Origin of the sequence: Metabacillus bambusae, assembly GCF_017497975.1 — a bacterium.
GTDB classification, from domain to species: Bacteria; Bacillota; Bacilli; order Bacillales; family Bacillaceae; genus Metabacillus; species Metabacillus bambusae.
Genome location: NZ_JAGDEL010000013.1, coordinates 1 through 115,343 on the forward strand (window position 1 = coordinate 1; position 115,343 = coordinate 115,343).

Genomic DNA, 115,343 nt, shown 5'->3' on the forward strand with positions numbered 1-115,343 from the left:
ATTATATTTACTATTACAATCACAAACGAATTAAGGAAAAATTAAAAGGCATGAGTCCGGTTCAATACCGAACTCATGCCCAGGAAGCTGCTTAATATTCATGTCTAACTTTTTGGGTTCAGATCATACACAGACTCTTTTACCTAATTTTTGAAAACACGTTACTGTAACATTCCTTTTAACTGTACAAGTTCTTCTTGAGTAAGCTCTCTCCATTTCCCTCTTGGCAAATTAGCAAGCGCTATTTTCATAATTCGAATCCGCTCAAGTTTGATAACTTTATATCCGAAAACCTTAGACATTCTCCGAATTTGTCGATTAAGACCTTGCGTCAATATGATCCGAAAGACGTTGTCACTTATTCTAGTTACTTTACAAGGCTTTGTTTTTACACCAAGAATTTCAACCCCGTTTGCCATTCCATCAATAAACGAGTGACTAAAAGGCTTGTCCACTGTGACGATATATTCTTTCTCATGATTATTTTCTGATCTCATCATTTTATTTACAATATCTCCGTCGTTTGTTAAAAGAATCAGACCTTCTGAGGCTTTGTCTAAACGACCAACAGGAAAGATCCGTTCCGGATAATTGATAAAATCGATAATATTTCCTTCAATATGCTTTGCGGCAGTACAAGTGATTCCGGCCGGTTTATTTAATAAAAGATAAACTAGTTCCCCCTTGCTACCCAATGGTTTCCCATCGATTAACACAAGATCCCCTTCCTCAACTGTAGCACCCGCTTCACAAATCACACCATTTATCGTAATTCGATGTGACTCAATCAAGCGGTCTGTTTCTCTCCTTGAACAGAAACCTGTCTCACTGATGTATTTATTAATTCTCAAGAGGCTTAAACCCCTTTCATTAGCATTAGATCAAGATAAAGCTGGCATTTTTGATTAAAATCTGAAAAATCAATAGTAGTTAGTTCCGTTATCTGTCTTATTCGATAGTTTAACGTATTTGGATGGATAAACATTTGTTCTGCAGTAGGTTTAAGTTTACAGTTATTAACCAAAAAATATTCAAGTGTTTTTAGTAATTCTGTTTGGCTTTCCCTATCTTTTGCTTTTAATAATTGTAAATTCTTATTTAAATAATTACATTTCTTGTTTTTATTGTTGATCACATCAAGATAACGGAATATCCCTAATTTGTCATATTCGTATGGCACATTTTCCTGTGTTCCTAGCTTTTCCGCAATATCTACAACTTCAAGTGCTTCCTCATAGCTTGAATAAAGCGAGCATAATTGCTGATATTCATTACCTATACCAATATAAATATTTGAATAGCGTTTCTCATCAAAATTCGTTAATAAATTGTCAACGATTTGGAGTCCAGCTTCGATTGGAGAATATTTAAGCGAGTAGCAGCCGACGATAATCACGATATTGGACTGATTAATTACTACATGACTCGTATTGTCCTTTAAATTCAGGTAGGATCTAATCGTTTCTTTTAATTCTTCAACAAGCTCTTCTTCCGCATTTATCGCATTAACAACCATGATACTGAAAATAGCAGGTAAGATGATGTCTAGCTGTGTTGCTTCCCATTTAAGCTCCTTCTCGCTTTTAAACCCGTTATTAATCGCTTTTCTAAATAAATGTTCAATCGCTTCTTCTTTTTGCTGCTTGATTTTATTCCTTTTATGAATGATTTTCCCAACATGAAAAGAAACTTCAAATAAAAAATCCATTTCTTCATCGGTTAGATTCTCATCAATTTCTTGGACCCAAATATAGCCCATGATCGTTTCTTTAAATTTAGCACTTACAACAACACGTTGATTTAAACCGATTTCTTTCATTTCCTTTATCCGAAAAGGTGTTGGAATTGTTTTAAGCTGATCAATAACTCCTGTCTCAACAAATTTTTCAAAAATATTTAGCGGGCATTTTTTTGAAAAAATCGTTTGCTGATTCGCTAAATCAAAGTGGTCCACATAATAGGAATTGTATGCTAATAGGAAAAAATGATCGCTTTCTAGTATGACAGGCTTTTTCAATCCATTACTTATATGATCAATGATTTCATTTATATCAGATAAAGAGAATATTCTTTCTAATAACTCGTTCATATACACACTATCTCCTACACGGTTTTATCCTAATCATACTTTGCAATTGGATGAATGTATAGTTGGTTTGTTAGGAAATCTACTGAGATTTTTCGGTATTTTTCGTGACTATATAGGACTTTTTGGTTCACTGCTACAAACTTGTAACAAAAGCGCAAGCGCCTTGAACAGCCTCGGGCAAATAAGACGCTTAAGAATAGAAGGTGTTCTTTACCTTCAATTCTTAAGTGGCTGTAGACCCAAGAGGGGCTAGACGCTGGAGCTGGATGCCAAGCGCTTATCCACAGTACAAGAATTTTATAATTTCCTGGTAGACAATAAAAAAGGGCAGTATTATTTAATATAATACTACCCTTTAAACTTATTAATTTAATAATCTTAAATCTTACACGTTTTTACTCACTTCTTTATCTTTCTCAAATAGAACAAGTAAGCTTGGTAATAAAACCCCTCTTATTAAAAACGTATCTAATAAAATCCCTACTGCAACAATAAAGCCAAATACGAATAAAATTTCAATCGGTTGTGTCATCAAGACAGCAAATGTTGCTGCAAGCAGGATTCCAGCAGATGAAATGACACCACCTGTTGATGAAACAGCAATTTCTACTGCTTTCTGAACAGAATGTTTTCTTCTTTCTTCCATAAATCTTGAAATTAAAATAATATTGTAATCAATTCCTAATGCGACTAAGAAAACGAATGAATATAGCGGTACTCTGTTACTGATCGAATCAATATCAAAGAACAAACTAGTTAAGAACATCCCTAAGCCAAGTGCAGCCAAAAAGGATAGTAAAATGGTTCCCATCATATATAGTGGCATTTTAATTGATTTCGTTAGAAAAATTAACATGATAAAGATTAAAATGGTTTCTAGTAAGACGATAACTACAAGGTCTCGATTATTTACTGATCGATCATCTACTTGTGTAGCTGTTTCTCCAGCGAAATAGAGCTCCCCTTCAAGATGACTCTCTGCTAATAGGTGATCAGATTCATCAATCATGGTCACTAATGCATCCATCGTTTCAGTTGAATAAGGATTTTCCTCAAAAGTAAGACTATATTTAATGACTTTTTTATCGTCAGTGATATCATCTATTCGAACATTACTAACAAGTGATTGATCAGATAGCAGATTTAATAATTCCTCTTGTTCTTCAGCTGTGACCGCTTTTAGTGATTCAAGCAAAACAGTCGTCGGTGCTAAATCGCCTTTTTCAAACTTGTCTTCTAAAATTTCAAAGCCTTGGCGAGAAGGCATATCTTCTGGAAATGACTTCAATGTATCAAACTGATAGTTCAATTGAAACATATTACTTGCAGATACTAAAAGAATGATACCAACAACTATTGCTGATACAACTGGTTTTTTCACGACAATGTGACCAACTTTAGCCCAAAATGAACTTTTTGCAACCTTTGCAGCACCTACTTTTGGTACTTTAGGCCAAAATGATTTTCTACCGAAAAGAGTAAATAAGGCAGGCACCAGTGTCACCGATGCTAACATGATAACGATCATTGTCGTTCCAAACGTAGGAGCAAAATTTCGATAATCACCAAATTCAGCAAAGAATAATACGAGCATTGCAGCTAAAACTGTCCCACCCGAATAGAAAACTGGTATTCCTGTTTCTCTCATTGCTGATTTCATTGCCAAATATTTATTTTCATGTTCTTTTAACTCTTCACGAAAACGTGAGAAGACAAACAATGAATAATCAATGACGGCAGCAAATAACAGGATACTCATAATTGACAGGGTTTGTTTATCCATAACCAATCCAGCCTTAGCCATTAAGCCAAGAGTTTGGTTAACTACCTCATATACAAAAGCTGCGGCTATTAATGGTATTAATGCTAATAATGGTGAGCGATAAATAACAATTAATAAAACTAAAATAATTCCTACTGTTGATAAAATCAGAACCACGTCTGCTCTAGAAAAGAGATCTATGGTATTAACAGCGATCCCTGCTGGTCCAGTAATATACAATGTTAAATCTGTCGATACTTCAGAAATTTCTTGAATTTTTTTTTGAGCTTCTTTCATTTCCGTTGTGTCTAGCGATGTTTCAAATGTCACTGGAATTACTGCTGTCGTTTCATCCTTTGAAAAGAACCCTGCAGCAGCCTGTGGCGGTAAATCACCTAAAGGAATAATTTCTTTTACACCTTCAATATCTTCAGCTTCCACTTTTGCTAGTAATTCGGTCAGCTCGGTTATTTCCAACTTGCTCTCATTGTTTTGGAACACTAACAACGCTGGAAGCCCATCTTTATCATTAAAATATTGATCGACTTTATTTTGTGCAATGACAGATTTTGCATTATCAGGTAGTGAATCGATGCCTGATACTTCATAATCCTTAGCACTCGGTGCAAGTCCTGCCAATAACAAAGTTATTACTAACCAAGCACCAAGTGTTAGCCACATCCCCTTTTTTGTTGAAACAAAATCGGTTATATGATTAATTATTTTTTTCATCTTTCTTTCCTCCTTTTTTTTAGTACTCAACAGTTCACGATTTAGGTATACAACTCCAAAGTGACAGTCATGTCACTTTGATTAAAAATAAAATGACACTTATGTCACCTTTAATTATTATTAATAGTGACGCAAGTGTCAATTAATTTGGTGTGAACATTCCATGACTAATAATATGCTTAATCGATTCCACCCATTCCTTTTGCGGTACCCCGAAATGGTTTGGGATGGCAATCGTTTGAAATATAAAGCCTAATACTAACCCGTCTGGTATATTTTGTTTTAGGACTTTTTCCTTTCTTCCTAATTCAACAAATGCATGTAAATAGTGATACATATCCAGATGATGTTTTTCTAAATGTTTGATATTTACTCTTACCTTTTCATTTGATTCTTTTGGAATTTGTTGAGCAATCCCTATTAGTTGCTGAACTTCACTATGACTAAAAATGAGATTTAACAGGAAGTCAAATTGTGCTTCAAAACCTTTAACATCCTTAATTTGTTCTAATTCTAATAGAAATTGTTGTATTTCATAAACCATAAAATCTGTTATTAATTCATCTTTATTCTCGTAATATTTATACAATGTCCCTCGAGCTACATGTAAACGTTCAGCTAGGAGACTAAATGTAAAACCTTCATAGCCAATATTTAGAAGTAGTTGTTTTGTAGCTTGTAATAAATCCTCTGTCGAAAATTTTCGTTCGCGTACCATATGTTCACCTCAATATTTATTATCATACTACTACTTTACGCTGAAATGAACCACAAGAATTAATATGCTATCAGGAGGTAAGGTGTGGCCTCTAGATAATTGTTTTGTTACTTCTTATGCTTGATGCTACTTAGAATCACTCAGATTGGACTTAAATAGATTGACGCCACATATAACTATTCTTTAAAAATTTATAGACATAATAAAATTGGGCAGGATAACCTACCCAATTTTAACTACCGTATTACTCAGACTCTGAAACTAATGTAAAGCGCTCATTTAAATGCTGAGGGTTTTCAACTTCATCTAAAACGGCAATCGCAAAATCGGCATAGCTTACATAGCTTTGACCTTTTGCATTCACAATAAGGTTGTCTTTGCCTTTTTGATACGATCCAGTTCTTTTACCTGTTGGATCAAAGAATGCCGCTGGGCTAATAAATGTCCATTCAATATCAGTTGTATTTTGTAAATCTTCGAGGTTTTTCCCTTGGTTTAATGCTGTTGCAAAATACTCTTGAGGGAAATCAGGTGTATTCATTACACGTGTTGTTTTTGCCTCGTCAACAAATAGACTTCCAGCGCCACCTACAACGATTAGTCTAGTATTTGACGTTCCTTTAATGACTTCAATTAACGATCTACCTATTTCTACGTGAAGTTCCTCTTGACCCGCCGGCGCCCCAAATGCATTAACAACGACATCAAATTGGTTTAAGTCACTAGCACTCAGTTCAACTACATCTTTTTCTAAAACTGCCACTTTTTTATCCTCTACTTTACCCGCATTTCTAACAATTGCAGTAGCTGTATGTCCTCTATCAATTGCTTCCTTTAAGATAAGACTTCCTGCTTTTCCAGTCGCTCCAATAACACCGATTTTCATTGATTTATTCCTCCTAAAATTTATGTTTATTTTGGTTGTAACTATTTTGATTACATGTAACAATATAAGTTACATGTATGATGTTTGTCAATTCTTTTTATTGTGTTTTTATACAAAAAAGTATTTTTCTAATATAATTAGAGAAATATACTAACTTGTAACAACTTGTATTACATGTTATTTCCTTTATAATGATTAATAATCCGAAAAGAAAAGGAAGGCGAAAGAAATGTCCATCAGTAGCCGGTTCGCTGTAGGAATTCACATATTATCTCTTTTAGAAATAAACAAAAATGCGATCAATTCTTCTGAATTCATTGCGAGTAGTGTAAATACAAATCCAGTTGTGATTAGAAAAATCATGGGGATGCTTAAAAACGCAGAACTAATAAAGGTTCGCCCAGGAATTGCAGGTGCAACCATTGCCAAACCTTTATCTGATATTACGCTTTTAGACGTCTATAAAGCTGTAAATGTTGTACAGGAAAAAGAGCTATTCGGCATACACGAAAAACCAAATATAGCTTGTCCTGTTGGAAGGAATATTCAACATGCAATAGAACCACTATTTTCAGTTGCTCAACTTGCATTAGAAAAGTCTTTAGGAAATGTCACAATTGAGGATGTTGTTGCAGATATTTTAGAAAAGGAAAACTTGAGTAATAGTAAAGACTAATCTTAAAAAAAGGCTCTTTTCTAAGAGATTGTTGCTTTTAAAACGAAAACTTTTTAAGGTTGATTGGAACGGATTGCGAGACTCCTGCGGGAGTAGCGGGACAGGTGAGACTCATGCAGGCGTTTACGCCGAGGAGGCTCATCGCCCCCCCCGCGGAAAGCGAGCATCTCTCGCTGCAATCATCAACCACACCGCACTACTTGGTAAATAGCAACAAAGTTTGCGAAAACAACCTAAAAAAAGAACATTTACAATATATGTGCGATAAGAGTCAAATTGTAGGTTGATGCTGCATCAGGTATGCTCTATAGACTCTTATCAGCACTAATTTTTAAGAGAATTATTTCTGCTTCCATATCGCATTATTTTCCTAGTAATTAATCTCGATGTGTAAAAAACCATTTAAGTCTTTGGCAAAGTATTTACTTTCAACGGTGATTTTTCCATTGCTGTATGGTTTTAATCCAAAAAACATCTCACTATGCACTTCGTTTATCTCCGTCTCTAAAACGTTTGATAATACTCTACTGTACATAGGTGGATTAGGATAATCATTTGTGCTCAAAGAATAGATTCTTAAAAACTCATTTTTTTTATCAAAAAGAAGTTTAATTTGAAATTCTTCTTTTTCTAAAATAATCCGATCATTTACTTGAAAGATATAGTAATTCTGTGAAAAGTCATATCCTTAACAACCATGCCAACCATGGTATTCCACTATCATGTCACCTAGGATGGTTTTAACCCTTTCAAGCGTATCATAAGGCTTTAAATCATGTCCTGCTATTGTGACTATGCCTTCTTTTATATTCAATGAATTTCCCCCTTAAGCTGTCACAATTTCATCTGATGAACACAGCTCTATCCTATTTGGCCGCCTCAATATTGGGATTGGCCAATAGAATTTCCTCAGTTGTCTCCCATAACCTAGGTAAAAACTTGATAACATCTTCAGCACGACGAATGATGTCTGCAGACGAAGTGATACCAAGGTCTGCGACGATTGCTGCAAATGCTGGATAGTGTGCGCGTTGTAGCTCCGGTGTTGCATCTACCTCTAAGATCTTGTGGCAGCGGGCAAAGGTTGCAACGATCCAAAAGACAGCTTCACGGTGGTTACCAGCACGGATGAGTTCACGGCTACCATCAATTGCAATCGGTCTTGCTTTCGCTGTTATGTCTGTGCTGAAGAAGAACGGTGTCTTCGCAACACCTGCAGTATCGTCAAAGGTTCGAGCAAGCTCATCAAGATGCTGTTCGACGCGCTCGGGAGTTAGATTTGCACAGCCAAGTAATTTTAGCAGATCTTCATAAAGACTATCATATCCGTATTCCATAAGCACCTCGCGAGCTGCAAGATAGCGGAGTCGAACGGTTGGGTTTCGGAGTGCGGCTAAGAGGAGGACGTGAGTAGTCACACCACCCGGAAACATCCAAGACATTACCTGATCATGCAATGGTGCTGAGATATCAATTGCCCTTAGTCCGATTTCGACCTTCTGTCGGGCATTCTCGCACCTTCGTCGTACCCACAACTCTTCAGCAAAATGACGAGACACCTGTTTTTGTAGTCTGCTCAGATGTCCGGTAGGATCGGAAATAATTGTGTCGACTCGGAAGCTGCCTGCAAGGTGATAGGATGTTAGTACCTCTTCTACAGAAGCTAGCAGTTTCCAAGGCAAATAAGTTGCCTCAACCAGTGTATCGCGATAGATAAACTTCCCAAGCTTAGGCGGGGGCTCCGAATGTTCAGTGACAATGACGACGTCAACATCAGAAGCCACCGACAACTCAGCGTCATCAGGCAATCCAACCGTCGATCCGCTGAAGTAAGCTCCACGAAATCCATTCATCTGACTAGCTTGCTCCATGACCCACTCAACAGCTGCAGCTCGAGCTAAACCTACTTTCACGAAAACCATCCCCTTCTCTTTGCATAGATTAATAGTTTAAGTTGAATAAATTTGGAACACCATATATGAATGGCTTGTTCTAGGAGATATTTTTTTGTTTTCAAAAGACTGTTAAAAGGAAGCAACATTTAAAGGATAGGTTAAAACTGTATTACTTTTACATTTTATCGGACTTTACTTTATAAGCACAATATACTCATAACGAAAACAGCCTTTATTTTTAAATGCACTTATACTAGAACTTGTTACACATTATTTCTAGAAAAATAAAAAAAGCCAAAAACCACTAGATATAAGCTCTAATGTTTTTTGGCCAGTCTATATATGTTTAGTTAACTAAAAAAACTTTGAACTATGAATATGTTTGAGATTACACTGCTGAACTGACTTTTTCATAAGAAGACTTTTTTTCATCTAGGTCTTCTGCTTGTTTTGCTCTCTTAATAAAGAAGGAGAGAATCAGTGCTAATGCTGCAATAAATGCTGCGATAAAGAAGGCAAAATTAATCCCTTCTAACATGGCTTGTATAGCAATTTGTTGTTGTATGTCAGCAAGTGCAGCTTTTGTTGGTTCACCAACGGTATTTTTTGCTGCTTCTGCAGCTAAATCTGTAGCTGTTGATTCTGTACGGTTAGACATGATTGTAACCAATAACGCTGTTCCAATCGCTCCAGAAACTTGGTTTAATGTATTGTTCATGGCTGTTCCATGCGGATAAAAACGTGCTGGTAATTGATTTAAACCATTTGTTGAGACAGGCATCATAACCATTGACATACCGAACATTCTAACAGCATGCAAGATCATTAAGTACGTGTATGTCGTATCTAGTGATAATGTACTGAAAAGATAAGTCGTTACTGTTGTAATAGTTAAACCTGTAATCGATAATATACGTCCACCAAACTTATCAAATAATCTCCCTGTAATTGGTGACATGAGGGCCATCACTAGCGCTCCTGGCAGCATCATTAGCCCTGCATCAACTGGAGATATACCACGAATTGTTTGAACATAAATCGGTAAAAGCAGCATCCCAGAAAACAATGCCATATTTAAGACAATCGTTATTGATGAAGACAATGCAAACATCGGATACTTAAAGATACTGAAGTTAAGCATTGGTCGTTCTAATTTTGTTTGACGTACGATAAAAGATATTAATGAAATAATCCCAACGATAATTGTTAAGTAAACTTGAGGACTATCCCATCCTTTACTTCCAGCGGAACTAAACCCATATAGGATACCACCAAAACCTATGCTTGATAATAAAAGCGAAAATATATCTAAACGGATATCTACTTTTTCCTTTTTATCTTTAAGTAAGAAAAAGCCAATTAAAAGTACGATAATCGCTATTGGCGTGACAAAATGAAAGAGCATTCTCCAGTCATAGTGCTCGATAATCCAGCCTGATAAAGTCGGACCAATTGCTGGTGCCGCCATTAAAATCAAGCCAAAAACCCCCATCGCTGCTCCCCTTTTTTCTACTGGAAAGCTAACTAGCATAACATTCATTAAGAGCGGCATCATAATCGCCGAACCAGAAGCTTGTAGCATTCTACCTGCTAATAATAAAGGAAATATTTCCGCAATCCCTGCAATAAGTGTCCCGATTGTAAACAATCCCATTGCAGTTATGAAAAGATGTCGAACAGAATATTTTTGGATTAAGTACGCAGTTGTTGGAATCATAATCCCATTTACTAACATAAAGCCTGTCGTTAACCATTGGACAGTCGCTGTGTCAATATCTAAATCGATCATAATTGATGGTAAAGCAATATTTAGTAATGTATTGTTTAAAAATGCAATAAACGCACCTATCATCAAGACAGCAAGGATGCCGTATTTTGGACGATCAGGCTTATTTATGGAATCTTCCATCGTTGTGCCCCCTCTATACTTAAAGTTCATTATTTTGTACTGTTGTTTCACACAGACAATATCATATACCAATAGTTCAATTAATGCAATGATAATTTATTCCTTTATTTAAAGGGTTTGTTTAAATTCTAAAAGTGGTGTACGATGATTTTTATACTAGCAGTATAGAAATGTACCTTAATAAAGCAAACTAGAAAGAAGATAAAAATAAGGACATATTATAAAGGGCTGGGTATAGGGGTTTTTTAGGCCATAGAAGCGTCATTTGATGTCTTTATACAGAGGTTAATTGAGCCTCTATATTCGGTCTTTAATCAATACGTTATACACTTATAACAAAATGAAGGTAGGTGATATATCATGAACGATCGGAAACAGCATGTAATAAAAATGTCACATCAATTATTTATTGACAAGGGGTTTCAAGCCACTTCTATTCAAGATATATTGGACTACAGTGGCATTTCAAAAGGTACATTTTATAATTATTTTTCATCTAAAAGTGAATTATTAATCGCTTTATTTAAAGCCATTTATACGAAAATGGAACAAGATCGGAATGAGTTACTTATTGGTCAAGATCCTTCTTCAATTGAAATCTTCATAAAGCAAATTGAATTGCAAATAAACACAAATAAAAAAAATAAATTAATTGCGCTTTTTGAAGAAGTCCTTGTCTCTAATGACCCCGATCTCAAACAATTTATTAAAATGGGGCAATTAAGAAATCTTCAGTGGATATACAAGCGTTTCTTAGAAATCTTTGGTGAAAATAAACGAATTTATTTATTAGACTGTGCAATAATGTTCATAGGAATTTTGCATCATAACGTTAAGTATTATGTCATGGCAAATGGTTCAAACACCAGTATGCATCAAGTAGTTTCGTATAGTGTTGAAAGAGTTGTGAACATCGTCAATGAAGTAGCAGCATCTGGTGAGCAACTAATCAAACCTGAGATTTTAGAGAACTGGCTGCCAGAAAATAACAGAACTGACCAGGTACTTCAACTGAAACTTACTGAAACGATATTAGCTTTGAAAAAAAGTCTCTGCTTACATGAAGAACATGAAAATTACAACCAGTTAATAGACTTTATCCAAGATGAACTATTACAATCAAAGAAACCTCGAAAATTTCTGATTGAAAATAGCCTGTTACCACTAAATAATGTTCAGGATAGTATAGTGAGGGAACTAGTAGAAAAGCTTACTCAACTAGTTGCTAATTATTTTTTAATTTTAGAAGAAATAGATTAAAGAGATTTGTTTTCTAAAGATACTGTTATTATTTCCCCTTCAAATTTTCTAGAAAGATTAAATAATTTTCAAAAAGGCTCAGTTATCATACTGAGCCTTTTTGAACTACTATTCACCCTTTACTATCAAGAGAGGGAACCTTCAAAACTGGCTTTCCTGTTTCAATTAATACTTTGTTTCGGCCTAAGAAAAAAGAAAGTATTAAGATGAGTAACCCTGTTCCTATCAGTAACCATTCAATTTTCATTATATCCGCGATTGGACCGAAAATCAGCATCCCAATCGGCATCATTGAAGTTGAAATCATTCCAAAAACACCAAAAATCCGTCCTAAATAATTCTCTTCTACTTTCTCCTGTAATAATACAGTAGTTGGCGTATTAAAGATCGGCATCGCAACTCCAAATACGCCCATAAATATTAAATACATCCAAAAGATAGGAACAATACCTAGTGCAAATGTACAAGCTCCCATTAAGAGACTTGCAAACGTCATCGTATGGACTCTATTTTGAAAGCCTCCCCAAGAAGCGATTATACCTCCACCAGCCATCATGCCAATCGAAAAAGCGATTTCGATTGCTGTTAACCGCCAAACATCTTCACCAAAACTACGAGTAACCTGCAGTGGTGTTAAAAATGCAGCAGGTGCCATTAAAACAAAGAAAATGGCGAAAAATAGAAAGAATTTCTTCAGAAAATCGTGATTATTTATATATATTACTCCTTGTTTAAAGTCATTGAAATAGCTAGTTGTTAGTTTTTCTGCTGCCTTCTCATGCAGCGGAATATGAAAAAATGCGAGTAACGTGAAAATCGCAATCGCTGCAGTAATGACATCGATAAAGAGAATCATTTCGATAGAAGCCATTGTCAATAGTGCCGCGCTTACCATCGGGGCCACAAACATAATGATCGCTTGCAGACTTCCGTTAGTTCCATTTACTTTTGTCAGCTTATCCTTCGGTACGATTTGTGGCAAAATAGCACCGACAGCTGGGGTTTGAATTCCTGTCCCAATTGCTCGAACAGCAGCCATGACAAAAAGTAACCAAGTCGCATCATACCCCATTAAAAATACAATTGCGAGTATCAATGTTGCAATCGCTATTAGTGCATCTGATAATATAATCAACATTTTTCGATTGTAGCGATCCGCCCATACCCCTGCTATTGGGGATAATATAAAGGTTGGGATGAAGCCACAAATGATAAACAACGTCATCATCACACCTGACTCTGTAGTTAGCGTTACATACCACATAATCGCATATTGAACTAAGGCCGAACCAAAAAGTGAGATCGTCTGACTACTTAAAAAGAGAATAATATTCTTTTTCCAATTTCCCATTGCTTGTTCATTTACTGAGTTCATAATTTCACGGCCCTTTTTGTTCATATTAGGTTGTTTGATGCAATTTTTATAAAACTCATTCAAAAAAACTCTCGGATATTCAACTACTCCCGATATATTCTCAAGTTTAGCTCTAACTTTAATATCATAAACACTTCGTTTAGAACATCGAAAGGTGCTTTAATTCCCTACAATCATACAATCCCCACTTTCCATGTTTTGTTAATTTATATTATAGAGGATTAGTAGAAATATTGTGTGATTGATTAATAGTGTTTGAAATTATTCACATTTTTGATGTTTTACAATCGCTCCTTAAATAATTCCAATATATTCCAACGTATCATCGAATTTTGAACACTAAAATCTATATATACCTGACATAGACGTCTAATTTTTATTATTGGCTAAGTTATCTGTTATTTATTTAGCCAAGGAAGGAGTTCTTCATGACTATAGGTTTTCTCAGTTTCCGAAATAACTTTGGATAGAAAAATATCAATCGTATCTGTTAATAAGTTTAGAGTATGTTGAACAGACCCATTTTCAAAACGATCTAATGGCTCAGGTAACTCATCCTCGTCTAAAATAAAGTAGTCTCCACTAGGGAGAACCATTATATCAATAATTAAATCCTCAAAAGATACAAAATGATCAGTCATATAAGTATTTTTCACAATATTAAAATAAGCACCTAAATAATTTCCTCTATTATCTCTCCAGATGTACAAATTATATGGACGATCTCTCCAGTAATATGCAATTGTATAACTACCTTTAGGTATAGTTAATTTTGTTTTATTTGCTTTCATTGTAAAGGAATCTACTATTTTATGAAAAAGCACGATATTTTGATTCTTTGCATCTATCACTAGACAACTATGTTCTACAACTGTGGAGTCGTACCGTATTTTTCTCTCTTTCATTTGATTATAACGTTGCAAAGTTGGTGTACTTAAATTGACCATTGCTTTCATTTCTCCTATCTAATGTTCTTTCACCTGGATAAATGGCTTTTAATAATTGTAACATCAATAAAAGTATCAAGTAATTGTCCCTAAAAACGTAAAAAGCGCGATCCATCACTTCCAATTCGCGTATAATCGTGGGAGTTCTTGTTAATCGGGGTTATAGGGATCATCAACAAAGATCTATAGTCATCATCAGAATGAATTTATCATTTGCATTATAAGAAAACGTGTCAAAGCTATAGTCAAATTATCCCTCCTTTTAGTTGCTAAAATTTTTACATTTTTCACTTAAACAGTTCTATTTAAACTCTGATCATTCCTATATTTTCAAAGTGCTTATTCCATGAAAAAAAGCTCTATTCGCTATTACGCAAACAGAGCCTTGATTTAACATTATTCATTTTTCATTCACATCGATTTTGTAAACTCACTAAACTTCTCACTCACCTGCACAGAGGGCTTAGAAGTTAGTAAACTCACAATATAAACAGCTAAAAGGCTAGCAGCAAACCCTGGAATAATTTCGTATAGCACATCAGATAACCCCAATTTTGACCAAATAATAACTGTTACCGCCCCTATAATCATCCCAGCAAGAGCGCCCCATTTTGTCATTCTTCCCCAATATAAACTTAAAATAATGACAGGTCCAAATGCAGCACCAAAGCCAGCCCAAGCATAGCTTACAAGACCCAGTATCGTGTTATTTTGAGTCCATGCTAAGCATAAAGCTAGGATGGATACAACTAATACGGATAAACGTCCCATGAAGACTAATTCTTTATCAGTCGCTGATCTGCGGAAAAAGGTTTTGTATAAGTCTTCTGTTAATGAGCTCGATGTCACTAGTAATTGTGACGATATTGTACTCATAACTGCAGCTAAAATGGCAGAAATTAAAAAGCCGGTTATGATTGGATGGAAGAGAATATTTCCTAATTCAATAAAGATTGTTTCAGGATCACTGATTTTCATACCTTCTTTTGAATAGAACGCAATACCGAGAAAACCTGTTAGCATTGCACCGATACTTGAAAAAATCATCCAATTCATTCCGATGCGACGCGCCTTCTTTATTTCTTTTACTGATGTAATAGCCATAAAACGGACAATGATATGCGGTTGTCCAAAATATCCAAGACCCCAGGCAAATAATGAAATAATACCGAGTAAACTTGTTCCTTGAAATATATCTAGCAAATCAAGATCAATCGAACGAATTTCAGTAACAGCTACTGTTGGACCGCCAACGTGAAGCAAAGTCACAACCGGCACTAATATTAATGCAACAATCATAATAATTCCTTGCACAAAATCAGTCCAACTAACTGCCAAGAACCCACCAAATAATGTATAGGCTACAACTACCCCAGTAATTATCCATAAACCTGTATGGTAATCAAGATTTAAAATACTATTAAACAATACCCCACCTGATACCATTCCAGAAGAAACGTAAAAGGTGAAAAAGATGATGATAATGATTGCTGAAAATAAACGCAGAATCATTGTTGTGTCATTAAAACGATTTTCTAAATATGCTGGTATCGTAATTGAATCATTTGCCATTTCAGTATATGTACGTAACCTAGGTGCAACATAAAGCCAGTTAGCCCATGCCCCCAACGTTAGACCGATGACAATCCAGGAAGCAGATAAACCAGTGGCATACATCGCACCAGGCAAGCCCATCATAAGCCAGCCACTCATATCCGAAGCACCTGCACTTAATGCGGTTACTGCCGGACCAAGATTACGTCCCCCAAGCATATAATCTGAAAGATTTGAAGTACGTTTATACGCATAATAACCAATAAAAAGCATCCCAACCATATAAACACAAATCGATAAAATTAACTGTAAATTAACCATCTAATTCCCCCATCATCCACTTTGCCCCAATTTTTATATAAAATATTGTATAAATATACTACAAAAGTAGAATAATAGAAAGCAGTTTTTTTTATCTACTTTCTATCAAAAAATGGTTACAGCATTTCACTAATTGTTTTTGCTTGCATATGAAGAGCTAAGTAATCTGGACCGCCTGCCTTTGAATCTGTTCCAGACATTTTGAACCCGCCAAATGGGTGATAACCAACGATTGCACCTGTACAGTTTCGATTAAAATATAAGTTTCCTACATGGAATTCATGTTTTGCACGCTCAATATGTTGTCTGTTTTTTGTAATGACAGCACCTGTTAATCCATATTCAGTGTTGTTTGCAATTTTTAGAGCCTCATCAAAGTCTTTAGCCTTTGCAAATGCAACAACAGGGCCAAAGATTTCTTCCTGCATGAGGCGGGAGTTCGGATCTAAATCAGCAAAGATCGTTGGCTCGATAAAGTAGCCTTTCGAATTATCACCTTTACCACCGCTCATTAAGCGGCCTTCTTCCCCGCCAACTCGAATGTAATCCATAATTTTATCATAAGAGCCTTGGTCAATAACGGGACCCATATACGTGTCTGCATGTTCTGGGTTGCCAGTAATTTTTTGTTCTGTAATTTCCACAACACGTTGAAGCACTTGATCATAAACTTCCGCATGAACAACCGCACGAGAGCCTGCAGAGCATTTCTGACCGGCAAATCCAAACGCAGAAGCGAAAATGGATTGAGCTGCTAGTTCTAAATCACAGTCCTTATCAACAACGACTGTATCTTTCCCACCCATTTCAGCAATGACGCGTTTTAAATGCATTTGCCCTGGTTGAACCTTTGCAGCACGTTCAAAAATACGAGTACCTACTTCACGAGAACCTGTAAACGTAATAATACTTGTTTTTGGGTGATCTACTAAATAGTCGCCGACTTCAGCCCCACTACCAGGAACAAAGTTTACAACACCCTTCGGTAAACCTGCTTCTTCTAACACTTCAACGAATAAAGCAGCAATTACCGGGGTAGTACTAGCAGGTTTTAGAACAACTGTGTTTCCTGTCACAATTGGCGCAACAGTTGTACCTGCCATTATCGCAAATAAGAAATTCCATGGTGGGATAACAACTGTTACTCCTGTTGGTGTGTAAATATATTTATTGATCTCACCTTCTCGGCTATTCACTGGCTTTCCTTTTGCTAATTCAATCATTTGGCGGCCATAGTATTCCAAAAAGTCAATTGCTTCAGCCGTATCAGCATCAGCCTCATTCCATGGCTTACCAGCTTCTTTAACGAGCAGAGCAGAAAAATCATGCTTTTTACGACGTATGATCGCCGCAGCTCTAAATAGAATGTTCGCTCTTTCTTCTGGATTCCAATATCTCCACTCTTCGAATGCCTCCGCTGCAGCTTGAATAGCCATGGACGCATGTTCTTTTTTTGCTTTCGAAACAATACCGACAACCTCTTCTTTATTAGCCGGATTATACGAAACAATTTTATCCTCTGTTGAAATTTTTTCTCCATTTATCACAAGTGGATAAGCTTTTCCCATTATTTCATTTACATTGGCAAGTGCCTTTTCAAACGCAATACGGTTTTCCTCAATACTAAAATCAGTAAATGGTTCGTGCTTGTAAGCTGTTGTCATATCAATCGACTCCTTCTATTTTGATTTGCCCATTCTTAATGGGCAGTAATTACTTCACTTCAAAAAAACAAGTCTCACTTTATCCCATTCTTAACGGGCAGTAGACCTTCACCTCAAGTATCAAGCTATCTAAAGAAGTATGGAGATAGATTAGGATAAACTGCCCGTAAAGATCCGACGAAGGACAGGATGTCCAAGTCAGGCGAAGCCACAGGACGTGGCGTTTTAAGCGTGATAAGTTTCGCTACCATTCAGTGGGGGATGAAATACCCCCCCCACTGAATGAAGTCTCACTTTATTTTTGTGTCATGCCTTTTAATGCAAAAGCAATATTTGATGGACGCTCAGCAAGTCGTCTCATAAAATACCCATACCAATCATTCCCGTATGGAACATAAACACGCATTTTATAGCCCTCTTTGACCAATTCCTTTTGTGTTACCGTGCGCATTCCATATAGCATTTGAAACTCAAATTGTGTTGTTGGGATTTGATGTTCTTTTACTAGTTTTTTTGTATAGTCAATCATTGCATCATCATGTGTGGCAATGGCTGTGTAATTTCCATTTAATAAATGCATTTTAATAATTTTTTTGTAATTTTCATCAACATCCGCTTTATCAGGAAATGCAACTTTAGCTGATTCTTTATATGCACCTTTTACAAGACGGAGAAATGGTTTGTATTGATTTAAATCCTTCATATCATCTTCCGTACGATATAAATAAGCTTGTAGAACAGTGCTTATATGGGTGTAGCGTTGTTTAAAGTCTTTGAAAATATCAAGTGTTTTTTGACAACGTTGTTCATCTTCCATATCAATTGTGACCATTATTTTATGCTTTTCCGCGGTATCAAGGATTCTTGTCATATTTTCATAAACAAGTTTCTCATCGATATCTAAACCTAATGACGTCATTTTTAATGAAACTTGTGAATCTAAACCTTGAACTGCGATATTCTCAATCGTCTGAATGCACTCATCTGTTCTTTCTCTTGCAATCTCATAGCTTGTTACAAACTCACCTAAATGATCCACTGTAACGGATAAGCCTTCCTCATTTAGCTCTTTAATAAACTTAATTGAGCTAGGAAAATCTAGACCACCAACAATTTTGCCAGCAGCAATATTCCCTCCCCAATTTTGGGCTGCTCGATTCAACGCTTTGTTTTTTGATAGATATAAGAAAAAATCTTTTGTAAGAACCTGCACTGCATACACCCCCAAAGGATATAGATGAATAAGAGTTTCATAATGTTTTCTTACTGATAATTTTACAATTGTGAACAATTTGTAACAATGTATCGGAAATACAAAGATTTGGATCATTCATTGTGTAAAAAACACAATAGAATTGAAAACGCTTTAAAGTGTTAGATTTAGAGACTTTCAAACTCATAAATGCTCTATATAATAACTGTTCCACACTTGAGGCTACGTTAAACAATAGATTGACAAACAAAAAAGATGGATTCTCTAAATGAATAGAATCCACCTTCTTTATTAGTTTATGTGCTAGTTAACTATTCTTTTGTTTTTCATTAGGAATACTAACGTCTACGCGATAATCCAGATCAGCATCAATCGATACTGCTAGTGGTACAACTCCGTATGCTGCATCAGTATGCCCAAGCATTCGATTGCTGGCTGCAATTAGCTTCTGGCGCTGCTTGATCCTTGATAGACGTTCTTCACCAAGATCATGACGAGTTGATTTTATTGAGTCAAAAGAGAAACATACCTCTCCGTTACGAAATGCTGCTTGATCTAGAAACTCAATGCTGTGTCCACGGAAATTTAGATAAAGGAGATCTCCTGTTTGTAAATAAAGAATGCCTCCTCCATCTTTTGCTTCTGGTGTCATATGTCCAATCGCAGCACCGTATGTGACTCCAGAGTAACGACCGTCACTAATTAAGGTAGCGAGACGTTTTAATTTTCGGTTTGCGTTAATATGCTGCATCGGTGTAAACATTTCTGGCATACCAAAGGCAATTGGACCCTGCCCAGAAATAATAATTGATATTTTTAAACTACCTTCCTTAACCATCACTTCAAATAATTCATTATATTCTAGAAGCTTACAAGATTCATATAGCTCAGGTGTGTTATGACGTACCATCGCGATCATATTTTCATATGAAAAGCTTCTTTGATCCTTTAATTCCTCCAGGAGCTTACTATTCAATAAACTTTGATTTGCGTCATCTTCATTTTCATAATAGAGCACAAATGCTGCTTTTTTATCAAACACATTTAGCTGATTTGTTGTCATTCCGCTAATCTTTACGACAGCGCTTTCAAAAAAGTTCCCTTTAAGGACATCAACACCGCTAAAGGAACGTTTCGGAGTTGATAAAATGATAGGATTTTCTCTTACATTTTTAGCTGATAATGCTGCTGTTTCATCTGATAAGCGCTCAAGCCATGTTGTGCCAGTAACCGTAGGTGCGTTAACATCCATTGGTACACCATTTTCTAACAATTCGTGGAAAAGCGTCTCCATCCCACGGCTAGATCCGGAACAGCATTGAGTAGCTAATGCAAAAATATCTCTGCCTTCTGTTAAGCTATAATTAAATAAATCTGGAATTGGTACTTCATGGTGAATCTCATCCAAATCCCATAAACTAAACTTATATCCGCCATAAAGCATTGCTGCAACGATATGCATCATGAGGTTTGTCGATCCACCTGATGCACTGTGAATACGAATGGCATTTTTAATATTAGTCGCAAGTATATTTGATACACCATATGCAGGATCATTAATCATCGTTGCTAAACTATCAACTGATTTATTAACTTGTTCCTGTGTTGGTGGTGCTGCCAGCAGTTCAAGCTCTGGATGAACAAGCCCCATACCTGCTACAAGATGTCGTGAACTATTACCAGTACCATTAAATGCGCACACACCACCTTGACCATCACATGTATGGACCGCTAGCTGTCTTTCATATTCATCATGCTCTGCCTGTGTAATAAAACCCTGCTCCTTAGCTCGTTGAAGGACACCTTGAAACGCAGTGTTTGAAGAGCACTGTAAAATATAAGCCATTGTATCGCGAAGGTCGAATGCAATATCCTCTGCACCTTGTGATTCGGCTCGTTTAGCAACTTCTTCTAACTCTGCAAACAATATTTCTGGTATTGTTCCACCCTGAAGGACATGTGCTGGAGCAAAGGTTGCAAAAAACGGTGCTTCTCCGCGGTCCTTTCTCACCCGGTCTAAATGAGCAAGCGCACTGACAACTCCTAAAGGTTGTTTATCACAGCCTTGAATCACAAAAGCTCCATGATAACTATGTGCCTCAAGCTGGTTGACAACCATTTGTGCAACAGCATTTCGACTTTGAAGTGAATAGCTCATCCCTTGATTGCTTTGTGCCGTTCCATCACACATAACAGGAGTTGAAAAATAAAACGGTACGCCGCCATTTTGCCAAATACGAATAGCCGCTCGAGCAGAGGTTTGAAAATCCATAATATGTGCAGGATGGTCAGACGATCCCCCGATAATGGCTATCCTAGGTGCATTCTCGTGTAAACGATTATACACCTCTTCTAATGTCCAATCAGGCTTATTACCTTCGTACGTTGCGCCTAAAATTTGCTTGGAACGATCTAGCAAACCAGCAACACAAATCGGCTCATTTGCCTTCCCCTGCACATTGTCGCGGTAAGGGTTAATGCTATTGTTGATATATGGATACTTTACTGACATTTTTTTGAAATCCTCCCTTTGTGGGGGACAGTCCCTCATTTGAGTGTGGGGACTGTCCCTCTTTTTATGGTAATAACTTTATATAGGGCCATTTTCCTTACATGTAGGGGATATCCCTCTATTTATGGTTTAGGAGTTGCGGTTTGGGGACTGTCCCCCTACAAGGCGTAGGGACTGTCCCCAAACAATCCAATCAAACATCTTCACCCTTTCACAAACACTGTTTTAATAGAAGTAAAAAACTCGATTGCTGCTTGGCCTTGTTCACGTGAGTGGGAGCTGGATTGCTTCATTCCACCGAATGGTGCTTGTAATTCTACACCTGCAGACTCTGCATTAATTCTAACGAGACCAGCCTCAATATCATTGATAAATGAAAGCATGTTTCCGATATTAGTTGTAAAGATTGACGCACTTAGGCCAAATTGAACATCGTTTGCAACTTGTAGAGCTTCTTCTATCGAATCAACTTTGATTAATGCTAATACAGGGCCAAATATCTCTTCTTGTGCAATAATCATGTTTGATGTGACATCTTCAAAGATTGTTGGCTCAACGTAAAAACCATCTTCAAATTCAGGACCTTCTGGTTTCTTTGCACCACAAAGGACCGTAGCACCTTCATTTATCCCTTTTTCAATGTAAGAAAGAACAATGTTTTGTTGGCTTTCACTTGCACAAGGTCCCATCCAGATTCCCTCATGTAATCCGTCTCCAACTGTTATCTCTTTAACTTTCGCCACTAATTTCTCTTTAAATTCATCATAGATTTCCTTCTGTACAATGACGCGGCTGGTTGCCGTACATTTTTGTCCTGTTGAGCGTAGACCACCGCTAATTGTAGCCTCTACTGCTAGATCTATATCAGCATCTGCTGCTACAATTACTGGATTTTTCCCACCCATTTCAAGTTGATATTTTGCACCGCGTGCTAATGCTGCTTGACCAACACGTTTTCCGACACTGTCAGAGCCAGTAAAGGTAATTCCATTAATATCTGGATGATCACTGATTCCTTGCCCAATCACAGTACCTTTTCCAGTTACCATATTCACAACACCGTTTGGCAAGCCTGCTTCATCAAAGCATTCAATGATTTTAGCTGCTGTAACGGCTGTCTCTTGCGCTGGTTTAAATACGACTGTGTTTCCATAAACAAGAGCAGGTGCCATTTTCCAAATTGGAATGGCTACCGGGAAATTCCATGGTGTAATTACACCGACAACACCAAGTGGTACACGGCTTGTGAACATTAATGCTTCACTATCTGTTGATGGAATCACATCGCCGACTTTACGCATTCCCTCACCAGCGTAATAACGGAGAATGGCAACACCACGAACTGTTTCCCCTTTCGCTTCTGGTAATGTCTTGCCCATTTCCTTTGTCATCGTTTCTGCGATTTCGTCAATACGAGCTTCAATCGCATTAGCAATTTTAAAGAGAAACTCACCTCTTGCAGGTGCAGATAGCTTTCTCCAACTACCTTGTGCCTGTTTAGCTACTGCTACAGCTTTATCTAAATCTTCTATATCAGATGTTTGCACATATCCGACAATTTCGTTCTTATTTGCAGGATTAATGCTCGCACTTACTTGCTCTGTTGTAGACGGCACCCAACTTCCATTAATGTAATTTAAATATGTTTTCACGTCTGCTAATGTTGTCATTTTAATCACCTTCCGTATGTTTATAAATTTATTTATTTAATAATTTATTAACCTCTAAATGTAGCATTTTCACTAACTGCAGGGATTCCTAGTCCTTCTGCACCTGGTTTGGACATGATTGCATCTGGACAATAGCGCTCAATGACTTGCATACCTAGTTGTGCTCTGCGTACTCTCTCCTTACATAATGCAATATTTGTTGAATCAAGATGAGTTCCTGATGGATATACGTCAGGATGATTACGCAATCCAAATTTTATATAAACAGGTGCTAAGACTCGGATAAATTCTGGGATTTCATAATGGCGAATAAATCCGCCAAAATTATCTGGAACTTCAACATAAAGATCAATAGGTATATCAATCGCTTGTCTGATTGCCGCTAATTTTGGAAGAGTTAGAGCAGTTGGCACGTTATACGTGTCAGCTCCTAAATCCTGCATTATTTTAATTGACACTGGATTTGAGGCCATCATTTGTACGGAAACTTTCACAACAAAGTCTTGCGGCAGGATCCCTTGCTTTTTCATTTCCTTTGTTAATAACAATAACCCTTCATCAGCAACCAAAGCTCCTCGTAAACCTAACTCTGCTCCACGCTTTAAATCTTCCATTGCATAGACCAGTTGATCAGCACCTTCATGGCGTAATGCTACTACTTTTCCTGCACTTGTTAATGGCTGTGCACTAATATCCCAAGTGCCACGAGGTCCAACAAACAAGCTTAATTCCATTTGTTTTTGAGCACTCATCTCACACATCTCTTTAATTTCATCATCTGTTAAGAGCATGATGCCACTTCCTTGTGACACACGATGTACCGTTAAATTTAGGCGTTCTATTTCCTCAAGTGTTGCCTCAAGTGCTCTTGGTCCCTCAACACTAGGAATTTCGATTCGATATTGTGCACCATCTGGAAAACGCTTTGTTGAAGTTGGCAGATCGTATAAATCACCAGATGCAAAACCTAATGATGCAAGAAAGTCTTTTGACGCGTTCATTTTTTTTACACTCCTTTTATGATTTCTCTTTTTTTTAAATAGTTTAATAGATTCCACTAATTATGGAATCGCTTACATTTGATTGGTAAAAGAAATTTCTTTTTTACGGTATGAATACAATTCTGGTAATGAGAAATTTTCTGTATTTTTGTGATGAGAAAACAAGATCAGGTCATTACTACGATTGACCTGTCCTGATTCAAGTTAATTACCTTTAAACAGATGGTTTTCCGCCAAAGTTAATATCGGAAATAGTATCATTTAGATGTGATTTCATGAGTAATTTTGCACGATCAGGGTCACGATCACGTATAGCTTGCGCAATCATTAAGTGGTATTGTGCTGCTTTTTCAATTGCACCTGGAATGAGATTTGTATATTTACGAGATTCTAGTAGTTGAGTTTCAAGTGATCTAAACATGTCAAAAAGGTAGTCACTGTGTGCTGCTTTTGCGATTAAAAAGTGGAAATAAACATCTTCGTCTGCAAAACTTTCAAATCTTTCGATATGTTTTGCAATTTTTTCAGCAGAATGACAAATCTCTTCAATTTCTTGGATAAATGCTCTTTGTGCTGCAAAATATGCAAATTCTGTTTCTAAAAGTAGCCTTGCTTCAAATAGTTTAAAGAGGGATTCTGTACTTATTTTTTCTTGAGCTTTTTCAGAATAGATCATATCTTTCCGAACAAATATTCCACGACCATGTTCAATGGAAATGATTTTTTTATCTTCTAATATTCGTAAGACCTCACGTAAAGTAGATGTACTAACGTTAAGTTCCTCTGTAAGCTTTACAAGTGTTGGTAACCGTTGTCCTGGTCTCCATATGCCATTCTTGATTCTCTCCATTACAAGTTCTAATGTCTCATCAAAAACCTTTCTCTTTTCCAACGATCATCCCCTCTATTCATCATATCAATATGTATCTTTTCACCATAATGATATGATCTATTTACAAAGATGTCAATATTATTCCATGTGATTTTTTCAGTCTATTGGAACATTCATCAAATGTAATCTCACTGTCATAATAATGATTCGATTATGGATAATATACTGGGTGAAGGTGTGAGCATTTCGAAATATTTTCTATCTAGGGAGTATCATGGAACTAGACTCATAGTAGAAGCAAGCTTAATACCGAGTAACATCTTTTATAAAATAACAACTAAATTATTAGGTTGGACAAGTAAACTCATTTTCGATGAACTATACCAAAACCTGAAAGCATACGTTGAAAATGAAGTTGAAGATTATTAAGGGAGGCAATGACAATTGAGTTGCTTTTATTTATTGTATAGTGATTTTTATTAATTAATTCAACATGACCATTTAAGAGTTTGCGACAGTAATTACTATTTACTTTTTATAATGCCTTTCTAGTGCTTTGTTTGCAACTCTTCTTCCCCTAATATTACAGCGAGAATTCTCTTCGTCATTGTGTCCTCCTTGAATTAATCTACTTAATGATCACTCATGAAAAGCATAACAGCTTATTGGGCCTTTTTCATGAGTGATGCCCGTCCTGTCATTACATTTATTCAGCACAGTGCTTTCCATTAATATAGTACGCTTCTTCAGAATAAGCCGTAAAGACAACTTCTACTTCAGGTAAACCTAATTCGAGAAGGTAGTTTGTTACTGCATGGGCAAATCGATCACGTATATGTTGTCCACGCTCAAACCACTTCACTTCAATTAGTGGGAATGCTTCGATTTCTTCACCATTAAAAACAAACACAGAGCTTGGTAGCTCGAATGTGAAATTATCTGACCCACATTCACAAATGACTGCTAGCTCTTCTACTAGTGGTTTACTGATTTTTTTTAATTGTTGAATGTTTATTCCGCGAAATACGATATGTGGCATGGGATTTTCCTCCATTTTGTTCATTTTTATTATTATGTATTCCCTATCATAATATCATGATTTAGCTAGGCGACCGTATAACTGTTTTTATAATATCCAGTAAATTATAAGAGCATCTCACATGCTCGAAACAACCATATTACCAATTGATTTTTAGGTTCAAAAGTGGGTTTAAATAATTCGTCATACTTTATTCAAATGTTTAAAAAGTTTATTGGCGTTACCTCATTGAAGTATAGAAATTTACAATGGACTAATATAATATGAAGTTAGAATGATAAGCCAAAATTTAAGTCGTAATTATTAATAAGTTATTTTTAGTAGGAATAATCATATATTTTATATCAAACGTTTTTTTGGGAGGGAATACCATGAACATAGCCATTACGTTGGTCATTATTATCGGTTTATTAGCTCTTGTCGGAACTGTCTTTTTAGGTGGTAAAGGTGATCATAACTACGACCACGCGACAAAAGGTAATATTTCTCGTCTTTCATGGATTTATATTATTCTTGGAATTGCTGTAGTTATTGCATTCGCAGTTTATCTTTTTTAAATGATGACAAAGGTTCTTCTTATTGCTTTTATTATAAGGAGAACTTTTTTAGTAGAAGCAAATGTAGTTTTTTTCACTCATTTATCTTGTTAAAAGTGTTGATGAAAACGCATTCACAATATGTACACAATTAATTAAAAAAACGCTTTCACAAATTGATAGATTTATTTTATAATAGGATTAACAAAACGTAATTAAACATCTAAGGAGAAATCAGCATGAAACAGTTTGTCTTTTTAATAGATACAGGTAATGAAACAAGAGAACATAAAATTGTTGCTTCAGGTATGACGGATGCGGTGAATCGTATTAAGGATATTAAGAATCATTTAAAGCAAGACAGTAATTCAACCTTAAAAATTAAATTTAAAGGTGTTATTTATGAAAACGCTTTCTAATATAATTTTCAGTTAGGATATCCTTCTTCCTAATCTATCAACTTAGTATGTATCCAACCAATGATGTTCTAAACGATAACGAGGATGGCTCAAATGAAATGAGTCGTCCTCTTTTTCTATTCAACAAAGGATAATAAAAAGCGAGGGATAGAAAATATGAAAACTCAAAAAGGAAGGCTTTTGGGGAAATATCTTGCGAATGTGCAGTTGGACATTTCAATTGCCGCTTACACGAAAGTACCTACCACTTGGAATGAGGATCAATACACTACTGATTTTAATAAGTTCTATTACATAATGGAAGGTGAGGGGTTCGTCAAAGTAAATGATGAAACGTACTATCCTAAACCTGGTGAACTTTATTTGCTCCCTTCAAGTTCTGTGCAATCGTATGGAACAATCAGCGACAATACATTCGGTAAATATTGGTGTCATTTCACTGCTAAGATCGGGGACTTTGATTTATTTCAGCTGATGAAGACACCGGTATTTAGTAAACTAGATGATTTTGAACTGAAGGAAAAATTCGAGCAACTCATTTCCAATTGGCAATGTGACAAGTTATCAAGCCATTTCCGTGTTCATTCAATATTATTGGAAATAATTGCGGTGTTTATTGAAAGAAGTGATCACATTCAATTCAAAGTGGATACATCTCCTTCCTTTAATAAAATGGATATCATTCTTACATATATAGAAGAACATTTGGATGGAAATTTATCTGTAGAAGATTTAGCACTAATAGCTAATTTCCATCCAAATTATTTTATTTCAGTTTTCAAACAATTCACTGGCTATTCTCCCATACAGTACATGAATCGAAGACGTATTGAGAAAGCCAAAGAGTTATTAGTCATAAGTGAGCTTACTGTTTCTAACATTTCAGAATCGCTTGGAATGGAAATTTACTATTTTTCTCGATTGTTTAAGGAACTAACTGGATTCTCCCCAACTTCTTATCGAAATTTAGCGAAAAAATCTCAGATAAACTTATAGCAAACACATAAACCTATCAAGGATAAAACGTATTCGCAGGTGTGGTAGTAGGACACCATCTTGAGTTAAATAAAAATGTGATTAGAGCTTTGTTTGCTTGCTCTGTTCCTATATAACGAAGGGCTTCTGCCGCATGTGCACGGACATATCTATTTTCATCCTGTAATGCAACTTCCAATTGAGGTACTGCAGAATCTGCTGGAGCACCGATTCGAGTTAATGAGAGTCCTGCCATAAAGCGAATTTGAGCGTCTGGGTCTTGTAAGCATCTTGTTAACCCAGCGACAATTTCTTTAGCTGGGGTACCAATCATACCAAGTGCTTCAGTTACGGACCTACGTATAATGACTGAAGGGTGCTCAACTAATTGAGTTAAAGCAGGAACAGCTTCTGCAGCCAAATGTCTATGTTCACTTAGAGCAAAAATTGCACGTATCACTGTAGACGTACGGCTACTACTCAATGCAAAAATTAAACCTGGTATCGCATCTTTACCTGCTATTGATAATCCATATGCTGCAAGTCGGGACACATTAGCATTTTCGTGATGCAATGCCGATAATAGGTTTTGCACGCCATACTTCCCACAGCATGCAAGTTCATATGCTGCATTCAGCGCTACCGGTTCATAGTCATCCTCTAAAGCATTAAGCTTGTTTTCAATAAAATTCGAATCGTACGTTGCTTTCTCTGACATGCTACCAATTTTACCAGTTAACCAATTCCATGTTTCTTCCCACATCACCTCATGCTGAGCAAATAATGGGCTTGTTGATTCGGGAAGCTTCCACGCGCTTTCTACATTGTTCCAGCTTGGCTTTGTCGGAGCTTGCGTACGCATAAATTCGAACTTCAGCATAAAGCGAGGGTTTCCTAGTGTATTTGGTGTTGCCCGATGCCAAATATCATAATGAATTAAGGCAAACGTTCCTGCTTCACCACATGCTTTTACCTCTTGGTCTATTTCGTCAGCCTCAAATACACGCGAATCATAATTCTGCGTACCAGGCAGAATTCCCGTTGGACCTAATTCTACTGGTGTATCCTGTGGAAAATACATGATCATCGCCCACCATGGATGGTGATTTCTTATACGATTATATCCCCAATAGCTATCTTTATGCCATTCACCAGCTACTGCTGAAGCATTATAATGTCCATGTCGATGTGCATGCAGCATGTAATCAGGTCCAAGTACACTTGTAAGTGCACCAGTAATTACTGGGTGTTCAAATACTCTTTGGAGTTCAGTTACCCTAGGTAATAAATTATTTCCAGGATTACCTTCCTCTTCGTAAACATTCAATAACTGATCATTTAACTTTTCATGAAACCCCTTAGAAAAATCGGTTTTTAATATGAGAAATCCTTCAGTAATAAACTTTCTCATCTGTTCATCTGTTAATAAAAGTGGTTTACTTTGTCTTTCCATCCCATATTCCCTCCTCTTATCGTTAGTTGAAACTTCATGATTATTATAAAAGAGGTAGTTCTGTAAAAACATAGACGAAACTCATTTAAATTTGCACAAAACTAAGGTGTTTTCGCCTAAGTATTTTTTTTTGAAGAAAACAACCTGTATAGGTCTAACAATTACAAAGTTTTCCTAAAATATAAAAGAATCAGGTGCTACCCCTAATAGAGGAAAACACCTGATTCTTTTTAATAGTAAACTACCTAACGAACACTTTTTTCAACATGTTCTAACCAGTTTAATTCTTCTTGTGTCAAGACTATATTGGATCCTTCATCACAAGATAGTAATTCCTCTTCGTTTTGAGCACCAATAAGGGCACAAGTTGGAAACGGTTGATTAAGCACATAAGCAAGAGCGATTTGGATCGTGCTGACACCCTTTTCTTTTGCTAATTGTTCTGCACGACGTAAACGTTCCCAGTTTTCATCACTGTAGAATACACGTACCAAATCTTCATTGCTGCGATCCTCAGGCGTAAAACGTCCTGTGAAGAAGCCTCTTGCTTGAGAAGACCAGGAGAGAATTGGAAGCTGATGTTCTTCATGCCATGCACAATCAGATGCATCAGCAGAAACACAGCCAGCCCAGAATGGTTCTTTTGCCTTTGCTAAGCTAAGATTTGGACTGCTGAAGGTAAAGCCAATTAAGCCGTTTGCAGCAGCATATTCATTTGCTTCTTGTAATCTTTGTACAGTCCAGTTTGATCCACCAATTGCGTTGATGCGTCCCGCTTTGATATGTTCATTTAATGCATCGATAATCACGCTAACTGGAACTGAAGGATCATCACGATGTAAGGCATATAAATCGATATAATCGGTTCCTAAGCGTTCTAAGCTTTCGAATAAATCTTCTGAAATTGCCTCAGCATTTACTCGAGGACCGTTTTGATCGTGATGAGCACCTTTCGTTAGAATCACCACATCCTCGCGATTATTGCGATCTTTCATCCATTGTCCGATTGCAACTTCACTTTCACCACCACAGTAAATATGTGCGGTGTCAATAGTGTTTCCACCTATCGCAAAATACCGATCTAATACACTACAAACCTTATCATAAACACTTGGTCTAAAATAGTCAGAACCTTGAATAAGCGTTGTTACTGGTTTTGCTAAGCCTGGAATCGTAATCGTCTTCATCATGCATTCCTCCTGTTATTTAAATTTCTACACGACGACGTTCTTTCGCCGATGTTAAACAAGCATCAAGAACCTTCATATTATGGATTGCATCTGTTGCAGGAAAAGGAAGCGGCTCTCCAGTTCGAATACTTCTTCCTAGTGCATCTGCTTGTAAAGCATATTGATTCAAACGTGGGACTTCCACTTCTCTTCTTCCACCATTTGTAAACACATAAAAATTGTCTGTTTCGTCCTGATTAACAACAAATGCTGAAGGAACCTCAATTCTGCCTTCTGTACCAAGAATCTCAAGATTATTTCTAAATGCTGCCCACATTCCACAGTCAAAGGTTAGTGCCACACCCTTATCAAACTCAAGTATTCCCGATGCCATCATGTCTACATTGTCATGCTCTTCAGAAAATAAAGCATGTACAGTGGCTGCTTGTGGTTCTTGATCCAACAGCATACGCGCTACACTTATTGGGTAGACACCAACATCATATAAGGATCCGCCTCCCCATTCTTGCTTATAACGAACATTCCCCATGTCTTTGGAATTATTAAAGGTAAAGTTTCCATGGATGCCACGCAGCTCACCAATTTCACCGGATTTGATAATGTCCTGAATCATTGTATATCGAGGGTGATAACGATACATAAATGCTTCAGCAAAAACAACGCCCGCTTTCTCACAAGCTTCAACCATTTCCCCTGCTTCACTTGCATTGATTGCTAAAGGCTTTTCACATAATACATGTTTTCCTGCTTCTGCTGCACGAATCGCCCATTCTTTATGTAAGTGGTTTGGTAGCGGAATGTAAACGCCATCAATATTTGGATCAGCAAGTAACTCCTCATAACTCCCATAAGCAGTTGGAATATTCAATTCTTCTGCAGTTTGCTTTGCTTTTTCTAGTCCACGACTTGCAATCGCAGAGACTTCCCCTGTTTCAGATTGTTGAATACCAGGTATAACAGCTCGCTTTGCAATACCTGCACATCCAATGATCCCCCAACGAATCTTCTCCATTCCGTTCCTCTCCTTTTTGTTAACTTAATACTATATTGTCATTATATAAGACTAGTATTAAAATAAAAATAGAATCTTATTGCTCTACATATAAAAGAATATTGCTATGAAAGAGTGATTACTAATGCTTAGACAATACTTATTACCAACATTAAATGACCACGAATATATGGTCCTTCCCGAATCAATCGGATGGTATAGGGATGCACCCGAACATGAGGTAGATCGAAAAGTAGGCACACTTAATAATTTTAGTATTCATTTTGTTTTATCAGGATCTGGATTTGTTGAGATCGAAGGTAAGCAATTTTCATTAAAACGTGGAGACGCTTTTTTATATTTTCCGATGCAGGAACAGCGGTATTATAGCAGCAAAAATGATCCTTGGGATATTCGCTGGATTCATTTTTATGGGAGTATTCTTAATCAATTTTTATCTGAGAGAGGTTTTCATCGTTATTCACTTTGGAATGTACAACATATTCGACCATTAGAGGAAGCCCACGAACAACTTCTCATCGAAGCAGAGAAGAATAGTTTTTTACATTTGTCTCGATTATCAACGCTAACTTACACGTTTTTGATGGAGTTCATTACAAGTACAGTGCCAAGAACGTCTGATAGAAGACAAGAGTTAGATGATCGCATTCACCCTTTGCTGCCATTAATGCAGAGAAAAGCATGTGAACCATTTGAATTGGATTACTGGGCAGAACAAGCTGGTGTGAGCACCTATTATTTTTGCCGATTATTCAAACGCGCTACACAAATGACACCAATGGCGTTTATTACGTTATGTCGACTTCAGTTGAGTAAGCAATGGTTGTTAGACAATAAAGAGATGACGATAAAGGAAATTGCTTTAAAGGCAGGCTATCCAAGTATTAGTTATTTTAATAAACGATTTTTAGAACAGGAAGGTAAGACCCCTACAGAGTATCGTCAGCTGTTTCATCATAAAACTATCGAGTAAGGCGCTTGGTGTTGAATATTATAAAAATCCCAATCTCTCATTATCACAAGTTAGAAATTGGGATTTATTAACTCTAAAAATACGCCACAACTTGTTAAAGAGGCTTTCTTAAAGAAAGGTTAATAACAATCTAATAGCCTAAAATTCTTCATATATAGCAGGATCTTGATTGTTAATTCTGCCATCAGATCGAGATAATTTAGAAATAAGGCTCATTTCTACTTCATCTAGGGAAAAGTCAAAAATTGATATATTTTCAAGTTGTCTAGTAGGAGATGAAGATTTAGGTATGACAATGGCCCCGAGTTGATAATGCCAACGTAAAATAACCTGTGAAATAGACTTTTTATGATCGTTGGCAATCTGTTGAAGAGTGTTATTTTCTAAGACTTCCTTAGCTCGAGCTAAAGGACTCCAGGATTGTGTCATAATATTATTCTTTTCATGCCATTTTCTTTGCTCAGCTTGATTAAAAAATGGATGTAATTCGATTTGGTTTATACTCGGCTTAACGCCTGTTTCATTTTCTAAACGCTCAATATGTTCAGGTAAAAAATTACAAACACCAATTGAACGAATAAGCCCCTGCTTTTTAGCGTCAATTAACGCTTGCCAAGCTTCCACATAATGATCTTGTTTAGGGTTAGGCCAGTGAATGAGATATAAATCATAATAATCTAGATTTGCACGATATAAGGATTCTTGAATGGTAGTAACAGCTTTTTCATACTCCTGGTAGCGTCCCGGTAATTTGGATGTAATTCTTAATTCTTCTCTTGGCACAGAACTACGTCTAATGGCTTCACCTACAGTGCCTTCATTTTCATAATTATAAGCTGAATCAATTAGTCGATAGCCTTTATCATCAATAGCACTTTGTATAGAATTTGCACCTTGATTACCCTTAAGTGAATAAGTACCCAAACCTATAACCGGCAAAGTAACACCATCATTAAGTGTTATTTCAGGAACTAACTTGTCCACAACCAACCACTCCTTTCAATAATATTTTAAGATTATCATAATTCTGGATGTATTACATAGTTTTGGAACTTTTGAGAGGAATAAAGTATAGACATTACAATTACTAGACTATAGAAATTTGGCTCGCGGTAGCAACCGATTGTTGAATTGTCCAGTTAATCTGAGGCTTTCAATGACTAATGGTTTTTTCAATTACAATAATCTTTATCTAGACTCGGCAAATTTCTTTATTGACCTGCCACTACAACTATACTTAAAAAGTGAAAATATTATCCGTTAATAGACCTTTGTACTCTGACATAGGTCTTATTTCGTTAATTCAATAAACTTCGCTGCAACACATTCTGCAAGCAACTGAGGCTCAATTTCGATCTGCGCACCTATCTTACCAGCACTAACAATGATCTTATTTAATCCGTTGGCACGACGATCAATGAACGTTGGATAGTTCTTTTTCATACCTACAGGAGAACAACCTCCACGAATATATCCCGTCCATTTTTGAAGCTCTTTTACTGGCAGCATTTCTAACTTCTTTTCACCTGCTGCTTTTGCGGCTTTTTTTAGATCAAGCTCCTCAGCTACAGGAATTACAAAGACATACAGACTTTTTTCTCGGTAAGCAACTAAGGTTTTAAAGACCACTTCCTGTGATCTGTTTATTTTCTCAGCTACTGCTGTTCCATTTATCATTCCATCGCCTGCATCATACGTCAAAATATCGTATACTATTTTTTGCTTATCTAGCATTCTTATTGCATTTGTTTTATTGCTCATAAATCATCATCCTCTTCATCTTAACGTTAAAAGATTTTGGCTCAAGTCCTTGTGGCTCACATAATGTTGATTTACCGAATGAATCACATACTTTACCTCTCCAACTCAAGGAGCTTTGTCTTCATTTCCAATCCACCACGATAGCCAGTAAGCTTTCCATTCTTTCCAACAACACGATGACAAGGGATTGAAATTAACACTGGATTCGCTCCTATTGCCGCTCCGACTGCACGTACAGCAGCTGGTTTATTGATTGAATTTGCTATATCTGAATAGGCAATAGTTTCCCCATATGGAATTTCACAAAGTGCCTTCCATACGGCTATTTGAAATTCTGTCCCATGGTAATCAAATGGCACCGTAAAGCTCTTCCGTTCCCCTTCAAAATACTCAATTAATTCGTTTACATACGGCTTAAGCTTTTCATGATCTTGAGTAAGCAGACTTCCAGGAAAGCGTTTCTTAGCCCATACTATTAATTCATCGACTGGCATATTCTGCGAACCTACGTAGCAAAGTCCTTTCGATGTGGCAGCTAGATAAACCTTCCATTCTTTATGATGAAGCAATGCCCAATAAATTGTTGGCTTATTTTCTGTATTCACTTTACAATCCCTCCTTTTTCATTAACTGGCGATATTGTAATGGTGTATATCCGGTTAATTTTTTATATAAGGTAATAAAGTATGGGGTATTCGGAATCCCTACTATCATGGCAATATCCGAAACCGTGCGTTCTGAATGATGCAAATATCTTTTGGCCGTATTTATTCTAACTTGCTGGGTATATTCAACAGGTGTAATTCCTTTTATTTTTTTAAATGTCCGATGCAAATGATATGGGCTACCATGACTAGTATCAGCCAGTGTCTCCAAAGTTAGCTTTTCATGATAATTCTTGTCAATATAATCTGTGATTAGCGCTACCCAGTCATTATCAGGTAATCTTTCATTCGTTGGTTTGCATCTTTTACAAGGACGATAGCTTGCTGCAATAGCTTGTTCTGCGGTTTGAAAAATACACACATTTTCTTTTTTAGGAATACGTGATTTGCATGACGGCTTACAGAATATCCCCGTTGTCTTAACAGCGTAGAAAAATTGATTATTATATGCAACATCATTGGTTATGATTGCCTGCCATTTTTCACCTGATATTCTTCCAACAGATTTTCGATCATCATGAAGGTCTTCGTAATTTTTGCTCGTCATTTTTTCACCTCTCCTAAGATTATATCCTCTATTTAGGTGGAATGTACGTTTCTTAGAATAGAAAAGCAAGATATTGAAATACGTCCTAACAGATGCTGATATATGGTGAAGGCCTACCTTACCTCAAATTTGATACAATTCTACAACGAATATAAAAAACATCATAGCCAATAGATTAGCCATGATGTTTTTTATTTTTTTCTTACTGATATTCCACCCATATAGCCCCGTTATCAGCCGAGCGCACACAATTCTCTACCCAACGGACACCTTCTAAACCAGCTTCAATGCCAGGATACCAACAATCATTTAACTTTTCCCCACGATCAGAAGCTTCCATCGCCATTGCAAAACGAGTATATAGATTTGACCATGCTTCAAATAAACCTTCTGAATGCCCTCCACTAATTCGATCTTCTGCTAATGATTCTGGATAGAGATAGTCCATACCTCGGTCTAAGATTTGTGCTGGTTTACCCTGGACTTCATATTTGAGCTGATTGGGGTGTTCATCCCACCATTCTATACTAGCTTTAGAACCTATGACACGAATCTTTTGCCCGTGCATCGAACCAGCATTTACGCAAGAGGACCACAAAGTCCCGACCGCACCGTTATCGTATTCCATTAGTGTATAGGCATTATCCTCCAATGGAGAGCGACTCTTTACAAAGCTCTGACGAGAACACATAAGCCTTTTTATTTTTATATTCGGTAGCATCACCTCAGATATGTACAATGGATGTGTCCCTAAATCCCCAAGCACATAACTTGGTCCAGCAATTTTGGGATCAACACGCCATTTCGTACTAGGATTATCCGCTTCTACTGCCTCAGAGTGAAAACCATGGGCAAACTGCATATTTACGATTCGAATTTCACCTAAATCTCCCTTTTCGATCATCTGACGTGCTTGTTCAATCATCTGATGACCTGCATAACCATAAGTAATTCCGACAACACGATCCTTCGTTTTCGCAAGAGTCTCTAGTTCTTTTGCCTGTTCTGTAGTAAAGCACAAAGGCTTTTCACATATTACATGCAAACCTGCGTTTAATGCTGCCCTACAAATTTCATAGTGAGTACCATTTGGTGTTGCAATTGAAACAGCTTGAATACCATCTTCACGTTTTGCCTCTTCTTCAAACATTGTTTTATAATCAGGGTAACAACGTTCTGGCGAAACATGTACATTCATTCCAAAGTCCTTACCTCGTTCTGGATCAATATCAAATGCACCAGCAACCAATTGAAAATTTTGATCACGTAACGCTGCTGAACGATGAACGTAACCGATTTGACTTCCTCTTCCACCACCTACCATTGCCCAACGGATCGGATTCTGAAGCTTTTTTTCACCATTTATCATAATCTCTTCTCCCTTTCTATCATTATTTTTAATACCCAACACTCTTTAAATACGCGATACTCTGACTAACATCTCGTAAACTAGTATCAGAATTTCTAGGGTCTCGCTCTTGCTCAATCGTGATATAACCTTGATAATTAATTTCTTTCAACAATGTATGAATAGAATCATAGTCAATAATGCCTTGCCCGATCGGACACATTACACCCTTGCCACAGGCATCAAAAAAGCGGATATGCTCCCCCATCACTTGATCATATATTTCTAGATCAATGTCCTTAAAATGAATATAATCTAGTCGCTCTGCACAATCTCGAAGCCACTGTACCGGATCCATTTTCGAGTAATAGAGGTGGCCTGTATCAAGGCAGAGCCCTGCCGTTTCATAAGGAATGTCCTGCAATAGTTTTTTAATCTCATCTTCAAATTCGATATAACCACCTGCGTGAGGATGTATGACAGGTCGTACGCCATATTTACTCCAAGCCTGCTCTGCAAGGATTCGAATATGTGAAATCATATTGTTCCAGTCCTTTGTTGATAAACGCTTCGCACGATCAGGATGACCAGCTGTGTAATCTCTTTCTTCATGCCCCCAATCAATAAGTACCAGATAAGGTGTTTGGAAATTTTGTCCTACTCCTTGTGGGGAGAGTGGTAGTTTGGTTATCAGAGAACAAATATCGTCGACCTGATTTTGTAAGTTTTCTAGATTGTACTCACTTACCAAATCATCAAAAATCGTTCCTGCTATAATCGTTAAATTGTTTTTTGATAGCTCTGCTTGTACTCTTTCAATGTCCATTGGAATATAACCATAAGGCCCTAATTCTATTCCTTTGTAACCCGCAAGTGATGCTTCCTGGAGCACCTGCTCCCATGGTGGCAGATATGGATTTTTCGGATCATCGACACCCCAGCAGCACGGTGCACCTGAAATTTTTATACTCATTTAAACACCTCTAAATCCTAAATTAGATGATACTTCAGTTACTAATAAGAACTTAAAATATAGTTTTAGTATAAACTCCGTAAATAGAAAGCGCCTTCATATTATTGCTTAAATTAATACTTAGGAACTCCTAAAAACGTTATATTTTCCTGTTAGTTTGAGTTAATTTTCCACTATCTTGTTATTCTCAAAAAAAAACGTATTTCAAATGACTAGTTTATCCTTCACCTTTTATCCATAATTGACGATACTTTTTAGGAGGAATACCTACTGTTTTTGAAAAAAGCGTCGTAAAATAATTGGTATTTTCATAACCAACCATTCCAGCAATGTGTGTAACGCTGTAATCAGTATTGATAAGCAAAGATTGTGCTTCTCCAATTCTGCGGCGAATAATGTATTGAATAGGTGAAAAGCCGGTAGCTTCTTTAAAAATGTGTACCATATAATAAGAGCTTATAGAAAGTGCTTTAGCAATAGATTCCAAGGTAACCGTTTCCAAATAGTGTTTATCCATGTAATCTTTAATTTGATTTGATAGCAAATAGTCTTTCGATTTCTCTATACATGATTCCTCTTGAGGAATTTGCAAAATAAGTGTAATCAGTGCAGACAGGAGATAATTACATATTTCTTCTCCACCAGGCTTATCCTCTTTTATTTGCGAGACCATCATTCCTAGCAAAGCTTCTAAATTGGCAAACTGTTCATCTTCAGTGTGCAACACATAAGGGGCATCTTTTGAAACAAGATGATTTAATGGCAACCCCTTTAGCTTTACATTTGCGATTCCACAACAATATACACTCATGGGTGTCTCCGAATTTGCATATTCATCATGCAAAACACTACTGTTATAAATTAGAATATCTCCCTTACGTACTGTATATTGCCTATCACCAATCAGTTGTTGTCCACACCCTTCTTTGATAAAAACAATTTCTATCATATTATCATGCTTATGCATGGTCCTAGGGAGTTTTGTATGCTCAGGGGCTGCATCGCAAATATAAAGCAGCTTAGGTGTTGTGCCATTCTCGAAGCTAGGAACGATCTCGCGTTTTACAAAGTATTGCCCCATATGGATCCCTCCATTTATATTGCTAACATTTGACTAGATTAAAATTTAATCATTTATATATATTTTCTTAGGAATAGTAAAGCTACGCATTCTTTGATCTAAATTGATTAATTCAACCTTACATATATATACTTATATTATAGATCATACAAAAGAGTTTTTGAGGAGATTATTGCATCTAACAATATTGTAATTCACGATAATATTGAATAGAGAATAGTAGGTCACAAGCTTATGTTTGCACAAAAAAACCTCCCATTGTCTAAGGAGGTTACTGTCCATTATTTAACGCAAAGCTTTTTCAGATTGTGATTTCTTTCATACTTAACCTTGATTGGCTGCATTTTCATCCATGTACATAAGTTCCCAAAGATGACCATCAATATCCTGAAAACTCCATCCATACATAAAGCCATGGTCAACTGGGTCGTTTGAAGGCTGCCCTCCAGCCGCTAAAGCCTTATGTACAATCTCATCAACCATTTCTTTGCTGTCAGCAGAAATTGCTACAATAACCTCGGTACTCTTCGTTGCATCAGCAATGTCTTTTTTCGTAAAGGTGTTAAAAAACTCTTCAACCAGCAACATAACAAAAATATTTTCGCCTACAACCATGCACGTAGCATTTTCATCAGTAAATTGAGGATTAAACTCAAAACCTACTTTTGTGAAAAACTCAACTGATTTATTTAGATCTTTAACTGGTAAATTAACATAAATTTGACTTGCTTGAAGTCCCATCTTTTATCACCTCCCATTTTTTACAATATCATCCATGTTTAAGTTTAGTCAATTATTATTATCTCATCACTTTAAAGCAATCCACCAAAAGCCAAAAGGAAGGTTGATTATGGAATTGAGAAGTTTTAAGATTATTTGTAAACAACACAATATTGTCAAGTTAAAACAAAGCGTATGAAGTTCTGTTACAGCTTTCGTACTCCCTTTTATTAAATTTTACTTTTTTTTAATCTTATCGAATAACACCCTTCTTAATGATCACATTTGCGTAAAGTGCCCTTTCTCCAGTAGCAACAACCGCATACGTCTCTTTCGCTCTCTCATAAAAAGAAAAGCGATCGATCATGTCAATTGAGATAGGCTTTCCTTCTTTTTCATTAGCAATCTGCTGATACTGTTGCCAGATGACTGGTTCTACATCATCACCTAGCTCAACTGCCATTAGTGTGATCGGCTGTTCGACATACGTATCAAGTGGAAATAACGTTAGGATCGCCTCAAGTAAATCGGGAATAGAATGTCCATCTGCTCGAATTAACCTTTGCGCATGGCTTACTGCTGGAAAGTTACTATCTGCTAGAACAATTTCATCACCATGTCCCATTTCAGTAAGAATTTTTAATAAATCGGGAGACAAGATTGGTGGGATCCCTTTTAACATATTATCAACCTACAATCGATTATTTTTCTTCAATAAAGATATTGGTTAACAAACCTAATTTTTCAATTTCAACGGTAACTTCATCACCAGGTTGTATGTACACTTGCTTTTCAACTGGGTAACCTAATACAACACCTTCTGGAGTCCCCGTTAAGATAACATCTCCTGGTGTAAGCGTCATATGCTGAGAGATATAGCTGACGATTTCATCTACGTAAAAGATCATATCTGATGTATTTGAATCTTGACGAACTTCACCATTTACATACGTTTTCACTTGCAAATTATTAGGATTCCCAACCTCATCAGCCGTTACGAGATAAGGGCCCATTGGACTGAAGTCATCACATGTCTTCCCAAGTAACCATTGAGGAGTCCTTAATTGTAAGTCACGTGCTGATAAATCATTTACCGTACAATAGCCAAAAACATGATCCAATGCATCTTTTTTGCTTACATATTTTGCTTTTTTCCCAATAACGACACCTAGTTCTACTTCGTAATCTAATTGTTTCGTTACTTTTGGTACAGCAATTTCACTTTTATGACCTGTCAACGTATTATTAAATTTATTAAATAAGATCGGTACTTCTGGATATGGAGCATTTGTTTCATCCGCATGCTTGCGGTAATTTAACCCGACACAAATGATTTTATTCGGTTGTGTGACACAAGGTCCCCATTGGATTTCATCTTCATTTTTTAGATATGATGCTTTATTTGATGTTGGAAGTGTTGAAAGATAATCTTCGAGTACAGAAATGGTTTCCTGGCCGCCAGCGATGACTTCCATGATATTTGTTTGGACTTGTTCATTCGGTTTTTCACTTAAGGCTACTTCAAGATCGATAATTCCATTCTCAATTTTTACACCTAATACTTGCTTACCTTCTTTTATAAACGTTACTAGTTTCATAGAAAAATCCTCCTCTATTATTAAGCATCCTTACCAAATACAACTCCGCCATCAATATAAAGCGGTGAGCCCATCATAAACTTAGATTCATCTGATGCTAGAAAAAGGGCGGCATAGGCCACATCTTCAGGCCTACCTAAATCTCCACTTAATTGACGAGTTTTAATCTTTTCAATGGCTTCCTCAGGGTTTTCATACGATTGCTTTAAATAATTTCTTACAAAAGGAGTTAAAATGGTTCCTGGCAAAATTGCATTTACTCGAATATTATAGGCAGCATAATCCACCTGCATCGATTTTGTTAAGGCTAAAATCGCTCCTTTTGTCGTTGAATAGGATGCACGGTCAGCTAGTCCCATTTCAGCAATACATGAAGACATATTAATGATCGAACCCTTGTTTTGTTCCATCATATGAGGAATAACATATTTACTTGGCAGCATCACACCATTAATATTAACATTCAATGTTTTATTCCACGCATCTAGATCAACTTCATGAAGCTTGCCTACACCGCTAATACCAGCATTATTAAACAAAACATCGATTCGTCCATATTTAGAAACCGCTTCATCAACCATTGCTTTAACAGAGCTTGCATCTGTAACATCAGCTTGAATGAAATAGGCTTCACCATTTGCTTCGTGAATTTCCGAAACCGTGTCATTTCCGCTTTCAGGATTTAAGTCATTGACAATAACAGATGCTCCTTCTTTTGCAAACAGTAAAGCTGTACATTTCCCTATACCAGACCCCGCACCAGTAATAAGAATAACTTTATCTTTCAATCTCATATTCTTTCAACCCCTTTCTTTAAATGTTAATGTTCCATGTGATCATCTGGTTGTGCTGCTTTAACTGTTAATCCGCCATCAACCATCATTAAATGCCCATTAATTTGTTCCGCTTCATTTGATGCTAAAAAGACCACTGCATCTCCAATTTGCTTAGCTGTTCCTAACCGTTTCATCGGATTTGCTTCAACTTCCTTGCGACGTATTTCTGGATCTGCCAGAAAATCAGTACACATATCTGTTTCAATCGTACTTGGTCCCACTGCATTAACATTGATGTTATATCTTCCAAGCTCAATCGCCATTCCTTTTGTTAACATATGTCCAGCAGCTTTTGAGGCTTGATAATGTGGGATAACTGGGCTCGTAACCATGAGGCTGGCAGTGGACAAAATGTTGATAATTTTTCCATTACGCTTAGGAATCATACGCTTTGCTGCTAATTGAGATGTTAGAAAAATAGCTTTCACATTTGTATTAAATGTGCGATCCCATGTTTCTTCTGTTACTTGCATAAACGGCTCAAAAGGTGCAATTCCAGCATTATTAATCAGAATTTCAATTTCACCAAGCTGCTCCTCAACTACCATGATCATTGCTTCTACATCTTGTTTATTACCAACATCAGCTTCCACAACAATTGCTCTTCTACCAAGCTCTTCTACCTTTCTCTGAACCACCTTTGCTTGTTCTCTTAGACTATCAGTGTAATAATTGATTGCAACATCTGCCCCCTCTTCAGCAAGACGCAAAACAATAGCTTCACCGATTCCACGGTTTCCACCAGTAACTAACGCAATTTTATTAAGTAAGCGCTTCACTAAATGTCCTCCCTTTCCCTACAGACTAATTCCTATTCGACTAATACTAAATTCTTGATGACCTAGAATCTCTGCTTTTGTTAGTTCTCCAGATGCTACGCTGACAATTACATTAAAAATCCGTTCCCCAGCTTGTTGAAGAGACTCTTTTCCTTGCAAAACAGGACTTGTATCAACATCAATATTGTCTGCCATGCGCTTTGCCATAACCTCGTTGCCAGAAATTTTAATAACAGGTACAATTGGATTTCCAGTTGGCGTTCCTCGGCCTGTAGTAAAACAAACGAGCTGTATGCCAGCTGCTGCCATTCCTGTGACACATTCAATATCATTTCCGGGCGAGTCCATAAAATAAAAGCCTTTTCCAGGTATTTCACTCGCAAAGTCAACGACACCTTGTAATGGTGCTGTACCAGCTTTACTTATACACCCCAACGATTTCTCCTCAATGCTAGATAATCCTCCCTCAATATTTCCGGGACTAGGGTTGCCGCCTCGCATATCAACACCCATTCTTTCGATTTCTGCTTCAAATTTTGCAATCGAATCATATAATTTTTTCGTTACTTCTTCATTTACTGCCTTTTCAGCTAGGATGTGTTCTGCTCCAATGATTTCAGTCGTTTCACCCATCACTATGCTTCCTCCTTGATCAATAATCATGTCTGACGTTCTTCCTAAGGCAGGATTACTGCATAAACCTGATGTTGCATCAGAACCGCCGCATTTCACACCGACAATTAGCTCTGAAAGTGAAATATTTTCATAAGGAATACTTGCAATTTTTTGTGCAAGCTCTTTTGCTATTTCTGTTCCTTTTTTAATTGTATTGACCGAGCCGCCTTCATCTTGAATATCGATCCAAATCACTGGTTTTCCCGTCTCAGCAATTTCGTCACGTATTTGTTCAGCATTCATGACCTCACAGCCTAAGCTTACAACTAGGACAGCACCAACATTTGGATTTTTCCCCATTCCAACAAGAACCTTGTGTGTCCTCTCTTTATCTTCACCTACTTGGCTGCAGCCATGCTGATGTGGAATGGCTACCGATCCTGGTACCTGCTGTTGAATTCGATTAACAACTTGATTAGCACAGACAACAGTTGGTAAAAGCAGCAGATGGTTTCGTATACCTACTTTTCCATCTTGTCTTCGATATCCTTTTATCATTGTCATTTTCCATCACTCCTCTTTCTAAAAAATTATCGATCACCGCGGCCGCGAACACCGATTAGATTGTGAACATGAACATGTTCCCCTTCTTCAATAGTAGTTGTAGCGACGCCAATAGACTCCCCATATTTCAGGATTGTATCACCGATTTTAATTCGATTGAGTGCCAGTTTATGCCCGAAAGCAACATCCTCTTTAGCTATTAATGTACATGTTTGATCTTCAATTTGAAATGTTAATACCTCACCCTTATTAATCGAGCGCAGCAATGTGACAACGTTATCATTCTGATTCATGACAATACATGAAACACCTGCACCAAACGTTTTCTCTTTTGTTTCCATTCTTTTACCTCCCTTTCAAACTTACTTTTTTTCATTCTATCACCTACTAATTGTTATAAAAATTGCCTGAATTGACTTCTTTGTATCATATTTTGATATTATAGAAAGGAGAGATTAAGTGAGGTGGTTGAATAAATGTTACCAATTCGTAAACAATTTGAATCTGAAAAATCTTTCCCATTTCATATCGTCTATAAACAAACGAAAGATCTTCAAGATGAGCTTCCAGAACATACACATGAATGGTTAGAAATTGTGATGATTCATGAAGGAAAAGGAACCTTTTTCATTGATCAAACTTTTTATGATTTACAAAAAGATGATCTTATTATCATTCCAAGTAATACGATTCACCGTACCATACCTGATAAGGATCATTCTCTTACCTCTACTGCTATCTTCTTTAGTCCTGCCCTACTTAATCATTCTACTTTTGGTAATAGTTTTTTATATTTGAAGATTTTTGAGGAATCAAAAAAAGGAAAGAATTATAAGTATACGTTAGAGCATAACCACCAAACTCAATTAAATGACTACATAGATACCCTTAAGCATGAAGTGGAGACAGAAAGCCCAGACCAAGTGAATGCGATCCTATTATGGTTGCACGTGACTATGCTTCACCTTAATCGAAATTGCCTTACTTGGAAAACAGGAATAACAAAGCAGTCTTCCTTCGGGCCAAAATGGTTTAAAGAGGCATTAATTTATATTGATCAACATTTAGATACTAGTTTAGATTTGAATTCTTTATCAAGACGCTTTTCCGTTTCAGCCTCTCATTTTAGCCGTGTCTTTAAACAGCTAATTGGCATTAATGTAACGGATTATATTGCAATGAAGCGGATATTATTAGCAAAAGATCTACTAAGTAGTTATAATGAGAAAATTTCAACTGTGGCTGAGCAATGTGGATTTACGAGTATGCCCCATTTTTTTCGGACATTTAAGAAACTTACGTCGATGACCCCTTCTGAGTACAGAAAAAAAATGATGATTAATATTTTGTCTTAGTTCATTTAAAGGTGAAAAAATCCTCATGGATGGTAGTTTCCTTTCCATGAGGATTATAAAGGTAAAACGGGCATATGTGTAAGATTATCTAAGTTCTTTTTTTGTATTCGGTCCAACAATTCCATCTACTGCTAGACCACGTGCCTTTTGGAATTGACGGACTGCTTTATCCGTGTTTTGACCAAAAATTCCGTCCAGGCCTTTTGTATTGTACCCCTTAGCAGTAAGAATACGTTGAAGTTCTTTTACAGAACCACCTTTGCTTCCTTTTTTAAGGATGCCGCTTTTGGCTAGGTCTGACCCTTTTGAAGGTGATGAGGGAGATGTTGGCTTTGTCACTGTGGTTCCTCCAAGTGCTTTTCTTGTTGCAGGGCCGACTATGCCATCTACAGTAAGACGTCGGGCCTTTTGAAATTGGCGGACTGCAGATTCTGTATTTTGACCAAATACACCATCTATCCCTTTTGTGCTAAACCCTAGAGAAGTAAGCTTCCTCTGAAGCTCTTCAACAGCAGGTCCCCTGTTCCCTTTTTTGAGAGTGTATCCATTTGCCGTAGCTGGAACTGAGCTTTCAGTTACTTTATATCCGTAAGAAACCGCTATTGAATCAAATGATTTCCCTGAAGTTGTGATTATAACAGGTGTATTAACAGGCACTTGATTGAACAGCCATTCCACCTCGTTATCATACATCCGTACACAACCGCTACTCACATAACCACCAATTGAATTAGGGTTGTTGTTGCCATGTATCGCATAGGTCGTGCCCCATGTTCCCTTAGCATTTAATCCAAGCCACCTATTACCAAGCGGATTACGTGGGTCACCACCTGGAATTCCCCCTGTGTAATAAGGTCTACTCTTAATCTTGTTTACAATTTTAAATTTTCCCTCTGGTGTTAAGGATTGACTCCTTCCTGTCCCTACCTTAAACACTTTTTTTAGTTGATTATTTTCATAATAAGCTAGTTGATTGTTTGACTTATTAATGATAATAAATTTGCTACCTGCTGCAGAACCAGAAGATACCCCTACACTACAAAACATCAGAATTGCCAACACAAATAGAAAAAACCATTTTTTAATCAACTCTGTTCCCCCCTTAGTTGTTAATACACTTTATAAGACGATATATATTCTGAAATTGTTTGGTTAATTTACAATATTTTGAAAATATAATCAATTCCGATAAAGTAGCTACATACAACCATAGCGTTTTTTATCCACTCCCATCGTTGATAAATCATTATCTGGCTGAAATGTTACTCATTCCTTTTTAGGTACAAGGAAAGCATAAAAAAGAGGCTGACTCTTTTATGAGCCAGCCTCTTTTCCCTATAATCTTATTTTAGTCGTTCTTCAAACGCTCGAAGCCAAGTAGTTGCCATCAACATATTTCCCGTGGAATTCATGTGAACGCCGTCTGTAGTTAGCTTATAATTGTTTTCAGCTTGTAAATACTTGATAAATGCCTGATGCGTTGGAACGATTGTTGCATCGAATTGTTGAGCAAGATTAGTTACGATCTCTACATAATCTTTTAACATCTTATTTCCGGTGGACTCTATATCTTCCTCAATAATCGTTGGTTCCATTAATACAATTTGTGCGTTGGTTTCTTCTTTTACTTGTGTTAATAACTTTACGTAAACTTGGTGAAATATCTCAGGAGTTACTTGCTCAATTTCAGGACGGTCAAGCTGTCTCCATACATCATTTATTCCAATTGAAATCGAAACATAATCTGGTTGATGGGCAATGACATCCGTTTGCCATCTTGCAGCTAGGTCAGTGACTCTGTCTCCGCCGATTCCTGTATTAACAATTTGATAGTTAGTAGATGGATACGTTGTCACCAAGTAATCATGTAAAATTCTTACATACCCATATCCTAGACCCTCTTGATCTTCTCGTCTTCCACAATCTGTAATACTATCCCCTATTAATAAAATTTTTTTCGTTGCCATCCTCTAATCTCCTTATTTACTATTAGTAATTTAAGATATTTATAATGTCACAGTTTATTATTTTACACTTATTGTATAAATACCTGCTCGTTCTGTAGGAAAACTGATTATTCTATTATTTTTTTCATTTAGAACATTCACTTTTTCGTTATTTCTATCTATTAGATTAAACGGACCCATCCAGTTTATTTTGCACTCATTTCCACATAAAGAATGAACCACTACCTTCTTAACTGATCCATTATTCCAATATAAATCAATCTCAAAGCCACCCCTAGCCTTTATCCCTTTCACATATCCCTTTACCCATTTTTCAGGTAGCGCAGGGAGGAAATGAAGAACACCCACATGGCTTTGTAAAAGCATTTCAGCTATTCCTGCCGTTCCGCCAAAATTTCCATCGATTTGAAATGGCGGATGATTATCAAATAGATTCGGAAGTGTAGAATGTTTTAGCATTTCTAAAATATTTGTATAAGCAAGCTCACCATCCTCCAACCTTGCCCACATATTGATAATCCATGCACGACTCCAACCGGTATGACCACCGCCATTTTCAAGACGCCTTTCCAATGTCTTTCTCGCAGCCTTCGCAAGTTCAGGAGTTTCAGAAACAGTAATTTGCTTTCCTGGATGTAGGGCAAATAAGTGTGAAATATGACGATGACCTGGTTCAGCCTCTTCATAATCTTCAAGCCATTCTTGAATTTGACCGTATTTACCGATTTTAGGTTTAGGAATACGCTCTAAAACCTCGCCCAATTGTCCCCTAAATTCTTTATCTATCCCAATTATCTCACTTGCTTCAATACAAGCATGAAATAAATCGTATAGAATCTGATTGTCCATAGATGGCCCAATACACAATGTTCCCTTTTCTCCATTAGGCAGTATATAAGTATTTTCAGGTGAAACTGATGGACTTGTAACAAGGTATCCACCTTTTATTTCAACTAAAAAGTCCAAAAAGAATTCTGCCGACTCTTTCATCGTTTCATAGCTCTTTTCAAGAAAGACTTTGTCACAAGTAAACTGGTAATGTTCCCATAAATGAAGACAAAGCCAGGCTGCCCCCATTTGCCAATAGGTTGCCGGAGGGTAGATATCCTGTGGTGCCGTATCTCCCCAAATATCGGTGTTATGATGGGCAACGAATCCATTGCATCCATACATGACCTTCGCAGTATGTCTGCCATGTGCTCGCATTCGTTCGATTAAATCAAATAATGGCTCATGGCATTCTGACAAGTTGCACACCTCAGCGTGCCAATAGTTCATTTGTGCATTAATATTTATCGTATATTTACTATCCCAAGGTGGCCTCATTTGGTCATTCCATATTCCTTGCAGATTCACTGGAAGTGTACCAGGTCTACTGCTCGAAATCAGTAAATAGCGTCCAAACTGAAAATACAATTCAATCAACTTTTGATCTTCGTAGCCATTTTTCACCCTGTTCAGTCTTTCATCTGTTGGTAATCGAAGAAGCTCCTTATATAATTCATCGTCGGTTAGATTTAGTTCCATTCTATTGTAAAAGCATGAATAATCCACGACATGTCGTTTTTCTAGTAGTTGAAAATCCTTCATCGCTGCAAGATCAATCTTTTTAAAGCATTCTATTTCTGGGTCAGGATGACGAAAGGTTGTTTCTGCGGCTAACAATAACGTAACCGAGTCAGCCTCACGAACGATAAGATGTTCTCCGATTGTATCAACTGTTCCACCTTCTGCAAGAGCAGATAAAATAACGGAAAAATCAGAACCGTCTTTACCACCACAGTTCCCCTTCATAACGAGATTATTGTTTCTTTTTGAAAATAAGTCCTCTATGTATCTATTTCGATCTCTTGAAAGTCTGGCTGTAAAAGAGATGGAAGCTTTTTTGTCTGCTGTAAGGCGAATCACCGTTACTTGGTCTGGGTAGCTGGAGAACATTACTCTCTTAAATTTTGTATCTTTATAAGAATATTCAACTGATACTCGTGCATTTTTCAAATCAAGCTCCCTCTTGTATTCTCCGATCCCATCATGACCAAAATCCAAATAAAGATCACCAAGTGTCATATAGTGTCTCTGAGTATCTGGTGTTCCTGATAAGGCATAGGTTGCTAATTGCTCGGCTTCATTTAGCTTACCTTCCATTAATAGCGCTCTAATTCTAGGGAGATTTTCTAAGGCATCTGGATTGTTGCGATCTCTGAATCCCCCATACCAGACAGATTCTTCATTTAACTGAATTTGCTCTACAGTTGTTTTCCCATAGATCATTGCCCCTAATCGTCCATTACCTATTGGCAGTGCTTCATTCCAATTATCTGCGGGTTTATTAAACCAAATGACATTTTTATTCATGGTTGCTTCTTACCTTTCTTATTTTATTGAATAAAATCTAGAACAGTTCTCCCCAAGTATCAGATTCTCAGATTCAGGAGCAAATCGTTTTACATAATCCAAGACAATTTCCATGACTGTTTCATAGCGATTACTAACTGTGCAAACCGGCCAATCAGAGCCAATCATCATTCTATCTGGCCCAAACGAATTAAACACAACATCTAGATATGCATTAAAGTCCCTTTTTCCCCAATTCTTCCAATCAGCCTCTGTCACCATGCCCGACAGTTTCACATAAACGTTTTTGTATTTTGCTAATTTTGTAAGATCATTATTCCATGGCGAAATGACTTTATTCTTTATATCAGGCTTACCGATATGATCTAATACAAAGGGCTGTTTCGGGAATTTTTCAACAAGCTCAATTGCATAAGGAATATGCTTTGGAAACAGCAAGAGATCAAATGTAAGGCCAAAATCATTTAGTGCACGGATCCCTCTCTGAAAATCGTCTCTTAGCATAAATTGATCATCTGCTTCATCATGGATCACATGGCGAATTCCTTTAAGATAGAGATTATCAGAGAAATGTTTCAGTTGTTTTGTCACATCTGGTGAACATAGGTCAACCCAGCCCACAACTCCCTTGATATACTCATATTTTTGCGCTAATTCTAATAGCCAGCTTGTTTCCTCTAAGCTTTGTCTAGCTTGTACAGCAATGGAGCCGTCAAAATTTAGATGTTGTAATTGCTTTTCAAGATCTCCAGGTAAAAAGTCACGTCGCAATTCAGACATGTCTTTACTAATCCAGCCATATTCTTTTTCGTTGTAGATCCAAAAATGTTGATGTGCATCAATTTTCATAAAAACTTGACACCTCTCTTCCCTAATCGTGTTATCTTTCGACCATCGCCTTAATCACATTTGACTCTGGTAAAAGCCAGCTATCAAACTCTTCAGCCATCTCATTAAATGAACATCGATGTGTAATTAAGGATTCTAAAACAATCCTTGAGGATTTTACCGCTTCCATTACATTGCTAAAGTCTTCTTTCGTAGCATTCCGACTCCCCATCAGCGTGAGCTCTTTTTTATGAAAATCTGGATCATGGAATATTATGTCACCCTTTACCAAGCCAACATAAACTAATGTTCCTCCATGTGCTACGTATTGAAAAGCTTGATTCATAGATGGTCTGTTTCCTGTTGCATCAAAGACAATACTTGGTAAATCCCCATTTGTGATTTCTAATAATTGCTGGATTGGATCATTTTTTGCATTTACTGTTTCATCTACATTTGCAAAGCTTCGACAAAACGCTAGCCTTTCATCATTAATATCCATTGCGATGACATATGCCCCACGATATTTTGCAAAGGCCATGACTCCTAACCCTATTGGGCCTGCTCCTACCACAACTACTTGGTCACCTTTCTTTAAGGATGAACGCCTTACCGCATGTGCACCAATCGACATGGGTTCTAGCATTGCAGCTTCATCAAGAGAAATTCCATTTGTCTTAATCAAATGAGTTACTGGTACAGCTAGTGTTTCGCACATACCTCCATCCCGATGAACCCCGATGACATTCATTTCTGTACAGCAATTCGTTTTCCCTGTTCTACAAGCAATACATTTTCCACAATGCAAATATGGAATAAAAGCAACTTGATCACCTTTTCTTAGCCCGCTATCATTCTCTTCAACATCTTCAATGATTCCTGATAATTCATGACCTAGAATCCTAGGGTATGTAAAAAAAGGTTGATTTCCTTTATAGGCATGGATATCTGTTCCACAGATCCCGATTCTCTTTATGGTGATCAAAGCTTCTCCGCCTCTTAAAACAGGCTTTTCTGTTTCAATGATTTTGAAATGGTTAGGTTTTTCACAAACGATTGCTTTCATGTTATTACCTCCCTTTTATCGTTGATACTCACTACTACCGCTTGGCCATGTTTTATTATGAATTGGCTCTAGAATAGTTAGCACTTCTTGAAGAAGTTCTAAATCGATTGGTTCATTTGCCCAGGTAATATTCTTTTTGATATTTTCCACATTTGCGGTACTGACCAAAGTTGTTGGTATCTTTCCGTTTGCTACTGAGTACTGAATCGCTAACTTTGAGAGCTCTTCTCCTTGCTGTTTACAATAATCAGCTGCTCGTTTGCAGGTTTCAATGATGTCACGTGATGCAGGATGCCACTCAGGTACACTTCGCTGACTAAGTAATCCCATTGATAAAGGGGAGGCATTGATCAATCCGACTTGCTTTTGTTCCAAAAGAGGAAGGATATTTAACAAAGAGGAATCATTCAAGGAATAATGACAATATGACAGAATGACATCAAGACTTTTTTGTTTAAGAACCTTTTCAAAAATCGATAACGGTAAACCTGATACCCCGAAAAATCGAATTTTACCTTGCTCCTTCAATTGTTGAAGTGCGGGAATGCCCTCCTCCATGATCTGATCAAAAGAAGCAAATTCGATGTCATGCAAAAGTAAAATATCAATATAATCTGTGGAGAGCCTTTTCAAGCTTTCTTCTAAACTATTTATTATCCGATTCTTCGAAAAGTCAAATTCATTTTCTCCGTATCGTCCTGCTTTAGTAGATAGAATAAATTTCTCACGAGAGATTTCTTTAATCGCTTTTCCAAGTACAGTTTCAGCTTTCATTAATCCATAATAGGGTGAAACATCGATTAAATTTATTCCCAGATCTACTGCTGTATGAACCGTTCTAATCCCTTCGGTTTCATCTATGTTTCGGAATACAGATCCTAATGATGATGCCCCATAACTTAGAGTTGAGACTTCTAGATTGGTTTTCCCAAGTTTTCTATATTTCATCGTGATTCCTCCTTTTTAAAGCGTTTTCAAAATTTTAACACGAGTTTCAAGGTATAAAAATGACTTATTCTGATGTTTTTATACCTTTTCATGTTATCTATCAAAAGATACCGATCACTCTAGTAAAAATAATAAAAGGGTGACCTCAAAAACAAAGGTTCAAACCCCTCCACCACAGAATGTAGCTTCTTAAAAGTTGAAAGGAACTATATTAGTGATGTTGAGAGGTGTCAGTCCTTTTAAGTCGCCCTTTAGCTTATTATCAAATCTATTGTTCAACTAAACAATAACTGATTTTATGGGGAGAATCGTATAATATTCCCTTGCCACCGTCGCAAAAGAAATACTTCCATGTCCGATCTTTTCAATTTCGACAACTTTATCTCCTACTTTTACTTCAACATTAACATCTGTTTTAAGAATGCATTTTTCTCCTTTTAATGAATATATCTCGACTTGCTTCATTTCCTTATTCCCCCACTCCAGAGCTATTTCAAAACCACCACGTGCTCTAAGTCCCCGAACATGCCCATTTGGCCATGCATCGGGTAATGCAGGTAATAAATGAATTTCCTTTGTATGAGATTGAAGTAATAACTCAGCAACCCCAGCGACAAAACCAAAATTCCCATCAATTTGAAAAGGTGGATGTGCATCAAACAAGTTGGGATATACTCCACCACGCTGATAATTTGTACTATTCTCATCAGTAACAAGCTGAAGAAAGTTAGTTATTAGACCTAGAGCCCGATTTCCATCTTTAAAACGTGCCCATAATGATATTTTCCAAGCAAGGCTCCAGCCAGTTCCTTCATCACCTCTACGCATAAGAGAATGTTTAGCAGCCTTAAATAATTCAGGTGTTTCTTTTTCAGTAAACTGCCTCCCCGGATATACCCCAAAAAGATGTGAGACATGGCGATGATTTAGTTCCTGATCATCCCAATCTTTATACCATTCCTGTAGTTGCCCATATTGACCAACCTGAAGTGGGTATAATTTCGATCTTTTTTCAACTAATTCTTGTCTAAACTCTATGTCATTATCTAACTCTTTTGTTGCTTCAATACAGCTTGTGAATAAATCCCATATTAAAGATAGATCCATCGTTGTCGCCATACTAACTGCTGCCATTTTGCCATCTTCCGTTACAAATTTATGCTCTGGTGAAGTTGAAGGCGCTGTCACTAAATATCCTTTTTCATCTTCAATTAGCCAGTCCATACAAAATAATGCTGCTTTTTTCATAATTGGGTAAGCCTTATTACGTAAAAATTGTTTGTCTCGGCTAAATGCAAAATGCTCCCATAAATGCTGCGAAAGCCAAGCTCCAGCCATTGGCCAAAACGCCCAAACTGGATCACCATGACCATATGCCCCTACTGGCGCAGATTGACGCCAAATATCTGCATTATGGTGGGCAGTCCAGCCTCGCAAACCATAATTTGTTTGGACTGTTTTTTCTCCATTATGGGCTAGTTCATCTATGTAATTTAGGAATGGCAGATGACATTCCGCCAAATTACATGTTTCTACAGGCCAATAGTTCATTTGTGCATTAATATTGAGTGTATAATTACTGCTCCAAGGTGGCTGAAGCATATTATTCCAAATACCTTGTAAATTGGCTGGCTGTGTTCCAGGACGAGAACTTGTGATCATTAAATATCGGCCAAAATGAAACAGAAGCTCCACTAATTTAGGATCTCTTGCTCCATATTGTTCAATCCATTGGTCTGTCGTAATTTCATTAGTAACTAATGATGGACCTAAATCAAGCTCAACACGATCAAACAGTGATCTGTAGTCTTTAATATGAGTTTCTCGAAGTGTTTCAAAGTTATTCTTTTTCGCTTCATTTAAGTATTTCATGACTGTAATTGAAGGATCTTTCCCTTCTTTACGAGGAGATTTATCAAATCCATTGAAGCTTGTAGCAGCTGAAAAGAACAGTGTTACTGTTGTCGCACCCAAAACATGAAGACCTCCATCATCAATATAGGATGCACCACCCTCTTTCTGAACAGCTAACCGCCCTTCAAATGTTAGTGAATTACCATTTCCCTCTTGGTTATAAATAATGGGATTCTCATTATCTCGGAAATAGCTTGGATCTACATTCTCTGGGCAATTTCCTTTAAGAATAAGTTCTTCATTAGACCTTTCTATTACGGTTTGAAGTAAGCTTTCTAATTTAGCAGTAAAGTTAATCTTACCCGACTTATTTGTCCTAAGATGAATAACAATCACTTGATCCTCAAAAGATGAAAATATTTCGCGTGTAAAGGTTACATCATCAACATTGTATTGCACACGAGCAATACCATCCTGTAAATCAAGACTTCGTCTATATTTTTTTTCAATACCATCGTGATCAAACTTTATTAATAAATCACCAAAGGGTAGATAGGATTGGGTATAGGGACCCATCATGTTTTTTGCAATGTGATCAGCTTCTTCATATTTCCCAGCAAAAATAAGCTTTCTAATTTCAGGTAAATATTTTTTTGCTTCAGGGTTATTAAAATCTTTCGGGCTTCCTGACCATAAGGTATCTTCATTTAATTGTAATCTTTCCAATTCCACGCCACCAAAAATCATTGCTCCGAGTCGACCATTTCCGATAGGAAGTGCCTCTGTCCATGTTTTCGCACTAGTTTGATAGTTTAACTTCATTATGAATGTCCCCCTATATTAAAATTTGTAGATACTAATTGAACATTTATAGTCAGCAGAATCAACTATAACCATAGCTCTTACTCTTTCATATTAACAATGTCCTTCAATCGTTCTTTTGGAGAGACTTCAATCATTTCTAACTTTCCATTTTGGTAACGCCCTTTAATCATTGTTTTAAATGGAGCGTGTAATTTAAAATCCACATCCCAATTGTCCGGCCATGCTGGTAGTAAATAAATGGATTTTCCATTCGTTTGCATAAGCATCTCCTGAAGTCCAATCATCCCTGTTCCGCCCCAATTATGATCAGGTGTCCAATCATGTCCTGGACCCCAAAAAGCTGGAAAACGGTGTGGGCCATCAGCTAATTTTTTAATCGCAAATTCTGCTGCTTCCTCTGTTAAACCAAGAAGAGCGGTAAAAATATTTCCTTGGTGCCAACTAACATATCCCTTGTGCTGATTATGATATACACTAACCCGCCAAGTGTTTAGTGCCGTTTGTAAATCAGGCCGCCCCATTCCATATATTCTGAATGGAAATAACGGATAAAGCTGCGGTATTTCAACATTTCGGACATATGACCAAGACTCTGCAGGAGCAATCGTTCTCTTTCCTTCCTTTTCTTCGTATGATATAGGTGGAATACGATTTATGATTTCAAGCCATTCCTTCTTTTTTCCTGCACTTGCCAATTCCTCTGGTAGCTCAAGCATCAGCTTAATAACAGCGATTAATCCTGAAATGACATCTGAGGGATTTTTTGCATTTTTAAACGTTTCAACAGCTGTTGATGGGTAAATAACAAGATGCCCATTTTCATCAAGCTTTTTGCCAGTCTGTTGCAGATGTTGATATTGATAATGCTCGTCGAAGAAACGTACGGCACTTTCAATAAACGCCATGTAAGTAGAAATATCTTGACCACTATATTGATAGTTTTGAAGGATCATAAAAGCAAAATCTAATTGGTGAACATATTCATAATTTACGAAATCATTATCTTCAACACCAGGATCAAGGTCTTGTGGTCGATTCCAGCCATACTCTCGACTCGTTGGTAATCCTGTATGATTTAGCTGTTCAGTAAACGAACAACCCTCATGTCCCCAATAAACTCGTGTTCTCAATTCTGCCGTCTCAAGTGCCCTAAGGTAAAAATCAAATTGTGGCTTCATCATTTCAAAGTCACCAGATTTCAACATCGGCCAGTATACTAATCGTTGATTTTGTGCTGTATATGTTCCACCTCCCCAACGTCTAAAGTCTGGAGTCTCAGAAAGGTATTTTTCATTAACATAAACGGGATCAAAAGTGAAAAGCCCTCCGTTAAATTTAGTAGGCTCTTTACCGTATGCATTACATGCAAGCATGAACCTGAACAATTGATAATTTCTTCCTACCTGCCAAGCTGGATCTTCGGAATTTACTTCATTAGGGTTGATGATAATATGACTCAATCCCCAAAATTCACTCCACCAGTTCTGATGAAAAGCCCATGACCCTTTCTTATCTTTGTTCTGTTCAATTACCTTCTGTAATTCAGCTTTCCAACCTTCAATGTTAGGAACACATGAGGTATGTAAATGTACATCAATATTACATTTTTTTGTAGGTGCCTTACTCTTTAATGACCATCCTATAAAAGGAACACCTTGATACGTATCCTTAACTATTTCACTTTCAGACATCCCACTACCAAATAAATATCCACCAAACACTAAATTTTGAGTTGGATTATATATTTCGTTTCTATAATTGTCTAATTGCTGTAAACGAACTTCTTTATCAAACATGAGCTTGCTATTATCATTTTGATGATAAAATAGAACTCCATCTTGATCAAAATCTATAATGTCCTCATATGTGTATACTTCTCCAGGATAATCAATCAATGTTGAGCAAGGATCTCTATCAACGACTAGACGAGGACTATTTCTCCACGCTTCAAAAATTGCTTCAACTGTTAGATCAGACTCAGAATCAATGTCTACATGGATAATCGGTTGATTAATTTCTACCCATAACTTAATTTTCACTAAGCTATTGTTATAATCTCTTACAGTAATATTGATGATCCCTTGAGAAAGCACCAATTCTTGAACAAATTCAGAAGCTTGCTTAAATGGATTTGGGTTTAATCTAAGTCTACAGCGTCCTAACTTTAACATTTGTCCGTTTTCATCAATAGTCCCACTCCGAGATATATAAAAGAGAATATCATAATCCTCTACCCACACATTTAACCCAACATCTCCTCCACCAAGAGGCATAGATTCGGATGAGTTAAGGCTTTCTTTACACCATTTCACATTATAGAATTCCAGCAATTTTGTGAGCATTTTTCCTCTCCTTGAATAATTTAGCCTTTTAAAATGAAGGAACCGACGAAGTATAGCTTCATCGGCTCTGCATTCAATTGTTTCAAATCTTCAAAACTTTTTATAATCCTGAATTTTCATAAGCTTCCTGCATAATTTCGAGATAGCGCTTGAGGTTCAACTGTTCAAACCCTTCAATATATGCATCCCATTCCTTGTCTAAATCTTTAGATCCAGTAATAAATTGGAGTGAATTCTGGTCTATATAGTCCTCTATATTTGTCCGGATCATAGCTGCTTCATCTGCAACCGCAGGATCAATCCAAATTGCCCAATGCGGGAAAATTTCAGAAGGTTCTTTCCCTTCATACAAATGAGTAGCTTCCTGTAATCTCCGTTCATAACCTTCTGGTGAGTAAATATCTGTAGCTTGGATCCATCCATCCCTGAATTCTTTAGGCTGGTAGTATTGAGCCATTGCTCCCCAATTATCGTTTCGAGGTTCATCACCTTCTTTAGAAGGAATGGTTGCTAAGATTGGATTTGCTCCTTCCTCAACTGCTACATCTCCATCTTGAGGTTTTCTCCAACTTACTCCTTCTTCTCCAAAATGACTTCGAATCTGTCCTTCTTGAGTGAACATGTAGTCAACCAACTTGATTGCAGCAATTTGAACTGATTCACTTGCATTGTTGGTTAAAACAAAAGCTCCCCCAGGACTACTTGGATAATTATAGGTTGCATACTCAGCATTTGGTCCATTGAGTGGGGCAACTGGATCGTATTGTTTTTGATAATCAGGTTCACTTACAAAGACCCCGGGATGCATCGAAGCCGCAGCACCAAGAATTTGAGCCTCTGAGTTATTTCCAGATTTTTGTAGCGCCTCGGTATTTTGCGAGAATGCCCCTTTGTCTATTAGTCCTTCTTCATATAGGGATTTAATATAAGATAGACCTTCCTTCCATTCATCTTTATCAGCTGCTAAATCGACTTTTCCATTTTCCAATAATAATCTAGTTCGGGAATCATCATAAATGAAACCATTCATTAAATATGGAATAACGGAAGATTCAATTAAACCTGGTGAACCACTTAATGGAACTTCATCCTGCTTACCATTTCCGTTTGGATCATTCGTTTTAAAGGCTGTCAAAACATTCTTAAATTCCTCAGGAGTTGTAGGCATTTCTAAATTTAATTTTTCAAGCCAATCTGTGTTCATCCACATTTTGTTTCCATAGGAACAATGGAAGCATTCATTTAACTGTGGTAGTCCATAAATATTACCATCTGGTGCAGTTGCCATAGATTTATAGTATGGATGATTGTCTAAGACCTTCTTTATGTTTGGTGCATGCTTATCAATTAAATCATTTAATGGGATAACTACACCTTGTTTTCCATAACGAAGCAAATCAGTTTGAGTAAATTGATCAACCCATGGAATAAGTAAATAGAGGTCAGGGTAATCACCACTGGCAAGACCAATATTTCTTACTTCACTAGCTGAGGTAGCATCAAAGGTTGTTGTTTGCCATTCAAGATCAATAGCAAATTTTTCTTCGGCAAGCTTGGTGAATGAGTTCGTTTCTAAGTCAGTTTCTGCATTTTGGGGAGCAAAAACCTTAATTTTAACTGGTCCATCCCCACCATCCTCTGTTGACACTTCAGTTTGTTCATTCGATTGGCAACCGACTAAAGCAATACTTAATATGAGTAATGTTGATAATAACAGCAGGATCGTTTTTTTCATCGTAACCTTCCCCTTTTCATTGAAATGAGAACATTAGCAATCTAAGAAAATGAATAATATACAGCTATGATTTCTACATCAAGACCACCCCTTTCAGAAAAGTTAAAGAGCATCATTACCCTTTAACAGAACCAATCATCATCCCTTTTACAAAGTGACGCTGTACAAATGGGTAAATCAACATAACTGGTAAACTCGCAACTACGATTAATGCATATTTCATTAAATCAGCTAGTTGCTGTCGCTCTAACATTTCAGAAGCCTCCATCCCTCCAGTGCTTGTGTTGAGGATAATAATATTCCGAAGCACTAACTGAAGTGGATGTAAGTCAGGATTCTTCAAGTAAATTAAAGCATCAAAGTAGGCATTCCATTGACCGACTGCATACATTAAAAATAGGACTGCAATGATAGGCTTAGCTAGTGGAAGTACAACCGACCATAAAAAGCGTAAATCACTACATCCATCCATTTCACTTGCTTCTACTAATTCATCTGGAATTGACGTTTGAAAGAATGTACGTGCAATAATGACTTGCCAAACTGCGATTGCATTAGGAATCAATAATGCCCATCTCGTATCAACCATTCCTAATGATTTCACCACAAGATAGGTTGGAATTAGCCCACCATAGAACAGCATCGTAAACACAATAAAAACCATTAATAAATTCCGCCCAAAGAATGTTTTTCTAGATAGGGGATATGCAATCAACACCGTTAACGTAACACTTATCAATGTTCCAAAAATAGTGTAAATTAATGAATTCAAATAACCTGTCACGATCTGAGAATTCCCAAAAATGATTTCATAACCTTTAAAAGACAAGTCGACTGGCCATAACCATACTTTTCCTGATGTAACCGCTGCAGGACTACTTATTGATGCACTGACAATATAAATTAATGGATAAAGAACAACAATCAGTATGAGAGTTAAAAAAATATAGACACTTGTAAGGAAAAAGCGATCAGTAAATGATTCTTTTATCTTGTTATTATTTTTAAACAATTTTTACTCCCCCTTTTTTACCACAGTCCGTTTTTGGAAATTTTCCTTGCGAGTGCATTTACAACCAATAGTAGGATTAAATTGATCATTGAATTGAACAATCCAACTGCAGTTGCAAAACTAAAGTTTGCATTCAGCAAACCAATTTTATAAACATATGTCGCTATCACTTCTGATGTAGATAAGTTGAGAGGGTTCTGTAATAAAAAGACTTTTTCAAAACCAAGAGCCATTATGTTTCCTACACTGAGAATTAGGATAATTGTTGCAACAGGCATGATGCTTGGTAAGTCAATATAAAGGATTTTCTGAAGCCTTGTTGCTCCGTCTACTTTCGCTGCTTCGTAATGTGATGGATCAATCCCTGAAAGCGCTGCCAAATAAATGATTGCAGAATATCCAGCGTGTTGCCATACATCAGACCATACATAGATGTCTCTGAACATATCCGGCAATCCCAGGAAATTTATAGATTCAAGGCCTAAGTGTCCTAATAGTTGATTGACGATTCCGAGTCTTGGAGAAAACATTAACGTTAACATTGAAACAATGATTACTGTTGAAATGAAATAAGGTGCATAGGTTACCATCTGTACAGTTTTCTTAAATATGCCATTGCGAATTTCATTTAGCGAAAGTGCCAAAAGGATTGGGATGGGAAATCCAACGGCTAAAGCATACAAACTAAGGAAAAAAGTATTCTTGATTAGGATCCAAAATTGTGGGTTGTTAAAAAATAACTCAAAATGTTTGAAACCAACCCACTCACTTCCCCATATACCTTGAACGACGTTATAATCTTTAAATGCAATAACTGAATTTACCATGGGGATATACTTAAAAATAATGAAATATAAAACTGGTGGTATAATTAGAAGATAAAATTGCCAATGTCTTCTTAAAGACTTTTTTGCATTGCGCCAAATAGTTGACTTTACTTGTAAGGTATTCGAATCAGGGAGAGCCTTATTGGTTACCTCAACTTTCAACTTAACCACTCCTATCGTTTATTGTAAACGCTGTCATAATTGATGGCTGTAAACTGATTTGAATTTAACATGGGCAGACAGTTTTTAATAGGTACACTTGAAAATACAGGGGACAATTAAGGGATAATTAATACTAAAATGAATACCCAATTCTTTATGATCACTGAGAAGACAACGTCTATCGTATACTTTAGGTAAATACCAATTCAATGCAAATAATTTAAAAGGTACACTTGAATTTTTAAGTACAATAGGCGGATTCAGAAGATTTCCCCCTAAAAAAGACATAAAAAAACAAATAGTAAGGTATCCTTTACCTCTATTTGTTCATTATGGTTGCCTTAGATTGTTCTTCCTTATAAAACTTTATTTTGTCCACCGTTATTATTTATCGTTTGCCTATATGTTTTGGGAGTTACATTGAAAACTCTCTTAAAAGCCCTGCGAAATGAGTGAGCAGAATTGTAACCAACATAAATAGAAATTTCTTCAATTGTTTGGTTAGTAGTTACCAATAGATCTGAAGCTTTATGAATGCGGATTTTCTCAATATAATCTGAAACGTATTCACCTATTTGTTCTTTAAAAAGCTGTGAAACAAACTTTTCAGGTAGACCTACTTTTTCAGAAATCCGATACAATGATAAATCCGGATCACTAAAATTCTCTTCCAGGAACTCTATAATTAATTTTACTGCTTGATCATTCGTTTTTCTTTTGCTCTTTTTAATTAATGTACAATATTCTTCGGCCGTATTTACGATTTCTTCCCATACTTGTCCAAGGCCATGCTGCAATTGAACTTGTAAAACTTTATTTATCAATGTTCCGGATTCGTCTGAACTCTGGAACACATTTGAATCAAATGTTTTTATTAATGTGGACTTTACCTCTTCGATTAACTGTTCAGCAATCTTAGGCGATAGATCCTTTTCGCAAAAATTCTCTTGAAAAATTTGATCCAATATTTGTTTTACATCAAAAGATTCTCCCATTCTTATTGCATTAACTAGTCGAAGTTCCATATCAATCGGATAGTAAAAAACTGATGTTTCTTTCACAATATCTTGATACCACAACATCTTACTTTCGTTCATTAAGGTGAAAGTATACCCCAATGTCTGCTTTGCTTCGTTATATGAACGGCTTATTTCTTGATAATTTCTAAAGAGTCTTCCCATAAATGACGATATTGAAATACGATACGAGTTCGATATTGATGTAGTAAGATTTTGGATGATATGTTTTATTTCTTTGATCGCTTCTGATTCTTGTTCTCTTATGAAAGTAAAAATAACCACGATTTTATCCGAATTTAAATCGGTCATGATGATAGTAGGTACTTGTTCTATAAGAGTACGTTTTATAATGATACGGGCTGCACTTAGTTCATTAGTAATCTCCTTATTTTCCATATCACCATAACCGTTTATCTTCAAAATCCCAACATAACCATGATCACCTTGAAATAATACATCTGTTTGTTCAGCGTTATCTACTATTCCTTTTTGTGTATGAAATTCTCCATTCAATAAACTCTTTATAAAGGAATCCTTTAAAATATGCTTCTGACTATTTAATTCAATTTCTAACGATTTATTATTAGATATCAGATTAGCTATATTACCATGTAAAAAATCATATTCATTTTTATGCTTCGAAGTATCAGAACCAATTTGATCCGTCACAAATTCCAGCAAATTATGGATTGGAGTACTGTCTCGGTATGCAAGAAACAAACAAAGGATCATTCCTATCAGCAATGTACTAGCTGTCACAATCCAGGTCATGTTTTTGATGATTTCAGCCTTTTCCATTAACCCCTGTTTAGGTATTCCAGCAACATAATGCCATCCATTAAAATCTGACTGTGTTGATAATAACAGCGTATCATTTTCTAGAAGACGATTTGTAGAAGAACCGTCCGTTTCTAGTTTTAGAAATATTTCTTTAATTTTAGACTTATCGATTCCGACCATTGTAAGAGGATTTCCTTCATTGTCTGTAATAAAGCCCCAACCACCATACTGATTTGATAAACTTTCTAAAAGATCCCCTATTTTACGCTGATCAATGGTAACGACTGATGTACCTAGCTGTTTATTAAAACTATTTAAAGGTAACGATTGTACATAACTGATTACGGAAAGCTCTTTTTTATTACTCGTATAAGAACGAACTGGTATGATCTCACCTTGGTGATTTTCTTCTAAAATTGTCTTTTTCCATTGCTCGAAGGAAAGATCATTATAATGATAAAGGTCGTAAAAATGGTCTACTCTGAAATAAACCGAACCATCTGATAAAATGACATTATAATTTTTCAAATAAATATAAAAGTCCTCTAAAAAATCGTTCGTGTGAGCATAAGTTGAAATAAAACGTGAAGTTTCTCTCAGGCTATACAAGTTAATGGAGCTATTTGCCATTGGTGCATTTAAATGATTATTAAAATCGTCAACTAATGTAAGTTGTCTAGTAAATCTTTCAACTTCCATCATCCGGCTTTCCAAAATATCTTTACTCTTATTCAAGATCAACATACTTGATTCAATTGAGCTTGATTTCGCGACATCAATTGAAACTTGGTAAGATACAATCCCAGTTATTATTGGAAATAATAGAATAATAATATAAGAAAGCAAAAATTTCCTGAATGTTTTTGTTAGCTTATTTTTTAGCATTTAAGTAATTTCCCCTCCAATCATTAAAGATAGCACCAACTTAGATGGCGCTTTCATTACTTTTAATAAAAAAAATTATCATCCAATAAGCTTTTACTTTCTGAGTAAGTTCATTAATAGTAGTATTTTCAACAAAAATGTAAAATTTCCTTTATAAATAAACGAGACAACCTTATTGCAAGGCTTCTATGATGACTCAAAATACTTTCAGCTTTCTTTAACCATAATAAATTGAAACATCGAATAAATTTATCCCATCTCCACCGCTGTATGAACTTTTATCATTCCTTCGGTTTCATCTATATTTCGGAATACTGTCCCTACTGATGAGGCACTACCATAACTGAGAGTAGATACTTCTAGATTCATTTTTCTAGTTTTCTATATTTCATCATGATTCCCCGCCTTTGACAGCATCAACAAAATTTTATCAAGTGTATCAAGATAAAAAAATGACTAATTATGATGTTTTTATACCTTTTTATGTTATTAACCTTAGTATAAGAATATATGCTCCTTCAGCTTCCAATGAGCTTAGGATGTGTGTTTCCTTTTGAATTCAAATGGACTTTTAATAGGCAGCCTCTTTACTGTATATGGGCGAATCTTCTTTATTTTTTTCTCGTTAGATCATACTGTTTTTTATGCACTCTCTTTCTAATTAGAAATTCCTTTTTTTATTTCTACCATTCATTAAGCCATCTAAAATTGCAAATCTACTTTGATTGATATATAGTAAGTATAGTCAATAAACTAAGTTCATGCTAATTTATCTGTATATTCAATCTTTTTCGACATTCCAAAAATAATTGAAGAAAGTGAGTATAACAAACATGAATAAAAAAGTACTTTTTAATGATGGATGGGAGTTTGCCAAAAGTAGTTTAGAAGTTTGCGAAAGTGCTACTTTGACATTTGAACCGGTTGATATACCTCATGATTGGCTAATATACAATACCTTAGACTTATATGAAAACAGTATAGGGTGGTATCGTAAGAAATTTACATATAAGAAAGATGAAAAACAAAAACAGATTCTCTTATGTTTTGATGGGGTTTACATGAATTCTTCCCTATTTGTGAATCAACAATTTATCGGAGAATGGAAATACGGGTATTCCTCGTTTGAACACGATATGACAGATGCATTGGTCGAAGGGGAAAATGAAATTGTTGTAAAAGTCGTGCATCAAAGCCCAAATAGTAGATGGTACTCTGGTGCTGGCATCTATCGTAATGTCTGGCTAAAAACAAGAGATAAGAATCATATAGTTACAGATGGAATATACAGCACAACAATACAAAAAGAGAATGGATGGCAATTAGAAGTCGACACAGAAATAAACATCTATGATGAAGTACAAGTTTCGCATAGTCTCGTGTATAAAGATGAAATCATTACATCTTCATCAGAGAGAATTATTGCAGGAAGTGATTCTAGTTCACAAGTGTTATTTCTAGAAAACCCATTGCTATGGAGCACAGATGACCCTAACCTTTATCAGCTTATAACCCATCTGTATGTAATAGATAACGATAAAAATCAGAGATTAGAAGAAGTCGAAACAATCTCACAGAATATCGGATTTCGAGTAATAGAACTTGACTCTCATAATGGATTTCAACTAAATGGGAGAAAGATGAAATTAAATGGGGTTTGTGAACACCATGATTTAGGAGCCCTAGGAGCTGCCTTTAATAAAGCTGCACTAAAAAGAAGATTTGTGATATTAAAAGAAATGGGTGTTAACGCTATTCGAACTGCTCACAACATGCCAGCAAAAGAACTTATGGAATTAGCAGATGAAATGGGCTTGCTTGTAGTCACTGAAGCTTTTGATATGTGGGAAAGAGCAAAAACTCGTTATGATTACGCTAGATTCTTTAAGGATTGGGCTCATATCGATGTAAAAAGCTGGGTAAAGCGGGATCGGAATCATCCGAGTTTGCTAATGTGGAGTATTGGTAATGAAATTTATGATACCCATGCAGATGATAGAGGACAAGAAATAACAAACATGCTAATCGAATATGTACGAAAATATGATCCAAAAGAAAATGCAAGCGTTACCATTGGATCGAATTATATGCCGTGGGAGAATGCACAAAAATGCGCTGATCTTGTTAAGGTTGCAGGTTATAACTATGCAGAAAAATACTATCAAAAGCATCATGAAGAACATCCAGAGTGGATTATTTATGGCAGTGAAACAGCATCTGTTGTGCAAAGTAGAGGCATTTATCATTTCCCATTTGAGAAATCTATTCTTGCAGATGATGACGAACAATGCTCTGCACTTGGAAATAGTACTACAAGCTGGGGAGCAAAATCAGCAGAAGCTTGTATTCTAGCAGAAAGAGATACTCCTTTCTCACTTGGTCAGTTTATTTGGACTGGATTTGACTATATTGGCGAACCTACACCTTATCACACAAAAAACTCTTATTTTGGACAGATTGATACTGCTACATTTAAGAAAGATTCGTATTACATCTATCAAGCAGCATGGACAGATTATAAAACAAAACCAATGGTTCATATCCTCCCCTTTTGGAATTTTAACAAAGGACAAATGATTGATGTTAGAGTATGCTCGAATGCGCCAAAAATTGAGCTTCAATTCAATGGCAATACCATCGGAACCTATGATATTGACCATGAACATGGAACACAGCTTGTTGGGTGGTGGAAGATTCCTTACGAAGATGGTGAGTTAACGGCAATTGCTTATGATGAAACAGGTAACATCATTGCGACAGATCGTAAAAGATCCTTCGGAGATGCGAAAAAAATCTGCTTGAATGCGGATAAAGAAAAACTTCTTGCTAATGGTACGGATCTACTTTTTGTAGAGATAACAATGAAAGATGAAGATGGGAATCCAGTAGAGAATGCAACGAATAGAGTAAATGTACATGTCTCAGGAGCTGGACGTCTGGTTGGTCTGGATAATGGCGATAGCACAGATTATGATCAATATAAAGGCATAAGCAGAAGATTATTCAGTGGAAAATTAATGGCGATCATTGGGGCAACATTAGAACCTGGGAAAATCCAAATGGAAGTTTCCTCTAAGGGTTTAGAAACTCAAATCCTTGAATTTGAGTCTCAACCAATGAATAACCTAGCTTTACATGGGATTTCTGCTAGTATGAAAAATCAAGAGTTACCTATTGTAATGGGTGGCAGTGAAGAAACCCCTGTTCGTAAGATTGAAATAATCAGTGATTCTGGACAAGTATTTGATGAATTAAGAAAAGAGATTCTTGTCAGTGCAAAATTACACCCAGAAGATACTTCTTATCAAGAAGTTGAATGGAGTGTAGTGAATGCTACAGGGATTGTGTCAAATATTGCAAAAGTAGAAGCATTTGGTGATAAGGCCAAAGTAACTGCATTAGGTGATGGAGAATTTCATCTTCGCTGTACGAGTAAGAATGGAAGTAACAAGACAAAAATCATCTCCCAGCTAGAATTTCAGGCAGTTGGTCTTGGTACAGCCTACAAAGATCCTTATGGATTTATATCCGCTGGACTATATGATTATAGTAAAGGGGAAGTTGGAAACGGGAACGAACGAGGAGTAGCGACAAGTAGAGATGGTGAGACACAAGTAGGTTATCGTGAAATTGACTTTGGTCCTTACGGCTCTGATAAAATAACTCTTCCAATTTTCGCTTTAACAAGTGAAGAGTATTCTCTACAAATTTGGGAAGGAATGCCTAACGAAGACGGAAGTGAATTACTAGCAGATGTGACCTATCAAAAGGAATCCAAGTGGAATGTGTATCAAGAAGAAACCTATCATTTGTCAAAAAGACTTAAAGGTATTACATCCATTTGCTTTGTTCTCCAACAGAAGGTGCATATTAAAGGATTTTCATTTGAGAAAAAGAATAGAGCCTTTGAAAAAAATATCACGACAGAATGTGACCACATCTATGGGGATACATTTACCTTAACAGAAAATAGTATTGAAGGAATTGGAAATAATGTTTCACTAGAGTTTGAACATATGGATTTTACAAATAAGGGTGCAACGACACTTATCATTTATGGTAAGTCACATAATGATAAAAATACCATTCAGATCCGTTTTGCGAATAATGAAGAAGAAAGTAATCAACTCATCGAATTTACACAGTCTGATGAATATGAAGAACAACGATTTGAATTAAAAAAAGTCACCAATAAACAAAAAGTCACCTTCATCTTCCTGCCAGGAAGTAATTTTGACTTTGGCTGGTTCTGTTTTGAGAGGTAAAGTTTAAATAAACCTAACAAATGAACAAAAAGTCGATTTTCATATATTAATACGAAATCGACTTTTTGTTCAATGGTTTGATTGCATACGGATGTAATGACAGTGATTCGTTCCTAATGTTTTTCTTCTATAGACTGTTATTCGCAAGTACTCTTTCGGCTACTTACTATGCTGGTTTCTATCTTTATAATACACAAAACATTCGATATGCGCAGCACGAAGTAATTGTACGTTTGTTAAAAGAAGAAATAATTTCAAGTGACTTTGCTTAATTTAGTAAGCAAGAAATTAAAACCATCCCTTTCTTTTAAACCAGAGGTACATAAATACAGCAATAATCCCCATTATTCCAAGAGAAAGAAAATAACCGTATTTCCACGTTAATTCAGGCATGTTTTCAAAGTTCATTCCGTATATCCCTGCAATAAACGTTAAAGGAGCAAAAATAGAAGTAATAATTGTAAGAACCTTCATTACATTATTTGTTTGATGTGAATTCAGCGAGAGATAGCTATCTCGTATGTCAGCAGTAACTTCTCTATTTGACATCACCATCTCAGAGAGCTTTAATAGATGGTCATAAATATCAGAAAAATACTCTCTTCTTTCCCTTATCCCACTCAAATGATGAGAATTTAACATCCGATAAAGCAAATCACGCATTGGATTAACTGTATGCCTTAGATTTAATAACATATACCTTGTGTCAAATAATTCATTCATTAAATGGCTCATTGATTTATTCTGTGTGTTATCTTCAATTTTGTCCAACTCATCTTCAATTTTATAAATTAGTGGGAAGTAATTATCTACAATCTTGTCCAAAATTTGATAAAACACATAAAAGGTATCCCATATCTCAATACTTTTTTGAGACAATAACCTATCCCAAACTTGATTGACTTCCTTTGATGGCATACGATGGAAAGTAACAATAAAATTTTCTCCGACAAAAAAATCTAACTCTTCTTTTAAAATTTCTTTTTCTTCTTCCCGAACAATATGTGTAACATAAAAAGTATGGTCATCATAATAGTCCAATTTTGGACGCTGAAGTCTCAATACACAGTCTTCAATAGCGAGCGGATGAAATTGAAAGGTATTAGCTAAATGATTTATCTCTTCATCAGTAGGTTCGTTAAAATCAACCCAACACCATTTATATTCAGAGAAATTAATATTGTTTATAGAAATATCTGTTATTAAATGAAACTCATTAGTGATTCCGATAACTTTTATCATTGTATTAACACCCTCTTAACTGTTTGCTTCAATAAAACTATTATACCTTGTCTTTTATAACTGCGCCCTCTTATTTAAATATGAAGCAAACTAGTCCCATATTAGTCACTAATAAAAGAAATAGGTGCTTGAGACATAATGTAAAGAAATGTAACTACATAATATCCTTATCAGATGAAAGAATTTCAATCCTTATTTTCTCTCTTTATATTATTAATTGTAATTGGTGATGTTATTTGTCTTTCATTGATTTGCTTTTGAACATTTTATATCTTGCATTAATAATAGTTGCTTCTAATATTTGATAAACTATTTCAACAATAAATGGACTTACTATTTAATTCGAAGCGTTGCCAAGCAACCAAAAAAAATAAGTAAAAAAAGCTTTTTAATGCTACTACATACAAAACTAGTTATCATTTTTGGCATTAAAAAGGAATCTTCTTCGATTAGAAGATCCCTTTATTCATGTGTATTATTAATGCACCAATCAATTAAATTGAATACAAAACCGTTCATTTCCCACTAATTAGTTAAAAAACAACAGCCAAAATGAACCAAACGATCATTAACAATTGAATTAATATTTTCGCTAAGCTTCCGCCTAAAAAACCAACGATGGTAGCAAACCCAATTTTCATGGCCTTAGTTGTATCTTTATGAAGGATATACTCTGTAACAAGAACCGCTAAAAAAGGTACGAGAATAATCCCGAAAGGTGGGAAAATAAATGAACCAACAATAGTAGCTATAGCAGCTATTTTCTCAGACGTTTTTGAACCACCGTATTTTTTAACAAAATAACTGTTGGCAATAAGGTCTGCCGCGATTAAAACTGCACTTAATACTGTCATACTAATCCAGAACCATATAGATAACTCATTCGGATTAATCAGAAATTGATAAACAACACATCCTCCCCAAATGGCCACAACCGAAGGAATAATAGGATAGACTATCCCTACAAAGCTTAATACAAATAAGAGGATCGTTAATCCCCACCATAAAAATTCCATTTTTAATACCCTCTATCTTTAAATGATTTTTGTGTGAAAAAATTGATGAATTAATAAATACTAGAAAGATCTCATTATGTCAGATTTACATAGTCCCTCTTTTCTTCATTTTGTATCTTATACGTATTTACATGAACAAAGGTTTCATTTTGTTTTTTTAACTACTTCTGTCCAATCAATCTTACTTTTCAACGAATGTTATAGCAAATCTTATGAAATATTGATTGAACTTAGAATATCAAACTTTTTATAAAGTTTTAGGGAGTTTCTCTATAATAGAAAAAACAGCCCCAACACCTGTGTACGAGGAGCTGGGGCTGTTTTTATTTAACTTCACTTGCACTTCTTTGTTCTGAGATGACAACTGCCTGTTCTTGAGCCTGCAAGCATAATTCAGCCGCTTTAAAGGCATGGGCTTGAGACATAGCTGTTTCTGTACGGTTCATACAATCTAGTATTAAATTCCCGAAGAACGGGAAGCCAACCTTTCCAGAAACGTTGAAATGTTGTTCTCCGTCTTGATTTACTAAATAGACATGATCTCCGTTTTTGTCTCTTGCAATATCAACGTATTTGCGGATTTCAATTGTACCTTCTGTCCCAATAATAAAGGTTCTTCCGTCTCCCCACGTACTTAACCCATCAGGTGTAAACCAATCGACACGAAAATAATGAGTTGCACCATTATCTCCTAGCAGTGTTGCATCCCCATAATCGTCTAATTCAGGGTATTCTTTGTGATGATAGTTTCCTATTTTACTATGCAACACTTTCGCATCATTACAGCTAGCATAATACAAAAATTGTTCAATTTGATGACTGCCTATATCACATAAAATACCACCGTATTGTTCTTTCTTAAAAAACCACTCAGGACGGCTAGGAGCATTAAGCCGATGTGGGCCAAAACCAGTAACTTGAATAACACGTCCGATTGCCCCGTTCTCAATTAATTCACCAGCAAAAACAGCTCCCTCTACATGGAGGCGCTCACTATAATAAACCATATACTTTTGTCCCGTTTGCTCCACCACTTGTTTTGTTTCTGCTAACTGTTCAATCGTGGTAAAGGGAGTTTTATCGGTAAAATAATCTTTACCCGCTTTCATCACTCTAATCCCGAGTTCACTCCGTTTTGAAGGGATTGCAGCGCCGGCTATAAGCATGATCGATTGATCTGATAAAATTTGCTCTAAGGATTTTGCTGGCATCACATTAGGAAAAGCCTTGACAAATTGAGCTACTTTTTTGGGATCAGGGTCATATACCCATTTCAAAGTTGCGCCCGCTTCAACTAACCCATTGCACATCCCATAAATATGACCATGGTCAAGGGCAGCTGCAGCGAATTGAAAACCCCCCTTTTCCACCACAGGATTTGGTTTCCCTTTTGGAGCATAGGTCATTCCATCTTTCGTCATCAATGATTCCCCTCTCTTAATGAGTACCTGCAACGTCTAAATTTACTTTCTTTACGTTCTTTTTTTGAAAAGTTGAATGGTTTATTTTTTCTTGTAATTTTTCATAATAAAGGTCTGCATCAATTGGAAATTCAACAGGCTGGTTTAACCAGGAGGATAAATAGATTGCATTTGAGATTTCCAAGCCTTTTATTCCTTCTTCACCTGGTGCCAACAATGGTGTACCCTTTGTGATGGAATCGATCCAATTTTGAATAATACCCTGGTGTTCAGCGCTTATACCTTGAATGGGGATGTCGATTGTCCAGCATTCAGGATTTCCAAAACCACCTGTATAGGTTGCATTGAATTCACGTTCTGATTGGGTTAAACGGTAAAAAGTAAGTTTATTATTTTCAACAACCATTTTCCCGCGATCACCAGCGATCTCAAAGCGGTTTGTTCCAGGTGTTTCCCCCGTAGACGTTATAAATACACCAGTTGCTCCATTTTCATATTCTACGAATGCTGTTAAATCATCCTCTACTTCAATATCATGATATTTTCCATAGCTGCAGAAGGCTTGAACTCTCTTCGGCATAAGTCCTGTGGTCCACTGCCATAAATCTAGTTGGTGTGGCGCCTGGTTTAATAAAACACCGCCACCTTCTCCCTGCCAAGTTGCCCGCCATTCGCTTGAGTCATAATAGCTTTGTGAGCGATACCAATCCGTAATGATCCAATTTGTACGTTTAATCTCACCTAATTCACCAGATTGAATAAGCTCGCGCAATTTTTGATAAATTGGGTTAGACCGTTGGTTATACATAATGCTAAAGACTTTTCCACTTTCTTTTGCTGCTTTATTCATCTCGGCCACATTTTTTGTATAGACTCCTGCTGGCTTTTCAATAAGAACATGCATTCCTTTCGCGAATGCTTTCATTGCAAGCTTTGGATGGTCATAATGTGGTGTCGAAATAAGGACAGCATCAATACCAGAGTCATTCAAAAATGCATCTTCATCTTGATAGACCTGCACGTTACCTATTGCACTATTTTTTATCGAATCGAGTTGATCAGAATTTGGATCACATATTGCTGTAAGAATTGCTCCGCTAATTTCACCTTTACCCAAAAGCTTTGCATGAGAGCTTCCCATATTCCCAATACCTATTACACCTACTTTAATCAAACTCATCTACCTCACCTCATTTATATTTATTTCACTTTTTTTGCGAAATTTTTTAAGTTTAGTAAACTAGTTTCTAAGCAATCCAAAGGAGGACGTTCGCATATGTCCTGCTCAACGGCATACCATTCAATTCCATTCTTTTCACCCCATTGTAAAATCGGAATGAAATCAATGACACCTGTTCCCACTTCAGCAAAGGTTTGGCGTTGATCATTCGTCATATCCTTTAAGTGAATGATCGGCATCCGATTCGTATAAGGAGTTATATAGTCAAGTGGATTTATGCCAGCCTTTTTAAGCCAATACACATCAATTTCAGCTAATATTTGATTTCCATTTTCAGGATCAAGTAGATAACGAAGTGCATCTTGCCCATCTATTTGAATATCAAATTCGAATGCATGATTATGATAGGAAATTCGATACTCTGGGGCTTCTTTTGCAATGCGATTTAACGTTTGTTTTATTTCTATAAAACCAGCTTGGTTTTGTAATTCCGGAGCTACTGATGGAAGTATAATGTCTTTTGTTCCATATAAATCTGCTTCCTTCAATACACCATTCAAGTCGTCTTTCAAACGATTTAACGAAATATGCATTCCTGCTGCTTGTAAGTTATTTTCCTTCAGTGCTATAGCAACTTCGTTTTGATCATAGTCTTTTGGCAATGCGGATATTTGTACCCCTGCCCAGCCCATCTTTTTGAGCGTATTGAATAACGGACGGATCCCTTCTCTTAACTCTTCTCGTAATGTATATAATTGTGCTACAAATTTATGTTCCACTACAAAACACTCCCTTTATCTATTATTAAGGCGGATATGGCGATATTCTTTTGCCGACACACCTACCTTTTCTCGGAAATAACGGCTAAAATGTGTAGCGCTTTCAAATCCAGATTCAAAAGCAACATCTTTTAATGGTTTTAGTGGCTCCATTTCAATTAAATACTTTGCCTGTGTTAACCTGCATTCCATGACATACTCCATGACAGTATAGCCAGTCATTGTTTTAAACACTTGTGCAACATAAGATCTGCTCAAATTCAGTTTATCTGATATCCTCTGCAGTGTTAATTTGTTCATATAATGCTGCTGAATATAATCTGCAATATTTTCAGCATGTACCGCTTTATCCTCTTTTTGATTTGGAATTTCAATCGAATTCATTTGTCCAAGCCTATGTATGATAATTAATGCTTGTAGCAACAAAACCTTCATTTCTGTCTCAGCTTGAATGTCAGGTAATTTAGCCGTTCTTTTTAACTTAGCAAGACGACAAAAAACGTCTTCCAATTCCTTTGATTGCTCATTTTCATTTGTTCGTATCAAGCAATTGTGTAACGTTTGGAAGGTTTCAAGCAAATACATACTTCCCATTTCCATTAGAAGATTCTTAATCCAAAGAGGTGAGAATTGAATCACACTACGAACATAATCGCTCGTTGGTTTAACATTTGGCTTATGCAAAGTCAGACCATCCATAACTAAAATATCCCCAGGCTCAAGGTCATAAATTTGATTATGAATCAGATATCTACATTCTCCTGCATGGAAAAAATAAATTTCATAATCTTGATGAGAATGATAGTGAAAGGGATGCTCCCCTTTCCACTTATTTCGATAACTTGCTGTCAAGGTTTCATTCAAATCACTCAAACCTCCAATGAAACTATTATCATTATAGTGTAAATAATCGGTATCTTCATGGTCTCAAATTATCTAGTTTTCTTCTAATATTATCTGAGCGTCTTTTTTAGTTTGTCTCTAAAATACGAAGTACTTAAAAGAAAAAAACTTAGCAAAACGAAATACTGAGCCTTTTCTGTATGGTAGATAATTTGTGATAATTCTAAGTTCTATAGATTGTATGAAAAGATGTTATTTACATAGGCTGTTTACGTACACTTTGTTGCTATTTACCCAGTAGTGCGGTGTGGTTGATATCCGCTCCAATCAACCTTAAAAAGTTTTTGTTTTAAAAGCAACAATCTCTTAGAAAATAGCCTTCACAAAAAACTTTATTTCCTTTATAAGGATATGCTACCTTTTCGTGACTATTAACACAGGATGGACTATCAAAACTATTCTTTGTTTCTTTATATTATAAAAAACTTGGCTGCCTCATAGACAAACCAAGTTTTTTCGATTTTATTTTTATTCCGTTACTTCCTTATTGTCACCGTGAATCTTCACTACCTTTTGGTAATATCCCGCAAAAGCTACAAAAGCAATTAACGTGCCCATGAAAAACGGGATAAGAAATGTAAACATTGCTAGGCTGACATACATGATGATTCCAGTAATGACGATAATCATAAGATTCGTTAATGGATATACTAATGATAGGAAAAATGAATTTTTAATGCTTGTGAATAACTTTAAGTCAGCATGAACTGTATTTGCAAAAAAGAATAGTGTAATTAAAAAAAGAAAGAAAAACCCTACTAAAAAGAGAGAACTAATGATGATGTTTACTTTTGAAAAAAAGTAGAAATCCACTCCCCAGATGATCCAAATAAGCGTAAAGATGATTCCTCCACATAAACTACGAACATAGTTTTCCCTGTAATATTTCCAATAGGACTTTACTAAAGGAACATCATGCTCACCCATTACCCACTTTCTAGCAACCCCGAACATGGCAGTTGTTGCAGGGAAAAAGAAAAACGGTGCTAGAATAATGATGGTTGCTAATAACATAAATAATGCAGATGGGTCATTTGCATATAATAAGGAAAGAACCAAATAACAGATTGGTAGATTAAATCCAATCCAAAGTAAATTTATCACGGACAACCGCATGACCCATTCTAATATTCGATTTAGTCCACTCATTAAATCTGTCATTTACATCCCGCTTTCTATCTTTGTATTCTGTTACGTTTATTATATCATTTATTTTCATCCTATTATATGTTTCTACCAAAGAACAAAAGCGCAAGGCGCTCGTTTAGCGAAGAATGGACTGGACTGAGCCGTAGGAGATAAAGGAAACACGAAGAGCGCAAGCGTCGATGTTGACTTATCGTACAGAGGTGAGGGAAGTCCACTAGTCGCTGGGCGCTGGAGCTGGATGTCGTGCGCTTATCCACAGTTCATGAATTTTATAATTTTCTAAACGAGAACAAAAGCGCAAGCGCCTTGAACAGCCTCGGGCAAATAAGACGCTCATAAATAGAAGGTGTTTTTTACCTTCAATTCATGAGTGGCTGTAGAACCAAGAGGGGCTAGGAGCTGGAGCTGGATGCCTAGCGCCTAGCCTCAGTACGAGAATTTTATAATTCATAGACAATGAAAAATAGTGCCCTAATCCTTAACTTTTGTTTCCATAGTTAAGAGATAACGGGCACTATTTATAAAAATGATTATTACATTTATTATTTTAATTCTTCCATTTTAACTGCATCCATATCAGTAAACGTATAGTTCTCTCCTGCCATTGCCCAGATAAATGTATAGTTGCTAGTTCCTACTCCAGAATGGATTGACCATGGTGGTGAAAGAACAGCTTGTTCGTTTTGGACAACAAGGTGGCGAGTTTCTTTTGGTTCACCCATGAAATGGAATACTCTAGAATTCTGGTCCATATCGAAATAGAGGTAAACTTCCATACGGCGATCATGAAGATGTGCAGGCATTGTATTCCACATATTGTTTGGTTCTAATAATGTCATACCCATCATTAATTGACAGCTTTGAATTCCATCAGCATGGATGTATTTATAGATCGTACGTTTATTTGATTCACTATCAGAACCTAAGTGATTTGGTTCAGCATCTTCGATTGGAGCTTTTTTCGTTGGGTATTGCTTATGTGCAGGTGTTGAAACAATATAAAATTTAGCTGGATCTGAAGCATTGCTGCTTTCAAATAAAACTTCTTTATTTCCTAATCCTACATACAAACAATCTCTTTTATTTAGTGTATAAGCTTGACCATCAACTAAAACCGTTCCTTCAGCACCGATATTAATGATGCCGACTTCACGTCTTTCTAAGAAATATTCTGTTTTTAATGTTTCTTGATCTTCAAGCTTAAGCGCCTGTGCTGTCGGAATTGCCCCACCTGTTACAACACGATCATAGTGAGAGTAAGTCATATTAATTTGTCCTTGTACAAATAAAGAATCCATTAAAAAGTCGCTTCTTAATCTTTCAGTCGTATATGATTTAAAATCTGCTGGATTTGTCGCATGTCTGATTTCCATTATTATTCCCCTTTCAAATTTGAGAGTATTCAAAATTCAATGTTTAGCACAGTCGGAGCTGGTTAAGGCCCTTTCGTATTTGTTAAGAGCTCATCCATCCACCATCGACACATAAGATATGACCATTCACATAATTTGAAGCATCTGATGCTAAGAATACGACAGCTCCTTTTAAGTCTTCTGGTGTACCCCAACGCCCTTGTGGGATTCTTGATGTAATGTATTCATTTCGCTCAGAATTAGCGCGAAGCTGTGCTGTGTTATCAGTTTCCATATATCCTGGTGCAATAGCATTTACATTGACACCTCTACTTGACCATTCATTCGCTAGTGATTTTGTTAATCCTGCAACAGCATGCTTACTTGCTGTGTAGGCAGGGACTCTTAAGCCACCTTGGAATGATAACATTGAAGCCACATTGATGATCTTTCCTGACCCATTTTCAAGCATATGTCTTCCAGCTTCTCTACATAATTGGAACACCGCATGCTGGTTCACTTTGATTACTTCATACCAATCATCGTCTGAAAAGTTCTCTGCATTTTCTCGACGAATAATTCCCGCATTGTTTACTAAAATATCAATCTTGTTCGTCAATGATAAAGCCTCAGAAACTAGTTTCTGAGGGGCCTGATCTTGTGATAGATCAATTTTCACCTCATGGAACGTTCCACCAATTGTTTCAATTTTATTTCGCGTTGCTGTCATGTCACTCATTCCAGCACCAACAACTGTTGCCCCTGCTTCAGCAAGACCAACTGCCATCCCTTGTCCTAAACCTCGACTAGCACCAGTTATTAATGCTACTTTACCTTTTAATGAAAAAAGAGATTCCATTTCCTAGCCTCCTCTACACCTGTATGTAAATGTTTATTTGTGTTCGTTATGGTTTGATTATAACACAAATAAAAAAGATGACAACGGTTAAATGTTCGTTTGTCATCTAAATTTGTTTAAATAAAGGAAAAAGGGATAGCACAATGCAACATGCACTATACAACAAAATCCTAGATCCAAAAGAGGCGAATTTTGATTAAATAGAAACATTCTTCTAGTTCAGTCCACACTACCTATTTGACTTTCCCTCATTCTTATATTTCTGTTGTCATCCAAAGCTTTTTATGAAATTTCCGCAAGATGTAAAGCTATTTCTTTATTTTCTAAATTCACCTTTATGTTTTCGTCCAACCTTGAGTCAGTAATAATCTCATTCACTTCTTCAAGTGAGGCAAATCGAATGAGAGCAACTTTATCAAATTTCGTTGAATCTGCTAATAATGTTACATGATCCGCACAATTAATAATTTGTTTTTTCCAATCAGCATGAATACTATTAATGACAGTTAAACCATGTTCGATTGAAACACCAGTTGTCCCAAAAAACAACCTATTTACCCTAATTCTTTGGAGCATTTCCGTTGCTTGGGCTCCCATTAAAGAGGATGAATTATCAATCCTTGTCCCACCTAAGACCATCAATTGGACATTATTTTTTCCTAATAAGATATTGGCTATTTTTAAATCATTCGTGATAACCGTTATTGGGAATTCCCCAAGTAATTCGGCAATTGCAATCGTCGTACTGCCACCATCCATAAGAATTGTTTCATTGGGTTTGATTAGCTTAACAGCCTCTTTCGCAATCGCAAGCTTAACTTCACTATGCCTAGATTGTCGCTCAGCGATCGGTAGCATTCTTCCTTCTTCTTCTACTATGACTGCACCACCGTGAATTCTTTTAAGAAGACCTCTTTGCTCCAACAACTCGAGGTCACCTCTAATCGTTTTTTCGGTAACCGCTAGCAACTTACTAAGTTCCGATACTTTAACAATTTTACTTTTATCTAATTGATCTAATATTCGTTCATGCCTTTCAACTGAAAGCATTAATTGTTCCCCCGTTAAAATCGATTTAGTTTTTATTATAGAACAATTTCGAACAAAAACAAACAAGAATTTTTGCAAAAAATTAATCTAGTGGAATAAAATGGTATTATTTGTAAGGAGCTTGTTGATACTATATAACAGAATGTAAACAGGAGAATTGTAGATGCACATAATCATTATTATATTGGTGATATTTTTTGCGTTACTTAAGGGGAATTGGAAAAACTGGGAAGATTACTACCCTACAATGCTTTATATTTCTTTATCAACTTTCCTTTATGAGTTTATATCACATAGTCATTTCCATTTGTGGGAACTTCAAGAAACCTCTATCCTTTCCCTTATGAATGTTCATTTTGCACACAATCTTATTATAAACCCTTTATTAGCCTTTGTTTTTTTGTCTAATTACCCCAGCAGACATAAGAAACAATTGATTTACATGTTAAAATGGATTATTCCTTTTTTAATAGCCGAGTGGGTAGGCGAACGTTTTAGGATTCTAACTTATCATAATGGATGGCATTTTGGATGGTCATCTTTATTTGTCATCATCATGTTTCCAATGGTTAGACTCCATCATGTTAAAAAATTGTTGGCACTAATCCTTTCCGTATTTTTTGCAGTATTTTATTTGACCATATTTAAATACATATAAAATATTGATAAAGAAAAAAGGATAGACCAAAGCGTGATCTGCTTTGGTCTATCCTTCAGTAAACTCACCCACGTGCCTCTTTAACAGCCTGGATAAATCTTGATGCTGTAGCTGTGATTTCACTCAAATACGCATCTGTTAATTCCTTTTTAGTATTGACTAATGAACTACCAACACCAACTCCAACTGCTCCTGCTTTAATATAATCTCCAACATTATCAACTGAGATTCCGCCAGTTGTAATGAGAGGTATTTGCGGAATTGGTCCGTGTATATCCTTTATATAGCTTGGTCCAAATACATTTGCAGGGAATACTTTGATTAAATCTGCACCGCTTTCAAAGGCGGTTAAAATTTCAGTTGGTGTTAATGCACCAGGGATACTAACAACACCATATCGCTTAGCCATTTCAATTGTTTTGATATTTGTCGTTGGTGAAAATACAAATTTTGCCCCAGACATAATCGCCGTTCTTGCAGTTTCCGGATCTAGTACTGTACCTGCACCAACTAACACATCGTCAAATTCAAGTGAAGCTTTTTCAATTGCCGCACATGCACCAGGCGTTTCAACTGTAATTTCTAATACCTTTACCCCACCCTCTTTTAGCGCCCCTGCAATCGCCATAATATTGTCTTTTGTTGCCCCACGAATTACTGCAGCAACACCGGTTTCTTTTATAATGTCAATATGACTCATTTCATTATCCTCCTTATCGAACTACATCTTCTCCATTTTTTAAAATTACTTGCGCTATTTCATCTCGTTCAGGTAATCCATCAACATCTCCATTTACCATTGTAACAAGTGCACCAACTGCATTCGCACGTTCAACTGCCTTGCTAAGTTCCAGCCCATCAATGATTCCTGATAGAAAGCCTGCAGCAAATCCATCGCCTGCACCAACTGGGTCGACTACCTGTTTTACAGGGAATCCAAGGATTAAAGCGCTCTCTTTTTTAGTGAAATAATAAGCCCCCTCTGCCCCCATTTTCATCACCACAACTGAAGCACCATGATTTAAAAATAATTGTCCTAGTTTGAGAGGATCACTTTCCCCGAATAAAAATTCACCCTCAGAAACTCCAGGTAAAATGATATCAGCTTCAGCAGCAATTTCAAGTAAGGTAGCTCTGGCTGTTTCCTCGTCCCAAAGCTTTGTACGAAGGTTTGGATCAAACACAATTGTACTTCCATTGCCTTTTGCAAGTTTAATAGCCTCAAAGATTGTTTCCTTACAACTTTCACTTAACGCTGGCGTGATTCCTGTAATATGGAGGTATTTTGCTTTTGACAAGTAGTCGTTGTCAAGATCAATAGGTGATAGCTTACTAGCAGCAGAACCCTTACGATAATAATATACCCTCATATTATTTTGTCTTCTTGGTTCTTTGAAATAAATACCAGTAGGTGCTTCCTCATCAAATATCACATTACTCACATCAACATTCTCGCCTTTTAAAAATGCTAGAATTGCCTTTCCAAACTCGTCATCTCCAAGTTTACTAATCCAACCAGCTTGATGACCTAATCTTGCAAGACCAATCGCAACATTTGATTCTGCTCCACCAATCTTTTTCGTGAATTGAGTTGCATTTCGCATGAAACCGTCACTTGTCGGTGTAAATACAACCATGGATTCTCCTATTGTTACAACATCCATATTAAGTTCCCCCTATCTTTATGAACCTTATGTCCAACTTCTTAGAAACCCTTCTATAACGATTAGTATATATATGTACGAGCATTTTCTCTACCATTTTTTAAAAATAACCGGAAAAATTTGTTCACTTATTTCCCTTTTCGTTTGTTTTGTTGATATTAAAATGGAGGAAAATAGGAGATTTTGATCTTTGTAAAAGATTTCACTTTTCGATAAACTAAGAATAGAAGCTATTTGAAGGGGGATTACATTGGACACGCAAGAGATATATCAAAAAATTGACGAACTAAAAATGGAGTATGTAAAGGTACAAGGGGATATCGAAAAGCTTGAAGCCACCGGACATTCAACAGAAATACTAGAAGCTAAGTTAAGTGAGCTTGAAAACAAGATAAGAGAATATCGTTCTAAGCTCTAATTAGAACAAAAGCGCAAGCGCCTTGATCAGCCTCAGGCAAATAAGATGATTTAGAATAGAAGGCGTTCTTTGCCTTCAATTCTAAATTATCTAGACCCTAGAGGGGCTAGGCGCTGGAGCTGGATGTCGTGCGCTTATCCACAGTACAAGAATTTTATAATTTTAAAGCTAACTCATGTCTTACTAGAAGTGAGTTAGCCGCTTTCTTTAAAAATCGTAATCAAACTTAAGTTAGGTGTTGAGATATAGCTAAATATGCTATATACACAGCCTGAGCAAAAAAGAGAAATCCCCAAATGATTGCTGGGATCTTTGTATAATCGGCCAAGCTTGTTGCATCACCTGCTGACCTTCTCCTAACTATGCTTAACATAAAAATCTGTAGAGCAGATGAAACAGACTGTGTTAAAAGAACAGATGATAAAAAATAGGCAAGGTTCGTTTGCAAGCTGCTACTTCCACTATGTAAAGTCCATCCGCATAAAGCAATAAAAGAAACAAGCCAAATTGCTCCATAAATATTTCTAATCCACAGAACTAAATTCAACAGAGCAATTAAAAGTAATGCATATAAAATAAACCTCATATAACCTTTATGAAGCAACATAAAACATGCATATGCTGTGATTGAAGAAAATGTATACCCTGAATAGGAAATAATGACACTAGAAATCCATCCTCTTTGGCCTGTTAATGCTTCACCAGCTGTATTCCTAAATAATTTAATCGAATAAACCTTTCCATTTAGAAGTAAAGCTGCAATTGCATGACCACTTTCATGGATTAATGTATTAAATATTGCTAAATAGCGACCAAGAAAGGGAACATGTGAAATAACATAAGCGATGATTAAATAAACAAATATATGATTTTCCACCCCTGGCTTTACCTCTTTCTAGTTAAACATATAACTAGTTTAGGAAAAAATCAGTAAACATAAACATACCGAAGAACAAAAGCGCAAGCGCCTTGAACAGCCTCGGGAAAATAAGACGCTTAAGAATAGAAGGTGTTCTTTACCTTCAATTCTTAAGTGGCTGTAGACCCAAGAGGGGCTAGTCGCTGGAGCTGGATGCCAAGCGCTTATCCACAGTACAAGAATTTTATAATTTCCTAGACGAAAAAAAAAGACAGATCCTATCTGTCCCTTTTCGTTATTTAATCAAGTTCAGCGGAACCTTGCCCTCCAACCCTGCCGCTAAATTTTCTGCTGCCAACCTAGCCATCTTATCTCTTGTTTCCTTTGTTGCAGACCCAATATGTGGCAAGGTAACCACATTTGGAAGCTTTAATAATGGATTGTCTTTGTTTATTGGTTCAGTTTCATATACATCTAGACCAGCAGCTAATATCCTCTGATTTTGCAGCGCTTTAATTAATGCTTCCTCATCGACATTTTTACCCCTTGAACCATTAATAAAAATACTTGAGTCTTTCATTAAACGAAATTCCCTTTCTCCAATCAACTTGTCTGTCTCTGGAGTATGAGGTGTCATTAAACATACGTAATCAGACCTTTTAAGCAGCTCGTCTAGTTCACAGTACTCGGCATTATACTCATTTTCTACTTGATTATTTTGTGATCGATTATGATATAAAATCTGCATATCAAATCCAAAGTGTGCTCGTTTCGCAATTGCTTTTCCAATGCTACCCATACCGATAATTCCAAGTACTTTATGGTGTACATCAACGCCAAACAAGTCCTCATCTTTTGTACCATTCCACTTACCAGATTTCACGTATAAATCGAGTTCAGGCATCCTTCTTGCTGTCGCAAGAAGTAAACCAAAAATAGTATCAGCTGTTGTATCAACTAATACCCCTGGAGTATTCGTTGCTAATATGCCTCTTGAGTTCAACTGCTCGAGGTCAAAATTATCGTATCCAACTGAAATATTTGACACAATTTTTAAGTTTGGTGCATGGTCTAAAAGTTCTTTACTTATTTTTAAGCTCGATCCAAGTAACCCATGAGCAGTATGTAATTCTTGAAGAAAATCAGAATAGCTTTCCGTTTCTAAATTCTTGTAATACTTAACTTCAAATTTTTCATTTAATAATGTTAGTACATCCTTAGGTACTTTTCTGTAAACAATGACCTTTTGCTTCAAATGCTTCACTCCTATGTTTAACTTTTAAGTAATCCTCTTCAGTTGAGGTCGTTAAGACTACTTCAAGTTAAAAACATAAAGTCCTGCTTCTTTCGATAAGAATTTAAATTAATATCCGAAAAAAATCCCCATAAAAATACAAATACCCTTGCATGGCAATGTACCACACAAGGGCTCTTGTAGCTATTTACATTATTATGGGTACCTATCGCTTCTGTTATTTTCAAACCCTTTTAATTGGATCCTCTAGTCAGCAAAATCAATAAGCGAAATTCTTCTGCAATCCGCTACTACTAAACCACCGCCCGTTTCTGTGAAGTATGCAAGATTCGTATTTTGATCTAACGTAACAAAGGCGTTAACACTTTCACTGAAACCATCTACTACGATTTCACTCACCGCATATCCAGGCGGAAGTGTAGCTAATAGTTCACAAATACTATTCGTATTATTGTTTCCAGAATGTGAATGACTCATATTATCCCCCCTCTCTTCCCTTTAACCCTTTTAACCTTTGGGGTTAATATAGTATATTCTAATCTCTTAAAAATGCTTAGATATCTATCATGACTATTAAAAAAGGGCTTTAACTTAAAAAATATTTTATTAGACCTAGACAATTATCTATTTTTCGTTTCCCAATCAAATCCAATAAATTCGTCATTCCACGGTATTCTCTTTTCATCTGGATTGCTAGGATCATACGATTTCGTCGTACAATAAATAATGGTAGCTGGCTTGTTTCCTAGTACGCGATAACCATGTGCTACACCTTTTGGTATGACTAATATCATTGGATGGTTTTCTCCCATATAAAAAACATTTGTTTGTTGATAGGTTGGAGAATCTTTTCGGTAATCGAATAAAACTACCTGTGCATCACCAAAGGGAAAGAACCATATGTCATCTTGTTCTTCATGATAATGAAAGGCTTTAATAACTCCTGGATAAGACATCGACCATGAAAGTTGCCCAAAATTCTCTAATAAATCATCATCATCACGTAAAACCTCAGCAAAAAAACCTCGATCATCACAATGTTTCTTAAGCTCCTTTACATGTACTCCTTCAATTCGCATGATGACTATCATACTCCTTTTTTAAATAGTCTAATAAAGCAGATTCCCAGTTTCTTAGGTTTATACCTGATTGATTTAGTCTATCTGTACTTAAAACAGAGTAGCTTGGTCTTGGTGTTTTATACACATACTCCTCTGAACCTATTGAAATAACTTCTACTGAAGAATTTATCTGCTTCATAATCTCCTTAGCAAATTCATACCAGCTACATGCCCCTGAGTTTGTGACATGATAAATTCCAGTTTTGTCACTCATTAATGAAAGAATCGCAATTGCAACGTCTTTCGTATAGGTAGGACTACCAACTTGATCACAAACAACTTTGAGTGAACTCATCTTTTTCGAAAGCTCGATCATCGTATTTACAAAGTTTTTCCCTTCATGTCCATATAACCATGACGTTCGAATAATTAATAGGTCAGAACAATTCCGTAGCAATAGCTCTTCTCCAAGAAGTTTACTTTTCCCATAAATGGTATGTGGATTCGTTAGGTCATCCTCTTTATACGGAAGACTTTGATCACCTGAAAAGACATAATCTGTACTAATATGGATAAACTTCGCTTTATATTTATTTGCTTCCATCCCTAAGTAATAGGGACCTATACCATTTACGACATATGCCTTTTCAACCTCTTCTTCACATACATCTACACTCGTAAAAGCAGCACAATTGATAACAACATTTGGTTCAATTTCAGCAAATAAACGTTGGATTTGTTCACGATTTGTAATATCTAGTTGTTCCTTTGTAAAGGGGAACACTCGCTCTTTTCCTTCTCGAGTAATAAGAGCTTCAACTAGTTCCTTTCCTAGCTGCCCTCCTGCTCCTGTAATGATAATTTTCATCTAAATGCCCCCCATAGACCGCTTCACATACCAATCAACCGTCATGTCTAAACCTTGTTCAAAAGAATATAATTGCTCCCAACCAAGCTCATCCTTAATCTTCTGTGAATTGATTGCATATCTTCTGTCATGACCTTTGCGATCTTCTACAAATTCAATGAGGGCTTCGCTTATGGTTAACTTATTAAGGATTTGTTTTACAACTTCTATATTCGTTTTCTCATTGCCACCACCAATGTTATAAACCTCACCGAATTGGCCTTTTTCCATAACCAGTTGAATCGCTCGACAATGATCTTCTACAAATAACCAATCTCTTATTTGTAAGCCATCTCCATAGACTGGGATCTTTTGTGATTGTAGGGCTTGATGAATGATTTTCGGGATAAATTTTTCCCCATGCTGAAAGGGACCATAATTGTTGCTGCACCTCGTAATCATGACTGGTAGCTTGTGGGTGTTAAAGTAGGAAAGTACAAGAAAATCTGATCCTGCTTTTGTGGCAGAATAAGGATTATTAGGAGTAACAGGACTTTGTTCAGTAAAAGCAGGGTCTGATTTCTCAAGAGTTCCGTATACTTCATCCGTGGATATATGGATCATTTTTTTTGCGTAGCCTTTTTGTAGTAGTTTTAGAAGGTGGTAGGTACCAACGATATTTGTATAGATAAATGGCTCTGCGTTATCAATACTTTTATCAACGTGGGATTCTGCAGCAAAATGAACGATTGTATCATATTCTCGGTCCATGATTGACTCTAACTGTTCATAATGAGTGAGATCATATGAGAAAAAACGAATTCTCTCGTTTTGTGCTAATTGTTTTATTTCATTAGGGTTGCTAGCATACGTAAGTGCATCAACTACCGTCATATAACAGTTTGATTGCTTTAACATATAGTGAATGAAGTTTAATCCAATAAACCCCGCCCCACCGGTAATCAATAATTCTTTACTCATCGGTCATTCCCCTTTGCTTTTCTAGATACTGATAGGCAAGGTTATTTGCCCGAAATAAGGATTCATGTGTACCTGCATCAATCCACCAGCCTGATAGTTTGTCATAGGACAAGCGATTCTCTTTCATATACATATTGTTCACATCGGTTATTTCAAATTCACCTCGATCTGATGGTGAAAGCTGGTTAACAAAATCAAAAACAAGACTATCATACATATAAATCCCTGTTACACAATAATTTGAGATAAATGTCTTTGGCTTCTCTACTATGCAGGTAATGATCTTTTTCGTTTCATCAATTTTTGCAACTCCATACCTTTGTGGATCTTGGACTTCCTTCAATAAAATTTTCGCACCATGACCCATCTGCATATAGGACTGAACATATGGTGTAAGTGAGTCTTCAAATATATTATCACCTAGTAAAAGGATAAATCGGTCACCATTTACAAATTCTTTTGCAAAGGATAATCCATGAGAAATTCCACCTGCATAAGGCTGGGTTGCATACGATAACATGACATCCAATTGTTCACCAGTTCCAAAAACTGTACGGTAATCTTCGATACATCCTTCATTGGTAATCAACAGAATGTCAGTAATTCCCGCTTCTTTCAATTTCATAATCGGCCATTGAATCATAGGAAAGGGTCCTACAGGGAGTAGATGCTTATTGATTACATTTGTGAATGGCTTTAATCTTGTGCCAGAACCACCCGCTAAGATTACACCTTTCAAATTTTACACTCCTTTACTTTTTATCATCTATTTTCATTAATAGATTTAACTAGTCATATATATTTCATAAAACCTCACAACAACTGATCCCAGCTGAGTGGTGTTCCTACTTTTAAATCTCGATTAATTTGCTTTCCTAAAAATAGATCATAGTATTTGGGCTCTAATCCATACCCTGGACGAATCACTCTTATATTTTCCTTTGTCAATACTTCTCCAGCTTTAATGTCCTTAGACACATATATCGATCGTCTAAATTGAAGTGACTTTTCTTCTTCCTTTGTGGGACCGATTGAAATGCCCCCTAATGATTTCCAAGCCGAATCTGTCTCTTTCACGAGAGAAGCAAATTCTTCAGGTTCCAAGGAAAAAGCAGAATCAACTCCTCCCTCACCTCGATCAAGCGTAAAATGCTTTTCAATCACTGTACTACCAAGCGCTACACTTGCAACAGCAACTCCGACTCCCAATGTATGATCTGATAAACCAACCTGACAGTGAAATATATCTCTTAAATATGGGATCGTCTTAAGATTCGAGTTTTCCGGTGAAGCTGGATAACTGCTCGTGCACTTTAATAATATAAAATCATCACAGCCTGCATCTCTAATTGTTTTTACTAAATCTTCAATTTCACCAAGTGAAGCCATACCTGTTGAAATAATCATCGGTTTCCCTTTTGCTGCAACTTTTCTTAATAAGGGGATATCATTATTTTCGAAGGAGGCAATCTTATAGCAGGCAACATCGAGGGTTTCTAAAAACTCAAGCGATGTTTCATCAAACGGTGTACTAAAAGGGATCATCCCTAATTCTTTACAACGATCAAAAATCGGCTGGTGCCATTCCCAAGGTGTATATGCCTCTTTGTAGAGGTCAAAAAGAGACTTCCCTTCCCAAAGTTCATTCGATTTCTCAATCATAAAATCTCCGTGTTGGATATTAAGTGTCATCGTGTCAGGAGTATACGTTTGAATTTTAAACGCATGCGCTCCTGCCTTTGCTGCAGCCTCAACAATATCCAACGCCCGGTCAAGTGATTGATTATGATTACCTGACATTTCCGCTATGATAAAGGGTGGATGGTCATTTCCTATCAATTTGTTACCGATCTGTATTTCCTTCATTTGCTTTTTTAAACCTCCTCTTTTAGAAATTCACTTTGCTGTTCCCATTGTTCCTTAAATAGACCCATCAACACCACATCGACATATTGTTTATTTTTTAACACTTGCTTTACTAACCTGCCTTCTTCAGTAAAGCCTAATTTTTTATGATAGGATAAGCTCTTACTATTAAAATCTAGTATTTGCGCACATAATTTCCTCATTTGTCTTTCCTTAAAAAGAAAATCCAACGCTAATATCCCCATGATCTTTCCAGATCCAATAGGGGAGCTTTTGTCGCCAATATAAAATCCCCATTCACATGTTTTGTTCTTGGAGTCGATTTGTGAAAAGTTAACTAAACCAATTGGTTTCTCTTGATAAAAACACAGTTTTACTAGTTTACTTGGATCTTTTTCGACCGACTCAAACCATCGATAATGATCTTCTAACTGGATGATATCATCATTAGTCATAAATGGACGTATGTGATCTGCGTTACGCCATTTCAATACAATTTTTAATTCTTTCTGACTTAAATCCTCCAGTTTATAGTCGTTAATGTGTGCCATTTTCTCCTCCCATAATAAGTTCTATTACGTCATTAAATTTATCTTCTCCCATAAGATTAAGGGCTTTTTCAGACATCTCTTTCACCATTGATGGGTTGGCAAGCATTGTTTTTAATTCGGTCTCAATCATTTTTGCTGTTACTTCAGCACTTACTCCTAAGCAACAAGTTGCTCCTATGTCATGTACCAGTTTTGTTATTTCCATTTGGTTATCTGCAGTCACAATTGAGAGTGTTGGTAATCCTAAATAACATCGCTCCCATGTGGAGCTTCCACCTGCCCCGATTGAAATGTCGGCTTTCCTCATTAATTCAGCCATATAATCTATCTGACAATGAAAAAATGTATTAGGTAGCTTCTCACATATTTGTTGAATGACATCCTTTTTTTTATTTGTCTCACCTACTACGACATCAATGTATAAATTAGAAAACTGGACATGACTTAATGCTTGTAATGTTTTGAAGGTTTCATTTGTAGGGTCTGTGCCACCAAAAAACACGAGAATTCTATTTATCCTCCCATCTCGATTCGTTAACTGCTTCTTAGATAATCGAAATTCAGAGCGGAGAATAGCATAACTAGTACCTACTAACTTCACGCAACTTTTTGGGACTAACTCATGATAGCGACACTGATCATACGAACTATTTTGATCTAATAAAATGCTGCATTGGTGTGGTCGATCTGCTAAATCATCAATCACAACTATCTTGTTCACACTATCTTTAATCACATTCTCCCATCTTTGATCGATTGCATAATGATCAATGATCAAGCAATCAACAGATAAGGATTCAACAAGGATTTGTGCTGTTTCCATCGCATCCGTTTTCCAATCCACCTGTAACCATGCATCATAAGGTCTATCACCTTCATTTAGTGGATGCTTATTTATTTGGAAAGGCAGCAAAAAAACATGATAGCCTTTGTTAGAAATATAGTTCGCCATATTCCCAGGTAAATCACGACAAATGAACGAGACCTGAGCTCCACCTTTTTTAAGTTCATTTGCAAGTGTTAGACAACGCATGACATGACCAGTACCAATTTCATATGAAGAATCGACTCGAAAGATTATATTCATGCACATTATCCGTCCTTTACATCACTAAAGGTTATCAAACTATTTTATAGAATAGTAATTTACCACCTTTTTCACAGCATTAACAACATCCATCACATCACGATTTTCCATTCCTGCAAATAAAGGGAGGGTAATAAACTCTTCATAACAGCTTTCAGCAATCGGACAAATACCCTTTTCATAGCCCATGCTTTCATAATATGGGTGAAGATATACAGGGAGATAATGGACATTGACACCGATATTTTCTTTTAGTAGCGCTTGAAAGATATCTTTTCTATTAGTGGTTAACTTTGTGAGTTGAAATTTCAAAACATATAAATGCCAACTAGAATCTACATATGAAAGTTGATGAGGAAGAATAACTTCTTGTAATGTGCTCAATTCCTTCGAATAAATCTCAGCAAGTTGCTTACGCTTCTCTATAAAACTCTCTAGTTTTTTTAACTGTGAAATCCCAAGTGATGCTTGAATATCTGTGATTCGATAGTTAAAGCCAAGAAATTGCATCTCATAATACCAGGGGCCATGGTTTTTCTTTAATAACCACGGATCCCTTGTAATTCCATGTGTCCGAAATTGTAGTAGTTTCTCATAATATTTTTCTTGATTTGTTGTAATAATTCCGCCTTCTCCAGTTGTGATATGTTTCACTGGATGAAAGCTAAACATCGTCATATCACCGATTGAACCAATTCTCTTATTCTTGTATGTTGCCCCTATCGCATGTGCAGCATCTTCAATCACAATTAGGTTTTCTTCACGAGCGATTTTTAAGATTTCATCGAGCTCAGCTGGCTGGCCAGTAAAGTGGACTGGAATAATTGCTTTTGTTTTTTCAGTTATGTTTTCCTTTATCAATTTTGGATCTATGTTATACGTTAGTGGATCAATATCAACAAATACTGGTTTTCCTCCTTGGTATAAAACACAGTTAGCAGAGGCAGCGAAGGTCATTGGTGATGTAATCACCTCATCACCCTCACTAATACCAGCGGCAAAGCAAGCTCCATGTAATGCCGCAGTTCCGCTTGAAAATGCAACAGCATACTTTGCACCTGTGAACTTTGCAATCTCTGATTCAAATTGCTTAATTGCAGGACCAGTTGTTAGAAAATCACTACTTAAAACCTTTACAACTGATTGAATATCATCCTCATCGATTACTTGTTTTCCATAAGGCAAATAGTCATTACGTACGGGAGTTCCACCATGGATTGCTAATTTGCTTTCACTCATGATTTGAAATGATCCTTTTTATGAAAGGTTGATTGAATCCATTTTTCTGTTCGTTTTATCCCCTCTTCAATTGATACGTTTGGTGTCCAAAATAGGGTCTTTTCAGCTTTTTGAAAATTACATAACAACTTTTGAATTTCACTTTGAGGATGAATATGAGGGATATGGAGAATGGGTACCTGTTTGTCTGCAATAAGCTCTGCTAAAGCATTAATTGAAATATCTTTTCCTGTACCAGCATTGACAATTTCTCCATTTATTTGATCATTGTAACCAGCTTCAACAACAAAATCAGCACAGTCTTCTACATAAAGTAAATCTCTTGTTTGTGTACCATCGCCATAAATATTTAACGGTTGGCCTTTTAACTTATTATGAATAAAGATCGCCACAACACCACCTTCACCACCCGTTTTCTGAAAAGGACCATACGTATTAAACGGTCTTACGACAACAGCTGGTAAACCGTATGCGAAGAAATATGATAACACCATATTTTCAGCAGCTATTTTAGCTCCAGCATATGGGGATGCAGGTTTGATGGGTGATAGTTCATCAATACCCTGATCATCATGTGCTCTAGCATAAACCATACATGTACTCATAAAAACAATTTTAACTTGCTGTTTTCTACACTCTTCTAATAAATAAAAGGTAGCAACTGTATCATTTGTAAACGTTGTTTCAGGGTCATCAATACTATCCTGAACATTAATGCTTGCTGCAAGATGGTAACAAAGATCAAAGTGAGTATCCCGAAAAAGATCTTCTAAAGATTCTCGATCTTTAAGATCCATAATTTTGACCATTTGCAGGTTTTCATTGTCAAAAAACTCGTTCAAATTCTCAAGTGATGAATTTGCTAAGTTATCTATTACCCAAACCTTGTGTCCATCCCTTATTAATCGTCCAACAACCCATCTGCCAATGAAACCAGAGCCACCGGTTACTAATACGTTCATAATAACCTCCATTAGATTAAATTTTGTTCAATAATTGTATTCCGTACTTGTTCCTTAGTCAGCGGAATATCTCCTTCCGAGCTATAGGTTCCAGGTTTCGGTCTGCTTGCTTCCTCGTACGTTTTTCTAGCCGCAAAAGGAGAAGGAATAATATATAATTCCGGTAATTCAAAAGCACTTAATGATTCGTCATACGTCATCAGTTCTTCATATCTTTTCTCACCAGGCTTTAAGCCAATTTCAACGATATCAATTGTGGATGGGTCAATCCCGTATTTCGTTGAGGTTTCTTCTATAATGATTTCAGCTAAATCCTTAAGTTTAATCACAGGCATTTTTAATATAAAGGTTTCTCCACCTTGAGATATTTTTAATGATTCGATTGTCAGTTTAGTCGCCTGCTCTAACGTCATCATAAATCTTGTCATCGATAAATCTGTTACGGTTACAGCTTTACCTTCCCTTACTTGCTTAACAAATAACGGGATGACGGAGCCTCTAGAGCCCATAACATTTCCAAACCGGACACTAGAGAAAATGGTTTTTCCTGAGCCCTTTGAGTATTCTGCAGAGGAAATAAGTTTCTCAGCGGATAATTTCGTAGCTCCATAATTGTTTGTCGGAGAAATTGCTTTATCAGTGCTTGTAAACACGACCTTTTTTACGTTTTGATGTTTCGCTGCTTTGATCACGTTATACGTACCAATAATATTTGTAAGCACAGCTTCAAAAGGATTATATTCACAAAAGGAAACATGCTTCATTGCTGCTGTATGGAAAACATAATCGATATCTTCCATTGCACTTAATACACGATCATAATCGCGAATATCCCCAATCAAAAATCTTAGCCTTGAATTGTCATTTACTTCATTTTGAAGCTTGAATTGTTTATATTCATCCCTGCTAAATATTCGAATGACTTCTGGATTCTCTTGTAAAATATGCTTCACGATATTTTTACCGATTGTCCCTGTTCCACCGATAACTAAGATTTTTTTGTTTTTAAAAAACATATCTATCCTCCTATCCCTCTAATTACAATTATTTAGGTCTTACTTTTGTCAATTGAAAAATCAAATTTGAGAGTTCTTCACCAGAGTTTTCTGTTCTATAGGAGTCTAGTAAAAATTTTTCTTTCACATCTATATAATCTGTTTTCCCATTAGGGCTATTAAAATAAATAGTAATAATCTTAACTAATTCGATTGGATCACTCTGAATATAATGACCAAGTCTATTGTAATAATCGTACAAACGATTACTTTGTATAAAATAATAAACAAAAACTGGCTTATTAAATAAACAACTCTCTAATGCAACTGTTGATAGTGCAGACACCACCGCATCCGTATGAAAGATTAAATCATGTGTATTAATTTTTCTATCTCTAATAACGTGTACTGAATTAAATTCACTTTCCAACTCCGTATATAATTTAATTCTCCGCTTACCAAGTTCCCAAGGATGGGGCTTTATTAAAAATTGAAAGTTTTGATTGCCAGCTAACTCAGAAATCATCTTTTTAAACTTAGATTCTTCTAAATTAGGTCCTGTAATAATTAATAAAGTTATTTTATTAGGGTCTAGATCATATTCATTTAGTAATGTTTTTCTTGAAACTCTAGAAGAACAAGAAAAGATTTTATCATATCTAGGATGACCGATAGCTACAATCCTCTCTTCTTCAAGGCCTCTTGCCACATACCATCTTTTCTCATATTCACCATATACAGCAATATGACTTGAAAAGACCGGGATGAAAGCTTCTTCCCCCATTAATATGCCATGCTGTAAACAAACATTAGGAATTCCCTTCATAGAGGCAACTATAGCTAGAGACCGACTAACAACATCCTCAGTTGAACCTATTAGTACAGTTGCGATGTCCTTTTCATCAAATAGATTTAAGATCGTTTCTAATGCATCTACAATAATAGGAATTCTTTGAATGAATGTTTTTATAAAAAAAGAATTACTAAAAGCAGGATGATCCTTATATTTAGCAAGAATAGAATATGCTGTCTTCATTAACTGTTTAGACGTTTCACTCGTGTCTCTCTTAAAATTACCGATGTATTCATTCGGAATCCCATAATAATCTGTGGTTTTAGAACGTGATAACACCATCGTGTGTTCACCGCTAAAATGATCATGTAAGATTTCCACTGGAATCCTTGTATAGTCTAAATTGATAAGGATCTTACCATCTAACATAGTCTTCAACGGTTTCTTTAAAGGTACTAACATCTTTTCAAAAAAGGGTTGAATCTCAATTGATTTCTTAATACTTGCATATGTTAATTTTGCAGCAAACTCTTCCTGCTCCATATGAATTTTAAGGTCAGTATCAATTTGTTGATAGAAATTCGTCATAAGAGCAATTGGAATTTCTCGATATTTTAAATTCTTTAGTACATTAATAAATTCACTATAAAGAGACCAATAATTATTTAAATAAATGCTCAATTTTATCCCTCCTTTTGCATGAAGGAAATGGGAACGAAACTACACTAAATTAACAGAATAACGTTCCTAATTTTATTTATTAGTAAGTGATAGCTCCTTTCCACTCCTATATTGAAGTGGGACTTGTAGTTATACACAGTTTTTCCTTCAGTATTAATTGTGACGTGTTGGTCTTTTATTGTATGAAACTAAGTAGATCATTTATTTGTTTTTCATTGATCTTAATTCTTCTCGCAACTCCCTACATGTTCTTTGGGGAGGTAACATTTGGACAAATTCACTTTTTTCTTGTTGGGCCAATTGATGATGGATTGATAATTCTGTTATAAAGTTATCATCTAAAATTTCCTTTATTGGGTAGAAATCCCAATACTGATTTAATCGCCAGAAAAACCTCGCATCACCTATTCGGTAAAACTCTGGATTCTCATCCCAAAATGAGTCAAACTTTTCTTTTACGACAGGAAGAATGGAGCTTCTATGCATGATTGAACAATGATCTATTTGACAAGGTGCTACCGAGACAATCCCCTTTGTAGGTCTTAATTGTTTTTTCGTAATCTCATTCTTTTCGTTTAAATAGATAACTAATGAAGCGGAATAAACAATCATAACATTCTGATATTTATCTAAATAATTCACCATCTTTTCTAGTCTAGTTTTTCTATAACAGTTATCATCAGTTGCATATGAAATATACTCACCGGACGATTTTAGTAAGGCTTCATTGATTAAAGCAGCATATCTAACTTTCTCAACTCTTTCGTTCATTGTTTGAATATTACTTTGATAAAATTTAATTCTCTTATCACTTAAAAAAGGCTCTATTGCTTTTATTGTTTCTGAGTCCGAATTATCATCCATTATTAGCAACTCAAAATCAGTAAACGACTGATTTAAAATCGCTTGAATAGACTTCGTGATATATGCTGGCTTATTGTAACTTGTCATAATGATTGATACTTTTGTCAACATAACACCTCCCGATTTACCTAATGTCTATTTATTCTATGTTTTGAATAGTAAAATGTAATAGGATATAAAACTATATTTGATAAAGTTCATATCAAAGATTACTATTTGTAATACAAGCAGTTTGTAAATAATAGGCTTATTTACCTGATGCTTTTTTACTATAAAATCACTAAAAGCTGGATCAAAGTTCACTATAAGTGAATTTTGATCCAGCTTTTAAAAAAGATAATTCATGAATCTGTATCAGAAGGAGGAAAAGAAATCGCTAATATTTGCTTGCTGTCAATGACGACAACATTCCCGTCAGAATGTCTAAATGATGAGAGATCTGTTTGTTGATCATAATTGACAAATGTTTGGACTAGGATCTGCTGACCTCTAACAGTTACTGAGCTTACTGCTTTGCCTGGTGGTAAATTCTGCAATAATTGCACAACTGCACTTTGTGATGATTGCAGCAAATCTAATGCCTCAATTTGACGCTTAGACAGATCTTCAAGTTGAGAATTTAATTGATCTTGATCACTACCCCTCCGTTGTTCAAACTCATCCTGATTCGTGGTTAATTTGCTTACTTCAGTAAGAACATCATTTACATATTTCCCTTCTCTTTCCTTATGTTCTTCCTTCATACTTTGCAATGTATCGATTATCGTTGCTAATTCCGCTTTTTGATTTTCTTCGGATGCAATTTGCATATCCTTTATTGTATACAAGGAGGATAACAAGTTTTTCAGCTGCTCTAGATTGATATCATAGTGATCTGCTTGCTTCTCCTTTATATTTTCTACGTTTTCCGCCAATTGTTTCATTTCATCTTGTGTATTGAGAACATCGGTTTTATGTTGATTCAATAAACTACTGATTCTAGAAACAACTTCTTCAACTTTTTCTTCCTGGTTTTTCTCTGTATTAGTAAGTAATGAGTTAAGGTTTTGTACTTCTTGCTTTATTGATTGTTCATTCGCTTTTAACATTTCCTTCATTTCACTAATATGATTCACATTTTGTTGATTTTCATTTTGCAATTGTTGATCTAATGCATTCATAGATTTGTTTACTTCCTGAATAATCGCTTGCTCATTCGCTTTTAACATTTCCTTCATATTTCTTATGTTATGAGAAATCTGTTTATTTTCTTGTTGAATTTGTTGGTCGAATGCTTTTCTAGAAGTATTCAGCTCTTGTAATAAGGAGTAAATCCGATCTTGAGCATTCCCTTGTTTTAAATTCATTTGCAGCTGATACTGATTTAAATCCTGAATCGATTTTGCATTTCGCTTATTTTCCGTCATTTGTGACATTTTGAACTCATTAATCGATTGTATTATCAAATGATTGTTTTGATTGACCTGAAACGTATGTTGATTTAACTTGCAAAGCTGTTCTAATGCTTCTTTATTAACTTCCTCTAGCTTCTCAATATAAGTGACAAATTTATTATGGTGACAATAGCCCAGGTTATGAGTTTTTATCACCTTTCTATTAGAGAAAATTATCGGGTCGGCACATTTATTAAAATAGATCATTTCATCCTCATACCCCATTATTTTTTTTATCAATATCAGCATATGTACCATAAAAAAAATTGTTATTCTTTTTGTTTTGATTATTAGTACTATCAGAAATTGAACGACACCAGTTGCTTATATAAAAAAACATGTTAAACCCAGTACTTTTTTACTATTTTTTACAACTTCTAAACTATTTCACTGTACAAAACATTTTCCTTCACATATTTTATCCTGTGTTTATAAAAATTTCGAAGGAGTGGAAACAAATTGAGTCATAATAATGGAACACAACCAACTGGAATTGGGTCAGTTCTAGACGATCTTTTACCAGGTCAGATCATTACTGTTACAATGGATTCCGGCGATACAATTGGACCAGCACGATTTGTAACCTTTAATAGTGCAACAGGCCTTCTTACATTAATTGAATTAGGTACTGTTACACCAGGTGATGAAGTTACTGTAATAGTTGTTGCAAGTAAAATCGAATCAATTAGATTCGAATAACTATCAGGGATGAAATTTCTTTATATTAAATCGGGGTATAATGGAATCTACCCCTTTTTTGATCAGTGGATTGAAGATGCCGCCAAAAAGAAAGAGGTCTTAGTAGATTCCCTTTCTCCAAAGATTAACCCATTAGATTTGCATACAATTTTACTTTCTTCAAAACCTAGCTTCGTTCTGATTATGATAGGAGATAGAATACCTTTTTCATTACTAAATGTGATCAAGGAAAATGACATCCCGATTGTTATTTGGTTTACAGAGGATCCCTTTTATATCGATATAAGCTTGAAGGTTCTTCCATTTGCAGATCATATTCTATCAATAGATGAGTCAGCATGTAAATATTATCAATCATTAGGCTATAGAAATATCCACCATTTCCCATTAGCAACAAATAAAGAAATTTTTAAACCCCTCAATCTAAAAAAAGAAATCGATTTATTAATGATAGGATACCCATATCCAAATCGAATTCATTTAGTTGAATATTTATTGAATCATACAGAATATTCACTGACACTCATTGGGGAGAAATGGAGGAAATTTTTAAAGGTTAATCGTCATAAAAATCAAAGACTTCAGCTTATTAATCGTTGGATGAATCCTGAAGAAGTAAATCAATTTTACAATCAGGCGAAAATCATCTTAAATCCTCATAGAGAATTTTCTTTTAGACTAAATAAAAATACACATCATATAAAAAATAGTAGTATTAATAATCGATTTTTTGATATTTACGCTAGTGGAGGTTTTCAATTAATTAATCACACTGTAACTCCTCCTAAAAATTGCAGTGATGGATCTATATTTTATTATGAAAATGAAAAAGACTGTGTCAAAAAGATACATGACTACATGGGTGATCATACACTAAGACATGATATTGCTAATCTAGCATATTTATCCACACAGTCTGAACATACCTTTGAAAAAAGGATTGAACAATTACTTGAAGTAGTTAAAGGTTGATAGATACAGAAAAAACTTGCTAATTCTAATTGGAAGACTGACAACATAATTTAGTGAGACAAAATAAAACACCTACGTAAATGTTACACCGTAATCAAGTACATTTATCGGAGGTGTTTTTGCGTAGGCAAAAATGTGTATAGAAGTTATATTAATGGGCAGTTGTAAGAGACAAACTAGAAGGTAAACCAAAGAAATCGTGAAAAAGGTATAATATCAAGAATGAATTGCAAGTAAAGGCTTAGATGGAATGGAACAGGAAGGGCGAGATCTATCGATTGGATCAACCGATCAAGAGCATGAACCAGAGTACGCTTGCGAAAATGAACCTATCAACAACTAGGTTACCCACTTTTAAACGAATAAAAGCTAAAAAAAGTATTTAGCGATGAAAAAGGAGTGGATAATAGATTAATTTTAAATCTAGTGAGGCAACTGCGTAAAAAGTATATCCAGAAGAAAAAATTCTTTGGACAACGCAGTTATTGAATCGATTCTAATTTGAAATAAAGGAATTTCAGTATTGTAAATTTAAATCTTAAGAAAATCTAGAAATCGTATCTAAAATTGATGAATATATTTATCACTATAACGAAGAAAGAATTGAAGAAAAATTAGGCTACTTCACTTCAAAAGAATTCGGACTTTTAGCAGCCTAATGAGTGTTTTATATGTGTCTTTATAGCTTGGTAAGTTCAGACCTTATTTGTTACTTCTTAAAATAATTTCGGCAGCATAAAAAAGTGTCAGAGAATCTGACACTTTTTGTCTATTAACGAATTTTAAATAGTGGAGTTAATGGTTGACATTTGAGGTATTTATCCACTTTTGATTCATGTACAGCCTTCTTTAATATAGCAAATACTTCATCATAGGTTGAAAGTAATTGATTAATATCACTTTTTGAATGTGAATAGCTTATATTATGTGTCCCGAGTGTTAAAATGCCTCTTGCAAATACCTCTTGTAAAAATAACGTTTTAATTTCCCATTGGCTCGTATTATTCACATCTTTAAACGATAAAAATGACCATGCAGGATGTCCAGATATAGATAAGATATGATCAATATTATGTTTTTTTATTAATTCACGTATGCCATTTAACACAACTTCACCTTGGTTGATTATCGTTTCAATTACAGGTTCATTTTGTAATTTTGACAACGTTGCTAAAGAAGCAGCCAAAGATAATGTTTCTCCACCAAATGTAAAGGAATAAAAAATTTCATTCATCAGAGTCATAATCTCTTTTTTTCCAACAACTGCAGAAATAGGATAACCATTTGCCATCCCTTTTCCAAAGGTTGCAAGATCAGGAGTTACTCCAAAATATTCTTGAGCCCCGCCATTTGCAAATCGGAAACCCGTTACTGTTTCATCAAAAATTAATAGTGCTCCATTTTTATGTGTTAGTTCTTTTACCTTTTGTAGAAAATCATTTTCTGGTTTTATAATATTCATTGGCTCTAAAATGACTGCTGCTATTTCGCCTGGATATTTTTGAAATAGGTTGTTTAGTGAATTTAAATCATTGTAGATAAATGTGTGTGTCAACTCTTGAGTCGCCTTAGGAACACCTCTATTCCGTGTAGTCGATCCAATAAACCAATCTTGCCAACCATGATAACCACAAACAGCAACACGATCTCGGTTCTTGTATGCTCTAGCTAGTCGTATTGCGCCGCTAGTTGCGTCTGACCCATTCTTTCCAAAACGAACCATTTCTGCACAAGGAACCATATCGACAATTTTTTCTGAAACTTCTACTTCTAATGGATGTGGTAAAGAGAAAATGACTCCTTCCGATAATTGTACACGAACAGCGTTTCCTACATCTTGATCATTGTAGCCCAAAGTAACAGCAGCAAGACTATTAATGAAGTCAATATATTCATTGCCATCTATATCCCAAACACGACTCCCATTGCCATTTTTTATAAAGTATGGTGAAACCCCAAAAGGATAATGAACCTTACTTTTACTAAATGTTTGGCTACCTAAGGGAATGGTTCTTAAAGCTCTTTCTAACATAAGCTCTGAATGAAAGTACCTACTATTCATTTTTATCCCTCTTTTTTTATTTCTAATAATGAATGATTATATCCTTCGTTTCTTCCAATATGTTTATTTAGATTTTTTAACTCTTGGTTTTCATCTAAATAATTCAAAATATCATGTATCGTAAATATTGTCTCACTACAATAAAGCGCTTCATATATCTTAACAACTAGCTCGTAATCTACTTTTTCGTCTACAGTCCAACGCAAATTAGAAAGATCTAGATCATTTTTATAACTACCTAAACTAAAAAACTCCCTATTTTCATAAATATAAGGTGTCACATGCTCCATTTGATGTTGCAGATCAGCATTTTCCCAAGCCTTCTTTAAGCTTAAAAACTGGAAAACTTCAATATCTAATCCATCAGGAAATGTTGGCTCTAATGTATTACTCGTATAATGAAATTGATGATCTAAATGGTACTTTATGATTTTATTTATTAATTCGGGGTCAATAAGAGGACAGTCACCAGTAAGACGAACGACGTGTTCAGGGGAAAAAGGTTTTGCTGCCTTATAAAAGCGATCCAAGACATTATCAAGACTCCCTCGAAAACTCAAAATATTGTTTTCAAGACATAATTGTGCGATTGGATCATCTGAAGGTTCTTCACTCGTAGCGATAACAAGCTGATCAATTAGACTAGCACACTTTACTCTCTCTATTTGCCGCAGCAGCATTGGGACTCCTAAGATTGGCTTTAACACTTTTCCTGGAAATCTCTTCGAACTCATTCTTGCCTGTATAATAGCTAATATCATTTTCACAATCTCCTTTAGCTATATCTCCCAATTAACCGGGTTAATAATCGATTCATCACTTATAGCAAATCTACTCATATCACAACCTGGCCAAGCACTGTTTAACATTAAAATATTTTCTTTAAGCTGCTTGACTGTTTCAACCCCAACTATGATGTGATCTATTTCCTCAAGCTGATTCAAAAATCCTAATGCTGCTTGAATAGGTGATAAACCATATGAATGTATAAACTCATGGTATTCTTCAATCTTGTCTTTTATTTTATAAAAATAAGGCTTAATATTTTGTTTATTCTTTACCAATAATCCCTGTAAAAATACAGATCTAGCATGTATTTCAATATTTTTCTCTTTCATTCTTTTTAAATAACCACCCAGAATTAATCTCTGATCAAAAACATTTATTGGTATCTGAATAATATCTAGATCAAATTGAGTCAATAGATGCTCTATCTGTCCCCCTGTATATACTGAAACGCCTATCTTTTCGACAAGCTTTTCTTCTTTAAGTTCTTGAAGAGCTTTAAAGAGAAATTTCCCATTTTCTTTTAATAGATCATTCGGGTTATGAATTAATATCCCATATATAGAGGACTGATTAAGTTTTTCTAAAGAAGAATAAAAAGCGGCTTTTACGTTTAATATGTCTTTGTGTGTTATTTTTTGAGAATTAACATATGGAGTCTTAGAAATTATTTTAAATGGTTGATCAGCCTTCATACATTTACCTAATACCTCTTCACTATCACCATAAGAAGAAGCAGTATCAATAATTCTTACTCCTCCTTTATACGCTTCACTTAAAATACTTTCAACTTCATGAATCGTTGGTTTTCCGTAAAGATTAAATAAACCATAATTCATTCCAAATTGTACTGTACCAATACCTAATTTAATTGATGTCATCTTCATTCACATGTTTTTCTGATAAAAATGAAGGATTAAAACAGCAAATACAAATTTTATCCATTTTTTCACCATTAATTAGAAAATGATCCTTTAACCTTGCCTCTTCATGCCAACCTGCTTTCAAAAAGGCCTTTAATGAACCGATATTATTTGAATACATTCCATCTGTTAGTTTTCTAATATTATATTTTTTAAAGGCAATCTCTTTACCAAGATTTATTGCTTCTGATGCATATCCTTTTCCCCAAGCTTGCATATCACCTATTACAATGGGCATTCCAGATGTCTTATGCTTCCAATTAATTGGCCCAATCTTTAAATTCCCAATATGCTTATCTGATTCGATCAAGCATATTGCATACATAAAATAGGTATTTGTTGTTTTTCCCTTTTCAATGTAATCTCTTACTTCTGTAAAACTTAAATTATTTACTTCCAAAAACTCTGTCACATTTTCATTTTTAAACCATGATAAATAATTGTCATTTATATCCTTTTCTACTAGCTCCCTAAGATAAATATTTTCACCTTTATAATAAATGGTCATTATCATTTCCTCCATAAAAATAGTAACGAATAGAAAAAACTATTATCATTGTAATAATAGTTGATCCTATTACAACCTTTAGATCTCTTCCTACATTCAATAATTAAACGTAGTAACACTCATCACTTAATTGAGCAAAAACCTTATTGATCCCTATTTGTTGGTACTATATTTTATACTCCAATAATAGCCCTATATTTCACTTTATTGGTTCAATCATATGTGCTAAGTTGTTTTGTTTCCTTTTTATTGGTATCTCTATTAATCAAAAATTTCAACGTTTGGCAATTCCCTTGATACTCTGTCTACTAATAATATCTTGCATAATATTCCTATGTTTGTTCATTAGATATTGTGAAATATTTGGAAGCGGATTTTTCAGATATTTAATATTTACAATTTTTTCATTCTCTGATCTTAACAGAAAGGAGACCTTATTTGATAATAACACCTATGATTCTTAATAAGTACGCTACCTAATATGGTTATTTCCACTTTTTGGTATATCCACTTATTCAATTGTTGCTTACCTTTTATCAACACAAAAAAGAAACTGCCAATAAATGACAGTTTCTTTTTGGGTTTAGCTGTTTTCGCAAACTTTGTTGCTATTAACCAAGTAATGCGGTCTGGAGCCTTGTGTTTTAACTGATCAGCCTGTATTACGTAAGCCTGCGGCAATACCACTAATTGTTAATAACACTTCATTTAACAATTCTTCATTAGGTTCTTCTTGTTCGCGAAGCTCTTTTATGAGTTCTACTTGTAAGAAGTTCAATGGGTCTACATAAGGGTTTCTGCGATGAACAGATTCTTTAATATTAGGTGTATGATCTAATAGTTCTTCATCACCAGTTACTTTAAGTAAAATGGCTTTCGTTGCTTCATATTCCTCGACAATATTGCTGAAAATACGATCTGCAATCTCTTTGTCTTTGACAAGAGAAATGTATTCTTTAGCTGTAGTGATATCTGCCTTCATTAGTGCCATTTGCAGGTTATCAACTGTCGAACGGAAGAATGGCCATTCCTGGTACATACGTTGCAATAGTTTTAGGTTTTCAACATCTTTTGAAATAAAGCTTTCTAACCCTGTTCCCGCTGCATACCATGCTGGTAATAATTGACGACTTTGTGTCCATGCAAAAACCCAAGGAATCGCACGTAAATCCTCAAAACGATTACGGTTTTTACGCTTCATAGGACGTGAGCCAATATTTAATTCAGCTAGCTCATTTAATGGCGTTGCCTCTGTAAAATAAGTTAAAAAGTCTGGATCCTCAAACACGAGTGATTGATATTTTTTTAGAGATACCTTTGAGATCTCTTCCATTGCATTTTCCCATGCTGTTTCACGAATATGTTGCTGTTCTGATTCTTCTGATAGGTTAACAGAAGCCTCAAGTAAAGTGGAAGTGGCTTGTTCTAGACTGCGGTAAGCAATATCTTCTATCAAGTAGCGAGAAGACAAAACCTCACCTTGCTCTGTAATCTTCACTCCATCGCCAATTGTTTCAGCTGGTTGTGAAAGAATGCTTCGATTTAATGGACCACCGCCACGACCTAATGATCCACCGCGGCCATGGAAAAACTTCAATCCGATTTCATGACGCTTCGCCATGTCATGGATTTCAAGCTGTGCTTTATAAAGCTTCCAGTTGGCAGTTAACGTTCCACCATCTTTACTACCGTCTGAGTAGCCAAGCATGATTTCTTGAGAATCACCATGAATGCTCAAGTGATTTCTGTATACATCCATTTTAAAAAGTGTTTCTAAAATTTCTGGACCTGCAGTTAAGTCGTCGATCGTTTCAAGAAGTGGTGCAACATTTAAATGACTTTCAACCGTACCGTCTGCATGAAGTCTGTAAATGCCTGCTTCCTTCGCTAGCACCAATACTTCAAGTAAGTCACTTGCAGCCTGTGTCATACTGACAAGGTAAACAAGAATTGATTTTCTCCCAAATGTATCATGTGCTTTTTTGATCATCGTAAAGACCTTGATCATTTCCTGTGTCTCTTTTGAATAATCTTCATTTAATAATAGAACTGGGCGTGGATCTTTTAGCACAGCTTCTAATGTTTTAATTTTTTCTTCTTCAGAAAGTGCCGTATAATCATCGGTTACTTTCACTTTGCGTAAAATTTCTGTAATAGCTGCTTCATGCTCACCACTATGGTTACGAATATCAAGAGTAGCTAAATGGAAGCCAAATAACTGAACTTGGCGAATTAATTTTTTAAGCATTTTCAATTCACGAAGGGCTGGTTGATGATTGTTTATACTATTTTGAATTAAATAAAGATCTTTCAACAGCTCTTCAGATGTTTGATAACCGATTTCAGATTTACCAACTGCTTTTAGACGTGCTAATATCACAGCAATTTTTCGACGATAGACCTCATTTTCAACAGGCCATTTCTTTTCATTTTCTAAGTAAGCAGCCTCTTCTTTTTCAACATTTTCAAGTAGCTCTTTACTTACATCTACACGAGTTGTTGAGTGACTAAAACGTTTCATCACTTCGACTAGTGCTTCTTTATATTTTTTTACCGCTAGATCACGATGTCTTTCTAATGTTTCCCATGTGACTTCAGGTGTAACATTTGGGTTTCCATCACGATCCCCACCAATCCATGAGCCAAAACGAAGGAAATTAGGAACTTCCCAATTATGACCTGGGAATTGTTCAACAAGACCTTCCTCTAGATCCTGATGTATTTCAGGAAGCACATCAAAAAAGGTTTGATCAAAATAATAAAGCCCATTACGTACTTCATCCATGACAGTTGGTTTACGATGACGTAATTCATCTGTTTGCCATAGAATTGTTACATCATTTAATAAACTATCCTCAAGCTTTTTACGCTCTTTTTTTGTCAGCATGTTATTATCTAAGCTTTTCAATATTGTTGAGATTCGCTTTTGAATCTCGATTACTGAACGCTTTGTTGCTTCTGTTGGATGCGCAGTAATAATTAATTCCAATGATAACGTGTTCAGTACGTTTTGAATGGTAGTCACATCTATTTCATTTTCTTTCAGTGATAATATAGCACTTTCAATCGATGATGGTTGTACAACATGGTTGTCTTGAAGCTGATATTCGCGACGTCGACGAATACGGTGATTTGACTCTGCCGCATTGATAAGATGAAAGTAAATAGAAAAAGCTCGAATAACTTGCTTTCGCATTGGAGTATCCAAATTCACAATTTCTTCTTTAAGTTCATTATATATTTGCTCGTCAAAACAATTTCGAAGAGTTTTCGCCATTCCCCTTAACTTTTCAACTTTATCAAGAAGCTCCGTTCCCCCATGATGAACAAGGATTTCCCCTAGAATATGCCCTAGGGATTTTACATCGCGGCGTAATGGAAGACTGCTATCATTTGTCTCAATTCTAGTTGTCATCGTGTCACCTTCTCCTTAAAAATTGTTATTCTATTAAATAGTAAGATAATTCTATCATATCATTTTCCAAGGAGAATTTCATCTTTAATTGCTAAAATCGATATCATTTTAAGATTAAAAGCTGAAATTTAATCTAATTCATATATAATTAACACGAATAATTTACTAAACCATCCAATTATGTGATTTTTTACATATAAATATTGTATTTTGAAATAACAAAAAGTCTGACACTTTACTTTTTTCAGACTTCTTGTTATATGAATTAAACCTTTGCTTTGTTTATTATACTAGTTAAAAACTCTTCATACATATCCCTAAAACAACTTGGACGGAACATATTTGCCGCATGTCCTGCATGTTTGATCTCCTTATAAATAACGTGAGGGATTACTGTGTTTAAATCTGTTAATGTCGATTTGTACATACTGTCATGATCCCCCATCACCCACAGAATTGGCACTGTTAATGTCGATAAGTCGCTTCGCAAATCATATTTAAGACGATGTTGAATCGCATTTTTTAAAATATTTTCATTTAATTCAAGACCATATTTATAGTAAATTTTGTTTGAAATAATGGAATAAGGATCTAGCAAACTCTCTTTTGGATAGATATCATGGGAATATTTCCTTAACCAAGTTGGGTAGTCTTCATTACGAATCTCCCAATAATGCTTGAACACATCAAATAGTTGTGATGGTGTATTATAATGACCACCTATAAAGCATAGACTTTTCACTTTATTATTCCACTTTTTTGCAAATATTGTACTAGGATAACACCCATAGCTAAGTGTGCATAAATGAGCCTCTTTAAGACCTTCCTGCTCATAAAAACCCTCTAATTGTGAGACCAAATTAGTTAATGTAAAATCAACTGCTTTCCCTCGATCCTCACCATGTCCAAGTAAATTGTAAGAATACGTGTTAAACTGGTGGTTAAAGTATTCCATAGGCTTTTTAAACGCACCCTTTGTTCCAGTTAGTCCATGTATAAAAATTATATTTTCTTTCATTTTTCCTCCATTTCAATATATGCAAGCCTTCCTTACAACTCACCTAAGGCTAATAAGAAACACTTTTTCCAAATTGCTTATATCCCAAATCATAAACCATTAATGTAAAAAAACGATAACACATTAGTTAAAAATACGTAATTGGAACAATTGCGCTGGAATCGAATGTCGCAATTTCTACAGTATAAGAATTTTATCATTTCCTGGTGAATAAAAAATCACCCCGCTTATAAAAAGCAGGGCGATTTACTTATTCATTCATCAACTTTAACACAATCGTCACTTTAAACAAATCACCATCTACCTCAATATCTAATGCACCATCATGTAAATCAATTATTGATTTAGCAATCGCAAGACCTAGACCTGATCCATCAGTATGGCGTGATTTGTCACCGCGTTTAAATCGTTCAAATAGCTCATCACTATCATCGCTAAGCTCATATTTTGATACATTCTTGAACGTGATAATAGCTTCACCAGTTTCCACCTTTATATTAATATATGCTCTAGTGTTTTCTAATGAATATTTAAGAATGTTGCCAATTAAGTTTTCAAACACACGCCAGAGCTTTTGACCATCCACATATGCATATACTGGCTTATCTGGATTAGCAACGCGAAATTGCACCTGTGAAGCTTGAATGGTTTCATTGTATTCAGCTAAAGCCTGTTGGAGTAATTGAACAATATCAACTTTGCTTTTTAATAGTTCAATGTTCCCACTAGCCATTTTTGATGCTTCAAAGAGATCATCGATCAACACTTTTAACCGCTTTGACTTTCGATCAATAATTTCAATATACGTACTACGTTCATCATCCGCTAACTCTGGGTTTTTCAAAAGCTCTGAATACGTGATAATTGAGGTTAAAGGTGTACGTAAATCATGACTAACATTTGTAATTAACTCGGTTTTTAGTCGCTCACTTTTTGCTTGGGCTTTTTGTGAAGTTTTCACACCGCGCTTCATAATATTGATATCTTTTGCTAGGTTAGCGAGTACAGATTTTCCGACTATTTTTACATCGGGTTCAAAATGGCCATTCGCTAAAGCCCTTGTGTTGCGAATAATCACGTTAAAATAACCTATTCTTTTTACAATTAGAAGAAAAAGTGGTATTCCTACAATTACAAACGCCGGTACATATAAAAGAAGAAAAGCTCTTTCGACAAAAATAAGGACTGTCCCTACCCCAAATGAAAATACAATGGCTAATAGAAGAAACACTTGTGTTCCTACACGTCTATTTAGGAACGAGGTTCTTAGCATTTGTAAAAATTGTACTAATAATGTATTTTTCCAGATTTCTTGATCAGAAGGTAAAGCTTTTAGTCTTGGGTACAAATAAACTACTTGTACAACTGTTAATCCAAAAAATATCGTCAAGATGATAAGGTGATAGATGATCATCTCTAGTAACCCTACTATATAATTACTGTAACCTAAATATGGTTGATCAAGAATAAAGGCAATTGTTATGATTGCTGTTATACCGCAAAGAAGCAGTGCAACATCAAATGGAATTTTATTATATAAACCTACCCATTTAGTTGGTTTAATTCTCCTTAACAGCTTTGATTTCTTTTCAATGATTATACCTATAAGTAATGCGATGACAGCCCCAACTGTGTAAATCCAAAACACAATTCTTTGTATATTATAATCATGATAGTTAACCATTATAAAATTTGAGTTTGGTGTTTTTTTCGAAATTGCAATCTTCCCTTCATATAAAGCGTTCGAATCATTGGTTATTTCATTGATGATTTCCTCATTCGCTATATGTAAAGGTACACCCCTCATGTCAAGATAGCTTTGATTTTGTGTAGAAAAACTACGTATAAAGTGCATACTTTCATCATTTATGCTATCTACTGATTTACTATCTTTTTCAGGGAGATTTGTGTAAACTTCACCTGTTGTAGTATTTTTCAGATAATAAACAAATGCTTTTTTATAATTTGCAAAAACCACTCGATAACTTTCTAGTTCTTTATAATACTCATCAATTTTTTGTTCTTTTTCTTTTACAATTTTTTCTTTGATATACTCATCACTCTCAAAATTTTTCGTGATGTCTTCAATCTTTTTATCTCTTTCTTTAATATAGACATCCGCAACTTTTTGGTCATCATTCGCTACTGCTTCATGAATTCGAGATTCATATTGCTGCTCAATACTGGTTATTTGTTCGGTTAAGTCACCATATTGATATCGATGCTCTTCTATTTCATCTTTTGATACAGTAATAGATTTTTTTATATCTTCTTTCGTTTGATAAGAAATTTCAAATGCATTTAAATAGTTCAAAAATTGTCCTACCGTATCTTCAAATTGCATTGTCTTAAAATAACTTTGTTTCGTAAACTCACTATTATTAGATAACGCTGACAAAACACCACTAATACCATACGTTACTAGAAAGAACCATGCAATAATTGCAATTCTACTTTTCCATTTTGTATCCAATGCCCCATACCACCTTTAAATATCTTGGATTTTTAGGGTCGATTTCAATTTTTTCACGAATTTTACGAATGTGCACAGCAACGGTATTTTCCGCATTGTAACAAGGTTCCTTCCAAACCTTTTCGTAAATTTCAGAGATAGAAAACACTCGACCAGCGTTCATCATCAACAGCTCAACAATTTTATATTCGATCGGCGTTATTTTTACCGCTTCTCCATTAACAGCAACTTCTTTCGCTGCTTGATCAATCGTAAGTCCGTTTAGATCAATCGTTTTATTTATTCCTTCAAACGGTCCTAATTTAACATATCTTCTAAGCTGGGATTTAACCCTAGCAATGAGTTCTAGAGGATTAAAAGGCTTTGTTACATAATCATCTGCACCTACTTGCAAACCTAAAATCTTATCGGTATCTTCACTTTTAGCACTTAAAATAATAATCGGGATATTCTTTTGTTCACGTATTTTAAATGTCGTAGCAATTCCATCCATTCTTGGCATCATAATATCCAATAGAATGAGATGAACTTCATGTTCATTTAAACGCTCAATTGCTTCGACGCCATCCTGTGCCTTTAACACGGTCATCCCTTCATTTTTTAAATATATTTCAATTCCATCACGGATTTCTTTATCATCATCCACTACTAAAACAACGTAATTATTCATCGACTCACTCCTCCTTTCCAAAGTATAACATGAGTATATTTGCTAGGAATGATCTTAGTATAAGCAAGAGTTCTTAAAATAAAGGTAGGGGAAAAATGAAGAATTTCTTAAGATAAGTGAAGGAGTGGAGATTTTCTAAGTTGGGGATGTTTTTTTGCTTTTCTTGTTGGTTTTCGACGTATGGGTAGGAGTGGATAAATAAATTTTCTGTACTAAACTACGAAAAAACCCCCATCCAAAAGATAGGGGCTTCTCAAGTTTTTCATATAGTGAAAGTATCAGGGGGGATACTGTCACATTTTTATTACCCTCTGTTCCTAAATGATAAACCTAAAAAATAACTTTTTTTATTTAAGGATTGATTGAGCAAGATTTATTAACACTTCAGCCTGTTCTTCAGGCAATCCTTTACCACTTTTCGCCTTCACTTGATTGATATAAGCTCCTATCTGTCCATCTCTTGCCTGCTTATTTCCTTTTTCTTCAGATGCTTTAGCTTCCTCAAGTTTGCTAATAAATAGTTTAGAGTTATTTCCATCGTTATCACTTTGAACTAGGAATTGTTCTGTTAATTTCCCTAAACTATCATAGTTAACCGTAACCATAAAGTTTACCAATGCATTTGCCATATTTCCTGCGTTATCTGTAGCCTCTGCTTTCATAGAATGAGTCCCTAACCCTAACTGATAAGCAGGTGTTGTCACATCCTCACAGGTTGAGGATGAAATCCCTGATAGCTCATCTTCGGCTAAGCATGAAATTCTCACTTCCTGGTCCACACTAAACTCAGCAGCATCTTTTATAGAAAAAGTAATCGTTGGTACTGTTTGATCCAGATTGATTTCGACTGAATTCTTCTCTTCACGATTACCTGCCTTATCTATACTCCAGTATTGTAAAAGATGTTTGCCATCATTAGAAATCTTAACTGAATTTCCCGTTTGTTCTACTTCTTCATTTAACACGTAGTGAGTCATGTCAATACCTGAATCATTATCTTCAGCTATAAAATTCACCGTAACTGGCTCCAGGTACCAATGATTGTTTTCTTCACCCTCAATTTCATGCTTCGTTACCGGAGTTGTTTTATCAGGGCGTTTAATTTCTACTACATCGATATTTGGTGCTGATGGTTTTTTCATTCCTTCACCAATAAAGAAGCTTGGATGTGGTGGCTGATTATAGCCAACATTTTGCCATGCTATCGCTAATCTGTATTGCGGGTCATGCATCAACGTAAAGATACGATGATCTGTTTTCTCTGTTGTCATAAAAATTCGTAATGCACTACTATCCTCAGTTCTCCAAATGATCTCTTCACGCCAATCACCAAAAAGATCAGCTTGCAGGGCAGGACTACCTTTTGTTCCATTATTAGATAATGTTCCTTCTGCCGTTAGTAAGTTTACTAACTTTCCATTTTCATAATCCCACTTGTCAATCGTTCCTTCTCCAGCGCCTTTTGCTTCATCAAAGTTATGATCAGTTACTTCACGAAGCAAGTCACCATCCCACCAAGTTGCAAAATTGGAAGTAGGAATGCTTTCTGAAATCTTTTCACCATTTGCTGTGTGTAAACCACCTATTTTGCTGTTCCATGCACCTGAAATTGCCCATGCTTCAGCCCCAGCATGTCTTGGATCGATATCTGCTGTCAATCCTCGACCTGTATCCTGTCCTGTTTTTTGTCCCCAAATAATGTCACCTGTGGCAGCATCACGCATATCGTAGCCATATTCACCATTCTTATGTTCCTGTACAGCATAAACTTCAAGTCCAGATCGTTCTGGTAGGAAATCACTTACATGAAGTGCGTCACCATGACCTAAGCCTGTAGTATAAAGACCTGTACCGTCATCATCTACGACCATTTGACCGTATACAATTTCATCCTTACCATCTTTATCAATATCAGCAACGCTAAGCGAATGATATCCTTGTCCTGCATAATCTTGATTTCCCTCATCATTTGAATCAAATGTCCATTGTTTTGTCAGCTTACCGTCTCTCCAATTATATGCAGTAAGCACAGTTCTTGTATAATAACCACGTGCCATTACAATACTTGGCTGTTCACCATCAAGATAAGCAACACCTGCAAGGAAGCGATCAACACGGTTACCGTATCCATCACCCCATGAAGAAACATCACCACGTGGTGGTTCGTAATCAGTAGTCTGCAACTCTTTACCTGTTTTCCCTTCGAAAACAGTCAAAAATTCAGAACCTTGTAAAATGTAACCTGAACTATTTCGATGATCAGCATCAGCTCTTCCGATGACATTTCCTTGTCCATCAACCGTGCCATCAGCTGTTTTCATCGCTATTTCCGCTTTCCCATCACCGTCAAAATCATAAACTAAAAACTGAGTATAGTGTGCACCAGCACGGATATTTTTCCCCATATCAATGCGCCATTTTAATGTTCCATCAAGCTCATAAGCATCGATATAAACATTCCCGGTATATCCAGCTTGAGAATTATCCTTTGAATTTGTTGGATCCCATTTTAGGACAACTTCATACTCTCCATCACCATCAAGATCACCCACACTCGCATCATTGGCGCGGTATGAATACGGATCTCCAAGTGGTGTTACTCCATTCTCAGGCTTTTGAAGTGGGATATCTAAGTAGTTATTACTTAATACCTTGGTATTATCTTGTGACTTCTGTTCTTTTCCATCTAGGACTGTACGAATCTCATAAACTGAATCAGTCCTGCCGTCCTCATCAACAAAGTTCGTACTTGATGTAATTGGTGAAGAATTAAGCTTTTCACCATCACGATACACATTAAAGCTGATATTTTCAGGATCTGTTCCTAACATCCGCCAGCTTACATGTACACCCTCTTCTGTTTTAATGGAAACTGGTGAACGACCTAAATCCTCCATTTGTCTCTTCAACACTGTAACTGCTGGTGTTTCAACGCTATCAGAGTGTTCAGAAATACCACCAGCATTTACGGCAGCAACTTTGTAAAAGTAAGGAATTGTCGTTAAATCCGTCTCATCTTTATAACTTGTTTTATCTGTTTTACCGACTAATTCGTATGTTCCATCCTTTTTCTCAGAGCGATAAATATTATAAGTGATCGCACCTTCAACCTCGCTCCAACTAATGGTAAGATCGTTTTTGTTCACTTTACCCACTTCAAGATTTTCTGGAGCCTGAGGGACCGGCTTGGAATCATCAATCATTGAAACCTCAAGTGGCATTGATGGAACCGTTTCGACGTCAACCCGATCAATTGTTGTAACAGAATACTCATAATTCATACCAACATGAACAGATGTGTCAGTAAAAGAGTTTGTCGTTGCACTATCAATTAACTCAACAGATTCTGAGCCAACCACTTTACGATAGACGTTATATTTAACAGCTTCTTCTACAGACTTCCACGATAAAGTAACTGACGGTTTTGCATCGTCAATGTTTTTGTCTTCAACCTTTAATTCAGAAGGAGCCAACAAAATTGGTGTGAGTTCAACACCATTTACAATCCCAGTGGAACCACCAAAATCAAAATTCATTTGACCGTCTTTAATAGAAACTTGAGGAATCACCTTCTCTGTGTAATTTTTGCTAGGGGCTGAAATTTGTCCATAATCTTGTCCTTCAATATGAACTGTAGTTCTAGCACTACCTAAGAAATCTCCTACATACACCTTTACTGCATAAAGTCCGTTCGGAACATCTACATTAAATTTCCAACCCACATTAAAATAACCGAGCCAGTCACGCAGAAGATCTCCACCTGTTCCGCGGTCCCTGCCGATCATACCTGTTGCATCAACTATCCCATAACCTCTTTCCTTCGTATATAGTGTGGAAAGATTCACTTCTGTATATCCTTCAGCAACTGGATTTCCAGCAAGTCCAAAATCAAATTTCGTCGTTGCCTTTTTCGTTTGAATGTTTACGACATCTGATTGCTCTGATTCACCTTTACCGTTAATCGCAGTGACAACCACATTATATTCCTTATCCTCTTCCATACCAGTAATATTCAATCTTGGAACTGTAGCTGTCCCGATTAAATCGTACTCACTATCAGTTGAAAGCTTACGATAAACCTTATAAATATCAGCTGATTCTACTTCATTCCAGGTTAATACAGCTCCTGCATTACTGATGCTACTTGCAACTACACCAATTGGCTTAGCAGGTACATTTGCTGGTGGTTCAATATCGGTAACATAAGAAGATAGCGGAATATCAAGCTCTTTTACACGACCAGAAAGCAACCTCGCAAGTTGAATCGCTCCATATTCTTGGAAATGTGTATTATCTTGTGAACCATTCGGGAACGCTGTATACATCC

The 115,343-nt window shown here is 35.9% G+C and carries 99 protein-coding genes (1 of these 99 running past the window's edge); 15 read left to right on the plus strand and 84 right to left on the minus strand.

Translation table 11 applies throughout. The features are described 5' to 3' along the window. Positions 1-95, plus strand: a 95-nt coding sequence (locus I7822_RS16595) for an IS3 family transposase (protein WP_207980357.1), incomplete at its 5' end; no start/stop codon positions are given. A gap of 66 nt (positions 96-161) precedes the next feature. Here the strand turns inward: I7822_RS16595 and I7822_RS16600 are convergent. From I7822_RS16600 to I7822_RS16620, 5 genes are all read right to left on the minus strand, one after another. Beyond that, a complete protein-coding gene (locus I7822_RS16600) occupies positions 162-851 on the minus strand; it encodes a pseudouridine synthase (protein ID WP_207980230.1) in 690 nt (229 codons plus the stop codon). Between the two features lie 5 nt (positions 852-856). Next, entirely contained in the window at positions 857-2,089 is a 1,233-nt protein-coding gene (locus tag I7822_RS16605) for a PucR family transcriptional regulator (protein ID WP_207980231.1), read from the minus strand. A gap of 385 nt (positions 2,090-2,474) precedes the next feature. After that, positions 2,475-4,583, minus strand: a complete 2,109-nt coding sequence (locus tag I7822_RS16610; protein ID WP_207980232.1) for an MMPL family transporter — start codon at positions 4,581-4,583, stop codon at positions 2,475-2,477. A 142-nt stretch (positions 4,584-4,725) separates the two neighbouring features. Further along, positions 4,726-5,301, minus strand: coding sequence for a TetR/AcrR family transcriptional regulator (locus I7822_RS16615; protein WP_207980233.1), 576 nt, complete (start codon positions 5,299-5,301; stop codon positions 4,726-4,728). A gap of 244 nt (positions 5,302-5,545) precedes the next feature. Continuing rightward, positions 5,546-6,187 carry an NAD(P)-dependent oxidoreductase gene (locus tag I7822_RS16620; protein ID WP_207980234.1) on the minus strand — a complete coding sequence of 214 codons (642 nt, stop codon included), beginning with the start codon at positions 6,185-6,187 and terminating at the stop codon, positions 5,546-5,548. A gap of 229 nt (positions 6,188-6,416) precedes the next feature. On the opposite strand from I7822_RS16620, the gene I7822_RS16625 reads away from it, so the two are divergent. Then, on the plus strand, positions 6,417-6,863 hold the full coding sequence (locus tag I7822_RS16625; RefSeq protein ID WP_207980235.1) for an Rrf2 family transcriptional regulator: 447 nt from the start codon (positions 6,417-6,419) through the stop codon (positions 6,861-6,863). 688 nt (positions 6,864-7,551) lie between these two features. Here I7822_RS16625 and I7822_RS30265 read toward each other — a convergent pair. From I7822_RS30265 to I7822_RS16635, 3 genes are all read right to left on the minus strand, one after another. Next, entirely contained in the window at positions 7,552-7,677 is a 126-nt protein-coding gene (locus tag I7822_RS30265; RefSeq protein WP_279381987.1) for a hypothetical protein, read from the minus strand. A 52-nt stretch (positions 7,678-7,729) separates the two neighbouring features. Continuing rightward, positions 7,730-8,785 carry a hypothetical protein gene (locus I7822_RS16630; protein ID WP_243459508.1) on the minus strand — a complete coding sequence of 352 codons (1,056 nt, stop codon included), beginning with the start codon at positions 8,783-8,785 and terminating at the stop codon, positions 7,730-7,732. Positions 8,786-9,146: 361 nt separating this feature from the next. After that, a complete protein-coding gene (locus I7822_RS16635) occupies positions 9,147-10,667 on the minus strand; it encodes a DHA2 family efflux MFS transporter permease subunit (protein WP_207980237.1) in 1,521 nt (506 codons plus the stop codon). Positions 10,668-11,027: 360 nt separating this feature from the next. On the opposite strand from I7822_RS16635, the gene I7822_RS16640 reads away from it, so the two are divergent. Then, positions 11,028-11,927, plus strand: coding sequence for a TetR/AcrR family transcriptional regulator (locus I7822_RS16640; RefSeq protein WP_207980238.1), 900 nt, complete (start codon positions 11,028-11,030; stop codon positions 11,925-11,927). A gap of 112 nt (positions 11,928-12,039) precedes the next feature. Here I7822_RS16640 and I7822_RS16645 read toward each other — a convergent pair whose 3' ends face one another. The 9 genes from I7822_RS16645 to I7822_RS16685 all read right to left on the minus strand — a co-directional run bounded on the left by I7822_RS16645 (position 12,040) and on the right by I7822_RS16685 (position 25,076). Next, positions 12,040-13,302 (minus strand): MFS transporter, encoded by a 1,263-nt coding sequence (locus I7822_RS16645; protein ID WP_207980239.1) that lies wholly within the window; start codon positions 13,300-13,302, stop codon positions 12,040-12,042. A 398-nt stretch (positions 13,303-13,700) separates the two neighbouring features. After that, on the minus strand, positions 13,701-14,249 hold the full coding sequence (locus tag I7822_RS16650; protein ID WP_207980240.1) for a ribonuclease FAU-1 family protein: 549 nt from the start codon (positions 14,247-14,249) through the stop codon (positions 13,701-13,703). 411 nt (positions 14,250-14,660) lie between these two features. Continuing rightward, positions 14,661-16,124 carry a sodium/proline symporter PutP gene (putP, locus tag I7822_RS16655; RefSeq protein ID WP_207980241.1) on the minus strand — a complete coding sequence of 488 codons (1,464 nt, stop codon included), beginning with the start codon at positions 16,122-16,124 and terminating at the stop codon, positions 14,661-14,663. Between the two features lie 116 nt (positions 16,125-16,240). After that, the gene (gene pruA, locus I7822_RS16660; RefSeq protein ID WP_207980242.1) at positions 16,241-17,788 is read right to left on the minus strand and encodes an L-glutamate gamma-semialdehyde dehydrogenase; all 1,548 of its coding nucleotides are present in this window, start codon (positions 17,786-17,788) and stop codon (positions 16,241-16,243) included. 295 nt (positions 17,789-18,083) lie between these two features. Beyond that, the gene (locus tag I7822_RS16665; protein WP_307847788.1) at positions 18,084-19,001 is read right to left on the minus strand and encodes a proline dehydrogenase family protein; all 918 of its coding nucleotides are present in this window, start codon (positions 18,999-19,001) and stop codon (positions 18,084-18,086) included. 307 nt (positions 19,002-19,308) lie between these two features. Further along, on the minus strand, positions 19,309-21,513 hold the full coding sequence (locus I7822_RS16670) for a dihydroxy-acid dehydratase domain-containing protein (protein WP_207980244.1): 2,205 nt from the start codon (positions 21,511-21,513) through the stop codon (positions 19,309-19,311). A gap of 203 nt (positions 21,514-21,716) precedes the next feature. Continuing rightward, positions 21,717-23,183 (minus strand): alpha-ketoglutaric semialdehyde dehydrogenase GucD, encoded by a 1,467-nt coding sequence (gene gucD / locus I7822_RS16675; protein WP_207980245.1) that lies wholly within the window; start codon positions 23,181-23,183, stop codon positions 21,717-21,719. Positions 23,184-23,230: 47 nt separating this feature from the next. Then, positions 23,231-24,184: a U32 family peptidase gene (locus I7822_RS16680; RefSeq protein ID WP_207980246.1), complete on the minus strand. Its 954-nt coding sequence runs from the start codon at positions 24,182-24,184 to the stop codon at positions 23,231-23,233. A 214-nt stretch (positions 24,185-24,398) separates the two neighbouring features. Continuing rightward, positions 24,399-25,076: a FadR/GntR family transcriptional regulator gene (locus I7822_RS16685; protein ID WP_207980247.1), complete on the minus strand. Its 678-nt coding sequence runs from the start codon at positions 25,074-25,076 to the stop codon at positions 24,399-24,401. Between the two features lie 177 nt (positions 25,077-25,253). On the opposite strand from I7822_RS16685, the gene I7822_RS16690 reads away from it, so the two are divergent. After that, positions 25,254-25,445 (plus strand): hypothetical protein, encoded by a 192-nt coding sequence (locus I7822_RS16690; RefSeq protein WP_243459509.1) that lies wholly within the window; start codon positions 25,254-25,256, stop codon positions 25,443-25,445. A gap of 277 nt (positions 25,446-25,722) precedes the next feature. Here the strand turns inward: I7822_RS16690 and I7822_RS16695 are convergent, their stop codons facing one another. Continuing rightward, positions 25,723-26,055 carry a DUF1904 family protein gene (locus tag I7822_RS16695; RefSeq protein ID WP_207980248.1) on the minus strand — a complete coding sequence of 111 codons (333 nt, stop codon included), beginning with the start codon at positions 26,053-26,055 and terminating at the stop codon, positions 25,723-25,725. A gap of 371 nt (positions 26,056-26,426) precedes the next feature. Between I7822_RS16695 and I7822_RS16700 the strand changes: the two genes are divergently transcribed. The 3 genes from I7822_RS16700 (at position 26,427) to I7822_RS16710 (ending at position 28,006) form a co-directional block, all read left to right on the plus strand. Beyond that, positions 26,427-26,612, plus strand: a complete 186-nt coding sequence (locus I7822_RS16700; protein ID WP_207980249.1) for a hypothetical protein — start codon at positions 26,427-26,429, stop codon at positions 26,610-26,612. A gap of 218 nt (positions 26,613-26,830) precedes the next feature. Next, positions 26,831-27,010, plus strand: a complete 180-nt coding sequence (locus I7822_RS16705) for a hypothetical protein (protein WP_207980250.1) — start codon at positions 26,831-26,833, stop codon at positions 27,008-27,010. Between the two features lie 156 nt (positions 27,011-27,166). Continuing rightward, the gene (locus I7822_RS16710; protein ID WP_207980251.1) at positions 27,167-28,006 is read left to right on the plus strand and encodes an AraC family transcriptional regulator; all 840 of its coding nucleotides are present in this window, start codon (positions 27,167-27,169) and stop codon (positions 28,004-28,006) included. Between the two features lie 16 nt (positions 28,007-28,022). Here I7822_RS16710 and I7822_RS16715 read toward each other — a convergent pair whose 3' ends face one another. The 3 genes from I7822_RS16715 to I7822_RS16725 form a co-directional block, all read right to left on the minus strand. Then, positions 28,023-29,438: a HEAT repeat domain-containing protein gene (locus I7822_RS16715; protein WP_207980252.1), complete on the minus strand. Its 1,416-nt coding sequence runs from the start codon at positions 29,436-29,438 to the stop codon at positions 28,023-28,025. Positions 29,439-29,683: 245 nt separating this feature from the next. Continuing rightward, positions 29,684-30,625 carry an aldo/keto reductase gene (locus I7822_RS16720; RefSeq protein WP_207980358.1) on the minus strand — a complete coding sequence of 314 codons (942 nt, stop codon included), beginning with the start codon at positions 30,623-30,625 and terminating at the stop codon, positions 29,684-29,686. A gap of 19 nt (positions 30,626-30,644) precedes the next feature. Beyond that, complete coding sequence (locus tag I7822_RS16725; RefSeq protein WP_207980253.1) at positions 30,645-31,640, minus strand: Gfo/Idh/MocA family protein; 996 nt, start codon at positions 31,638-31,640, stop codon at positions 30,645-30,647. 124 nt (positions 31,641-31,764) lie between these two features. On the opposite strand from I7822_RS16725, the gene I7822_RS16730 reads away from it, so the two are divergent. Then, entirely contained in the window at positions 31,765-32,613 is an 849-nt protein-coding gene (locus I7822_RS16730) for an AraC family transcriptional regulator (RefSeq protein ID WP_207980254.1), read from the plus strand. A 138-nt stretch (positions 32,614-32,751) separates the two neighbouring features. Here I7822_RS16730 and I7822_RS16735 read toward each other — a convergent pair whose 3' ends face one another. The 14 genes from I7822_RS16735 to I7822_RS16800 all read right to left on the minus strand — a co-directional run bounded on the left by I7822_RS16735 (position 32,752) and on the right by I7822_RS16800 (position 44,441). Next, the gene (locus I7822_RS16735) at positions 32,752-33,597 is read right to left on the minus strand and encodes an aldo/keto reductase (protein WP_207980255.1); all 846 of its coding nucleotides are present in this window, start codon (positions 33,595-33,597) and stop codon (positions 32,752-32,754) included. Between the two features lie 306 nt (positions 33,598-33,903). Further along, positions 33,904-34,374, minus strand: coding sequence for a Cys-tRNA(Pro) deacylase (gene ybaK / locus I7822_RS16740; RefSeq protein WP_207980256.1), 471 nt, complete (start codon positions 34,372-34,374; stop codon positions 33,904-33,906). 92 nt (positions 34,375-34,466) lie between these two features. Then, on the minus strand, positions 34,467-34,979 hold the full coding sequence (locus I7822_RS16745; RefSeq protein ID WP_207980257.1) for a methylated-DNA--[protein]-cysteine S-methyltransferase: 513 nt from the start codon (positions 34,977-34,979) through the stop codon (positions 34,467-34,469). Between the two features lies 1 nt (position 34,980). Continuing rightward, a complete protein-coding gene (locus I7822_RS16750; protein WP_207980258.1) occupies positions 34,981-35,586 on the minus strand; it encodes a bifunctional transcriptional activator/DNA repair enzyme AdaA in 606 nt (201 codons plus the stop codon). Between the two features lie 202 nt (positions 35,587-35,788). Further along, on the minus strand, positions 35,789-36,955 hold the full coding sequence (locus tag I7822_RS16755) for a Gfo/Idh/MocA family protein (protein WP_207980259.1): 1,167 nt from the start codon (positions 36,953-36,955) through the stop codon (positions 35,789-35,791). Positions 36,956-36,983: 28 nt separating this feature from the next. Beyond that, the gene (locus I7822_RS16760) at positions 36,984-37,907 is read right to left on the minus strand and encodes a sugar phosphate isomerase/epimerase family protein (protein WP_207980260.1); all 924 of its coding nucleotides are present in this window, start codon (positions 37,905-37,907) and stop codon (positions 36,984-36,986) included. Positions 37,908-38,124: 217 nt separating this feature from the next. Beyond that, a complete protein-coding gene (locus tag I7822_RS16765) occupies positions 38,125-38,988 on the minus strand; it encodes an AraC family transcriptional regulator (RefSeq protein ID WP_207980261.1) in 864 nt (287 codons plus the stop codon). Positions 38,989-39,312: 324 nt separating this feature from the next. Then, a complete protein-coding gene (locus I7822_RS16770; RefSeq protein WP_207980262.1) occupies positions 39,313-39,729 on the minus strand; it encodes a VOC family protein in 417 nt (138 codons plus the stop codon). A gap of 232 nt (positions 39,730-39,961) precedes the next feature. Beyond that, the gene (gene fucU, locus I7822_RS16775; protein WP_207980263.1) at positions 39,962-40,390 is read right to left on the minus strand and encodes an L-fucose mutarotase; all 429 of its coding nucleotides are present in this window, start codon (positions 40,388-40,390) and stop codon (positions 39,962-39,964) included. A 19-nt stretch (positions 40,391-40,409) separates the two neighbouring features. Then, the gene (locus I7822_RS16780; protein ID WP_207980264.1) at positions 40,410-41,306 is read right to left on the minus strand and encodes a fumarylacetoacetate hydrolase family protein; all 897 of its coding nucleotides are present in this window, start codon (positions 41,304-41,306) and stop codon (positions 40,410-40,412) included. A 20-nt stretch (positions 41,307-41,326) separates the two neighbouring features. Beyond that, a complete protein-coding gene (locus I7822_RS16785; protein ID WP_207980265.1) occupies positions 41,327-42,100 on the minus strand; it encodes an SDR family NAD(P)-dependent oxidoreductase in 774 nt (257 codons plus the stop codon). Between the two features lie 26 nt (positions 42,101-42,126). Next, positions 42,127-42,921, minus strand: a complete 795-nt coding sequence (locus I7822_RS16790) for an SDR family NAD(P)-dependent oxidoreductase (RefSeq protein ID WP_207980266.1) — start codon at positions 42,919-42,921, stop codon at positions 42,127-42,129. Positions 42,922-42,939: 18 nt separating this feature from the next. Continuing rightward, positions 42,940-44,100, minus strand: coding sequence for a UxaA family hydrolase (locus tag I7822_RS16795; RefSeq protein ID WP_207980267.1), 1,161 nt, complete (start codon positions 44,098-44,100; stop codon positions 42,940-42,942). Positions 44,101-44,126: 26 nt separating this feature from the next. Next, positions 44,127-44,441 carry a UxaA family hydrolase gene (locus I7822_RS16800; RefSeq protein ID WP_207980268.1) on the minus strand — a complete coding sequence of 105 codons (315 nt, stop codon included), beginning with the start codon at positions 44,439-44,441 and terminating at the stop codon, positions 44,127-44,129. A gap of 135 nt (positions 44,442-44,576) precedes the next feature. On the opposite strand from I7822_RS16800, the gene I7822_RS16805 reads away from it, so the two are divergent. Beyond that, entirely contained in the window at positions 44,577-45,455 is an 879-nt protein-coding gene (locus I7822_RS16805) for an AraC family transcriptional regulator (protein ID WP_207980269.1), read from the plus strand. Between the two features lie 84 nt (positions 45,456-45,539). On the opposite strand, the gene I7822_RS16810 is transcribed toward I7822_RS16805, so the two are convergent. The 12 genes from I7822_RS16810 to I7822_RS16865 form a co-directional block, all read right to left on the minus strand. After that, complete coding sequence (locus I7822_RS16810) at positions 45,540-46,544, minus strand: L,D-transpeptidase family protein (protein ID WP_243459510.1); 1,005 nt, start codon at positions 46,542-46,544, stop codon at positions 45,540-45,542. Positions 46,545-46,798: 254 nt separating this feature from the next. After that, positions 46,799-47,422 (minus strand): SGNH/GDSL hydrolase family protein, encoded by a 624-nt coding sequence (locus I7822_RS16815; RefSeq protein WP_207980270.1) that lies wholly within the window; start codon positions 47,420-47,422, stop codon positions 46,799-46,801. A 57-nt stretch (positions 47,423-47,479) separates the two neighbouring features. Further along, a complete protein-coding gene (locus tag I7822_RS16820; RefSeq protein ID WP_207980271.1) occupies positions 47,480-49,777 on the minus strand; it encodes a glycoside hydrolase family 95 protein in 2,298 nt (765 codons plus the stop codon). Between the two features lie 18 nt (positions 49,778-49,795). After that, on the minus strand, positions 49,796-50,626 hold the full coding sequence (locus tag I7822_RS16825; protein WP_207980272.1) for an amidohydrolase family protein: 831 nt from the start codon (positions 50,624-50,626) through the stop codon (positions 49,796-49,798). Between the two features lie 31 nt (positions 50,627-50,657). Next, positions 50,658-51,671 carry a zinc-binding alcohol dehydrogenase family protein gene (locus I7822_RS16830; protein ID WP_207980273.1) on the minus strand — a complete coding sequence of 338 codons (1,014 nt, stop codon included), beginning with the start codon at positions 51,669-51,671 and terminating at the stop codon, positions 50,658-50,660. 15 nt (positions 51,672-51,686) lie between these two features. Continuing rightward, positions 51,687-52,619: an aldo/keto reductase gene (locus tag I7822_RS16835; RefSeq protein ID WP_207980274.1), complete on the minus strand. Its 933-nt coding sequence runs from the start codon at positions 52,617-52,619 to the stop codon at positions 51,687-51,689. Between the two features lie 279 nt (positions 52,620-52,898). Continuing rightward, positions 52,899-55,295, minus strand: coding sequence for a glycoside hydrolase family 95 protein (locus I7822_RS16840; protein ID WP_207980275.1), 2,397 nt, complete (start codon positions 55,293-55,295; stop codon positions 52,899-52,901). An 80-nt stretch (positions 55,296-55,375) separates the two neighbouring features. Continuing rightward, positions 55,376-57,640 (minus strand): DUF5703 domain-containing protein, encoded by a 2,265-nt coding sequence (locus tag I7822_RS16845; protein ID WP_207980276.1) that lies wholly within the window; start codon positions 57,638-57,640, stop codon positions 55,376-55,378. Positions 57,641-57,740: 100 nt separating this feature from the next. Next, entirely contained in the window at positions 57,741-59,375 is a 1,635-nt protein-coding gene (locus tag I7822_RS16850; protein ID WP_207980277.1) for an extracellular solute-binding protein, read from the minus strand. Between the two features lie 115 nt (positions 59,376-59,490). Continuing rightward, entirely contained in the window at positions 59,491-60,387 is an 897-nt protein-coding gene (locus I7822_RS16855; RefSeq protein ID WP_207980278.1) for a carbohydrate ABC transporter permease, read from the minus strand. A 17-nt stretch (positions 60,388-60,404) separates the two neighbouring features. Further along, positions 60,405-61,376, minus strand: coding sequence for an ABC transporter permease (locus I7822_RS16860; protein ID WP_207980279.1), 972 nt, complete (start codon positions 61,374-61,376; stop codon positions 60,405-60,407). A gap of 356 nt (positions 61,377-61,732) precedes the next feature. After that, on the minus strand, positions 61,733-64,060 hold the full coding sequence (locus I7822_RS16865) for a helix-turn-helix domain-containing protein (RefSeq protein WP_207980280.1): 2,328 nt from the start codon (positions 64,058-64,060) through the stop codon (positions 61,733-61,735). Positions 64,061-64,893: 833 nt separating this feature from the next. Between I7822_RS16865 and I7822_RS16870 the strand changes: the two genes are divergently transcribed. Continuing rightward, positions 64,894-68,325: a glycoside hydrolase family 2 TIM barrel-domain containing protein gene (locus I7822_RS16870; protein WP_207980281.1), complete on the plus strand. Its 3,432-nt coding sequence runs from the start codon at positions 64,894-64,896 to the stop codon at positions 68,323-68,325. 288 nt (positions 68,326-68,613) lie between these two features. On the opposite strand, the gene corA is transcribed toward I7822_RS16870, so the two are convergent. The 10 genes from corA to I7822_RS16920 form a co-directional block, all read right to left on the minus strand. Then, the gene (corA, locus tag I7822_RS16875) at positions 68,614-69,567 is read right to left on the minus strand and encodes a magnesium/cobalt transporter CorA (RefSeq protein ID WP_207980282.1); all 954 of its coding nucleotides are present in this window, start codon (positions 69,565-69,567) and stop codon (positions 68,614-68,616) included. Positions 69,568-70,100: 533 nt separating this feature from the next. Then, the gene (locus I7822_RS16880) at positions 70,101-70,583 is read right to left on the minus strand and encodes a DUF456 domain-containing protein (RefSeq protein WP_207980283.1); all 483 of its coding nucleotides are present in this window, start codon (positions 70,581-70,583) and stop codon (positions 70,101-70,103) included. Between the two features lie 323 nt (positions 70,584-70,906). Beyond that, positions 70,907-72,004 carry a Gfo/Idh/MocA family protein gene (locus I7822_RS16885; RefSeq protein WP_207980284.1) on the minus strand — a complete coding sequence of 366 codons (1,098 nt, stop codon included), beginning with the start codon at positions 72,002-72,004 and terminating at the stop codon, positions 70,907-70,909. 16 nt (positions 72,005-72,020) lie between these two features. Beyond that, positions 72,021-73,184 (minus strand): Gfo/Idh/MocA family protein, encoded by a 1,164-nt coding sequence (locus tag I7822_RS16890; protein WP_207980285.1) that lies wholly within the window; start codon positions 73,182-73,184, stop codon positions 72,021-72,023. 20 nt (positions 73,185-73,204) lie between these two features. Further along, entirely contained in the window at positions 73,205-73,963 is a 759-nt protein-coding gene (locus I7822_RS16895; RefSeq protein WP_207980286.1) for a sugar phosphate isomerase/epimerase family protein, read from the minus strand. Between the two features lie 15 nt (positions 73,964-73,978). Next, positions 73,979-74,827 carry an AraC family transcriptional regulator gene (locus I7822_RS16900; protein ID WP_207980287.1) on the minus strand — a complete coding sequence of 283 codons (849 nt, stop codon included), beginning with the start codon at positions 74,825-74,827 and terminating at the stop codon, positions 73,979-73,981. 507 nt (positions 74,828-75,334) lie between these two features. Further along, complete coding sequence (locus I7822_RS16905) at positions 75,335-76,027, minus strand: YesL family protein (protein ID WP_207980288.1); 693 nt, start codon at positions 76,025-76,027, stop codon at positions 75,335-75,337. Between the two features lie 530 nt (positions 76,028-76,557). Then, positions 76,558-77,388 (minus strand): 5-dehydro-4-deoxy-D-glucuronate isomerase, encoded by an 831-nt coding sequence (kduI, locus tag I7822_RS16910; RefSeq protein ID WP_185653038.1) that lies wholly within the window; start codon positions 77,386-77,388, stop codon positions 76,558-76,560. 82 nt (positions 77,389-77,470) lie between these two features. After that, a complete protein-coding gene (gene kduD / locus I7822_RS16915; RefSeq protein ID WP_207980289.1) occupies positions 77,471-78,226 on the minus strand; it encodes a 2-dehydro-3-deoxy-D-gluconate 5-dehydrogenase KduD in 756 nt (251 codons plus the stop codon). A 282-nt stretch (positions 78,227-78,508) separates the two neighbouring features. Beyond that, entirely contained in the window at positions 78,509-79,276 is a 768-nt protein-coding gene (locus I7822_RS16920) for a DeoR/GlpR family DNA-binding transcription regulator (protein ID WP_207980290.1), read from the minus strand. A 163-nt stretch (positions 79,277-79,439) separates the two neighbouring features. On the opposite strand from I7822_RS16920, the gene I7822_RS30475 reads away from it, so the two are divergent. Next, positions 79,440-79,934, plus strand: coding sequence for a CBO0543 family protein (locus I7822_RS30475; RefSeq protein WP_307847789.1), 495 nt, complete (start codon positions 79,440-79,442; stop codon positions 79,932-79,934). 64 nt (positions 79,935-79,998) lie between these two features. Here I7822_RS30475 and I7822_RS16925 read toward each other — a convergent pair whose 3' ends face one another. After that, positions 79,999-80,634, minus strand: a complete 636-nt coding sequence (locus tag I7822_RS16925) for a bifunctional 4-hydroxy-2-oxoglutarate aldolase/2-dehydro-3-deoxy-phosphogluconate aldolase (protein ID WP_207980291.1) — start codon at positions 80,632-80,634, stop codon at positions 79,999-80,001. A gap of 13 nt (positions 80,635-80,647) precedes the next feature. Beyond that, positions 80,648-81,598, minus strand: a complete 951-nt coding sequence (locus I7822_RS16930; protein WP_207980292.1) for a sugar kinase — start codon at positions 81,596-81,598, stop codon at positions 80,648-80,650. 250 nt (positions 81,599-81,848) lie between these two features. Here I7822_RS16930 and I7822_RS16935 point away from each other — a divergent pair, with 250 nt between their 5' ends. Continuing rightward, complete coding sequence (locus I7822_RS16935; protein WP_207980293.1) at positions 81,849-82,016, plus strand: SE1832 family protein; 168 nt, start codon at positions 81,849-81,851, stop codon at positions 82,014-82,016. Positions 82,017-82,242: 226 nt separating this feature from the next. On the opposite strand, the gene I7822_RS16940 is transcribed toward I7822_RS16935, so the two are convergent. From I7822_RS16940 to I7822_RS17015, 16 genes are all read right to left on the minus strand, one after another. Further along, entirely contained in the window at positions 82,243-82,893 is a 651-nt protein-coding gene (locus tag I7822_RS16940; protein ID WP_207980294.1) for a M50 family metallopeptidase, read from the minus strand. Positions 82,894-83,170: 277 nt separating this feature from the next. After that, on the minus strand, positions 83,171-84,130 hold the full coding sequence (locus tag I7822_RS16945) for a 2-hydroxyacid dehydrogenase (RefSeq protein ID WP_207980295.1): 960 nt from the start codon (positions 84,128-84,130) through the stop codon (positions 83,171-83,173). Positions 84,131-84,376: 246 nt separating this feature from the next. Next, positions 84,377-84,607 carry a hypothetical protein gene (locus I7822_RS16950; protein WP_207980296.1) on the minus strand — a complete coding sequence of 77 codons (231 nt, stop codon included), beginning with the start codon at positions 84,605-84,607 and terminating at the stop codon, positions 84,377-84,379. 143 nt (positions 84,608-84,750) lie between these two features. Beyond that, the gene (locus I7822_RS16955) at positions 84,751-85,209 is read right to left on the minus strand and encodes a dTDP-4-dehydrorhamnose 3,5-epimerase family protein (protein ID WP_207980297.1); all 459 of its coding nucleotides are present in this window, start codon (positions 85,207-85,209) and stop codon (positions 84,751-84,753) included. After that, positions 85,199-86,059, minus strand: a complete 861-nt coding sequence (gene rfbD / locus I7822_RS16960; protein ID WP_207980298.1) for a dTDP-4-dehydrorhamnose reductase — start codon at positions 86,057-86,059, stop codon at positions 85,199-85,201. Before rfbD ends, I7822_RS16955 begins: the two co-directional genes overlap by 11 nt. Then, positions 86,060-87,019: a dTDP-glucose 4,6-dehydratase gene (gene rfbB, locus I7822_RS16965; RefSeq protein WP_207980299.1), complete on the minus strand. Its 960-nt coding sequence runs from the start codon at positions 87,017-87,019 to the stop codon at positions 86,060-86,062. It abuts the gene before it with no gap. Further along, entirely contained in the window at positions 87,012-87,758 is a 747-nt protein-coding gene (locus I7822_RS16970) for a sugar phosphate nucleotidyltransferase (protein ID WP_207980300.1), read from the minus strand. The genes rfbB and I7822_RS16970 overlap by 8 nt, the downstream gene beginning before the upstream one ends. A gap of 74 nt (positions 87,759-87,832) precedes the next feature. After that, positions 87,833-88,885 carry a pseudaminic acid synthase gene (pseI, locus tag I7822_RS16975; RefSeq protein ID WP_207980301.1) on the minus strand — a complete coding sequence of 351 codons (1,053 nt, stop codon included), beginning with the start codon at positions 88,883-88,885 and terminating at the stop codon, positions 87,833-87,835. Positions 88,886-88,893: 8 nt separating this feature from the next. Then, complete coding sequence (pseH, locus tag I7822_RS16980; RefSeq protein ID WP_243459511.1) at positions 88,894-89,436, minus strand: UDP-4-amino-4,6-dideoxy-N-acetyl-beta-L-altrosamine N-acetyltransferase; 543 nt, start codon at positions 89,434-89,436, stop codon at positions 88,894-88,896. Next, the gene (pseG, locus tag I7822_RS16985; protein WP_207980302.1) at positions 89,423-90,523 is read right to left on the minus strand and encodes a UDP-2,4-diacetamido-2,4,6-trideoxy-beta-L-altropyranose hydrolase; all 1,101 of its coding nucleotides are present in this window, start codon (positions 90,521-90,523) and stop codon (positions 89,423-89,425) included. Before pseG ends, pseH begins: the two co-directional genes overlap by 14 nt. 39 nt (positions 90,524-90,562) lie before the next feature. Then, positions 90,563-91,762: a UDP-4-amino-4,6-dideoxy-N-acetyl-beta-L-altrosamine transaminase gene (gene pseC / locus I7822_RS16990; protein WP_207980303.1), complete on the minus strand. Its 1,200-nt coding sequence runs from the start codon at positions 91,760-91,762 to the stop codon at positions 90,563-90,565. Continuing rightward, a complete protein-coding gene (locus I7822_RS16995; protein WP_207980304.1) occupies positions 91,759-92,724 on the minus strand; it encodes a dTDP-glucose 4,6-dehydratase in 966 nt (321 codons plus the stop codon). The genes pseC and I7822_RS16995 overlap by 4 nt, the downstream gene beginning before the upstream one ends. Positions 92,725-92,735: 11 nt before the next feature. Then, complete coding sequence (locus I7822_RS17000; RefSeq protein ID WP_207980305.1) at positions 92,736-93,740, minus strand: SDR family NAD(P)-dependent oxidoreductase; 1,005 nt, start codon at positions 93,738-93,740, stop codon at positions 92,736-92,738. Positions 93,741-93,768: 28 nt separating this feature from the next. Continuing rightward, a complete protein-coding gene (locus I7822_RS17005) occupies positions 93,769-95,193 on the minus strand; it encodes a CDP-glycerol glycerophosphotransferase family protein (protein ID WP_207980306.1) in 1,425 nt (474 codons plus the stop codon). Positions 95,194-95,394: 201 nt separating this feature from the next. Further along, positions 95,395-96,165: a glycosyltransferase family 2 protein gene (locus I7822_RS17010; RefSeq protein ID WP_207980361.1), complete on the minus strand. Its 771-nt coding sequence runs from the start codon at positions 96,163-96,165 to the stop codon at positions 95,395-95,397. Positions 96,166-96,398: 233 nt separating this feature from the next. Continuing rightward, on the minus strand, positions 96,399-97,697 hold the full coding sequence (locus I7822_RS17015) for a hypothetical protein (protein ID WP_207980307.1): 1,299 nt from the start codon (positions 97,695-97,697) through the stop codon (positions 96,399-96,401). A gap of 252 nt (positions 97,698-97,949) precedes the next feature. Between I7822_RS17015 and I7822_RS17020 the strand changes: the two genes are divergently transcribed. The 3 genes from I7822_RS17020 to I7822_RS30690 all read left to right on the plus strand — a co-directional run bounded on the left by I7822_RS17020 (position 97,950) and on the right by I7822_RS30690 (position 99,820). Further along, complete coding sequence (locus I7822_RS17020; protein WP_207980308.1) at positions 97,950-98,189, plus strand: CGEA protein; 240 nt, start codon at positions 97,950-97,952, stop codon at positions 98,187-98,189. A 9-nt stretch (positions 98,190-98,198) separates the two neighbouring features. Continuing rightward, a complete protein-coding gene (locus I7822_RS17025; RefSeq protein ID WP_207980309.1) occupies positions 98,199-99,161 on the plus strand; it encodes a CgeB family protein in 963 nt (320 codons plus the stop codon). Positions 99,162-99,715: 554 nt separating this feature from the next. Beyond that, entirely contained in the window at positions 99,716-99,820 is a 105-nt protein-coding gene (locus I7822_RS30690) for an IS3 family transposase (protein WP_207980362.1), read from the plus strand. A 113-nt stretch (positions 99,821-99,933) separates the two neighbouring features. Here I7822_RS30690 and I7822_RS17035 read toward each other — a convergent pair whose 3' ends face one another. The 9 genes from I7822_RS17035 to I7822_RS30270 form a co-directional block, all read right to left on the minus strand. Then, on the minus strand, positions 99,934-101,223 hold the full coding sequence (locus I7822_RS17035; protein ID WP_207980310.1) for an aminotransferase class III-fold pyridoxal phosphate-dependent enzyme: 1,290 nt from the start codon (positions 101,221-101,223) through the stop codon (positions 99,934-99,936). Positions 101,224-101,225: 2 nt separating this feature from the next. Further along, the gene (locus tag I7822_RS17040; RefSeq protein WP_207980311.1) at positions 101,226-101,984 is read right to left on the minus strand and encodes a cytidylyltransferase domain-containing protein; all 759 of its coding nucleotides are present in this window, start codon (positions 101,982-101,984) and stop codon (positions 101,226-101,228) included. Positions 101,985-102,002: 18 nt separating this feature from the next. Further along, the gene (locus I7822_RS17045; RefSeq protein WP_207980312.1) at positions 102,003-102,890 is read right to left on the minus strand and encodes an aldo/keto reductase; all 888 of its coding nucleotides are present in this window, start codon (positions 102,888-102,890) and stop codon (positions 102,003-102,005) included. Next, a complete protein-coding gene (locus I7822_RS17050; protein ID WP_207980313.1) occupies positions 102,877-103,440 on the minus strand; it encodes a GNAT family N-acetyltransferase in 564 nt (187 codons plus the stop codon). Before I7822_RS17050 ends, I7822_RS17045 begins: the two co-directional genes overlap by 14 nt. 652 nt (positions 103,441-104,092) lie before the next feature. Beyond that, the gene (ppc, locus tag I7822_RS17055) at positions 104,093-106,855 is read right to left on the minus strand and encodes a phosphoenolpyruvate carboxylase (RefSeq protein ID WP_207980314.1); all 2,763 of its coding nucleotides are present in this window, start codon (positions 106,853-106,855) and stop codon (positions 104,093-104,095) included. A gap of 265 nt (positions 106,856-107,120) precedes the next feature. Further along, the gene (locus tag I7822_RS17060) at positions 107,121-107,873 is read right to left on the minus strand and encodes an alpha/beta fold hydrolase (protein WP_207980315.1); all 753 of its coding nucleotides are present in this window, start codon (positions 107,871-107,873) and stop codon (positions 107,121-107,123) included. Between the two features lie 250 nt (positions 107,874-108,123). Continuing rightward, positions 108,124-110,346 carry a sensor histidine kinase gene (locus I7822_RS17065; RefSeq protein ID WP_207980316.1) on the minus strand — a complete coding sequence of 741 codons (2,223 nt, stop codon included), beginning with the start codon at positions 110,344-110,346 and terminating at the stop codon, positions 108,124-108,126. Next, positions 110,324-111,016 (minus strand): response regulator transcription factor, encoded by a 693-nt coding sequence (locus I7822_RS17070; RefSeq protein ID WP_207980317.1) that lies wholly within the window; start codon positions 111,014-111,016, stop codon positions 110,324-110,326. Before I7822_RS17070 ends, I7822_RS17065 begins: the two co-directional genes overlap by 23 nt. A 347-nt stretch (positions 111,017-111,363) precedes the next feature. Further along, positions 111,364-115,343, minus strand: partial view of a rhamnogalacturonan lyase family protein gene (locus I7822_RS30270; protein ID WP_207980318.1) — the 3' portion only. Its footprint extends 1,099 nt past the window's final position; 3,980 of the gene's 5,079 nt are visible here — the last part of the coding sequence; its start codon lies beyond the right edge, outside the window; it ends in the stop codon at positions 111,364-111,366.

Excerpts from the sequence above, each read along its gene's own strand:
- I7822_RS16850 (WP_207980277.1), bottom strand. The coding sequence starts at position 59,375 with ATGAAAAAAACGATCCTGCTGTTATTATCAACATTACTCATATTAAGT.
- kduD (WP_207980289.1), bottom strand. The coding sequence starts at position 78,226 with ATGGAATCTCTTTTTTCATTAAAAGGTAAAGTAGCATTAATAACTGGT.
- corA (WP_207980282.1), bottom strand. The coding sequence starts at position 69,567 with ATGATAAAAGTTATCGGAATCACTAATGAGTTTCATTTAATAACAGAT.
- I7822_RS16760 (WP_207980260.1), bottom strand. The coding sequence starts at position 37,907 with ATGAGTATAAAAATTTCAGGTGCACCGTGCTGCTGGGGTGTCGATGAT.
- I7822_RS16765 (WP_207980261.1), bottom strand. The coding sequence starts at position 38,988 with ATGGGGCAATACTTTGTAAAACGCGAGATCGTTCCTAGCTTCGAGAAT.
- I7822_RS17060 (WP_207980315.1), bottom strand. The coding sequence starts at position 107,873 with ATGAAAGAAAATATAATTTTTATACATGGACTAACTGGAACAAAGGGT.
- I7822_RS16635 (WP_207980237.1), bottom strand. The coding sequence starts at position 10,667 with ATGGAAGATTCCATAAATAAGCCTGATCGTCCAAAATACGGCATCCTT.
- I7822_RS16695 (WP_207980248.1), bottom strand. The coding sequence starts at position 26,055 with ATGCCACATATCGTATTTCGCGGAATAAACATTCAACAATTAAAAAAA.
- I7822_RS16830 (WP_207980273.1), bottom strand. The coding sequence starts at position 51,671 with ATGAAAGCAATCGTTTGTGAAAAACCTAACCATTTCAAAATCATTGAA.
- I7822_RS16870 (WP_207980281.1), top strand. The coding sequence starts at position 64,894 with ATGAATAAAAAAGTACTTTTTAATGATGGATGGGAGTTTGCCAAAAGT.
- I7822_RS16930 (WP_207980292.1), bottom strand. The coding sequence starts at position 81,598 with ATGGATGTTGTAACAATAGGAGAATCCATGGTTGTATTTACACCGACA.
- I7822_RS16650 (WP_207980240.1), bottom strand. The coding sequence starts at position 14,249 with ATGGTCAATTTAAGTACACCAACTTTGCAACGTTATAATCAAATGAAA.
- I7822_RS17070 (WP_207980317.1), bottom strand. The coding sequence starts at position 111,016 with ATGAATAATTACGTTGTTTTAGTAGTGGATGATGATAAAGAAATCCGT.
- I7822_RS16890 (WP_207980285.1), bottom strand. The coding sequence starts at position 73,184 with ATGAGTTTGATTAAAGTAGGTGTAATAGGTATTGGGAATATGGGAAGC.
- I7822_RS16880 (WP_207980283.1), bottom strand. The coding sequence starts at position 70,583 with ATGGAATTTTTATGGTGGGGATTAACGATCCTCTTATTTGTATTAAGC.
- I7822_RS16805 (WP_207980269.1), top strand. The coding sequence starts at position 44,577 with ATGTTACCAATTCGTAAACAATTTGAATCTGAAAAATCTTTCCCATTT.
- I7822_RS16920 (WP_207980290.1), bottom strand. The coding sequence starts at position 79,276 with ATGCTTTCAGTTGAAAGGCATGAACGAATATTAGATCAATTAGATAAA.
- I7822_RS16755 (WP_207980259.1), bottom strand. The coding sequence starts at position 36,955 with ATGATAAATGGTGAAAAAAAGCTTCAGAATCCGATCCGTTGGGCAATG.
- I7822_RS16720 (WP_207980358.1), bottom strand. The coding sequence starts at position 30,625 with ATGAAGACGATTACGATTCCAGGCTTAGCAAAACCAGTAACAACGCTT.
- I7822_RS16815 (WP_207980270.1), bottom strand. The coding sequence starts at position 47,422 with ATGGCAACGAAAAAAATTTTATTAATAGGGGATAGTATTACAGATTGT.
- pseC (WP_207980303.1), bottom strand. The coding sequence starts at position 91,762 with ATGAGTGAAAGCAAATTAGCAATCCATGGTGGAACTCCCGTACGTAAT.
- I7822_RS17035 (WP_207980310.1), bottom strand. The coding sequence starts at position 101,223 with ATGAATAGTAGGTACTTTCATTCAGAGCTTATGTTAGAAAGAGCTTTA.
- I7822_RS16630 (WP_243459508.1), bottom strand. The coding sequence starts at position 8,785 with ATGGTTTTCGTGAAAGTAGGTTTAGCTCGAGCTGCAGCTGTTGAGTGG.
- I7822_RS16780 (WP_207980264.1), bottom strand. The coding sequence starts at position 41,306 with ATGAAACTAGTAACGTTTATAAAAGAAGGTAAGCAAGTATTAGGTGTA.
- I7822_RS17000 (WP_207980305.1), bottom strand. The coding sequence starts at position 93,740 with ATGTTTTTTAAAAACAAAAAAATCTTAGTTATCGGTGGAACAGGGACA.
- I7822_RS16615 (WP_207980233.1), bottom strand. The coding sequence starts at position 5,301 with ATGGTACGCGAACGAAAATTTTCGACAGAGGATTTATTACAAGCTACA.
- I7822_RS17040 (WP_207980311.1), bottom strand. The coding sequence starts at position 101,984 with ATGATATTAGCTATTATACAGGCAAGAATGAGTTCGAAGAGATTTCCA.
- pseI (WP_207980301.1), bottom strand. The coding sequence starts at position 88,885 with ATGAAGGAAATACAGATCGGTAACAAATTGATAGGAAATGACCATCCA.
- I7822_RS16670 (WP_207980244.1), bottom strand. The coding sequence starts at position 21,513 with ATGTCAGTAAAGTATCCATATATCAACAATAGCATTAACCCTTACCGC.
- I7822_RS16885 (WP_207980284.1), bottom strand. The coding sequence starts at position 72,004 with ATGACGAAAGATGGAATGACCTATGCTCCAAAAGGGAAACCAAATCCT.
- I7822_RS16905 (WP_207980288.1), bottom strand. The coding sequence starts at position 76,027 with ATGACAGATTTAATGAGTGGACTAAATCGAATATTAGAATGGGTCATG.
- rfbD (WP_207980298.1), bottom strand. The coding sequence starts at position 86,059 with ATGAAAATTATCATTACAGGAGCAGGAGGGCAGCTAGGAAAGGAACTA.
- I7822_RS17025 (WP_207980309.1), top strand. The coding sequence starts at position 98,199 with ATGAAATTTCTTTATATTAAATCGGGGTATAATGGAATCTACCCCTTT.
- I7822_RS30475 (WP_307847789.1), top strand. The coding sequence starts at position 79,440 with ATGCACATAATCATTATTATATTGGTGATATTTTTTGCGTTACTTAAG.
- I7822_RS16955 (WP_207980297.1), bottom strand. The coding sequence starts at position 85,209 with ATGCGAATTGAAGGAGTACATGTAAAGGAGCTTAAGAAACATTGTGAT.
- gucD (WP_207980245.1), bottom strand. The coding sequence starts at position 23,183 with ATGACAACATTAGCAGACGTGAAAACATATTTAAATTACATTAATGGA.
- I7822_RS16865 (WP_207980280.1), bottom strand. The coding sequence starts at position 64,060 with ATGCTAAAAAATAAGCTAACAAAAACATTCAGGAAATTTTTGCTTTCT.
- I7822_RS16995 (WP_207980304.1), bottom strand. The coding sequence starts at position 92,724 with ATGAACGTATTAGTAACCGGTGGCTCTGGTTTCATTGGCAGATGGGTT.
- I7822_RS16750 (WP_207980258.1), bottom strand. The coding sequence starts at position 35,586 with ATGACGAGCAAAAATTACGAAGACCTTCATGATGATCGAAAATCTGTT.
- I7822_RS16770 (WP_207980262.1), bottom strand. The coding sequence starts at position 39,729 with ATGGGACTTCAAGCAAGTCAAATTTATGTTAATTTACCAGTTAAAGAT.
- I7822_RS16725 (WP_207980253.1), bottom strand. The coding sequence starts at position 31,640 with ATGGAGAAGATTCGTTGGGGGATCATTGGATGTGCAGGTATTGCAAAG.
- kduI (WP_185653038.1), bottom strand. The coding sequence starts at position 77,388 with ATGGAAATCAGACATGCGACAAATCCAGCAGATTTTAAATCATATACG.
- pruA (WP_207980242.1), bottom strand. The coding sequence starts at position 17,788 with ATGACAACAGCTTACAAGCACGAACCATTTACTGATTTTAGTATTGAG.
- pseH (WP_243459511.1), bottom strand. The coding sequence starts at position 89,436 with ATGGCACACATTAACGACTATAAACTGGAGGATTTAAGTCAGAAAGAA.
- I7822_RS16640 (WP_207980238.1), top strand. The coding sequence starts at position 11,028 with ATGAACGATCGGAAACAGCATGTAATAAAAATGTCACATCAATTATTT.
- I7822_RS16825 (WP_207980272.1), bottom strand. The coding sequence starts at position 50,626 with ATGAAAATTGATGCACATCAACATTTTTGGATCTACAACGAAAAAGAA.
- pseG (WP_207980302.1), bottom strand. The coding sequence starts at position 90,523 with ATGAATATAATCTTTCGAGTCGATTCTTCATATGAAATTGGTACTGGT.
- I7822_RS16620 (WP_207980234.1), bottom strand. The coding sequence starts at position 6,187 with ATGAAAATCGGTGTTATTGGAGCGACTGGAAAAGCAGGAAGTCTTATC.
- I7822_RS17015 (WP_207980307.1), bottom strand. The coding sequence starts at position 97,697 with ATGATCTATTTTAATAAATGTGCCGACCCGATAATTTTCTCTAATAGA.
- I7822_RS16715 (WP_207980252.1), bottom strand. The coding sequence starts at position 29,438 with ATGGAAAGACAAAGTAAACCACTTTTATTAACAGATGAACAGATGAGA.
- fucU (WP_207980263.1), bottom strand. The coding sequence starts at position 40,390 with ATGTTAAAAGGGATCCCACCAATCTTGTCTCCCGATTTATTAAAAATT.
- ybaK (WP_207980256.1), bottom strand. The coding sequence starts at position 34,374 with ATGAGCAATAAAACAAATGCAATAAGAATGCTAGATAAGCAAAAAATA.
- I7822_RS16605 (WP_207980231.1), bottom strand. The coding sequence starts at position 2,089 with ATGAACGAGTTATTAGAAAGAATATTCTCTTTATCTGATATAAATGAA.
- I7822_RS16730 (WP_207980254.1), top strand. The coding sequence starts at position 31,765 with ATGCTTAGACAATACTTATTACCAACATTAAATGACCACGAATATATG.
- I7822_RS16700 (WP_207980249.1), top strand. The coding sequence starts at position 26,427 with ATGAACATAGCCATTACGTTGGTCATTATTATCGGTTTATTAGCTCTT.
- I7822_RS16820 (WP_207980271.1), bottom strand. The coding sequence starts at position 49,777 with ATGAATAAAAATGTCATTTGGTTTAATAAACCCGCAGATAATTGGAAT.
- I7822_RS17045 (WP_207980312.1), bottom strand. The coding sequence starts at position 102,890 with ATGACATCAATTAAATTAGGTATTGGTACAGTACAATTTGGAATGAAT.
- I7822_RS16645 (WP_207980239.1), bottom strand. The coding sequence starts at position 13,302 with ATGAACTCAGTAAATGAACAAGCAATGGGAAATTGGAAAAAGAATATT.
- I7822_RS16795 (WP_207980267.1), bottom strand. The coding sequence starts at position 44,100 with ATGACAATGATAAAAGGATATCGAAGACAAGATGGAAAAGTAGGTATA.
- I7822_RS16680 (WP_207980246.1), bottom strand. The coding sequence starts at position 24,184 with ATGAACGCGTCAAAAGACTTTCTTGCATCATTAGGTTTTGCATCTGGT.
- I7822_RS16835 (WP_207980274.1), bottom strand. The coding sequence starts at position 52,619 with ATGAAATATAGAAAACTTGGGAAAACCAATCTAGAAGTCTCAACTCTA.
- I7822_RS16840 (WP_207980275.1), bottom strand. The coding sequence starts at position 55,295 with ATGAAGTTAAACTATCAAACTAGTGCGAAAACATGGACAGAGGCACTT.
- I7822_RS16785 (WP_207980265.1), bottom strand. The coding sequence starts at position 42,100 with ATGAGATTGAAAGATAAAGTTATTCTTATTACTGGTGCGGGGTCTGGT.
- putP (WP_207980241.1), bottom strand. The coding sequence starts at position 16,124 with ATGGTTAATTTACAGTTAATTTTATCGATTTGTGTTTATATGGTTGGG.
- I7822_RS16610 (WP_207980232.1), bottom strand. The coding sequence starts at position 4,583 with ATGAAAAAAATAATTAATCATATAACCGATTTTGTTTCAACAAAAAAG.
- I7822_RS16950 (WP_207980296.1), bottom strand. The coding sequence starts at position 84,607 with ATGAGTCATTCACATTCTGGAAACAATAATACGAATAGTATTTGTGAA.
- rfbB (WP_207980299.1), bottom strand. The coding sequence starts at position 87,019 with ATGAGTAAAGAATTATTGATTACCGGTGGGGCGGGGTTTATTGGATTA.
- I7822_RS16925 (WP_207980291.1), bottom strand. The coding sequence starts at position 80,634 with ATGAGTCATATTGACATTATAAAAGAAACCGGTGTTGCTGCAGTAATT.
- ppc (WP_207980314.1), bottom strand. The coding sequence starts at position 106,855 with ATGACAACTAGAATTGAGACAAATGATAGCAGTCTTCCATTACGCCGC.
- I7822_RS16625 (WP_207980235.1), top strand. The coding sequence starts at position 6,417 with ATGTCCATCAGTAGCCGGTTCGCTGTAGGAATTCACATATTATCTCTT.
- I7822_RS16845 (WP_207980276.1), bottom strand. The coding sequence starts at position 57,640 with ATGCTCACAAAATTGCTGGAATTCTATAATGTGAAATGGTGTAAAGAA.
- I7822_RS16705 (WP_207980250.1), top strand. The coding sequence starts at position 26,831 with ATGAAACAGTTTGTCTTTTTAATAGATACAGGTAATGAAACAAGAGAA.
- I7822_RS16800 (WP_207980268.1), bottom strand. The coding sequence starts at position 44,441 with ATGGAAACAAAAGAGAAAACGTTTGGTGCAGGTGTTTCATGTATTGTC.
- I7822_RS16710 (WP_207980251.1), top strand. The coding sequence starts at position 27,167 with ATGAAAACTCAAAAAGGAAGGCTTTTGGGGAAATATCTTGCGAATGTG.
- I7822_RS17050 (WP_207980313.1), bottom strand. The coding sequence starts at position 103,440 with ATGACCATTTATTATAAAGGTGAAAATATTTATCTTAGGGAGCTAGTA.